Here is a 111,329-nt window from a genome sequence, read left to right as displayed (position 1 = left end):
AGCAGACGCAGCGCCATCGGGTCGGGCAGCGGGTCGACCGGCCGGACGAACTCCCCGGGTACGCCGAGGGGTTCACGGCTGGTCGCGAGGACGGTGAGCCCCGGGCAGCGGGCCAGCAGGTGGTCGGCGAGGGCCGCGGCCGCCTCGACGAGATGTTCGCAGTTGTCCAGGAGCAGCAGCATGCGGCGCCCGGAGCAGTGTTCGGTGAGCCGGGCGAGCGGTTCGCCCGCGCCCCGTTCGGCCGCTCGGAGCTCTTCCGCGCCGGCCCCCCGCAGCACGGTCTCACGCCCGCCGAGCGCGGTGAGTACGGCCTCCGGCACCGCTTCCGGGTCGTCGACCGGGGCGAGTTCCGCCAGCCACACCCCGTCCGGCCAGGCGGCGGAGTCCCGCTCGGCCGCCTCCTGGGACAGCCTGGTCTTGCCCGCGCCGCCGGGGCCGAGGAGGGTGACCAGCCGTGCCGTGGCCAGGTCCTGGCCGAGGTCGGCGAGGTCCGACTCACGTCCTACGAAGCTGGTGAGCCTGGCCCTCAGGTTGCCCCGCCGCGCGGGGACGGCGGCGGGTGCGGGGGCCGGGGCGGGCGGGTCCTGGTGCAGCAGCCCTTCGTACAGGGCACGCAGGGCGGGTCCCGGGTCGGTGCCGAGCCGGTCGGCGAGCAGGGTCCGCACCTCGTCGTAGGCGGCGAGGGCCTGCGCGGTGCGTCCGGCGTCCCGCAGCGCCCGGACGCGGAGTGCCTGCAGCGGTTCGTCGAGGGGGTGGTCGGCGCAGAGCCCGGCGAGTTCGGGCAGGGTGTCGTCGGCACGGTCCTGCGCGAGGAGGGCCTCGATCCGGGTCCGGCGGGCGTCCAGACGCCTGGCCTCCCAGCGGGCCGCCGCCACGGCGCGGTCCGGCAGGTCGGCGAGGGCGGGTCCACGCCAGAGGGCGAGTGCCTCGTCGAGGACCGTGGCCGCCTTCGGCGCGTCGCCGTCATCCAGCGCCCTGGCGCCCTCCCCCGCGAGCCGCTCGAAACGGTGCAGGTCGACGGCGTCGGGGTCGGCGGCGAGACGGTAGCCGCTCGTGACGGACTCGACCGCGTCCCGGCCGATCGCGCGCCTGAGACGGCCGACGAGCGCCTGAAGGGCTCCGGGGGCGTCGGCGGGCGGGTCGCCGTCCCACACCTCGTCGATGAGCGACCCCGCCGGGACGGTACGCCCCGGGCTCAGGGCGAGCACGGTGAGCAGGGCGCGCAGCCGCGCCCCGCCGAGGGCGACGGCCGTGCCGTCGGGGCGAAGGGCGCGGGTGGTGCCGAGGATGCCGTAGTGCACGGGCCCATTGTCCGTGACCGCCCCGCCCCGCGGGGAACTACCACCCTCCTGTGAGACGTTCCCGCCCTGTCACCCGTACGCTCGGGGGCTCACGTCGCCGTCCAGAAGCCCTCAGGAGTGCCGCCGATGACCACCGCGTTCCGCCGACCCAGCGACCGGCGGGTCAGCCCGATCTTCCTCGGGATCTTCGCCGTCATGGCCGTATCGGGCTGGGCGGTGTGGACGGACTTCGCCGAGCAGACCGGTTTCGCGGTCTTCCTCTTCGTCACCGCGGCCTGGATCGTCTCGCTCTGCCTCCACGAGTACGCGCACGCGCGCACCGCGCTGCACAGCGGTGACATCTCGATCGGGGCGAAGGGCTATCTGACGCTCAACCCCCTCAAGTACACCCATGCTCTGCTGAGCATCGTGCTGCCGGTCCTGTTCGTGATCATGGGCGGCATCGGTCTGCCGGGCGGGGCGGTCTACATCGAGCGGGGCCGCATCAGCGGACGCTGGAAGCACAGCCTGATCTCGGCGGCCGGCCCCCTGACGAACGTGCTGTTCGCCGTCGTCTGCACGGCCCCGTTCTGGCTGGGCGCCCTGGACGGCGTCCCGATGCCCTTCCGGCTCGCGCTGGCCTTCCTCGCCCTGCTCCAGGTGACGGCGGCGATCCTGAACTTCCTGCCGGTCCCGGGTCTCGACGGGTACGGCGTGATCGAGCCGTGGCTCTCGTACAAGGTCCGGCGCCAGGTGGAGCCGTTCGCGCCCTTCGGGCTGATCGCGGTCTTCGCGCTGCTCTGGATCCCGGAGCTCAACGGGGTCTTCTTCGACGCGGTGGACGCGCTGCTGCGGGGCCTGGGCGTCAGCGAGGTCGAGACGTACTGCGGGCTCGACACCTACCGCTTCTGGCAGGAGTGGTTCGGCGACCAGGACCCGGGCTGCGCGCTGATCCGTTAGGTCTCCCGCCCGGGTCGGACCGGGGTGCGGGCCGGCCCTCAGGCGGCGTCGGCGCGGGACTCCGCGCGGTGCCTGCGCACGTAGAACCACGCCATGTTCGAGGAGAGGCCGGCCAGCAGCACCCAGACGATGCCGAGGAAGCTGCCCTGGACGAAGGCGACCACGGCCGCGACGACGGCGAGGACGCAGACGGCCAGGGAGTAGAGAGCGAGGCGGGGCATGAGGGCTGGTGCTCCTGTCCGGGGATGGTGCGCGGTCCCGTCCAGTGTCCCTCATGCCCGATTCGGCTCCCTGCACGGGCTCACACGTCGGTGGTGCGCAGCCCCGCGTGTGCCTTGTAGCGGCGGTTGACGGAGATCAGGTTCGCCACCAGGGACTCGACCTGGTGCGCGTTGCGCAGACGGCCGGCGAAGACGCCACGCATGCCGGGGATGCGGCTCGCGAGCGCCTGCACGGTGTCGGTGTCGGCGCGCGCCTCGCCCAGCACCATGACGTCGGTGTCGATCTCCTCGATGGCCTCGTCCTGGAGGAGCACCGCCGAGAGGTGGTGGAAGGCCGCGGTGACCCGGGAGTCGGGCAGCAGGGCGGCGGCCTGCTCGGCGGCGCTGCCCTCCTCGGGCTTCAGGGCGTAGGCGCCCTTCTTGTCGAAGCCGAGCGGGTTGACGCAGTCCACGACGAGCTTCCCGGCGAGCTCCTCGCGCAGGGACTCGAGCGTCTTGGCGTGGCCGTCCCACGGCACGGCGACGATCACGATGTCGCTGCGGCGCGCGCACTCGGCGTTGTCCGCGCCCTCGACTCCGTGGCCCAGTTCGGCGGCGGCGGCCTCGGCCCGGTCGGCGGCGCGGGAGCCGATGACGACCTTCTGCCCGGCGCGGGCGAAGCGGTAGGCGAGACCTCGGCCCTGGGGGCCGGTACCGCCGAGTACGCCGACGGTCAGCCCGGACACGTCGGGGAGGTCCCAGGGGTCCTTGGCGGGGGGCTTGGGGGCGCTTCCACTGTCATTCGTTGTCATGGCGCCGACCCTACTGCGAGGTAGGGAGGGCGTTCCGGCACCTGCGTCGCTCTGCGACATCCGTCACGGCGTCGTCGTGACAGCGGCGGCCGGGAGCGGCGGTGCCGCGTCCCGGCGGTTCCCGTACGGGTGAACTGCCGCGTTCGGGCAGCCGCGGGTGGAGGGCCGGGGGCATGATGCCGGGCCATGGATGCTGTGCGTGTCGCGTTGCTGCGCGAAGTCCTGGCCGGTACCGAGTGGCCCACGGCGGCCCGTGGGTTCGCCCGGACCCTGCGGTCGTCGGTCGTCCCCCGGGGCGGCGGGCTGCTGCTGGTGGGGACCGAGGTCTACGAGCCGTGGCACATGGCCGCGCACCTGGTGGACGAGTCCACCTGGTCGGGCCTGCCGCAACTGCGGCCCACGCTCGTACGCCATCGGGTGGAGCCGGACGATCCCGCGCACCTGGCCGTCGGACTCGGCAGGATCGAGGCGGCGGGGCGTGGCGAGACGCTGCTGATGGTCGCGCCGGAGCGGCCGGACGCCGGGCTGCTGGAGCGCGTGCACGACGCACGCCGCGCGGGGGCGACCGTGCTGTCGCTGGACGGCGGCGACACGGAGGTGCGGGGCCTCGCGCACGAGGCGCTCACGGTCCCGGAGGACGGGGAGGTCGACCTGGACACCGTCCAGCACCTGGTGAGCGCGGCGGCCGGGGAGAACGTGGCGGTCGCACCGCAGGGCCGGAGGTCGTTCCGGGACCGGCTGTCCAGGATCGCCGACCAGCTGACGGCTCCTCCCCCGCCGCGCTGGTGAGGGGTACCGGGGAAATACGCTTGCCGCCGCCGGTGCGGCGACGGACCATGATCCCTCGTGACCTCCCGCCTGCTGCCCGACCTCTCCCCCTGGCGTTCCTCGGCCGACTTCAGGCTGCTGTGGATCCAGGGACTCGTGACCTACTTCGGCAGCTTCATGGCCCTGATCGCGCTGCCGCTGCAGATCAAGCACCTCACCGGTTCACCGCTCGCCGTGGGCGCGATGGGCGCGGTGGAACTCGTGCCGCTGGTCGTCTTCGGGCTGTACGGGGGCGCGCTGGCCGACTCGGCGGACCGCCGCCGGGTCATCCTGGGCACCGAGGCGGGGCTCGGGCTGCTGGCCGTGGTGCTGCTGGCCAACGCGCTCGCCCCGGAACCCGCGCTCTGGCCCCTGTACGTCGTGGCCGCCGGGGTGTCCGCGCTGGCCGGACTCCAGCGGCCCGCCCTGGACTCCCTGATGGCCAGGATCGTGCCGCACGACCAGCAGACGGCGGCGGCCGCGCTGAACTCGCTGCGGTGGCAGGTCGGCGCCATCGCGGGTCCTTCGCTCGCCGGGGTGGTGGTGGCGTACGCGGGGCACGCCACGGCCTACGGCGTCACCGTCGTGACGTTCGCCCTCTCGGTGCTGCTGTGTCTGCGGCTGTCGTCGGCGCCACCCGCCCACGACGCCGAGAAGCCGTCCCTGCGCGGGATCGCCGAGGGCGCCCGCTACGCGTGGAGCCGCCCGGTGCTGCTCGGGACGTACGCCGTCGACCTCGCCGCGATGTTCTTCGCCTTCCCGAACGCGGTCTTCCCCTTCCTCGCGGCCGATCTCGACGCCGAGTGGGCCCTGGGCCTGATGTACGCCGCGGGGTCGGTCGGCTCGCTCGCGCTGGGGCTGACCAGCGGCTGGACCTCACGGGTGCGCCGGCACGGGCTGTTCGTCGTGGGCGGTGCCGCGGGCTGGGGACTGGCGATCGCGGCGGCCGGATGGTTCCAGAACATCTGGCTGGTCCTGGTCTGCCTCGCCCTCGCCGGGGCGGGCGACATGCTCAGCGGTCTCGGCAGGTCGACGATCTGGAACCAGACCATCCCGGACGAGCTGCGGGGGCGGCTGGCCGGGATCGAGGTGCTGTCGTACAGCGTGGGCCCGCAGCTGGGCCAGGTACGGGCGGGTGCGATGGCCGGCTGGACGGGGACCCGCTCCGCCGTGTGGTCCGGCGGGGTGGCGTGCGTCGCCTCGGTGGCGCTGCTGGCCACGGCGCTGCCGAAGCTGCTCACGTACGACTCGGCGACGGACGAGGACGCGAGCCGCAGGCGGGGTGCGGGGGCCGGCCCCGCGGGGCCGGCCCGACGCGGAGCCCGGGGTCCTGCCGGGCGGCTAGCGTCCGTCGTCCGTGGTCCCGTCCTGGCGGTCGTGCCACTTCGGGTCGTTCTCCCACTCCAGGTTCCGCTCACGCGCCGTGTCCATCGCGCGCTGCGCCTCCCCCCGGGTGGCGTACGGGCCGAAACGGTCCTTCCCGGGGCACTCGGGACCCTCCTCGACCTTTTTGTGCTCCAGGCAGTAGTACCACTCGCCCGGTTTGCCCACCGTGCGCTTCTTGAACAGGGCCATTGCGGGATCCTTTCCTCGTTGCCATGGTGCCCCGAGCACGCTGGTTAGACTCGCTGACATGTCTGGCCAGTCGCTTCTCGTACCAGGGGAGATCACTCCCGTCCGTTCCGTTCCCGGAAAGATCCGGCGCCCCGAGTACGTGGGGAAGCCCGCGCCGACGCCGTACACCGGACCGGAGATCCAGGACTCCGACACCGTGGAACGCATGCGGATCGCGGGCCGCATCGCGGCGCAGGCGATGGAGGAGGCCGCCAAGCACATCGCCCCGGGGGTCACCACCGACGAACTCGACCGGGTCGCGCACGAGTTCATGGTCGACCACGGGGCCTACCCGTCGACCCTCGGCTACCGTGGCTTCCCGAAGTCGCTCTGCACCTCGCTCAACGAGGTCATCTGCCACGGCATCCCGGACTCCACCGTGCTGCGGGACGGCGACATCGTGAACCTCGACGTCACCGCCTTCATCGACGGCGTGCACGGCGACAACAACGCCACCTACCTCTGCGGCGACGTCGACGAGGAGTCACGGCTCCTCGTCGAGCGCACCCGGGAGTCGCTGAACCGCGCGATCAAGGCGGTGCGGCCCGGACGGCAGATCAACGTGATCGGCCGTGTCATCGAGTCGTACGCGAAGCGGTTCGGTTACGGCGTGGTGCGGGACTTCACGGGGCACGGGATCAATTCGTCGTTCCACTCCGGCCTGATCATCCCCCACTACGACAGCCCGCACGCGACGACCGTGATGCAGCCCGGGATGACGTTCACCATCGAGCCGATGCTGACGCTCGGGACCCATGACTACGACATGTGGGACGACGGCTGGACCGTGGTGACGAAGGACCGGAAGCGGACCGCGCAGTTCGAGCACACCCTGGTGGTGACCGGGACCGGGGCGGAGATCCTGACGCTTCCGTAAGGGGCGCCCCGGCGGCCGCCTCCCGGGAGCGCTTTTTACCGACAACCAGTCGGGAACCTGTTGACTTAGGTAAGCCTAAGTAGGAGGATCAGCCTACTGGTGCGCGGTTGCGTATGCCGCCGCTGCCGGAATGAGCATTTTTGTCCGGACTTCCCGTCCCCCTCGGTCCCCGGAGGCCCGCCTTGGACTCGACCGCCACCACCACGCCCTTCTCCACCCTGATCCGCACCGCTTCGCACGAGCAGCACACGGAGGCGGAGTCCTCGACCTTCATGAGCGACATGCTCGGCGGGCGGCTGGGCGTGGAGGCGTACACGCGCTACACCGAGCAGCTGTGGTTCGTCTACCGGGCGCTGGAGGACGGTGCGGGGGCCCTGCGTGAGGACCCCGTCGCCGGGCCCTTCGTCCAGCCGGAGCTGATGCGTACGGCCGAACTGGAGCGCGACCTCGCCCATCTGCGGGGCGAGGGGTGGCGCGAGGGCCTGGAGCCGCTGCCCGCCACCGCCGCCTACGCCGCACGGGTCGCCGAGTGCGCCCGCGACTGGCCGGCGGGATACGTGGCGCACCACTACACCCGCTACCTGGGTGACCTCTCGGGCGGCCAGATCATCCGAGGCACCGCCGAGAAGACCTGGGGCTTCGAGCGCAAGGGTGACGGCGTCCGGTTCTACGTGTTCGAGCAGATCTCGAATCCGGCGGCCTTCAAGCGGGAGTACCGGGAGCTGCTGGACGCGGTGGACGCCGACGATCTGGAGAAGCAGCGGATCGTCGACGAGTGCAAGCGCGCCTTCGCGCTGAACACCGCCGTCTTCCATGAGCTCGGCGAGGTCTTCCCGCTCAGCGCCTAGGGCCTCCCGTCCTGACGGGCCGGGCCCTCGGGTCCCGGCCCGTCAGGACGCGACCGCCAGGAGGACGCGGCCCCCCACCTCCATCGCGCCGTCCGGCGCGGGTGCGGTGAGGATCTGGGAGCCGCGCCCCTGGGTGATGTTGAGGGCCCGGCCGAGTTCGGCGCTCAGCAGCATGGCAGCCGCACCGGTCGCCTCGTCCTCCTCGATCCCCCCGGCGCGGGCCCCGGCTCCCCCGGAGCGGCTGTCGCCGCGCTCCTCATGGCGCCGGGGGAAGGCCCGCGCCCGCACCCGGCCGGCCGCCTCGTCCTCCCAGGCCCAGACGTAGAGCCACCCCTCGCCGTCCGGCGGCCCCGTCAGCGCCTCGACCTCGGCGACCGACGCGTACTGCTCCAGCGTCCTGGGCAATGCCCATTCGGGTCGGCCCGTGATCCAGGTGAACTCGCCGTCCTGGCGCGCCGTCACGTCCCCGATGGGCAGTTCGAGGACCTCCAGGTCGAGCAGCCAGGCGGCGCCCACGAGAGGGTGCCCCGCGAACGGCAGCCGCAGACCGGGGGTGCGGATGTCGACGGTTCCGCGCTCGGGGTCGTCCACGAACACGGTCTCACTGAAGCCGAGTTTGCGTGCGAGTGCCTGCCGGGAGTCGTTGTCGGGATACCTGCGCCCGTCGCGCACGACGCCGAGTGCGTTGCCGTTGCCGCCGTCCGGGCCGCAGAACACACGCAACACGTCGATGCCGTCGGGTACGTCGAAGTCGTTCACATGCGCATTCAAGCACCGCCAGGGGCCCCGGACGCCACGGGCCGCACCGGCTTGTGTGCCGGTACGGCCCGTGTACCGCGGGGACGGGGTCGGACGGTACGACGACGTACGGCGATCACCACTCCGGCGCCCGCCGCCGCGACGACGCCCGAGGCCGCGGCGGAGGCCGGGAGCAACGCCCCGAGCAGCACCGCGAGAAGCGCACGGCGAGCGCGCGGACGGATGGGGACGACGGCACGGGGACCCTTCCAGGACCAGAGAGTGAGGTAAGGCTAACCTAATATTCACGAGTACGTGTCGGACCCCCTCCGTCACTTCGCTGCCCCAACTGCCCCAGGACGGTGCCCCCGTGCGATTGCCCCAGTACTCCGCCCCGGCGGACCGAGGAGCCGTGCGACGGCGTACGGTCCGGCCCGGGGCCCTGGTCGCCGTCGTGCCCCTCACCCCGGCCCTCGGCGACTGCGGCACGGGAGCGGGTCCCGCCCCCGCGGAAGGCGGGAAGAGCGCGTGACGGCGACCTCGCACGACGGCTCCACCACGAGATCCGCCGGCGCTCCGGCACGGCGCGGCAAGGCGTTCGTCCTCACCGCCGCCCTGTCCACCGCACTCCTCGTGGGCTGTCTGCTCTCCGCGGGACTCGGCGCGTACAACATCCCGCTGGGCGACGTCCTCTCGTCCGTCCAGCACCGTGTCGGCCTCGGCGGTCAGGCGCTGGACCGGGTCGCCGAGAGCGTCCTGTGGAACGTACGGCTGCCGAGGGTCGTCCTCGCCCTGCTCGTCGGGTCCTCGCTCGGCTGCGCGGGTGCGCTGATGCAGGGAGTGTTCGGCAACCCCCTCGCCGAGCCCGGTGTCATCGGGATCTCCTCGGGGGCGGCGGTCGGAGCGGTCGCCTCGATCGCCCTGGGGCTGACGTTCCTCGGCAACTGGACGATCACCGTCTGCGCGTTCGTCTCCGGCCTCGCCACGGTCCTGCTGGTGTACGCGCTCTCCCGTTCCGGGGGCCGGACCGAGGTCGTGACGCTGATCCTGACCGGTATCGCCGTCAACGCCTTCGCGGGGGCCCTGATCGGTCTGTTCATCTTCTTCGCCGACAACGCGCAGATCACCCAGATCACGTTCTGGCAGCTCGGTTCGCTGTCCCAGGCGACCTGGCCGAAGGTACTCGCCGTGCTGCCGTGCGCGGCGCTGGGACTCCTCGTCGCCCCGTTCCACGCCAGGAAGCTGGATCTGCTCGCGCTCGGCGAGCGCCCCGCACGGCACCTGGGCGTCGACGTCGAACGGCTGCGGATCGCCCTCGTCCTCGTCGTGGCGCTGCTGACGGCAGCCGCGGTGGCCGTCGCCGGGATCATCTCCTTCGTAGGGCTGCTGGTTCCACATCTGCTGCGGATGGCGAACGGCCCCGGACACCGCTTCCTCATCCCCGGCAGCGCGCTCGGCGGTGCCCTCGTCCTGGTGGTGGGCGACCTCGCGGCGCGTACCGTCGCCGATCCCGCCGAGCTCCCGCTCGGCGTGCTGACCGCGCTCTTCGGCAGCCCGTTCTTCTTCTGGCTGCTGCGCAGGACCCGTCGCAGGCAAGGTGGTTGGGCATGAACCCGGTCAAGGCACTGAACCCGTTCAAGGCACTGCTCGCGCCCCGCGGCCGGGAGCTCCCCTCCCCGGTGCCGCCCGGCTCGACCGTCGCCGAGGCGGCCGGGGTGGGCGTCCGGCTCGGCGGACGCCCGGTCCTCGACTCCGTGGACCTGACCGTCCGGGCCGGCGAGGTGCTGGCCCTCGTCGGGCCGAACGGGGCCGGGAAGTCGACCCTGCTGGCGGCACTGGCAGCGGACCTGCCCGTGGACAGTGGCGAGGTACGCGTGGACGGCCGGCCTGCCACCAGTTGGACGACCGCCGAACTGGCCCTGCGCCGGGCGGTCCTGCCGCAGTCCGCCGCGCTCGCCTTCCCGTTCCCGGTCGAGGACGTCGTACGGATGGGCCGGGCCCCCTGGGCGGGCACGGCCCGGGAGGACGAGGACGACTCCGTGGTCGCCGCCGCGATGGCGGCGACAGAGGTCACCGGCTTCGCCGCCCGCCCCTTCTCCGCGCTGTCCGGCGGCGAACGCGCCAGGGTCGCCCTGGCCCGGGTCCTCGCGCAGAGCGCCCCGCTGCTGCTCCTGGACGAGCCGACGGCCGCACTGGATCTGCGGCACCAGGAGCTGGTCCTGCGGATCTGCCGCGAACGCGCCGCCGCCGGGGACGCCGTGGTCGTGGTGCTGCACGACCTCGGCCTGGCCGCGGCCTACGCGGACCGCGCCGTGGTGCTCCACGGCGGCCGGGTCGCGGTGGCCGGTCCCCCCGCCGAGGTGTTCACCGGAGAGCTGCTCGGCGAGGTCTACCGGCAGCCGGTCGAGGTGTTCCCGCACCCGCGGACCGGGGTGCCGCTCGTCGTACCGAAAAGGCTTGCTTGACCCTCGTTTGACCTTTCTGTGGGTTCCCCATGAGGGCACCGTGACCGGGCCGTTTCCGGCGCGGCCGAGTGAGACCTGAATCACCTGCCCGGCAGGTGGCGGCGCAGTGGGGCGCGGTTAAGTTAGGCCAGCCTCACCTGCTTTCGTCCCCGTCGTCCCCGCTGTTTCACCCCTGTGGAGCCCCCATGCGAGCCCTTCGTCCCTCCGTCGTCACCGCTGTCGCCGCGGTGGCCGCCCTGACCGCCGTCACGGGCTGCGCCGAGAAGAGCGACGGCAAGGGCGACGGTGCCGTCGAGGTGGTCGCCACGGACGACTCCTGCGAGGTGTCGTCGAAGAAGATTCCGGCCGGCCACGTCGAACTCGCCGTACAGAACAAGGGTTCCAAGGTCACCGAGGTCTACGTCCTCTTCCCGGACGACAGGATCGTCACCGAACGCGAGAACATCGGTCCGGGCACCAGGGCGAGGATCACCGCCGAGATCAAGGCCGGCACGTACGAGATCGCCTGCAAGCCCGGCATGAAGGGCAAGGGCATCCGGCAGACGGTCGAGGTCACCGGAGGCACCGCCGCCGCGCGCAGCCCCGAGATGGACAAGGCCGTGGCCGGCTACCGCACCTACGTGCAGGCGCAGGCCGACGAGACGCTGCCCAAGGTGAAGGTCTTCACGGACGCCGTCGCCGCGGGCGACATCGAGGCGGCGAAGAAGGCGTACGCCGGCTCCCGGATCGGCTGGGAGCGGACCGAGCCGGTCGCCGAGTCCTTCGGCGACATCGACCCGAAGGTCGACGTCCGCGAGGACGGCCTGGAGGACGGCCAGGAGTGGACCGGCTGGCACCGCCTGGAGAAGGCGCTGTGGCAGGACGGGAAACTGGGCGCCGAGGAGAAGGCGCTCGCGCCCACCCTCTACAAGGACCTTCAGGACTGGCAGAAGCGGGTCGGCCGGGCGGACATCACCCCGACGTCGATGGCGAACGGCGCCAAGGAGCTTCTCGACGAGGTGGCCACCGGCAAGGTCACCGGCGAGGAGGAGCGCTACAGCCACACCGACCTCGTCGACTTCAAGGCGAACGTCGAGGGCGCGGAGCGGTCGTACGAGCTCCTGAAGCCGGTCGCGTCGAAGAACGACGCAGCACTGACCGCCTCCCTGGACAAGCAGTTCGCGGCGCTGGACGCCCTCCTGGACAAGTACCGCGCGGACAAGGCCTCCTACGACTTCACCTCGTACGACAAGGTCGGCAAGGCGGACCGCAAGGAGCTCTCCGACGCGGTCAACGCGCTCGCGGAGCCGCTGTCCAAGCTGGCCGCCGCGGTCACGAAGTAGAGGAACGCGATCATGAGCGGGACCGGGAACCAGGGCGGGGAGCCGCCGGCGCCCCCGCCCCTTCGCGTCGTGCCCTGCTGGGCTGGGGCGGCGCCGGGCTGGCGCTGGGCGCGGTGGCGGCGGGCGGCGCGGTCGCCGCGGTGAGCCCCGGCGGGGACGCCGGGCCGGCCTCGGACGGCGGCGCGGCGGTGCCCTTCCACGGAGCGCACCAGGCGGGGATCGCCACCGCCGTCCAGGACAGGCTGCACTTCGCCGCGTTCGACGTGACCACGAAGGACAGGGCCGAACTGATCGCCCTCCTCCAGGAGTGGACCCGGGCCGCCGAGCGGATGACGGCCGGGCGGACCGTCGGCGGGGGAGCGTACGGAGGGCCCGCCGAGGCACCGCCGGACGACACGGGTGAGGCACTGGGCCTCAGGCCGTCCCGGCTGACGCTCACCATCGGCTTCGGCCCGTCCCTGTTCGCCGGGGACCGCTTCGGCCTGGAGGACCGGCGGCCCGAGGCGCTGGTGGACCTGCCGAAGTTCCCCGGCGACAACCTGGACGCCGCCCGCAGCGGCGGGGACCTGTGCGTGCAGGCCTGCGCCGACGACCCGCAGGTCGCCGTGCACGCCATCCGGAACCTCGCCAGGATCGGGATGGGGCGCACGGCCGTTCGGTGGTCGCAGCTGGGGTTCGGCAAGACGTCCTCCACGACGCCCGGTTCCCAGACCCCCCGCAACATGATGGGGTTCAAGGACGGCACCCGGAACATCCCGGGCACGGACGAGGCAGCCCTGACGAAGCACGTGTGGGCCGGCGCGACGGACGGCACCGATTGGATGGCCGGGGGTTCGTACCTGGTGGCCCGGCGCATCCGCATGCACATCGAGACGTGGGACCGCGCTCCGCTGCAGGAGCAGGAGGACATCTTCGGCCGTGACAAGGGCGAGGGGGCCCCGGTCGGCAAGGCGAAGGAGCGGGACGAGCCGTTCCTGAAGGCGATGCTGCCGACCGCGCACGTACGCCTGGCCCATCCGGACAGCAACGACGGGGCGGCGATCCTCCGCCGCGGCTACTCCTTCACCGACGGCACGGACGGACTGGGCAGGCTCGACGCGGGTCTGTTCTTCCTGGCCTACCAGCGGGACGTCCGCACGGGCTTCATCCCGGTGCAGCGGCGCCTCGCGGCCTCGGACGCGCTCAACGAATACATCCAGCACGTGGGTTCGGCGGTCTTCGCCGTTCCGCCCGGCGTCCGGGACACGGACGACTGGTGGGGCCGGGCGTTGTTCGCGTGACCCTGAGCCGCCCGCGTGGCCCGGGCGTCGTTCTCATGACCCTCACCGTGGAAGGACCGGCATGTTCGGCAACTATCTGATAGGCCTGCGCGAGGGGCTCGAGGCCGGCCTGGTCGTCTGCATCCTCGTCGCCTACCTGGTCAGGACCGGCCGCCGCGACGCGCTGCGCCCGGTGTGGGCCGGCATCGCCATCGCCTGCACCATCTCGCTGGCGTTCGGTGCCGCTCTCGAATTCGGTTCCCAGGAGCTGACGTTCGAGGCGCAGGAGATGCTCGGCGGCTCACTGTCGATCATCGCCGTCGGGCTCGTGACCTGGATGGTGTTCTGGATGCGGCGTACCGCGCGGCATCTGAGGAAGGAGCTGCACGGCAAGCTGGACTCGGCGCTCGCGATGGGCACCGGCGCCCTGGTGGCCACCGCTTTCCTGGCGGTGGGCCGTGAGGGCCTGGAGACCGCGCTGTTCGTGTGGGCGTCGGTGCGGGCCAGCGGTGAGGGTTCGTCGTCACCACTGATCGGCGTGCTGCTGGGCATCGGGACCGCGATCGTGCTGAGCTGGCTGTTCTACCGGGGCGCGTTGAGGATCAACCTGTCGAAGTTCTTCACCTGGACCGGCGGCATGCTCGTGGTGGTGGCGGCGGGAGTGCTGGCCTACGGCGTCCACGACCTGCAGGAGGCCCGCTTCCTCGACGGCCTGGAGAACAGGGCGTTCGACATCACGGGCACGATCCCGCCGGACAGCTGGTACGGCACCCTGCTCAAGGGCGTCTTCAACTTCCAGGCTGACCCGACCGTCCTTCAGGTCACGGTGTGGGCGCTGTATCTCATCCCCACGCTCGCGCTGTTCCTCGCCCCGGTAGGGTTCAGGCGGTCAGTGCGGACGACGGATCAGAAGGCGCAGAAGGCAACGGATGAGAAGGCTGGGTCGACTGGCGGCGGGGCTCGCGACGACGACGGTACTGGTCGTGACGGCGAGCGGCTGCGTGACGGTACACGGTGAACTGGAAGTGGTGCCGGGAGCGACGGAGGCCGAGGCCGCGCAGGCCCTCGAGGACTTCACCGTCGCCTACAACAAGGCGGACAAGGCCTACGATCCGGCGCTCGACGAGGACCGGGTCACCGGTTCGCTCGGTGCGATCAACCAGGCCGGTCTGACCGCGCGGCGGAAGAACAGCCCGGAGGGCAACGCCGGGCACGAGCCGCTGGAGCTGACCGACGCGTCGTACACCATCCCCAAGAAGGCGGGCTGGCCGCGCTGGTTCCTCGCGGACACCGACTCCAACCGTGACCAGGACAGCGGGAAGCTGGACACCCGCTGGCTGCTGGCGTTCGTCCGCACCGGACCGGACGCGCCGTGGAAGGCCGCCTATCTGGCGGTCACCGCACCGTCCGGGATCCCGAAGTTCCGCAAGGACGCGGACGGCTGGGCCGAGCCCGTGCCCTCCGCGGACACCGACGCCGCGCTGGCCACCCCGCCGGCGGACCTGAGCACCACGTACACGGACTACCTCACCGACGGCACACCGGACGTGTTCGCCCAGGGGTCGATGACCTCCGGCTGGCGCGACGCCCGGAAGAACACCCGCAGAGCGGGCTTCTCGTACCAGTACATCGACCAGAAGCTGGACTCCGGGACGTTCGCGCCGCTGGGCCTGACCACGGAGGACGGCGGAGCACTGGTCTTCTTCAGCAGCAAGCACTTCGAGCGGCAGACGGCGGCCGAGGGGCTGCGTCCGACGGTGACTGCGGACGTACGGGCGCTGCTGACCGGCGAGGTGAAGAGCACCCTCACCAAGGAGCGGGTCTCCAGCCAGCTCGTCTACGTGCCCACGAAGGGCGCGGACGGTGGCACCGACGGCAGGGTGCGCGTGCTGAACCGGCTGCCCGGGCTGGTCGCGGCGCAGGGATCCTGACCGCCGCGGACGGCCCGGCGGGGTCCCGCCGGGCCGGGCCGTCGCGCCCTCAGCGGCTGAGCGGCCAGGCCACCGAATCGTGGTCGAGATCACTCTCGTCGGCCGTGTCGGCGTACTGCGCGCAGGCGTCGGTGAGCGTCTCCAGCAGGGTCAGCGGATCGGGCAACGGGTTCTCCGGTCCGCGGATCCAGTGCACGTCCAGATCGCCGGGAAGCCTCGCGGGGGGCAGGAGGACGTAGCTGCCCCGGCAGTGCCAGCGGAGACCGGGATGCTCGTCCATGGTTTCGGGGTGGCAGTCCAGCTCGCACGGCCACCACTCGTCCTCGTCGTCCGGCGTGCCGCGGGTGGCGGTGAAGAAGAGCATCCGGTCGGCACCGGACCGGGCCACGGGCCCGACGTCGATGCCCGCGGCGGTGAGCCGGTCCAGCGCGGCCTGCCCTGCGGCGAGGGGGACGTCGAGGACGTCGTGGATCATGCCTGTGGCGGTGATGAAGTTGGCCAGCGGCTGGCCGGCCGCCCACCGCTCGATCTGTCCGCGGTCCGTCGTGGACTGCGTCTGCCAGGCGAAGGAGACCGGGTGCCGCGCGGGCGTGGGACAGCCGATGCGTTCGCAGGAACATCGGTACCCGGACGGATGCGCGGCGGGCGAGATCGGCATTCCTGCCTCCGCGACGGCCAGGAGCAGCTCCAGCCGCGCCGCGTCGTCGGCCTCCGGCTGCGGTTTGGGCCGCCTGCGCAGCCACTGGGAAATCCTGCCCTCTGTGCCGCGATAGCGGCCGGAATCGGCGCCCATCTATCCCCTCACCTGAGTGGTTACACGTCCATGGTCGCACCATCCTGCTCCTGGGGTGGCCGGAGTCGCCAAGCGGGTGCCCGGACGGTCACGCGGAGGGATCCACCCGTGTACGCACTGTCATGAAACGCGTGGCCGGATTCAGGTGCGGGCCGAGAGCCCCCGGAGGGCGTGGTCGACGACGGCGTCCGCGTACTCGTGCGTGAGCGGAAGCGTCCTGAGCAGCCAGCGGTGGGTGAGCGGGGCGACCAGGAGCTCCACCGCGATCCGTGGATCGACGTCCGCGCGCACCTCGCCGGCCTCCTGGCCGGCCCGCAGGCGTGTGACGTACAACTGGAGCTGCGGTTCGAGCAGACTCTCGACGAACTGGGCCCCGAGCACCGGATCGATGACGCCTTCGGCGGTCAGGGCACGGGTGGGCGCCTCGGTCTCGGGGTCGTTCAGTTCGTCGACCGTGGCCCGCACGACCAGCTTGAGGTCCGCCGCCAGATCACCGGTGTCCGGGATGCCGTCCTCACCGCCCCCGCCCGACGCGTCCGCCTCCGCCGCCTGCCTGGCGGCCATGTCGAGGAACGCGTCCATGAGCACCGCCGCCTTCGACGGCCACCAGCGGTAGATCGTCTGCTTGCCGACCCCGGCGCGGGCGGCGATACCCTCGATGGTCGTCCGGGCGTACCCCACCTCGCCGACGAGTGCGAGCGCGGCTTCGTGGATCGCGCGGCGGGAGCGGTCGCTCCGGCGGCTGGAGTCGGGGGTCCTGTGAGATGACATCCGGCCACCCTAGAGGGTCACGGCCCGATACGTATCGTCTTGTCCGCGGCCGTCGTACCCGCCTTTCCGTCCGCGTGAACCACCCGAACGGATCACAGCGCAACGGCCCGGTCGGGCGCACCATGAACTCACGCACACACCCCGTGCGCATCCCACCGTTCCGCGGCCGAGGCCGCCGTTCGTGAGGAGCCTTCATTGACCCGTGACGCCACCCCTCGTCGCTACCTGATGTGCGCCCCGGACCACTTCGAGGTCACGTACTCCATCAACCCGTGGATGGATCCGTCGAAACCCGTCGATCTGCCCCTGGCCACCACCCAGTGGGAGGACCTGCGCGACCGCTACCGGGCCCTCGGCCACACCGTGGAGCTCCTCACCCCCCGCCCGGACCTGCCCGACATGGTGTTCGCCGCCAACGGGGCCACCGTGATCGACGGGCGGGTGCTGGGCGCCCTGTTCGCCTACCGGGAGCGGTTCGCGGAGGCCGAGGCGCACCGGGAGTGGTTCCGGGCCGACGGCTTCACCGAGATCCACGAGCCGGCCCATGTCAACGAGGGCGAGGGCGACTTCGCGGTGACCGCCTCGTACCTGCTGGCCGGGCGGGGCTTCCGGTCCAGTCCGCTCTCCCACGGCGAGGCCCAGGAGTTCTTCGGCCGCCCGGTGATCGGCCTCGACCTGGTGGACCCGCGCTACTACCACCTGGACACGGCGCTCTGCGTCCTCGACGACGAGGCCGACGAGGTCATGTACTACCCCGGCGCCTTCTCGCCTGGCAGCCGGTCGGTACTGGCCCGGCTCTTCCCCGACGCGCTGCTGGCCGAGGAGGCGGACGCCGCCCGGCTGGGCCTCAACGCGGTCAGCGACGGCCGCCACGTGCTGCTCCCGCAGGCAGCGGTGGGCCTCCTCGCCCCGCTGCGGGACCGGGGCTTCGAACCGGTGCCGATGGATCTGGGCGAACTGCTCAAGGGCGGTGGAAGCGTGAAGTGCTGCACCCAGGAGCTGCGGACCTGAGGGGCACGTCCGGCTTCTTCCCGGCGGCGATGTCGAGAACGTGCCACCGGCTCCGTCCCAGGGCCGTCAGCGGCCACCACCGGCCGTACGAGGAAGAAGGAGAGACGGACATGGCCGTTCAGCGGATGGACAACGTGGGCATCGTGGTCGACGACCTGGATGCCGCCATCGCGTTCTTCGTGGAACTCGGTATGGAGCTGGAGGGCAGGGCGGAGGTCCAGGGCCCCTTCGCCGACGGGTGCACCGGACTCGAAGGAACACACTGCGACATCGCGATGGTCCGGACCCCGGACGGTCACAGCCGGCTCGAACTGGCGAAGTACCGCAGCCCCCGGGCGATCGACGCCGGGCCGCGTGACCGGCCGCACAACATTCTGGGCACGCACCGCGTCATGTTCGCGGTCGACGACCTGGAGGACACCATCGCCCGGCTGCGCCCTCACGGCGCCGAACTCGTGGGCGAGATCGCCCGTTTCGAGGACAGCTATCTCCTCTGCTACCTCCGCGGCCCGGAGGGCGTCATCGTCGGACTGGCCGAACAGCTGAGTTGAGAGGGAGGGACCCGGGCCCGTCCTCCGTGGCACCGCGGGCCGCGTGAGGGCCCGCGGCCACCCCTGCCGCGGAGGACCCGTCAGTCGTCCTCGGGCGGCGGCCAGGCGTCGCCCCACGCGGTGTCACGGGCGGCGCGGTAGAGCGTTCCGTGCCGCTTGGTGACCGTGGCACGTTGCAGGGCCTCGTCCTTCGTGCAGAGTTCCAGCAGCACCTGTCCCTTGCGGATCTGCGGCCTGCGGGTGACCCGGGCGGTGGCGGGAGCGGTGGCGAACCTGGTCGCCACGACGTAGCTGAACTTCTCGTCCTCGTGGCTGAGCGAGCCGCCCTTGACCTGGCGGTGCAGGGACGACCGGCTGACTCGGGCCGAGAAGTGGCACCAGTCCTTGCCCCGCTCGATGGGGCAGGTGTCGTCATGGGGACAGGGGGCCGCGACGCCCATCCCCGCGGCGATCAGCCGGTCGCGGGCCTCGATGACGCGGTCGTAGCCGTCGGGGGTGCCGGGCTCCACGATCACCACCGCCTGCGCGGCCGCCGCCGCGGCGTCCACGACCGTGGCCCGGTCCGCGGCCGTGAGCTCCTTGAGCACGTACGAGACGGTCACCAGGTCCGCGGACGCCGGAGCCGGTGAGGTGCCGATCGTCGCCCGCTCCCAGGTGGCGGCCCGCAGCGAGGGGATGCCGGACGCCTCGGCGAGTTCACGGCCGAGCGCGAGGGCGGGCTCCGACCAGTCCAGGACCGTCGTCCGCGGCCCGTCCCAGGCCCCGGCGACCGCCCAGCTCGCCGCGCCCGTGCCGCCCCCGATGTCGGTGTGGGTGGCGGGCACCCAGTCGGGCGCGGCCTCGCGGAGGGCGGCGAGGCAGGACCGTACCGCCTCGAATGTCGCGGGCATCCGGTACGCGGCGTAGGCGGCGACGTCCGAGCGGTCCCGCAGGATGGGGGCGTCGGTGGGGGTGGTCCCGCGGTAGCTTGCGATCAGCCGGTCGACGGCCTGCGTGGCCTGGGTCGGGGGCAGCCCGTCGAGCAGGGCGGCCAGCGCCGCACGCAGGGCTTCCGCGGTGGGGAGGGTGGCGTTCACCGCCGAATTGTAGGCGCAGCGGCCCCTCCCTCCGCAGCCCGGTGGCCCGGTGCGCAACCGGGACGCAGCGACTGCTGAACCGAACTGCCGCTCGCCATGGGCCCGTTGTTACGCTGACCGGCGCCGCGCCGGGATTGCCCGGGGTACGACTCATCGGGGGGACCATGAGGCAGAGGATCGTGCGCCTGGCTCTGGTGGGCGGGGTGCTGTTCCTCGCACTGCTGCTCCTGACGGCGACGTGCGGCGGCGTTGGTGGGGGCGGCGGGGACGGGGAGCCCGCGAAGCCCGCGAAGCCCGCGAGGAGGAGCACCGGCCCCGCGACACGGCTGGACGTCCCCCCGGAGTACACGACGGCTCGCGGCTGGGAGGTCGTCGGCGCCGGCCCCGAATACGCCGTCTCGCACACGACGGGCCGGCTGGCGTATCTGGTGCGGGCGCCTGGGAACCGCTACCGGCTGCGGACCCTGGACACGGCGACCGGCCGGGCGGGCTGGAGCGGCGAGGCCTGGCGGCCGCCGGACCCGTCGCGCTTCCCGAAGCTGCTCACCGTCGCCAAGGACGACCGGCAGTACTTCGTGACCTGGGCCTACGGACGCACCGGCGAGGGCCTCGAATCCTCGGGGTACTTCGTCTCCCTCGACGTGTACGACGTGGTGGACGGGGCGCGGCTGCGGGTCGAGGTCCCCTGGACGGGCGCACCGGTCGTCACGGCGACCGGCCCGGACATCCTGATCAGCGACGGCGGGGCGGACAGCGTGGCCGTGGACCCGGTCGACGGCGAGGTGACGGAGACCGCCGCGTCCGCGCTGACGTATCCGAAGGGGTGTACGGCCTGCAAGCAGCTCACCGAGGTACGCGGGCAGACGGCCGGGGGCCTGCTGCTGAGCGGTGCGCGCGAGTTCTGGGTGCGCGGAGGCTGGTTCAGCAGGAGGACCGCGCCGAAGGGCGCGGATCCGGCGACCGGGGTCCCGGCCGCCGTGGCGCCGGGGCTGGTCCTGGCGACGTGGCGGCTCGCCGAGGGGGCGGAGCGGGCCGCCACCCACCGGATGTGGACGGTCCACGACGCGGAGAGCGGGACGCCGGTCGTCTCCGTGGAGTGCCACGCACCGGAGATCGAGCCGGGCAGCCGTCCGCGGGCCGTCGTCTCGCCCTCGGGCGGGTACCTGGTCGCGGGGAACCTGGCCTTCGACCTGAAGGCGAGGAAGGGGTTCTGCTTCGAGGACGAGGGCGGGGCGGCCGACCTGACGCTCGTGTCGGTGACGGACGGGGGCAGCGCCTACGGCGTGGCGAGCGTGCGCGACGCGGACGAGGTGCTGGAGGACGGCGGGGGCGGCCCTGTGACGATGAGCTTCACGACCGGTGAGGTCGAGGCCCTGCCGCCGAACACCCGGCTGCCCGGCACGGAGACCTCGGACACCGGCGTGTTCCGCTGGACCGACCGCAAGGACCGGCTGCACCTGCTGGGCTACCCGCGGGTGGGCTGAGGGAGCCCGGCACGGTGCACGCGAGGGCCCGGGCGGATTCGCCCGGGCCCTCTCACACGTAAGGATCCGCTCAGCCCTCGGCGTGCGGTTACCGCACGGTGCCCGCGCCCCGCCACGGACGGCACAGCAGCAGGAAGAACACCACCGCGGACAGCGCGCAGACCACCTGCACCACGGCCATCGGCACGGCGGTCCGCTCACCGGCGATCCCGACGAGGGGCGAGGCGATGGCGCCGATCAGGAACTGGGACGTTCCCAGCAGCGCGGAGGCCGAGCCGGCCGCGTGCCTGGTGCGCATCAGGGCCTGAGTGTTGGTGTTCGGCATCGCCAGGCCCATCGCGGACATGAGCACGAACAGCCCGACGGCCACCGGCACCAGGCCGACCTCGCCGAAGACCCCGGAGGTCATCAGCAGCAGGGCGACCGCGGCGACGGAGATGACGGCGAGGCCGAGGCCGAGCGCCTTGTCCAGGCTGACCCTCCCGACGAGCAGCTTGCCGTTGATCTGGCCGACGGCGATCAGCCCGATGGAGTTGATCCCGAAGAGCAGGCTGAAGGTCTGGGGCGAGGCCCCGTAGATCTCCTGGACGACGAACGGGGACGCGGCCACATAGGCGAAGAGCGCGGCGAAGGCGAGGCTGCCCGCGATCATGTAGCCGGTGAACACCCGGTCGGCGAGCAGCCCGCGCATGGTGCGCAGCGCGTCCCCGACACCGCCGGTGTGCCGCTTTTCCGCGGGGAGTGTCTCGTGGAGCCACTTCCAGACGACGAGGGTGAGCAGCACGCCGACGAAGGTCAGGACGACGAAGATGCCGCGCCAGTCGGTGAACTGCAGTACCTGGCCGCCGATCACGGGTGCGATGACGGGCGCGACTCCCGAGATCAGCATCAGTGTGGAGAAGAACCGGGCCATCTCGTCGCCGTCGTACAGGTCGCGTACGACGGCCCGGGAGATCACGATGCCCGCGGCTCCGGCCAGGCCCTGCAGGAGGCGGAAGCCGATGAGGAGTTCCGCGGTGGGGGCGACGGCGCAGATCGCGGTGGCGATCACGTAGACGACCATGCCGAGGAGCAGTGGGGTGCGCCGGCCCCAGCGGTCGCTCATGGGGCCGACGACGAGCTGGCCGAGTGCCATGCCGGTGAGGCAGGCCGTCAGGGTGAGCTGGACCGTCGCGGCGGGGGCGTGCAGCGCGTCGGTGACCTCCGGGAGTGCCGGGAGGTACATGTCCATGGAGAGCGGCGGCAGGGCGGTGAGCCCGCCCAGCACCAGGGTGACCAGGAGGCCGGCCCGCCGTGCGGTGGTCGTGGAGGCGCCCGGAAGGCCTGGCGCGATGTCGGTGGAGATGGCCGGCACACCCGCAGCGGTGGGGGTGGCGGTGGCCTGGGCGCCGAGTGCGGCGCCCTCACTGTTCTTCGTCGGTATGTGCTCGTGCTCTTGCTGGGCCCGGCTCGCGCCGCTGTCCGGCATCCTCGTCTCCGCTTCGTTGAATCCGCATCTATGCTCTCAGGTCAGTCGTAGTGGTCGATACCTTTTTGTGAGGGCGGGCGGCATGAGCGGGACTGTGCGTTGGGGTGTACTGGCGACGGGCGGCATAGCCGCGAGGTTCACCGAGGACCTGCTGGCGATGCGGGACTCCGGGGCCGAGGTAGTGGCCGTCGCCTCCCGCACCGAGGCCTCCGCGCGGGCGTTCGCCGACAGGTTCGGCATCGGGCGGGCGTACGGCAGCTGGGCGGAGCTCGTCGCGGACGACTCCGTCGACGTCGTGTACGTCGCCACCCCGCACTCGGCGCACCGGGAGGCGGCCGGGCTCGCTCTGGAAGCCGGCAAGCACGTCCTGTGCGAGAAGGCGTTCACGCTCAACGCGCGTGAGGCGCGGGAGCTGGTCGATCTGGCCCGGGGGCGCGGGCTGTTCCTGATGGAGGCCATGTGGACGTACTGCAATCCGCTGGTCCGCCGGATCACGGAGCTGGTGCGGGACGGCGCGATCGGTGAGATCCGCACGGTGCAGGCCGACTTCGGCTTCGCGGGCACCTTCGGGGCCGAGCACCGGCTGCGTGACCCCGCGCTGGGCGGCGGCGCGCTGCTGGACCTCGGGGTCTACCCGGTGTCCTTCGCCCAGCTGCTGCTGGGTGAACCGGACCGGGTGCAGGCCGACGCGCTGCTGTCCCCGGAGGGTGTCGACCTGAACACCGGGATGCTGCTGGGCTGGGACTCCGGTGCGACGGCGCTGCTGAGCTGCTCGATCGTCGGCAACCTGCCGACCTCCGCGACCGTCACCGGCACGGAGGGGCGGATCGACCTCCCGCGGGACTTCTTCCACCCGGACCACTTCTTCCTGCACCGGTCGGGCCACGAGCCGGAGAAGGTCGTCACGGGCCCCGGCCCGCAGGGCCTCTCGGGCATGCAGTACGAGGCGGCCGAGGTGACGCGCGCGTTGCTGGCGGGCGAGACGGAGTCCCCGCTGGTGCCGCTGGAGGGTTCGCTCGCCGTGATGCGGACGCTCGACGCGGTGCGTGACCGGATCGGCGTCCGCTACCCGGCGGACGACCGCGCCTGACACACGGCGTCCGGCCCGGGTGCCGGGCGGCACCCGGGCGGTCGCGGTCACGCGGGGGTGAGCCCCGGGTTGCCGGCCTCGGTCACGAAGGAGCCCGCCGTGCCGACCGGCGCGCCGGGCGTGGTGACCGCCGCCACCGTGCGGAAGTCGGCACGTGCCTCCCGCGTGCCGAGGGTGACGAGCGCGTAGCCGCGGCGCCCGTCGTAGAACTTCATGTGCGGGTTGGCCCGGGTCAGGTTGTCCCAGTTGGACGGCTTCTCGGAGCCGTCCTTGCCGCTGGCGACCGAGGTGGCCACGATCTCCGTGCCGACGGTGCGGGAGGCCGGGTCGTCGAAGTCCTTCTTGAGGTCGAAGCCGTACCCGACGTGCACGTCACCGGTGAGGACCATCAGGTTCTCGACCCCGGCGGCCTCGGCACCGTCCATGATCCGCTGCCGGGAGGCGGGGTAGCCGTCCCACGAGTCCATGGACAGCTTGTAGGCGTCGGTCGGGACGTCGCGCCGCCGGGCGAAGGTGACCTGCTGGGGTACGACGTTCCACCGGGCGTCCGAGGTCTTCCAGCCGTCGATCAGCCAGCGTTCCTGGGCGGCGCCCGTCATGGTGCGCGCCGGGTCCTCGGACTCGGGGCCCGGGACCTTCCAGCCGTCGCCGTAGGCCTGGTTGCTGCGGTACTGGCGGGTGTCGAGGATGTCGAACTGGGCGAGCCGGCCGAAGCGGAGCCGGCGGTAGAGCCGCATGTCGGGGCCGGTGGGACGCTGCGGGGCGCGCAGCGGCTGGTTCTCCCAGTACGCCCGGTAGGCGGCGGCCCTGCGCAGCAGGAACTCCTCCGGGGGGACGCTGTTCTCCGGGGTGTCGCCCGCGTAGTTGTTCTCGGTCTCGTGGTCGTCCCAGGTGACGACGAAGGGGTGCGCGGCGTGTGCGGCCCGCAGGTCGGGGTCGGACTTGTAGAGGCCGTACCGCATGCGGTAGTCGTCCAGCGTGAGCGTCTCCCGGTTGAAGTGGCCGGGCAGGACGCGGTCGGTGTAGTTGCGGGCGCCCCCGACGGCCGTGACTGCGTACTCGTAGAGGTAGTCACCGAGGTGGAAGACCACGTCGACGTCCTCGTCGGCGAGGTGCCGGTAGGCGGTGAAGTAACCGTCGTGGTACGCCTGGCAGGAGACGGCGGCCAGCGTCAGGGAGCTGTTGCGCGCGCCGGGAGCGGGTGCGGTGCGGGTGCGGCCGACGGGGCTGGTCCAGTCGCCGGCCCGGAAGCGGTAGTAGAGGCCCTGGTCGGGTGCGAGACCTCGCACGTCCACGTGGACGCTGTGCCCGAACTCCGGGTGGGCTGTGGCGGTCCCGCGCCGGACGGTGCGGCGGAAGCGTTCGTCGCGGGCGATCTCCCAGCGGACCTCGACGCGCTCGGCGGGCAGCCCGCCGTCGGCCTCGTAGGGGCGGGGCGCGAGTCTGGTCCACAGGAGTACGGACGTCGGCAGGGGGTCCCCGGAGGCCACCCCGAGGGTGAACGGGTCCTCCGTGATCCTCCGGGCGTCGAGCTCGGCGGCCGCGGCGGTGCCCGCACCGGGCAGGCCGGTCGCGAAGGCGAGTGCGGCCGCGGCACCGGTGACGGTGAGGAAACGTCGGCGGCCCACTCCGGCTCCGAGCCTGCGCGCGGCCTCACGGAGCTCGGCGGAACGGCCGTCCTGGCCGGGCGTCCTGCTGATCTGTGCGGGTGTCATATGCCCCTCCCCTGCCGGATGCTGTCAGAGGCATTGGAGTGCGGGACGACGACTTTCCGTTGGCACGTACACAACATCCGTATGGCGGTGCGATGAGCACCGGGTGCCGGCCCACGCGAAACCTCCCGTACGCTGCCCGGCCATGAACGCTGAGCAGAAAATCGCCGTCGTCACGGGCGCCGGATCGGGAATCGGCAGGGCGGTCGCCCTCACCCTTACGAGTGCGGGCTGGACCGTGGCCCTGGCAGGGCGGAGGGCAGCGGCCCTGGAGGAGACGGCCGCAGCGGCCGGCCCGGGCACCGCGGTCTGCCTGCCCACCGATGTGAGCGATCCGGACGACGTGGCCGCGCTCTTCACCTCGGTACGGGACCGCTTCGGCAGGCTGGACCTGCTGTTCAACAACGCGGGGACGTTCGGGCCGCGTTCGACGCCCGTCGAGGACCTCGCGTACGAGGACTGGCGGACGGTGGTCGACGTCAATCTGACGGGGGCGTTCCTGTGCGCCCAGGCGGCGTACCGCCTGATGAAGGAGCAGGACCCGCAGGGCGGACGGATCATCAACAACGGGTCGGTCTCGGCCCACGCGCCGCGCCCGCACTCCCTCGCGTACACGGCGACGAAGCACGCGGTGACCGGGCTGACGAAGTCGCTGTCGCTGGACGGGCGGCCGTACCGGATCGCCTGCGGGCAGATCGACATCGGCAACGCGGCCACGGACATGACCGAGCGGATGAGCACGGGGATCCTCCAGGCCAACGGCGAGGTGGCCGCCGAACCGGTCATGGCGGCCGACGACGTGGCCCGGACGGTCCTGCACATGGCCGAACTGCCTCTGGAGGCCAACGTCCAGTTCGCGACGGTACTGGCGACAGCCATGCCGTACGTGGGCCGCGGCTGATTCACACCGGTCAACGTTTGCCCTGAACTGATCACCAGATGACAGAATTTGCGAATTTCTGCCTCCAAGTCCGGGCCGGCGTCTGCTGCCCGTATGCTGCTGACCTTCACCGAATGAACACAGAAGGACCACAAAGCATGCGCATACGTACCGCCGCGCCCCTCGCCCTGGCCGCCGCCACCGCACTGGCCGGCTCGCTCCTCGCCTCGGCCCCGGCCTCGGCGGCCTCCCATCAGGGCGGGCTGCACCTCGGCAAGATCCAGTACGACAGCCCCGGCAAGGACACCCGGACGAACGCGTCCCTCAACGCCGAGTACGTGGACATCCACAACAACGGCAGGTCCAAGCTGCAGCTCAGGGGCTACAAGCTGAAGGACGACACCGGCTACACGTACACCTTCCCGAGCTTCACCGTCGCCGCCGGCAAGACGGTCCGGGTCCACACCGGCAAGGGCGGGAACTCCGCGGCCCACGTGTACTGGAACCGCGGCTCGTACGTCTGGAACAACACCGGCGACAAGGCCAGGCTGATCAAGCCGAGCGGCACCCTCCTGGACTCCTGCTCCTGGGGCAGGGGCAACGGCGTGAAGGTCTGCCACTGACCGCAGTGAACGGGCCGCCACGGCCGGGGGGTCCGTGGGAGCGGCCAGGGGGTGGCCCGGGGAGTCAGGACCCGGACCACCCCCGTACGTCTCCCGGTTGCGCTCCGCGACGGGACCGGGAACGCGCGACACGGGGAATGCGGGGCCCCGGGCCCTGGTTGGCATGTGGCATGAGTACACACTCCGGCGCCGAGGTCCTCCGCTACACCGCGTTCTCCGCCGCCCCCGACGGGGGCAACCCCGCCGGGATCGTCCTGGACGCCTCCGGGCTCGACGACTCGGAGATGCTCGCCGTCGCCGCGGAGCTGGGCTACAGCGAGTCGGCCTTCCTCACCGACCCGGACGGGCGAGGCGGACACACCGTCCGCTACTTCAGCCCGAAGGCCGAGGTCCCCTTCTGCGGCCACGCCACGGTCGCCGCCGCCCTCGCGCTCGCCGAGCGGGACGGCCCGGGCGACCTGCTGTTCTCCACCCCCGCCGGACCGGTGCCGGTCACCGTCGTCCGCGAGGACGGTGAGCTCCGCGCCACCCTCACCAGCGTCGAGCCGCACATCGAGGACGCGGCCCCGGAGGATCTGGCGGAGGCCCTGGCCGCCCTGGACTGGCCGGCCGCCGATCTGGACCCGGCACTGCCGCCCCGGATCGCCTACGCGGGCGCCCGCCATCTGGTGCTGGCGGCGGGGAGCCGGGAACGGCTGGCGGACCTGGCGTACGACTTCGCCCGGCTGGAAGTCCTCATGCGGCGGCTCGACCTGACGACCGTGCAGCTGGTGTGGCGGGAGTCCGCCACCGTCTTCCACGTCCGCGACCCGTTCCCGGTCGGCGGCGTCGTCGAGGACCCGGCGACGGGCGCTGCGGCCGCCGCGTTCGGTGCGTACGCCCGGGAACTCGGCCTGGTCCCGGAGGACGCGGTCCTCACGCTGCACCAGGGCGCGGACATGGGGCGTCCCGGCACCCTCACGGTCGGACTGAGGCCGGGCGACGCCCGTATCCGGGTGACCGGCACGGGCACCCGGATCGGCTGACGGGCGGTGGCCGGGGCCGCCGGCCCCGACAGGTCGCGGAAGGGGGGCCACCCCGCCCCGTCCGCGCCCAACGCGCTTATGCTGCTGCCAGGTTGGTCGGTCACTCGGCATCCCGCCCCGGGCGGCGATGTCCGCATCGGAGAACGGGACGGCGATGGCGCCTGCAGACATCGACACCAGCAAGCCGCACCCGGCGCGGCTGTACGACTGGTACCTCGGTGGCAAGGACAACTACCCGGTGGACGAGGAGCTGGGCAGGCGGCTGACCGCTTACGCGCCCGTCATCCCCGTCATGGCGCGCATGAACCGGGCGTTCACCCACCGGGCCACCCGGTGGCTGGCCGAACAGGGGATCCGCCAGTTCCTGGACATAGGCACGGGGATTCCCACCGAACCCAACCTCCACCAGGTGGCCCAGACGATCGCTCCGGACGCCCGGGTCGTCTACTGCGACAACGACCCCGTCGTCCTCAGCCACGCCCAGGCCCTGCTGAACGGGACCCCCGAGGGGGCTCTCGGCTATGTGCAGGCCGACGCGCGGGAGACCGACCGCATCCTGGCCGAGGCGGCCGAGGTCCTCGACTTCGACCGCCCGATCGGTCTGTCACTGAACGCGCTGCTGCATTTCCTGAGCGACGAGATGGGTGCCTACGCGGTGGTGGAGCGGCTGACGGCCGCGCTGGTGCCCGGCAGCCACCTGGTGATCTCGCACCTCACTCCGGACTTCCATCCCGAGGAGGCGTCCCGGAAGGTCCGCGACATGTACAAGGCCAACGGCCTGACCCTGGACATGCGCGACCGCGACCGCTTCGCCCGATTCTTCGAGGGACTCGACCTGGTCGATCCCGGGATCCTGGCCGCCGAGGAGTGGCACCCGGAGCTCGGGGAACCTGTGGCCGGCCAGGAGAACGCGCACAGCGGGGAGTACGTGGGGGTGGCCCGCAAGGCCTGACCCCGGATCTCCACCGGTACGCCGGGCTTCAGGTGAGCAGGCCGGCGATCTCCTCGACCTGCTCGTGCCGCAGCGGGCCGTGGGTGAGGGCGGCCGCGTTCTCCTCGGCCTGCGCGACGGTGCGGAAGCCGGGGATCGGCACCGTCCGTCCGCTGCGTGCCCACAGCCAGCCGAGCGCCCCCTGCGCCAGGGTGCGGCCGTCGGCCGTCAGCACCTCGCGGACGGCCTCGACCCGCTTCGCCCAGTGCTCCGCCGGCACACCGCCCGCCTCGAACCAGCTCAGCCAGGCGGGCGGCGTGGACCGGATGTCCCCCGTGTCCGCCCGGGGACTCCGGTCTCCGGACCCGGCCAGGAGGCCCATGGCCAGCGGGCTCCGGATGACACTGAGCAGCCCTCGCTCCTCGCTGAGGTCCAGCATCCCGGGTGCGTCCTCCAGCACGTTGCAGGCGTGCTGGACCGCCGCGCAGTGCTCACCCGCGGCGAACAGCGCGGCGCGTTCCGGGTCGTCGGTGCTCCACCCGTAGGCCCTGATCAGCCCCTCGGCCACGAACTCCTCGCAGGCGTCGCGCAGTTCCGCCGCCTCGTCGAGCGGGGTGTCGCCGAGGTGCAGCTGGTACAGGTCGATCCGGTCGGTCCCCAGCCTGCGCAGCGAGGCGACGAGGGCCCGACGGGCGTACGCGGGAGAGCTGTCGGAGCCGTCCATCGTCCGGGTCCGCCCGTCGAAGAGGTTGCCCCATTTGGTGGCGACGACGACCTCGTCCCGCCTTCCCGCGATCGCCCTGCCCAGCACCCGCTCGCTGTGCCCGGCCCCGTACACGTCCGCGGTGTCGAAGAAGGTCACCCCGAGGTCGAGCGCCCGGCGGATCGCGGCCACCGACTCGTCGTCGTCCACCACTCCCCAGCCGAGCGGGCTCCCGTCGGGCGCCGACCACTCACCTCCGATCGCCCAGCACCCGAAGCCGAGCGCACCCACATCCGTTCCACTGCTGCCGAGCGTTCTCCGCTGCCACTGCGTTTCCGTCCTCATGCCGCAGAAGCTACGAGTTGGAGTGCACAAGAGGTCAAGCGCCGTTCTCCGGCCCGTTCCCCCGCGTCCGCGTCAGCTCACGTACACGCCCGCCCTCGCGGCCGCCGCCGCAGCCGCGGCCGCCCGGTCGGCGACCGTCTCGTCGAGTGGGTCACCGCTGGCCAGGAGCCGGTAGTAGAGCGGCGCCGACACCGCCCGGATCACTTCGTGGGGATCGGTGCCCGGAGGCAGTTCGCCGCGGCCGGCCGCCGCGTCGACACAGCCGGCCCACTCCTCGATGCGCACCGCGTAGAAGCGGTGCAGGGCCTCGGCCGTCCGGGGGTCGCAGGTCGCCGCCGCGACGACGGCAGCGAAGAGCGGGCCCTGGCGCGCGTCGGTCAACGTCCGCACCACCAGACGCGCGTTGGCCCGGAGGTCCCCGTCCAGTGATCCTGTGTCGCTGCGCGGCTCGGACTGCTCCGCCATGTCCGTCAGCAGGTCGGCCACGAGTCCCGCCGTGGTGGACCAGCGCCGGTAGACCGTGGTCTTGCCGACCTCGGCCCGGCGGGCGACATCGGCGAGATCGAGCCCGTCGAAACCTTGCTCGACCAGTGCGTCACCGGCCGCACGCAGCACGGACTCCCGCACCCGGGCCGTGCGCCCACCGGGCCGGACCGTGCCCGGCTCCCCATCGACCGCATCCATAACGGGCCTCCAGTTCCATTAGTTGACCGACCCCTGCTACGGTGAGTCCCATCTTAACGGAACTTCAGAACCGTTAATACCTTCGGGTCTCCAGGAAGGGCACCCCATGTCCACGTCCAGCACGGCATCCGTCACCGCGCCTCCCCGGAATCCGGCCCCGCGCATGACCGGCCGGCAGAAGCTCGCCCTCGTCCTCCTCCTCGGCGCGCAGTTCATGATCGCCGTCGACTTCTCGATCCTGAACGTCGCCCTGCCCACCGTCGGCGAAGGACTCGGATTCCCACTCGGCCACCTCCAGTGGATCGCCACCTCCTTCGCCCTCGCCGCCGCCGGATTCACCCTGCTGTTCGGGCGCGTCGCCGATCTCGTCGGCCGCAAGCGCCTGTTCGTCGGCGGCATGGTCGTCCTCGGACTCTCCTCGGCACTCGGCGGGCTGGCCACCTCCCCGCAGGTCCTGCTCACCGCACGCGTCCTGCAAGGGCTGGCCACCGCGGCGGTCACGCCGGCCGGGCTCGCGCTGCTGACGACGGCGTTCAAGGAGGGCCCGCTGCGCGAGCGCGCGCTCGGACTCAACGGCGCCCTGATGTCCGCCGGTTTCACGGCGGGAGCGATCCTCGGCGGTCTGCTGACCGACCTGCTCTCCTGGCGCTGGGCCTTCTTCGTGAACGTCCCCGTCGCCGTGCTCGTCGTCGCCCTCGCCCCGTCCGTGATCTCCGAGTCCCGGCCGGCCGAGCGCCCGAGGCTCGACCTGCCGGGCGCGGCGGCCGTCACCGGCGGTCTGCTCCTCCTCGTCCACGGACTGACGCAGGCCGGTGAATCCGGCTGGACCACACCCACCACACTGACCGCCCTCCTCGCGGGCGCCGCGCTCCTCACAGCGTTCTGGTTCATCGAGAAGCGGGCGGCGGCGCCCCTGGTGCCCGTGCACATCCTCCGGCGGCGCAGCGTCATCTGGGGGAACGTCACCGGGCTGATCGCCTTCGTCACCGAGACCTCCCTGGTCTTCCTGCTGACGCTCTACCTCCAGGAGGTCCTCGGCTACTCCCCGCTCGCCACCGGACTCGCCTTCGGCGTCCTCGGGGCCGGCACCGTGATCGGCGGTCTGCTCGGCGGCCGTGCCGTCGGCAGGTTCGGCAACCGGCGCACCATCGTCCTCGGCGGCGTCGTCCAGGCCGCCGCGACGCTCTCACTGGTGGCGCTCGGCACCTCGGGCGGCTGGATCGCGCTGCTGCTGGCCGCGACCTTCGTCGGCGGCGTCGGCAACATGCTGATGATCGTGGGCTTCATGGTCACCGCCACCTCCGGCCTCCCCGACACCGAACAGGGCCTGGCCACCGGGCTGGCCACGATGACGCAGCAGATCGGGATCACCCTGGGCATCCCGGTCATGAGCGCGGTCGTCACCGCCCGGACGGGCGCGGCCACCGGACCCGGGGCGGTGCTGTCCGGTGTCTCGGCGGCGGTCCTGGTCAACGCGGCTCTCGTCCTCGCGGGAGCGCTGCTCGCGGGGGCGTTCCTCGGCCGGTCCGGCAGCCGGACGTCCGCCAGGTGAGTCGGGCCCGTGCGGCAGGGCCCGGGCGCGGCAGGATGACGGGCATGGCACTACCGCTGACCGTCCCCAGCATGACCGCCGGAGCCGATTTCGTCCTGCGTCCATGGGAGATGAGCGACCTCCCCCTCGTCCGCGAGGCGGCGGCGGACGACTACATCCCGCTGATCACGACGATCCCCTCGCCGTACTCCGACGAGGCGGCCGAGGCCTTCGTCCGGCGCCAGTGGGACCGGGCCGCCACCGGAACCGGGTATCCGTTCGCCATCGCGCGCACCCGGGACCGGCGGCCGGTCGGTTCCATCGGGCTCCGGGTCACGGACTCGCCCGAGGGGCGGGCGACGATCGGCTACTGGATGACGGCCCCGGGGCGCGGCCAGGGGGTCGCGGGGGCGGCACTGCGCACGGTCACCACATGGGCCCTGCACGAGCTGCGCATCCCCAGGGTCCAGGTCCTGATCGAGCCCTGGAACACGGCCTCGGTACGGACCGCCGAGAGTGCCGGCTACCGGCGCGAGGGCCTGCTGCGCGGCTGGCGGGAGATCGGGGGCCGGCGCCGGGACATGCTGATCTACGCACGGTTGAACGGGGACCGTCATTCCGGTGACCGGGCGCCCACCAGGGGCTGAACGCGAGGCGTTACGATCACGGGCACCGCGGCGCAACCGCGGTCGCGCAGCCACCGGGAACCCAGGAGCCGAGCCTTGTCCGAACCACGCATCGGTGTATCCGTCGTGACCATGGGAGACCGCCCCGAGCAGGTGGAGGCACTGCTGGCGTCGGTGGCCATGCAGGACGTACGCCCCTCCCGCGTGGTCGTCGTGGGCAACGGCTCGCCGCTCCCCGACTACGGCTCCTTCCCCGGCCTGACCGACCTCGCGGGCGGCGTCACCATGCTCGAACTCGACGAGAACCTGGGCTGCCCCGGCGGCCGCAACGAGGCCCTGGACGCGCTCGCCGGCTTCGGCGACGTGGACGTGGTGATCGAACTGGACGACGACGGACTCCTGGTGGACAAGGACGTCTTCCGCAAGGTCCGGGATCTGTACGCCGCCGACCCCGGCCTCGGCATCGTCGGCTTCCGCATCGCGGACGAACTGGGCGAGACCCAGCGCCGGCACGTCCCGCGTCTGCGCGCCAAGGACCCGATGCGCGGCGGCCCGGTCACCGCGTTCCTCGGAGGCGGCCACGCCCTCTCGATGAGGATGCTCGCCGAAACCGGCCCCTGGCCCGCGGAGTTCTTCTTCACGCACGAGGAGACGGACCTGTCCTGGCGGGCCCTCGACGCGGGCTGGAAGATCCTCTACGAGCCCGGGCTGCTGCTCCAGCACCCCAGGACGTCCCCGGCCCGCCACGCGGTCTACTACCGCATGACCGCCCGCAACCGTGTCTGGCTGGCCCGCCGCAACCTCCCCGTCCTCCTGGTGCCCGCCTATCTCGGCACCTGGATCCTGCTCACCGTCGCCCGTACGCGCTCGGCCGCCGGACTACGGGCCTGGGCGGCCGGCTTCGCCGAGGGGACGCGCACCGAGTGCGGCGAACGCCGTCCGATGCGCTGGGGCACGGTGTGGCGCATGACGCGCCTGGGCCGCCCGCCGGTCATCTGACGTCAGGGCGGCGCCCGTCAGCGGGCCGCCGTCCACCGGTACAGCACGTCCGGCTCCTTCTCCTCGTTGCGGCTGCCGTCGTCGTACGCCTCGGCGACGAAGCCGTGCCGCTCGTAGAAGGCGCGTGCGCCGGAGTTGCGCTGGAAGGTGTACAGGCTCAGCTCCCCCCGCGATGCCTCCTTCACCCGCTCCAGCAGCCGCGTGCCGACGCCCTGCCGCACCGTGTCGGGCCGCAGGTAGAGCTGGTCGAGCTCGTCCCCGTCCAGCGAGGCGAAGCCCAGCAGTTCCCCCGCCTCCCCCTCGGCGACCCATGTCCTGCTGCCGGGCAGCAGGACATGGGTGATCCAGGCGAGCGTGTCCTCGTCGCTGTGCACCCGCCGCAGACCGGGCAGCGCGGCGGCCCGGGAGGCGAGGAAGACGGCGGTGATCTCCTCCGCGTCCCCGGCGCTCGCATCCCTCAGCCGTACGGACCTGTCCTGAGCCATCGTGTCGCTCCCCCTCGTCGGTGAACGCACAGGTATACCAGGGGCGTCCGCCGGCGCCGGCGGCCCGTCGGGGCCCGCGCCCCGCACGTCCGGGAGCCCTCGGCATCGTGGTGCGGGGCCCGCCCTTCCCGTGTGTCCGCCCGCGGCCCGGGGGCGTTCCGGCGGATAATGCGGCCCCGGCGCAACGTCCACCAACCGTAGGAGGAGTCCCGACTGTGGCCCTGACCCGCGAAGAACGTGAACAGTTCCTGGCCGAACCGCATGTGGCCACCGTGGCGGTGGACGCGGCGGAGGAGGGGCGGGCACCGCTCGCCGTCCCGATCTGGTACGCGTACGAGCCGGGCGGCGACCTTTGGATCATGACGGGCCGCGACTCGCGCAAGGGCGTCGCCATCGCGCGTGCGGGACGCTTCAGCATCGTGGTCGACCGTGTGACGCCGACCGTCCGCTACGTCTCCGTCGAGGGCCCGGTGGTCGCCACCCTCCCCGCCACCCGCGAACAGCTGGTGGAGATGTCGTCCCGCTACCTGCCCGCCGAGAAGGTCGAGGGCTATGTCGACTTCGCCTGGAGGGAGCACGGCGAGCAGGTGGTCGTCCGCATGCGTCCCCAGCACTGGCTGAGCTCGGATCTCGGCGAGGTCTGAGGCACGTGGCAGGGGTGGGGCCGCGTCGCGCCGCCCCCGGGGGCCCGGGGGCGTATCCGCGCAGGGCCCGGCCCCCGGGGCCGCGTCGCGCCGCCGGGAGGCGACGGCCGAAACGGCACCCCTCCCCCGCGTCCGGGAGGCGGACCACCGCCGGCCGCTCCGGCCGGGCGGCCTCCGCCTCCCCGTTCCCCGCGTCCGTGGCGTGTGTCCGGGTGACCGCGCCCTGACCTCCCCGTACTCCGTCGCGACCGGTTCGGGCGGGGAGGCCCGGCGCCGGGTGAAGCACGGATTCCGGAAAGCATTCTTCGAGCCGATCTTGTGGCATAGATCGTTTAGGGTCTGGGCAGCATCAGTGCGCACATGATGAGCCATCAAATCTGCGCTCAAAACGTGCACTTCAAGTCAATGGGCGTCAATCCCGATCGCCCGGTCACAGGGGCGGGGGCCTGTGAATCGTCTCAAGAGAGGACGCCAATGCCGCAGGACGTCACCTTCGACCTCCCCTTCGAGGCCCCGGTCAGCCAGCACCTCGCCCACGCACGGGAGCGCCACCTGCGCTGGGTGTGGGAGATGGGGCTGGTACGCAGCCAGGCCGGATTCGAGGAATACCAGTCCTGGGACCTGCCCCAGGCGGCGGCCCGGACCTACCCCTACGCCTCGGCCGAGGACATGGTCGTCCTGATGAACTGGTTCTCCCTGGCCTTCCTGTTCGACGACCAGTTCGACTCCGGGAGTCCCGACCGCGCGGACCGCATAGCGGAGGTCGCGCGGGAGCTGATAGCCACGCCGCTCCGCCCCGCGGGGACGGCCCCCCGTGTGGTCTGCCCGATCACCGTGGCCTGGGCAGAGGTGTGGGCCCATCTCTCGGATGGCATGTCCCTGACGTGGAAGACCCGGTTCGCCGCCTCCTGGGGGCGCTTCCTCGTGGCACACACCGAGGAGGTCGACCTGGCGGCCGAGGGCCGCGCCGGGACCCTCGGCATCGAGGAGTACGCGGACTTCCGGCGCCGCACCGTGGGCATCCACCACAGCATCGACGCGGGTGAACGCAGCCGGGGCTTCGAGGTCCCGGCCCAGGTGCAGGCGCACGACCTGATGGTCAGGATGCGGGACCTCGCCGCGGACACCATCGGCTTCATGAACGACATCCACTCCTTCGAGCGGGAGAAGCGCCGCGGCGACGGCCACAACCTCATCGCCGTGCTGCACCGCGAGCGCGGCGGCACCTGGGAGCAGGCCGCGGACGAGGCGTACCGCATGACCACGGAGTGCCTGGAGGAGTACCTCGAACTCGAGGCACGCGTACCGGTGATGTGCCAGGAGCTCGGGCTCGGCGCCGAGCAGCGGGACCAGGTGCGGATGGGCGTGGAGGCCATCCAGCACTGGATCAGCGGCAACTACGAGTGGGCGCTGACCTCGGGCCGGTACGCCGCCGCCAAGGAGGGCCCCGCCGCCACGGCCGAACTGGCGGGCCGGGGCTCGCTGGACGATCTGCTCGCCGTCTGAGACGACGACACCGCCCGGCCGGAAGGACCGGCCGGGCGGGGACGTCGAGCGGGGACGGGGGCGCGGTCAGGCCGGGGCGAACTCGACCGGGAGGGTGTCCAGACGCGCTTCCCAGGTGGAGGCGGTCGCGGTGAGTTCGTCGGCCGGCACCGACAGGCGCAGCCCCGGCAGCCGGTGCAGCAGGACGTCGACGGCGATCTCGATGATGGCCTGGCCGATGTTCTGCGCGGGGCACTCGTGCGGACCACCGCTGAACGCGAGGTGCGACTGGTTGCCGTGTACGGAGACGCCGGAGTCGGGCCGGATGTCCGGGTCGGCGTTGCCCGCGGCGAGCCCCAGCACCAGCAGGTCGCCCTCCTTGATCTGCGTACCGCCGAGCTCGAGGTCCGCCGTGGCGAAACGCCCCGGGAGGACCGCCAGGGGCGGGGTGTTCCACATGACTTCCTCGACGACCTCGGAGACGGACCGCTGTCCGCTGACGAGCCCGGCGAGCCGCGAGCCGTCGGTGAGGACCATCTCCAGCACCCGGGCCAGCAGGTTGCTGGTCGTGGTGTGGGCGGTGATCAGCACCAGGCGCAGATGGCTGAGGATCTCGCCCTCGTCGAGGCCCGCGGCGTGTGCGAGCAGCCCGGTGGTGAAGTCGGGGCCGGGCTCGGCACGCTTGCGCTCGGCGAGGCCCCCGAGGATCTCCATGATGCGGTCGTTGTGCTCGAGGGCGTCCGGGCCGCCCTTGATGACCTGGGCGCATGATTCCGCCAGGCTGCGTCCCCCGGCCGCCGGGAGCCCGAACAGCCGTGTCAGCACGAGCATCGGCAGGTACTCGGCGTACTCGCCAACCAGGTCGGCGCTGCCCTTCCCGGCGAACGCGTCGATCTGCTTGTTCGCGAAGTGCGTGACGTGGCGCCGGATGCCGCGTCCCGCGAGCGTGTCCAGGTTGTCGGTGACGGCCCTGCGCAGTCTGCGGTGCGGCTCGCCGTCCTGGGACACGCAGTCGGGGCGCCAGCCGAGCATCTGGATGAGCGGCGACGTCTCCTCGACGCCCCCTTCCTTCCAGTCCCGCCAGATGCGCGAGTCCCGGCTGAACTGGAGGGGATTGTCGAGCACGCGCCGGCTCTCCCGGTAACCGAGGACCAGCCAGGCACGGACGTCCCCCTCCAGGAGTACCGGCGCAACCGCCCCGTGCTCCTTGCGGAGCCGCCCGTAGATGCCCTGCGGATCGATCGCCGCTTCCGGCCCGTACAGCCGGGTGAGGTCGTCCCCGCCACCGTGCATGACGGGGCATCCGCCGCGGGTGGCGCCCGCGTCGTTCGCGGGGTGATCGGTCATCGGGGCTCCAGGGCGGCGTCGGAGCGTGCCTTGAGATGGCGGATCAGGGCGATCAGCACGTCACGGCTGGAGTTGCGGTCACGGGCGTCGCAGGTCACCACCGGGGTGTGTTCGGGGATGTCGAGGGCGTCGCGGATCTCCTCGACCGGGTGGTTCTTGGAGTCGGGGAAGACGTTCAGGGCGATGACGAAGGGCACGTCCTGCCGCTCCATCTCCTCGATCGCCCGGAAGCTGGAGGCCAGTCGCCGGGTGTCCACCAGCACGACGGCTCCGAGGGCTCCCTTGAACAGGCCGTTCCACAGGAACCAGAACCGTTCCTGCCCGGGTGTCCCGAACAGGTACAGCACCAGCTCGTCGTTGATGCCGATCTTGCCGAAGTCGAGGCTGACGGTGGTCTCCTGCTTGTCCGCCACCCCGATCAGGTCGTCGACGTCCACGCTGGCCTGGGTCAGCGTCTCCTCGGTGGTGAGGGGCTTGATGTCGCTGACCGAACGCACCAGGGTGGTTTTCCCGGTACCGAATCCGCCCGCGATCATCACCTTCACCGAGCGGGTGCCCCCGGCCGTCTGCCGGTCGGGATGGTCAAAGCCTTTGAAGTCCACTGAGTACCTCCTCAAGGAGCGCTAGGTCGGGCCCGCGGCCGGCGCCTGACGCCGGGATCGGATCACGGGCCTCGACACGGCCTGCGTCCAGCAGATCGGCCAGGAGTACCGCGAGAATGTTGAAGGGCAATCCGAGATGGGCGCCGAGTTCGGCCACCGACAGCGGATCACGGCAGCGCCGCAGAATCTCCTCGTGCTCGTGCTGCAGGCCCGTCTCGGCCGCGGCACGGGAGATGATGAGGGTCGCCACGTCGAGAGTCGACGCCGAACCCCCCGGTCCGCTGCGTCCTCCGGTGAGGACGTAGTAGCGCTCGAGACCGGGCGGGTCCGTCGGTCGGCGGGGACCACTCATCCAGAGTGCTCCTCCAGGCGCGGGCTGGTGCCGAGAAGCTCACCCATCCTGCGCGCCAGGTCCCTCATCTGATGTCCGAGCAGGCCCTGGTCGAGCCCCTCCTTGGCGAGAACCCCGAGGTACGTCTCCACACCGGCCCGCACCACGAAGAGGTGACCGCCGTCGACCTCGATCATCGCCAGGCGCAACTGCCCCGCATAACTGGGGAATTGCTCGGCCACCGGCTGCGCGAGCGCCTGGAGGCCGGCGACCACGGCCGCGAAGCGGTCGACGTCGTCCGGGTCGTCGGCGCCGTAGGAGGTGATGGCCTTCCCGTCGCTGGAGGCCACGAGGGCGAAGCGGATCTCCCGGATGCTCTCCGTCAGATCACGGAGCGCCCAGCTCACGTCGGTTCCCTGTTGCGTCATGTGGACTAGTCGCTCTCTTCAGTGCGGTTGGTCTCGCGGCCGGCAGTCGTCTCACGGGCGTCCGGTCCGGCGTGCGCGGCCGTCGCTGCGGGCGGCACGCTCTCGCGTCCGGCCGTGGCGAAGGCGGCGAGGCCGGCGAACGAGGCATCCGGCGGCACGGCGGCCACGGACTCCACGGCCCGGTCGGCGGTGGCCGGGCGGGCGCTCGGCGCGTCCGCCCGCCTGCTCCTGCGTCGCGGCAGGCCGCCGGGTGTGGTGTCCATGGTCCCGGTGGGCTCGGTGCTCTCCACGGGCACGGCGTACGCGGCCGGCTCGGGGACCGGCGCGGTCCGTACCGGGAGGCCGGTGGACGACTCGGCCCTTCCCACGACGGGCCTGGCGGGCTCGGTCACGGGGGCGGACAGGTGGCTGAAGTACTTGTGGGGAACCACCACGACCACCGAGGTGCCGAGCCAGGGCGAGTCCGCGAAGGTGACCCGGATGCCGTAGCGGCGCGCCAGGGCGCCCACCACGCGCAGGCCCAGGTTGGCGTCCTCCGAGATACCTCCGAGGCCGGGGCCCTTCGAGGTGCCCGCGATGGACTGCTCAGCCTCGCGCTTGCGCTCGTCGCTCAGTCCCTTGCCCGCGTCCTGGATCTCGATGCCGACGCCGTTGGGGACCTCCTTGCCGGAGACGACCACGGGTTCGGTGGGCGGCGAGTAGCGCGCCGCGTTGTCGAGAAGGTGGGCGAAGATCAGCGTGAGGTGATCCACCAGCCCGCCGTCGACGCCGAGTTCGGGCAGGTGACGGACCTGGATGCGGTTGAAGTCCTTGATGCGTCCGATACCGCCCCGCACCACGCTGAGGAGTCGCTGGGGCTCCTGCCACTGGCGTCCGGGCCGGTCCGAGCCGCCGAGCACTCCGATGCTGGCCGCGAGACAGTCGGCGGGGCCGATCTCCTGGTCCAGCTCCATGAGTCCCTGGGCCACCGCGGGCAGCCGCCCGTGTTCGCCCTGCATCTCGTGCAGTCGGCCTCGCAGACGGCCCGTCAGCACGTGGATCCGGCTGCCGATTCCGACCACGGCCTGTTCGGCCGACGTGGAACGATTCAGCTCTTCTTCCACGCCGAGCAGCGCGGTTCTGAGGACCTTGCGCTGCGCGGCGCGCAGCTCCGGGCTCACGTCGGCGTCCTGCGCGGCCTCGTCCAGGATGTCGTCGATGGCCTCGCCTTCGCGCAGCCGCTTGATCGCCCCGGGGAGCTCACTGTCGCCGAGCCTGGCGACGGCGGCCTGCTGGCGTGCGAGGTGCTCCTGCATGGCGCCGGTCCGCGAGGCGATTCCGGTCTCGTACGCGTGGGCCTGCTCCGCGAGCCGGGCCTCGAAGGCCGCAGTCTGCTCGCCGAGCTGCGCCTCGATGGCGGAGCGCTCGGCCGCGAATCTCTGTTCCCGGCTGCGCACATCCGCGTAGCGCTGCTGGGAGTGCTCGGTCTGGGCCGAGAGGAAGTCGTCCTTCGCGCGGCCCAGTTGGGTCCGGGTCCGGACGAGGAGACGTACACAGGCAGCGCCTGCGACGGTGACCGCGGCACCGGCGAACGTCGCGGGTATCTGGACCTGATCAGGTCCCGCCACTGCGGTGGCGACGGTTCCGGCTCCTAAGGCCAGCGGCATCAGCCACCAGCCGTACCAGGCGACGGGTGCACGTGCCGCTGGTGGTGGAGTGGCAAGTTCCATCTGCATCCTTCGAGAGCAACACAATCGAACAGGGGGGTCGTGCGGGCGCCGCACATGTCGAGCGGGCAGCGCGGCAGCGGCCGAGTGAGTTCGAGTCAACTCGCCGCGCCGCGACGGAGCCTATCGGGTTTGGGGTGCAAGTGATCAACTTGCCTCCGCATACCGGAAGCATTCGTTCACGTTGTGGCTGGAACCTTCCGGCCACTCCGACGCGGTCCGGACACGGGTCGCCGATGCCGGGGCACCACGGTCGGGATGCGGGGGCAGGGGCCACCGGGAGCCGCTTGGAATCCGAAGACCGCAGAACGGCCGGAAAGGGCCTTTGCGGCGCACCGGAGGCCCTTGCGGAAGGTGGAGCGGCAGACGAGTCGGGCTGTACGCCGGGTTCTGTCGCCCGGTCGCCTCGCGGCGGCCGGGGAGACGGCCATCCATCTAGGACCGGCATTGCTGCCGGTCTCGTGCGGTCTACCCGCGAACTCGGGCGGGCAGCCCTCGGACGTTCGCGCAGGAGCACCGGGGTGCTCCCTCTTGACCTTGCTCCGGGTGGGGTTTACCTAGCCGTCCGAGTCGCCTCGGACGCTGGTGGTCTCTTACACCACCGTTTCACCCTTACCGGGGACCGAGGTCCCCGGCGGTCTGTTTTCTGTGGCACTGTCCCGCGGGTCACCCCGGGTGGCCGTTAGCCATCACCCTGCCCTGTGGAGCCCGGACGTTCCTCGGGAGGATCCGGAGATCCTCACGCGGCCGTCCGCCCGGCTCGTCTGCCGTGGTGACCATGCTACCCGGCGGGGCCGGGGGTGAAGGCCTCGATGCCGGCCTCCCAGGCCGCGGAGAGGTCGGCGCCCGGAGGGAAGCGGCCGTTGAGCTCCAGGACGACCATCCCGTGGGCGAAGGCCCAGGCCGCCCGGGCCCGGTCCTCGTCGCCGCCGGCGGCACGGAACAGCGGTGCGGCCGCCGCGTCCGCCGCTCCTCCGGCGGGCAGGGCGCGGCCCATCGTGAGGAGGTAGAGGTGCGGGTGCGCCAGGGCGTAGGCGCGGTAGGCGGTGGCGAGCGCGGAGAAGGAGCCGGGCGCCGCAGCCTCGGCGGCCGTGAGGACCCCGGCGGTCTCACGGAGCATCTCGGCGGCCAGTGCCGCCACCACGGAGGACTTGTCCGGGAAGTGTTTGTAGAGGGAAGGCGCCTTGACGCCCACCCGGTCGGCCAGCCGGCGCATGGTGAGCGCTTCGGGGCCCTCCGCCTCCAGCAGGGCGCGCGCGGCGGCGACGATCTGCCGGGGCCTGCCGGCCGTGGGGGCGATGGCGAGGTCACTCACGCATGAGACCTTCCCTGGTACGGAGTCGGTACGCAGTCCGCGGCCGAGGACGTGATCGTACGAGATGCGGACAAGCCGGTCGTCACGGACCTCGTCCCGGGTACGCGGCACACTCGGCAGGCGTCCGTGGACAAGGTGTACCCGGCGCCGGTCTCCGGCGGGGCGGGCGCGGACCGGACCGTACCCTTGCGGGAGGGCTTCCCGCGTGTGAGGGGCCCTGTTCCACGCATGAAGGAGAACGCCCGTGCTCGTGCTGTTGCCGCCGTCCGAAGGTAAGGCCGCCTCGGGGCGCGGGGCACCGCTGAAGCCGGAGTCCCTGTCCCTGCCGGGTCTCGCGGACGCCCGGGCGGCGATCCTCGACGAGCTGGTCGAGCTGTGCGTGGCGGACGAGGAGAAGGCCCGTGAGGTGCTCGGCCTGAGCGAGGGTCTGCGGGGCGAGGTCGCGAAGAACGCGGAGCTTCGGACTGCCGGGACCCGGCCCGCCGGGGAGATCTACACCGGGGTGCTGTACGACGCCCTCGGCCTGGGAACGCTGGACGCGGCGGCCAAGCGGCGCGCCGGGACGTCCCTACTGGTGTTCTCGGGGCTGTGGGGCGCGGTGCGGGTGGGCGACCGGATTCCCTCGTACCGCTGCTCGATGGGGGTGAAACTGCCGGGCCTGGGCGCCCTGAACGCGTACTGGCGCACTCCGATGGCCTCGGTCATGCCGGAGGCGGCCGAGGGCGGGCCGGTCCTCGATCTGCGTTCGTCCGCGTACGCCGGGGCGTGGAAGCCCTCGGGCGAGGTCGCGGAGCGCACGGTGAGCGTGCGGGTGCTCCAGTCCCGGGTGGTGGACGGGGTGGAGAAGCGGTCCGTGGTCAGCCACTTCAACAAGGCCACCAAGGGCCGGATGGTGCGCGACCTGCTGCTGGCCGGGGCCCGGCCGAAGGGCCCGGCGGAGCTGGTGGAGGTGCTGCGCGACCTCGGATACACGGTGGAGGCGCAGGCCCCCGCGCGGGCCGGACGGCCCTGGGCGCTCGACGTGGTGGTCACGGAGATCCACTGACCGGCCCGGAGGCGTTGCATCATACGCAACGCTCGTTGCGCAGTGTGCGGTTCTCGCGGCAGGATGAGTCCATGACCTCCTCCGCGCCCGCCGCCGTGTCCGCTTCCGTGCTGGACCTCGCCCCCGTCGTCCCCGTCGTCGTCCTGGAGGACGCGGCCGACGCCGTGCCGCTGGCCCGCGCGCTCGTCGCGGGCGGGCTGCCCGCCATCGAGGTCACGCTGCGTACGGCGGCCGCCCTCGACGCGATCCGGGCGATCGCCTCGGAGGTCCCGGACGCCGTGGTCGGCGCGGGCACCGTGATCTCCCCGGCACACGTGACGGACACCGTCACCGCGGGGGCCCGCTTCCTGGTCAGCCCCGGCTGGACGGACGCACTGCTGGACGCGATGAAGGCCTCGGGCGTGCCGTTCCTGCCGGGCGTCTCGACGACCTCCGAGGTCGTGGCGCTGCTGGAGCGCGGGATCACGGAGATGAAGTTCTTCCCCGCCGAGGCCGCGGGCGGCACCGCCTATCTGAAGGCCCTGGCGTCCCCGCTCCCCCAGGCCCGGTTCTGCCCGACGGGCGGCGTCTCCCTGGCCTCGGCGCCGTCGTACCTGGCCCTGCCCAACGTCGGCTGCGTCGGCGGCAGCTGGATGGTGCCCGGTGACGCGGTCGCGGCGAAGGACTGGGGACGTGTGGAGCGGCTGGCCGCCGAGGCGTCGGCACTGGGCCGCGGCTGAGCCCCGGGCAGGCTCAGCTCGCCGTCCGGACCGCGTACAGCAGGCCGATGCCCTGGGCCCCGACCGCAGGCAGGCCGATGCCCTGGGCCCCTACCGCAGGTGCGAGGTGTCGTTGAGGAGTCTCAGCGACGGGTTCCCGTCGGCGTAGTAAGCCACCGTCGAGACGGAGGCGGGCGAGAGTTCCATGCGGAACAGCGACTCCGGAGGGGCACCCAGCGCGAGCCGGACCAGGGTCTTGATCGGGGTGACGTGCGTGACCAGCAGCGCCGTGCGGCCCGCGTGAAGGGCGATCAGCCGGTCCCGCGCCGCCGAGACCCGCTCGGCCACCTCGGCGAAGCTCTCGCCGCCACCCGTGGGTGCCACGTCGGGGGAGGCCAGCCAGGCGGTGAGGTCCGCGCCGTGGCGCTCCCGCACCTCGGCGAAGGTGAGGCCCTCCCAGGCACCGAAGTCCGTCTCGCGCAGGCCGTCCTCGATACGGACCTCCAGGCCGAGCCGTCCGGCCACGGCTTCCGCCGTCTCACGGCAGCGTCGCAGCGGGGAGCTCACGATCTCCTGGACCGTGCCCCGGGCGGCGAACGCCTCCGCCGCGCGGGCTGCCTGCTGACGGCCCGTCGCCGACAGCTCGGGGTCGCTGCCGCCGCTCCCCGAGAAACGCTTCTCGGGGGTGAGCGCGGTCTCGCCGTGCCGGAGCAGGACGAAGGTGGCGGGCGCGCCCAGGTCCGGCGCACTCCCCCAGCCCACTTGCGGTGCGTCCGCGGAGTCCGCCTGGGGGGCGGCCGTCGCCGGGCGGGCGGCGGCCAGGGCGGCACGGACCCTGGCCGCACCGGCTGCCGCGTCACCGGGCGGTCCTGACGGAGGCTGCTGCTCGTGGAGGACGCGCGTGCGGGTCGTCTCCATGTCGGCCGTCGAGGCCCCCGGGTCCCACTGCTCGCCCCGTCCACCGGCGTCCATCGCCTCGTTGGCGAGCCGGTCCGCGTGCTTGTTCTCCGCGCGCGGGATCCACTCGTACGTGACCGAGGAGGCGGGCAGGATGCGCGCGGCCTCCTCGGCGAGCGGCTTCATGTCGGGGTGCTTGATCTTCCAGCGCCCCGACATCTGCTCGACCACCAGCTTGGAGTCCATCCGGACGCGCACCTGCACAGGGGTGTCCGGGAACAGGTCCCTGACCGCCTTGAGACCGGCGATCAGGCCGCGGTACTCCGCCACGTTGTTCGTCGCGACCCCGATGTACTCGGCCGCCTCGGCGAGCGTGGCGGTGTCGAGCGGGTCGAGGACGACGGCGCCGTAACCGGCGGGCCCCGGGTTGCCCCGGGAGCCGCCGTCCGCCTCGACGACCAGCCGGCGGGGAGCGGGCATTACAGGCCCGACTCCGAGGTGCGGACCAGGATGCGGTGGCAGTTCTCGCAGCGCAGCACCGTCTCGGGCGACGCGGCCTTCACGTCGTTGACCTCGGTGATGTTCAGCTCCAGGCGGCAGCCCTCGCAGCGACGCTGGTAGAGCCGGGCAGCGCCGACGCCGCCCTGCTGGGCGCGCAGCTTGTCGTAGAGCTTCAGCAGGTCGGCGGGGACCGCGCCCGCGACGACCTCGCGGTCCTTGGCCACGGTGGCGGCCTCGGCGTCGAGTTCCCGCGTCGCGGCGTCCCGGCGGGCGGTCGCGTCGTCGACCTTGGCCTGCACCGCACCGACGCGCTCGGTCAGTTCGGCGACGCGCTCCTGGGCGGACTCGCGGCGCTCCATGATCTCGAGGACGACGTCCTCCAGGTCACCCTGGCGCTTGGCGAGCGAGGTGATCTCGCGCTGCAGGTTCTCGAGGTCCTTCGGCGAGGAGACCGCGCCGGAGTCGAGCCGCTGCTGGTCGCGGACGGCACGCTGGCGCACCTGGTCGACGTCCTGCTCCGCCTTGGTCTGCTCGCGGGTGGTGTCGCTCTCCTCGGTCTGCGAGGCGACGAGCAGGTCGCGCAGCTGTGCGAGGTCACTGTTGAGCGAGTCCAGCTCGGCGTGCTCGGGCAGCGACGTGCGCTTGTGGGAGAGCTGCGACAGACGTACGTCGAGTGCCTGGACTTCGAGGAGTCGGATCTGGTCGGCGGGCGCGGCGTTCAGTTGGGGGCTCCAGAAGAGTGGTGGGTGGTCCAGGGGTCGGTGACCTGCTTCGAGACGTGGACCCGGAGGTCCCATCCGTGGCGGTCGGAAATCGCGTCGAGCTGCGCGGCGGCCTGCTCGCACCAGGGCCATTCGGTGGCCCAGTGTGCGGCATCGACGAGGCAGAGCGGCGAGTGCTGGACGGCCTCGGAGGCCGGGTGGTGGCGCAGGTCGGCGGTGAGGAAGGCGTCCACACCGGCGGCGCGTACGTCGTCGAAGAGGCTGTCGCCGGAGCCGCCGCTCACCGCGACCCGGCGCACGAGGGCGTCCGGGTCACCGGCCAGCCGGATGCCCTGCGCGGTGGCGGGGAGCCGGGCGGCGGCGCGGGCGGCGAAGTCGCGGAGGGTCTCGGGGTGGTCGAGCTCGCAGACCCGGCCGAGCCCGCGGCGGCCCGTGGCATCGGCGGGGTCGGGCACGAGGGGGCCGGTGACCCGCAGGTCGAGGGCGGCGGCGAGGGCGTCGGAGACCCCGGGGTCCGCGGTGTCGGCGTTGGTGTGGGCGACGTGCAGGGCGATGTCGTGCTTGATCAGCCCGTGCACGACCCGGCCCTTGAAGGTGGTGGCCGCGACCGTCGTCGTGCCGCGCAGATAGAGCGGGTGGTGGGTGACGATCAGCTGGGCGCCGAGGGTACGGGCCTCGTCGGCGATCTGCTGTACGGGGTCGACGGCGAAGAGGACCCGGTCGATCTCCGCTCCGGGATCGCCGCAGACCGTGCCGACGGCGTCCCATCCCTCGGCCCGCTCGGGAGGCCAGAGGGCGTCGAGCTCGGCGATGACTTCAGACAGACGGGGCACGGAGGAAAGGCTACCTGTCCCCCGTGCCCAGCCGCCCCTGGCCGCCGGGGCCCGTTCGGTGGGACCCGCGGCCGGTGCGAATCGTTACTTGACGAGGTCGGCGCGGAGGTCGTCGAGGACCAGGTTCGCGGAGGTGACTCCGAGACCGAGGTACCAGGTCTCGTCGGAGACGTCCTTGGCCTGTCCGGCCTTCACCGCGGCGAGGTTCTTCCACAGCGGGTTGGCGCGTGCGGTGTCACGCTTGGTGGCCTTCGCGTCGCCGTAGACACCGGTGAAGATCCAGTCGGCGTCCGCCTGGTCGATGTTCTCGGGGCTGATCTCAGCGGCGAGATCGTCGATCTGCTGGTTCTCGGGCCGCGGCAGGCCCACGTCCTGGAGGATCGTGCCGATGAAGGACGCCTTGGCGTAGAGACGGATCTTGTCCGGCAGGTAGCGGACCATGGAGATGGTCGGCTTGTCGGGACCGATCTCCTCGCCGAGCTTCTTCGCGTTCGCCTCGTAGGCGGCGAGTTCGGACTTCGCCTTCGCGGTCCTGTCGAGCGCGGCGGCGTTCAGGAGGTAGTTCTCCTTCCAGGTGAAGCCCGGGCGGATGGAGAACACGGTCGGCGCGATCTTCGAGAGCTCGTCGTACGTGTCCGCGGCGCGCAGCTGGCTGCCGAGGATCAGGTCCGGCTTCAGGCCGGCGATCGCCTCCAGGTTGAGGCTGTTGATCGTCCCGACGCTCACCGGGTTCCCCGCGTCCTTCTTCAGGTACGACGGAATGGCCTCGTCGCCCTCGGAGGGCGCGTAGCCGACGGGCTTCACGCCGAGCGAGACGACGTTGTCGAACTCGCCGACGTCGAGCACGACCACGCGCTCGGGCGCGGCCTGGATCGAGGTGCTGCCCATGGCGTGGGTGACCGTACGGGGGAACTCGCCGGCCTCGGCGTCGGTCCCGTACTCCGCCGTCTTCTTCGCCGCGTCGGCGAAGTCCTTGCCGCCCGTGGCGACGGCCGCCCTCTTGTCGCCGCCGGTGTCGCCGGCCGGACCGCCCGCCGTGTCGTCGCCCCCGCACGCCGAGAGGGAGAGTGCGGCCGCGACCGCGAGACCGATCGCGGCGGTGCCGCGGCGTCTGAAGGACATGTTCTGCTCCGGTTCGGGGAAGACACAGGAAATTCTTAGGAAAGCCTCACCTTAGATGTGCACAGACGGGACAGCACAGGCACCCCCACCTCCGCAGGCGAATCCGGACATCGACACCCTTATGTGTGAAGAGGGGTGGCTGATGTTGTCCGGTGGGTAGTCCGAAACCTAGCTTCTGTTGCCGGAGGTGACCGGACCATGACTGCCTGTGCCATCGAGGACAAGACCGCCGGAGTCGCAGGGGCTGCCGCGACGGCAGAGCCCGCGCCCGAACCCGCTGATCCGGACGGACCGGCGGAGCCGGTGAAACCCCGCGTGGCGGGCGCTGCGGACGAGGGCGCGGACCCGGTCAGAACGGGTGCGACGGACCGGGACACCGATCCGGCCACGGCGGCGATGCCGGGCCTGACCGCCGGTCCGGCCGTCGCGAGGACGGCGGGTCCGGGCGCCGGTCCGGCGGCGGGGACGGGGGGTCCGGCCGCTGCGGGAACGCATGATCCGGACACGGGCCTGCGTGGCGCGGGGGCGCCCCACGCCGGCACCGGCGTCGTCCCCGTCGTCGCCATCGGCCCCGGCAGTGCCGACCCCGGGCGGCTCGGTCCGGGGAGCCTGGGCGTCGGAGGCATCGGCCTCGGAAGCCTCGGGCGCCGGGCCCCGTCCGGAGTTCCGCGCGAGGCCGGCACGGCGGGCGAGCCCGTGAGGACCGTCGCCCCCGCGCCGCCCCTCCCTGCCGGCGTGCCCTCCGCACCGCCGGTTCCGCCGATGCCGCCGTTCCTCGCAGCCGTGGCCGGACCGGCGCCGCAGGCCCCGGCGCCCGCGGCCTCCGTACCGCTCGTGCGGACCGGCTCCCCCCTGCCCCCCGCACCTCCCGCGCGGACCGCGCCTCCCGTCGGCACCGGCGCGGCGCCCCTCCCCCCGAGCCAGTCGCGCCTCCCGGCGCCGCAGCCCCTCGCACTGTCCGCCGACCACGCGTACGCGGCGCGGCTCGCGACGGCCGGGACGGCGGGCGGACCCGCCTGGTTCGCCGAGCGCTGGACGCTGGACGGCCCCGAGCCCTACTCCGTGCCCCTCCCCCTCGACCAGCCGGAGGAGCCCGAGGCCGACGTGGTGCCTCTATCGGACGGGCGGGTCCTGATCCGGCGACGGGTGGGCGGCGACCGGCACACGTTCTCACTGCTCTATCCGACCGGACCCGGCACGGGTGAACTCCTGCTGGGCGCCCTCGACTGCGCGGACCTCGCGCTGCTCCCCCCGTCACCGGACGGCGCGAGCGTCCTCGCCCTGCTCCCCGGTGAACGCTCCACCGCCGTATGGCTGGTGGCCGGCGGCGGGTTCGGCCCCGAGCACGTGGCGGACGTCCCGGGCCGATGTTCCGGCGGTGTCTGGCTGGACCGGGAGGGCCGGCTGCTCGCCGTGGACCGGCAGATGCCCGGCGGCGGGCCCGTGAAGGCGGTCGTTCTCGACCTGGAACGCGGCGGGGAGGTGACCCCCCTCCTGCAGATCGCGCCGGAGAGCAACGACCGGCTGCTGATGGCGGACGCCGACAGCGGCCTGCTGCTGGTCAGGTCGGACGCTCCCGGCCACGACCGGCTCGGCTGGGGGGTGCTCGGCAGCTGCCTGCCGGTGCGGTTCCCGGAGTGCCTGCGCGCGGCGGACGCGACCTTGACGCCGTTCGCCGTGCAGCCCGGCCAGATGCTGATGCCGGAGAGCTGTGCGGTGGCCCTGAGGATCGACGGGGCCGCGGGCAGCTGGGTGGGGCTGTGGCGTCCGACGGGCCGCCGGCTGCACCAGTTCGCGGCACCTGACGGGTGGCCCGCCGGGTCCGGTTTCTGGACCCGGGAAGGCGTGCTGCACCTGCCGTACGCGCAGGAGGGAGCGCCCTGTTCCGTGGCGCTGCTGGAGGCTCCCGTGGACGAGCCCCGCCGGGTCACCACGTCCGGAACGGGCGCGTCCGGGAGCACGCCGGCTTTCGGTGTGTGCAAACCCGTTCCGTTGGGGCAGGCGCCTCTCACCGGGCGCACCTCACCTGGATAAACTCTCGACGGGGCTACGCAGCCGTTCCGTGCGGGCGCCGACGGTGACCGTGCCGGGGGCGGCGGGGCTGCGACACATACGTAAGCGATTGCAACGGGGAGATCTCCCACATGTCTGAAGCCCGAACCGACACGACCCAGAGCCGTCCGCCCGAGGCGGACACGGACCGGGGCGAAGCCGGCGGCTACGGAAAGCACCGAGGAGGCGCGTCCGCACAGAGCGTTACCGCGCAGCCGCACGGCCGTCACCGCCGTCCCTCCGAAGGGGGTGGCAGCGCGGCGGCATGAGGCCGCTCCGCGGAACACGAGGGCCGTCGCAGCCGTCCGGCTGCGGCGGCCCTCGGCCATGCGGGGGCCGCCACTACGGAGAAGCCTCAACAGCCCGCTGCCCCAGGACATTTGTCACCGCCGACTGCGTACATCCACGCCTGCCGCCGGGTACGTCCGGATCCGTAAGGTCGTCGCCATGACACAGGCGACGGGGACTCCATGGACGGCACGGACACAGGGGACGACGGATACGGCTGACGCGACGGGGACGTCGAGGACGGGCCCGGCGGAAGCCGTGGGCGCGGGGCCCGCGGTGGAGTTCGCCGCGGCGGTGAAGACGTTCAGGACGCGGGGGCGCACCGTACGGGCGGTCGACGGCCTCGGCCTCACGGTCGCCCGAGGCGAGACCGTCGCCCTGCTGGGCCGCAACGGGGCGGGCAAGTCCACCGCCATCAGCCTCCTCCTCGGGCTGGACGACCCGGACTCCGGCACGGTGCGTCTCCTGGGCCGCACCCCTGAACGGGCGGTGCGGGCAGGGCTGGTCGGCGCGATGCTCCAGGACGGGCGCCCGATTCCCCGGGTGACGGTGGGTGAGCTGGTCCGCTTCGTCGCGGCGCTCCACCCGCGCCCGCTGCCCGTGGCCGAGACACTCGGCCTCGCCGGGTTGGCGGAGTACGCGGACCGGCGCGTCGACAAGTTGTCCGGCGGGCAGATCCAGCGTGTCCGGTTCGCCGTGGCGCTGGCCGGTGATCCCGAACTGATCGTGCTGGACGAGCCGACGGTGGCCCTGGACGTCGAGGCGCGGCGCGCCTTCTGGGTCTCGATCCGGTCCTGCGCGGAGCGCGGCACCACCGTGCTGTTCTCCACGCACCATCTGGAGGAGGCCGACGCGAACGCCGGCCGGATCGTCGTCCTGGACCGCGGCAGGATCGTCGCGGACGGCAGCGGCGAGGACATCAAGCGGTCGGCGGGTGGCGGCGTGGTCTCCTTCGACCTGGCCGGCCCGCCGCGGGGCTGGACGCGCTGCCCGGTGTCGCGGTCGTCGAGGTGCACGGGGACCGGGCGTCGCTGCGCACGGACGACCCGGACGCGACGGTGGTCGAACTGGCCCGGATGGGCGCCGTACGCGGTCTCGAGGTCAGCAGAGCCACCCTGGAGGACGCGTTCCTGTCCCTGACCTCACCCGGGTCGCCGGCCACGGGCTCGGCGGACGGTCACGGGAAGGAGGCCGCGTGATGTTCCCCTACATCGCTCTGGAGATCCGCCGGACCCTGCGCGACCCCGCGTTCCTGATCTTCGGGACGGGCATGCCGGTGATGATGTATCTGCTCCTCACGAACCTCGGAGGGGGCGGCACGTACGGCGACTGGAAGGCCGCGTCGATGGTCGGCATGGCGGCTTACGGGGCGCTCGGCTCGTCCATGTCGGTCGGTACGGGTATCGCGTCGGACAAGTCCCTCGGCTGGCTGCGGCAGTTGAGGATCACTCCGCTGACCCCGGGGCGTGCGGTGGCCGGACGCGCGATCAGCGGTTCGGTGACGGTCCTGCCGACCGTACTGACCGTCCTGCTGGCGGGGGCGCTCGTCAACGGGGTCCGGATGGCGCTCTGGCAGTGGGGTGCGCTGGTGCTGCTGCTGTGGATCGGCGCGCTGCCGTTCACCCTGCTCGGCATCGGCAACGGCTACCGGCTCACCCCCCAGGGCACGGGGGTGGTCAACGTGGCCTGCCTGATGGGCTTCGCGATCGTCGGAGGGCTGTGGTTCCCCCTCGACATGTTCCCTGGATGGCTGGCCGCCGTGGGCGGGGTCACCCCGGCGCACGGTTTCGCGGACCTGGGCTGGGCGACGATCGCGGGGCACGCCCCGGCGGCCGGGTCGGTGGGAGTGCTCGGGGCGTGGCTGCTGCTGTTCGGCGGCTACGCGGTGCTGTCCTACCGCCGGTCGGCGAGGACCCTGTGAGGGGGAAGGCTGCGAGGAGGAGAAGCGGACGGCCCGGCCCGCCCGGCCCGTACGCCCTGCTGCCCACACTGCTGATGGGGCTCGGCGCGTTCTCCAACCTCTGGCAGGGCGAGACGCCCAACCCCTGGGTCGGCGGACTGGGGCTGCTGGCCTTCAACTCCCTCTACGTCTCCGTGGTGTTCCGGGGCTTCGACAGGAAGAGGCGGGAGAGCGTCACGTCCTGGGTGCTGCTCGCCGCGATGGGTGCCGTCACCTTCGGTCTCTCGATCGGCTACGGCGGCAACTGGCTGCTGTTCTTCCCGTTGTTCTCGCTGGCCTGCGGAACGATCCTGCGGGGCCGGTGGCTGGGCGCCGGGCTGGTCGTCCTGGCCGGATCCGCCTGCGCGGTGGCCGTGTGGCGCGGTGACCACGTGTCGGAGCCGTGGACGATCGGGTACGGAACGTTCATCTCCGGGGCGGTGACGGCGGCGATCCTCACGCTCTCCGAGACGGTGACGGCTCTGCGCGCGACCAGGGAGGAGCTGGCGCGCAGAGCAGTGGAGCAGGAACGGCTGCGCTTCTCGCGCGATCTGCACGACCTGCTCGGTCACACCCTGTCGGTCGTCGTCGTCAAGTCGGAGGCGGCGCGCAGGCTCGCCCCGCACGACGTCGACGCCGCGGTCGCCCAGGTCGCCGACATCGAGTCCGTGGGCCGCCAGGCCCTCAACGAGATCCGGGAGGCGGTCACGGGATACCGCGAGGGCAGCCTTGCCACCGAGCTGGAGAGGGCGGCGCCGGTGCTGGCCGCCGCCGGTATCGGGACTGCCGTCCACCGCTCGGGGCCGGCCCCGGCACCGCAGGCCGATGCGCTGCTGGGCTGGGTGGCACGGGAGGCCGTCACCAACGCCGTGCGCCACAGCGGCGCGACCCTCTGTGTGTTCGCACTCGACTCCACATCCGAACGGGTCCGGCTGACGGTGACGGACGACGGCACCGGGCCAGGACGCGCGGTGGTCGCCACGCCCGGCGGTACGGGTCTGAAGGGCCTGGCCGAGCGGCTGGCCGCCGCGGGTGGATCCCTGGAGTCGGGCCCCGGGCCGGACGGAGGCTTCGTCGTGACGGCGGAGCTGCCGGCCGGGACGTGGGAGCCGGCCGGAGGACGGAACTGCGGCTGAGGGGTGTTCCACGGACGACGTGGTGGCGTCGGGCCCTGCGCGCGGGTCCCGGCGGCCTACTCTGAGCCCGTGAACGAGATGCCGGAGGACCACCGCCCCGCGGTTTCGGTACGCATCCTGCTCGCCGAGGACCAGGGCATGATGCGCAGCGCGCTCGCCCTGCTGCTCGGGATGGAGCCGGACTTCGAAGTGGTCGCCCAGGTGGCGGCCGGCGACGAGATCGTCGACGCGGCGCATCTCTCCCGCCCGGACGTGGCGCTGCTGGACATCGAACTGCCGGGCCGCAGCGGCCTGGACGCTGCCGCCGATCTGCGGACGGAGGTGCCTGACTGCCGGGTGCTGATCCTGACGACCTTCGGCAGGCCGGGCTATCTGCGTCGGGCCATGGAGGCCGGGGCTTCGGGCTTCCTGGTGAAGGACGGACCGGTCGGGGATCTGGCGAAGGCGATCCAGCGAGTACTGGGCGGTGAGACCGTGATCGATCCGGCGCTCGCCGCCGCCGCGCTGGGAGCCGGCCCGAGCCCGCTGACCCCGCGGGAGCGGGACGCGCTGAACGCGTCGGTGGACGGGGCGACGGTCTCCGACATCGCCGTGAAGCTGAGCCTGTCGGAATCCACGGTCCGCAACTACCTCTCCTCCGCGATCGGCAAGACGGGCACCCGTAACCGCATGGAGGCGATGCGCGCGGCACGTCAGCAGGGCTGGCTCTAGACCGCGGGCCGTGCGGCCTCGGACGTCCGGCGCACCGCTCCGGGAACCGGGCTTCGCGCGGCCGTCTTCACCCGTTCGCGCTACGCCTCGGGTGAGTGCAGCGCCGGTGCGGTTTCCTTCCCCGGCCGTCCCGCCCCGCTCCCGGCCCTGGTGGCCGGGCTGCCGCCGGATCCGGTGGCTCCGCGGCCCGGCAGCCAGAGCAGCATCATCACCGCGCTGGCGACCAGCACCAGGGCGGACGTACGGAAGGCCAGGGCGTATCCGGCCGTGATCTCCGCCGCGTCCCCCGATCCCGCGGTGCGGGCCGCGGCGACCGTGGAGAGCACGGCGAGGCCCAGCGCACCGCCCATCGTCCGGGAGGTGTTGACCAGTCCGGAGACGAGTCCGGCGTCGCCGGGGGCCGCACCGGAGGTGGCGAGTGTGGCCAGCGGGGTGGAGGCAAGTCCGGCCCCGGCCATCATGAGGACACCGGGGAGGCAGACCGAGGTGAGGTAGGAGCCGTCCACGTCCATGGTGGACTGCCAGCCGAACCCGGCGGCGGCGACCAGGACACCCGTCACGGCCAGGGTCTTGGCGCCGGTCCGGGCCATGATCCTGGGGGCGGCCTTCGATCCGGCGAAGACGGCGACGGACGTCGGCAGGAGGGCGAGGCCGGCCTGCAGTGGCGTGTAGCCCAGGACGTTCTGGGCGTAGACGGTCATGAAGTACCACATGCCGAACGTCGCCGAGCCGAGCAGCAGCATCGACACGTTCGCCGCGGAGACGGCGCGCACCCCGAGCACCCGCAGCGGCATCAGCGGCGCCGCCGCCCTCGCCTCCACCAGGACGAAGAGGCCGAGCAGTGCCAGGCCGCCCAGCAGGGGCACCAGGGTGGCGGCTGCGGTCCAGCCCTCGGCCTCGGTCTGCACGATGCCGTACGCCGTCGTCGCCAGGCCGGCCGTGACGAGAACCGCGCCCAGCAGGTCCACGCGGCGCCGGTCACCGGCCCGGCCCTCGGCCAGCCACACCGCCGCGCCCGCGATGACGAGAGCGCCGATCGGTACGTTGATCAGCAGGACCCACCGCCAGGACAGGGTGTCGGTGAGCACCCCGCCGATGAGCCCGCCGGCCGCTCCGCCGCCCGCGCCGACCGCCATCCACGTACCGATGGCCCTGGTCCGCGCGGGGCCCTCGGGGACGGCGGCGGTGAGAATGGTGAGCGTCGCGGGGGACAGCACGGCCGCGCCGAGCCCCTGTCCGGCGCGGGCGGCGAGGAGCTGCCAGCCCTCCTGCGCGAACCCGCCGGCCAGGGAGGCGACGGTGAAGAGGCCGATCCCGGTCAGGAACATCCTCTTGCGGCCGTATATGTCCGCGGCCCGCCCGCCGAGCAGCATGAAGCCGGCGAAGGCGATCGAGTAGGCGTTGACCACCCACTGCAGTCCGGGTGCGCTCAGGCCCAGGTCGGTGCGCATGGACGGCAGCGCCACGTTGACCACGGACACGTCGAGGACGACGAGGAACTGGCCGGTGCAGGCGGCCGCGACCACGGCCCACGTACGGGTCCGGGACCGGGACCGGGCGGGGGGCTGCTCGTGCGGGGAGGCGTCGACCATGGGTGTCATCCTCTCAGGCCCCTCGCACCCCGTACATCGGTTTCCGGTCCGGCCGGTTCTCCACCCCTGGGCCTAGGACCCGTGCCGACTTCACTGTTTTTACGCCCCGTTCACCGGAATAACGCGGGCGTACGAAAGCGTTCAGCATGCACACACTTGGCGGTGGGCGCTGCCCGCGGGCGCGCCACCGCACGCTCCACCCCGCTCGAACTTCCGCTTCTTCCCCCTGCCCGGAGGCCATACGTATGCGACGGACGACGAACGAACAGCACGCAGGGAAGCTCCCCGACCCGCGCAGGGGCAGGGGCGGCGGCGTCGTTCCCGTGCTCGCGTTCGCGGGGATCACCGTCGCGGTGATGCAGACCCTGCTCGTCCCCGTCATCAAGGACCTGCCGTCCCTGCTGGGCACCGACCCGGCCAACGCGACCTGGGTGATGACGGCGACCCTGCTCGCCGGGGCCGTCGCGACGCCGATCATGGGGCGGCTCGGTGATCTGAACGGCAAGCGGCGGATGCTGCTGGCCAGCCTCGCCGTGATGGTGGTCGGTTCGCTGATCTGCGCCTCCACCGACGATCTCGTGGTCATGATCGTCGGCAGGGCGCTCCAGGGCTTCGCCATGGGGGCCATTCCGCTGGGCATCGGCATCATGCGCGATGTGCTGCCGCGCGAGAAGCTCGGCTCGGCGATGGCCCTGATGAGCTCCTCCATAGGCGTGGGCGGCGGACTCGCGCTGCCCGCCGCCGCGATCGTCGCCCAGCACGCCGACTGGCACGCCCTCTTCCTGGCCTCGGCCGGGCTGGGAGTGCTGGCCATGACCCTGACCGTCCTCGTGGTGCCGGAGCCCCCGCTGCGCGCGCCGGGGCGTTTCGACCTCGTCGGAGCACTGGGGCTCTCCCTCGGCCTGGTCTGCCTGCTGCTGCCGGTCACCAAGGGCAGCGACTGGGGCTGGACCTCCCCCCTCACGCTCGGCCTGATCGCCGCGTCCCTGGTGATCCTGGTGCTGTGGGGCCTCTTCGAGCTGCGCTCCTCGGCGCCGCTGGTCGATCTGCGGACCAGCGCACGCCGTGAGGTGCTGCTGACCAACCTCGTCTCGATCATGGTCGGGGTCGCCTTCTACGCCGTCTCGCTGGTCCTGCCGCAGCTGCTCCAGCTGCCCACGTCGACGGGGTACGGCCTGGGGCAGTCGATGGTGGTGGCCGGGCTCTGCGTGGCGCCGCTGGGCCTGACGATGATGTTCGTCGCCCCGCTCTACGCCAGGCTCTCCGCCCGCCGCGGCCCCAAGACCACACTGATCCTGGGCATGCTGATCATCGCCGTCGGTTACGGGGCCGGGCTCGGCCTGATGAGCGCCGCCTGGCAGACCGTGGTGATCGCGGTGGTCCTCGGGGCGGGCATCGGGCTCGCGTACTCCTCGTTGCCCGCCCTGATCATCGGGGCCGTCGACGCCTCCGAGACCGGTGCGGCCAACGGACTGAACACGCTGATGCGGTCGATCGGCACCTCGCTGTCGAGCGCGGTGATCGGCATGGTGCTGGCGAACACCGCGGTGCGGACGGGCCCGGTGGACGTCCCCAGCATGGAGGGCTTCCGTACCTCGTTCATGATCGCCACGGGGGCGGTGCTGATCGGTCTCGTGCTGGCCGCGTTCCTGCCGGCGCAGCGGAAGGCGCGTCCGGTGCTGCTGGCAAGCAGCGCCGGAGACGCACTCGCCGCCGCGGAGTCCGTCCCCGTGGCGGTGCCGGTCAGCGCTCCGGAGCGTCGAACCTCGGCTCCGTAGCCAGCAGCCGCGACACGTCGGTTCCGGCCGCGAGCTCCTGCGGCCGGGCACCGCGGGTGAACAACCGGGCGGGGCGGGCCCCCTGGACCGTCGCCCCACCGTCGTGGACGCGGAGCCAGGAACCCTCGCGCAGACCGAGCACGGGGACGTCGTTCTCCTCCAGGAACTCGGTGAGCCGCTCCTCCCGGGTCTCGCCCTTGTGGGTGCTGGCGGGGTCCGGGTCCAGGTAGTGCGGGTTGATCTGGAACGGGACCAGGCCCAGCGCGTCGAAGGACGGCGGCTGCACGATGGGCATGTCGTTGGAGGTCCGGAGGGTCGGCGCGGCCATGTTGGTGCCGGCGCTGGCGCCCATGTACGGCAGCCCCTTCCGTGCGGCGTCCCGCACGGCCTCGCGCAGGCCGGTGCGGTACAGGGCGTCCAGCAGCCGGAAGGAGTTGCCCCCTCCGACGAACACGGCGTCCGAGGCGGCGAGTTCCGCGACGGGGTCGGCGTTCTCGTGGACGCCGCGCACGGTGATGCCGGACGGTTCGAGGGCCGCTCGGACGCGCGCGGTGTACGCGGCGTGGTCGGCCAGCGCGTACGGCACGAAGGCCAGCCTGGCGTTCGCCGGGAGGAACGCGGTGACGGTGTCCAGAGCGTGCTCCAGGTAACCGCGGCCGTACTGGGTGGAGTTGGAGAGCAGCAGCAGATTCACGGGTGTTCCTCGTGCGGGTAGGACCGGCGGCAGCAGACGGAGGCCGGCCGGGCGGTGTACGGGCGGGGGTCAGGTGCTACGGGGGCGGCCGGCCCGGGACTTCGGCCGCTGGGGCGGGTGGGTGAGCCGCTGCTCCAGCAGGTGGGCGGCGTGCCGCAGTGCGTCGAGCCGGTCCTCGGGCGCCCCCCGGAAGCGGTCCTCTCCCCCGCCGAGGCTGAGGCTGCCGTAGGGCTCGCGTCCCAGGAACACGGGGACCGCGACGGTGGCGATCCCGGTGTCGTACTCGCCGACGGTCCATGCGTACCCCTGGGCACGGACCTTCAGGAACTCCTGCTCCAGCAGGTCCGGGTCGGTGACCGTCCGGTCGGTGAAGCGTGCCATGGGGCGGCCCCGGAACAGCCGGTGGCGCTGGTCGTCGGGCATGTAGGCGTAGAAGGACTTGCTGGTGGCCCCGGCGTGCGCCGGGTAGAGCTCGCCGACCAGCGGGTAGTAGCGCAGGGGCCCGGTCTCCCCCTCCTCGGCGGCCACGCACCGCATGTGGAAGCTGTCCGGCAGGCAGAACAGCACGGTGTCGCCGGTGGTCCGGCGCAGCTCCTCCAGTACCGGCGCGGCCAGCAGCTCCAGCGATCCGGAGCGCTCCCAGAGCCGGCCGAGCCGCAGCACCGCCGGTCCGATGCGGTAGCGGCGGGTGACCGGGTCGGACACCAGGAAGCCGCGGCCGGCGAGCGTGGCCAGCAGGCGCTGGGCGACCGAGGTGTCCCAGCCGAACTCCTCGGCGACCTCGGTGACGCCCCAGTCGGGCCGGGTGCGCTCGAAGGCGAGCAGCACCAGGAGCGCACGGTCGACGGTTTGCAGGGCCCCGGTGGGGGTGCGCCGGTCCAGATCGAAGTCGGCCATCAGCATCTCACCATTCAGACCTGAATTGCAGATAACGGGAAAGAGTTGCGTTCCACGGTAGCCGATCCCGAATGTTGCTCCAGCACCCCGCCCCGCGCTTCCCCGCAGAAGCGCCGGGCGGGTGTCCCGCTCCGGAGAAAGGCCCCCCATGCTGAAGTACGTACTGGACATCGTCGAGCTGCTGGACGACCCGCAGGTCAGCGGCAAGTCGGTCGTCGGATACCTCGACTCCGTCGCCGGGGCCGAGGGCTCGTCCGCGCAGGTCACGACGGTCACCGGCGACCGGGGGGCGACGGACTTCGTACTCGTCCGCATCCCCGGCACCCATGGGCGCACGGCCGGCGGCAGCGCCCGGACCCTCGGCGTGGTCGGCCGTCTGGGGGGCGTCGGCGCGCGGCCGGAGGTGACCGGGCTGGTGTCCGACGCCGACGGCGCTGCCTCGGCGATCGCCACCGCCGCCAAGCTGCTGGACATGCGCCGCCGGGGTGACGCGCTTCCCGGCGACGTGATCGTCGCGACGCACATCTGCCCGAGCGCCCCGACCGAGCCGCACGATCCGGTGCCCTTCATGGGGTCCCCGGTGGACATCGCGACGATGAACCGGCACGAGGTCACCGGCGAGATGGAGGCCGTGCTCTCCATCGACACCACCAAGGGCAACCGGATCATCAACCACAAGGGCCTGGCCCTGTCGCCCACCGTCAAGGAGGGCTGGGTGCTCCGGGTGTCCGAGCAGCTCGGGGAGCTGCTCGCCGTGGTGACCGGTGAGCCGTTGGTCACGTACCCGGTGACCACGCAGGACATCACCCCGTACGGTAACGGTGCACACCACATCAATTCGATCCTCCAGCCCTCCACCGCGACCGCCGCCCCGGTCGTCGGTCTCGCGGTCACCTCGGCCGCCGCGGTGCCGGGCTGCCAGACGGGCGCGAGCCACGAGTCGGACATCGCCTCCGCCGCCCGCTACGCCGTCGAGGTCGCCAAGGCCTTCGGCGCCGGAACCCTGGACTTCCACGACGCGGTGGAGTTCGACAACCTCGTCAACCGCTACGGGTCGCTGACTCACCTGCAGACCTTCGGCCGCACACCCCAGGAGTCCTGATGGCTTCCGACAGCCGGGCCGCCGCCACGGCCCCCGAGACCAAGACCATCGGCAGCGACGACTACTCGCTCTCACGGGTGCCGCGCGACAAGCGCTTCGGCTTCTGGTCGATGCTCCTGCAGTGGCTGGCCCAGTCCGGGTCGATCTCCCAGTTCACGCTCGGCGCCACCATCGGCGTGGGGATGACCTTCGGGAACGCGTTCCTCGCCTTCACGCTCGGCGCGGTGATCCTGGAGATCGTCATCTTCGCGATCGGCCTGGCCGGGATGCGCGAGGGTCTGGCGACCCCGATGCTGACCCGCTGGGTGGGCTTCGGCCGCAACGGTTCGGCCCTGGTCAGCTTCGTCATCGCGGTCAGCCTGGTCGGCTGGTTCGGCGTCCAGAACACGATCTTCGGCAACAGCGTCTCGGCGCTCGTCGGCGGACCGTCCTGGATGTGGTGCGTGATCGCGGGCGCCGCCATCACCGCCCTGGTGATCTTCGGCTTCCGCTACATGGCGCTCTTCGCGAAGATCGTCACTCCGCTCTTCTTCGGCATGGTCGCCTGGTCGGTGATCACCACGCTGAACGACCACTCGCTCGGCGATCTGGTCAGCTCGCCGCCGCCCGGTGAGACGATCCCGCTGGCGGTGGCCGCCACCGCCATCGCGGGCGGCTACATGACGGGTGCGATCGTCTCCCCCGAGATGACCCGCTACAACAGGAAGGGCTCGCACGTCTTCGTGCAGAGCGCGTCCTCGATGATCCTCTCCGAGTACATCGTCGGCATGACCGGTGTGCTCCTCGGACATCTGGTGAAGTCCAGCGAGGTCTCGCACATCGTGCTCTCCACCTCGGGCGCCTTCGGCGTGATCGTGGTCCTGATGTCCACCGCCAAGATCAACGACTGGAACCTGTACGGCTCCTCGCTCGGCGTCGTCAACTTCTTCCAGGTCGTCTTCGGCAGGCGCCTGCACCGCGGGGTGGTCACCGTCGCCCTCGGCGTCGCCGGCACACTCCTCTCCGCGGTCGGCATCATGACCCACTTCACGGAGTTCCTCTCCCTGCTGGGCGTGATGATCCCGCCGATCGGCGGGATCATCGTCGCGGAGTACTGGGTCGTGAAGCGGATGCGGCGGCCCCTGGACGAGACCCGCGAGGCGCAGACACTGCCCGCGACCTCGCCCAGCTGGGTGCCGATGTCCCTGGCCATCTGGGTCGTCGCGTTCTGCGTCGGCAAGTTCTACGACGGCGGCATCCCGGCACTCAACTCGCTGGCCACCGCCTTCCTGCTGTACTGCGTGCTCGGCCTGCTGGGCTGGATCAGGCCGTACGGCACCTCCACCCTGGACGACGACGCGCACACCCCCGCCCCCGCCGCCCACGTCACCACCCCGGCAGGAGCAGCATGAGCATCGTCCCCGCGTCCGAACAGGCCCAGGAGGAGGCCGTCGGCCTCTGCGCCGAGCTGATCCGCTTCGACACCTCCAACCCGACCAGCGACGAACGCGCCGCTGCGGACTGGGTGGTCGCCCGCCTCGCCGAGGCCGGCATCGAGTCCGTGCTGGTGGAGTCGGCGCCCGGCCGGGCCAACGTCATCGCCCGGATCGCGGGGGCCGACCCCTCCCGGGGCGCCCTGCTGGTCCACGGCCACCTCGACGTCGTACCCGCCGACGCCTCCGAGTGGCAGGTGCCGCCGTTCTCCGGGGAGATCCGCGACGGCTACCTGTGGGGGCGCGGCGCGATCGACATGAAGGACACGGTCGCGGTCATGCTGGCCACCGCCCGGCACTTCGCACGGACGGGTACGCGGCCGGCCCGCGATCTGGTCCTCGCCTTCCTCGCCGACGAGGAGGCGGGCGGGAAGTTCGGCGCGCACTGGCTGGTCGAGCACCGTCCCGAGCTCTTCGCCGGGGCCACCGAGGCGATCGGCGAGGGGGGCGGGTTCTCCTTCGCGATCGACGACACCCGGCGGCTGTACCCCATCGAGAACGCCCAGCGCGGCATGGCCTGGATGGAGCTCACCGCCACCGGCCGGGCCGGCCACGGCTCGTCCCCCAACGACGAGAACGCGGTCACCGATCTCGCCGAGTCCCTCACCCGCATCGGCCGTGAGACCTTCCCCGTGCGGCTGATCGAACCGGTCCGCGCCCTGCTGGAGGAGGCCGCGCGCCTCTACGGCGTCGAGTTCGACGAGGACGACATCGAGGGCACGCTGTCCCGGCTGGGGCCGGTGGCGGACTTCATGCAGGTGGTGCTGCGCAACTCCGCCAACCCCACCATGTTCAGCGCGGGTTACCAGACCAACGTGATCCCGGGGAAGGCCACCGCCCGGGTCGACGGGCGTTTCCTGCCGGGCCACGAGCAGGAACTGCTCGACACGATCGACCGGCTGCTGCTGCCCTCCGTCAGCAGGGAGTGGGTCAACCACGACATCGCGCTGGAGACGACGTTCGACGGCCCGCTGGTCGACGCGATGTGCGCGGCGGTCCGCGCGGAGGACCCGGACGGCCACCCCGTCCCGTACTGCAACCCCGGCGGCACGGATGCCAAGGCGTTCACCCACCTGGGGATCCGCTGCTTCGGCTTCAAGGGGCTGAAGCTCCCGCACGACCTGGACTACGGCCGCCTCTTCCACGGCGTGGACGAGCGCGTCCCGCTGGAGGGCCTGCGCTTCGGCGTCCGGGTCATGACCCGACTCTGGCAGAGCTGCTGACCTGACCCGGTTGCCCTGCCAGGGGCCTGCCCCGACCCGGGCCCACCCCGCCCGTACGCCCCCGCCGCTCCCCGCGACGGGGGCGTACGGCACGATGGGACGCCGTCCGATCCGCCGCCCCACCAGGAGGAACCCCGTGGCCGCCGAGTCGTCCGCCCGTCCCGACCCGGAGGTTCTCGCCGCCTTCGAGGCTGCCAAGGGCTTCATGCCGGTCCACGAGGGGCTCGCGCTGTACGCCGCCGCGGTCGAGGCCGCCGCGCTGGGGCTGCCTCTCCTGGAGGTCGGCACCTACTGCGGGCGGTCCGCGATCCTGCTGGCGGACGCCGCGCGGGCGGCCGGGGTGACCGCCCTGACCGTCGACCACCACCGGGGCAGCGAGGAGCAGCAGCCGGGGTGGGAGTACCACGACCCGTCGGTGGTGGACCCGGAGATCGGTCTGATGGACACGCTCCCGACCTTCCGGCGCACGCTGCACAGGGCGGGTCTGGAGGAGCACGTGGTGGCACTCGTCGGACGGTCCCCCCAGGTGGCGGCCGTCTGGGGCGGTTCGCTCGGCCTGGTCTTCATCGACGGCGGGCACACCGACGAGCACGCGAACGGCGACTACGAGGGCTGGGCCCCGAAGGTCGCCGACGGCGGTCTGCTGGTGATCCACGACGTGTTCCCGGACCCGGCTGACGGCGGCCAGGCCCCCTACCGGGTCCACCGACGCGCCCTGGAATCGGGGGCGTTCACCGAGATCTCGGTGACGGACTCCCTGCGCGTCCTGCGGCGTACGGGGCCGGGGATCTGAAGGTCACGGATAGCATCGCGACGTGCGTCACCATGACTTCGTTCCCCCCACATGCCGCCCGTGGCCGCGCCACCGGCCCGTGTTCGCCGCAGCGGCCCTGGCGGGTGTCTGCCTGACCGCCTCGGGGTGTGCGGGGGACGGCGGGCCCGGCCCCGGCGCGGGCCCCGAATCCGCGACCCGGCCGGCCTCGTCCTCGGCGTCCGCCTCAGCCCCGCCAGGGACGCCGAGCGCGTCCACGAGTCCCTCCGGCGGGTCCACGTCCCCCGAGCCGCTGCCCCGGGGCCCGCTCACCGGCCGCACCGTGGTGATCGACCCCGGGCACAACCCCGGGAACCGGGATCACACACGGGAGATCAACGGCCAGGTGGACATCGGGACCGGCCGCAAGGAGTGCGACACCACCGGCACCGCCACCGACGCGGGGTACGCGGAGGCCCGGTTCACCCTCGACGTGTCCCGGAGGCTGCGGACGCTGCTGGAGGAGCAGGGGGCCGAGGTCGTCCTGACCCAGGACGGCGACCGCCCCTGGGGTCCGTGCGTCGACGAGCGTGCGCGGATCGGCAACAAGGCGAAGGCCGACGCGGTCGTCTCCATCCACGCGGACGGTTCCGCAACCGGCAACCGGGGATTCCACGTCATTCTTCCCGCGGCGGTGAACGGCGGCGCGGCGGACACCTCGAACATCGTGGTCCCTTCGCGCGAACTGGGAGTGCGGATTGCCGGGAATTTCGTACGCGTCACCGGAAGCGCCCCTTCCAATTACATCGGTGGCAGCACCGGGCTGGACACCCGTGACGATCTCGGCGGCCTGAATCTGTCGACCGTGCCCAAAGTGTTCATCGAATGCGGCAATATGCGTGATCCGAAGGACGCAGCCCTGCTCACCAGTGCGGGCTGGCGCCAGAAGGCCGCTCTCGGCATCGCCGGGGGCATCGGCAGCTATCTGAAGAGGTAGTTCTGCGGTGATAGTGGCGACATTGGGGGGATAGCCGGTCCGAGGTCCGGGCAGCATCACAACGCGCCCGGGCAGACGATAGATTCATCCGTACGATGGGGAGCCGCCCCCGAGCTTCGCGCCGTACCCGCCGTTCAGGCGGCATCGACGACCGCCCCGACGAGACGACCGACTAAGGACCTTCACGTGAATATCCGCTCCCTCACTCGAGGCGACGGCGTGGTGATCGGAGCAGCGGTCGTGCTGTTCATCGCCTCTTTCCTCGACCTCTCCGGCTACGACTGCCCCTCGGGCGTGGACTGCTCGGGCTACAGCGCGAACGCCTGGGACTCGCTGTCCGTCCTGATGGGCATCTACCTCGCCGGCATCATCGGCGCCGCGCTGCTGATCGTCAGCCGTGCGCTGCCGGGCCGCAAGGTGGTCGGCTTCGAACTCGGCCAGTTCGGCGCCGCGTTCACCGTCTACTCCCTGTGGACCATGTTCTGGACGATCATCGACGCCGGTGACGCGGGCGCCGGTCTGATCCTCGGCCTGCTGGCGACGCTGGCTCTGGCCGGCGGCGCCGTGGCGACTCCGCTGGTTCCCGCGCTGAAGGCTCCGCTCATGGGAGCGCCCCGCCCGGCGCAGGCCGTGCAGCCGGCCTACGGCCAGCAGCCGAGCCAGGGCTACGGCTACCCCGGTGCCCAGCAGCCGTTCGGCGCCCAGCCCGGGCAGCAGCAGCCCTACGGGGCGCAGCCCGGCCAGCAGCAGCCGGAGCCGCAGGCCGCCCAGCAGGCTCCGCAGGGAGGCGGGGCACCGGCCGGTGACTTCACGCCCTTCTGGTTCGCGGTGCCGGTGGCCCGTCCGCTGTACGGCGAGGACGGCGCCCCGAACCCGATCGCCGAACTGGCGCCCGGCACCTGGTACCTCGCGGTCGAGCAGCGTGGTCCCGGGCTCATCGCCCAGACGCAGGACGGCCGTCGTGGCGTCCTCCAGGACACCACGGGCATCCAGCGCGGCTGATCCCGTCATGCGCACAGGTGGCCCCTGCCCCTCCGGGCGGGGGCCACTGCCGTGTCCGGGGCCGTGTCCGGTGGCCTCCGTCGGCAGGGCGCACGCCGTACGGGTTTCACTCACGGTAAAGCGGCAATCCGGAGAGCATGTCTCCCAGAACAGGCTCAGGAAGCAGCACCGCCGCACGTGTCATAGCCGTCGTCGCGGACATCATGGCATTCATCATCATCCTGTGGATCCTGATGTACCTGCTCGACGCCAACCGGGGCAACGACCTGGTCCAGTGGGTCCAGGACTCGGCCCACTGGCTGGCCGGCTGGTCGTACGACCTGTTCACCTTCGACGAAGCGTGGGCCCGGGTCGTCGCCGGTTACGGTCTGGCCGCCGTCGTCTATCTGTTCATCGGTCACGCCGTGGCGGGCAGGGTCCGCCGCTTCTGACCGACCGCCGACGCCGTGGCCTCTCGTCGGGACCGAGCCCCCGCTCGCTCCCGGCCAGGGGCCACGGCCGTTCGCTGCCGGGGCGCAGCCCCTCTCGTCGGGACCGAGCCCCCGCTCGCTCCCGGCCAGGGGCCACGGCCGTTCGCTGCCGGGGCGCAGCCGGTTGCGGCGGACGCGTGACGGGCGGTGTGCCCGGGAGCGGAGCGGAGCGGGCCCGGCCCCCGGCTCAGCGGCAGCAGTCCGGTTCGAGTCCCTCCGGAAGCCGCTCGCCGCCGAACACCGCCGTGGTCGCCTCGTCGCCCCCGAGCGCGGCCACCGCGAGCAGCAGGGAGCCGGCGGTCCAGGTGGTGAGCTCCTCGGGCCATATGGCCCGCTCGCCCTCGAAGACGTACCCCGTCCAGTACAGGCCGCCCTCGGCCCGCAGGTGCTGGACGGACTGGAGGATCTCCAGGGCGCGGTCGGACTCGCCCGTCACCCAGAGGGCCAGGGCGAGTTCGCAGCTCTCGCCGCCCGTCACCCAGGGGTTGGGGAGCACGCAGCGCACCCCGAGGCCGGGGACCACGAAGCTGTCCCAGCCCTCCTCGATACGCCGCGTGGCGTCGGCGCCGGTCACGGCGCCGCCGAGGACCGGGTAGTACCAGTCCATCGAGTAGCGGCTCTTGTCCAGGAAGCGCTCCGGGTGGTGGCGGATCGCGTGTCCGAGCGCTCCGGTCGCGAGCTCCCAGTCCGGCTGCGCCTCCTCACGCTGCTCCGCCAGTGCCAGCGCGCAGCGCAGTGCCTGGTGGACGGAGGAGGAACCGGTCAGCAGGGCGTCGGTCACCGGAGTGCCGTCGGGTTCCCGCTTCCAGCCGATCTCACCGCCGGGCTGCTGGAGCCGCAGCACGAATTCGATCGCCGCGTAGACCGTGGGCCACATCCGGTCGGCGAACGCGTCGTCGCCGGTGGCGAGGTAGTGGTGCCAGACGCCGACGGCCACGTAGGCGCAGAAGTTGCTCTCGCGCCCCAGGTCGGTCGGCCGCCCGTGGTCGCCGTCGTGGTAGGCGGCGTACCAGGAGCCGTCCTCGTTCTGATGGCGGGCCAGCCACGCGTAGGCGCGTGCGGCGGCCTCGTGCTCACCGGCCGCGTCCAGCGCCATCGCGGCCTCGGTGTGGTCCCACGGGTCGAGGTGGTGGCCGCGGAACCAGGGCAGCGCCCCGTCCTCGCGCTGCACCGCGAGCAGCGCGGCCACGGTCTCGGCGGCCTGTCCCGCCGTCAGGACGCCCGGCAGGACGAGGTGTTCGGTCTGCTCCGGCGTGCTCACGCCTCGGCCTTCGGCAGGTGCGGCTTGGTCGCGTACGCCACGAAGCTCTTGCCGACGACCGGGTTGAGCAGCTGCTCGGCGACCCTGGTGGCCAGGGGCTTCTTCATGATGTCCCAGACGAGCAGCTTGTGGTAGGCGCGCACCGGCAGCGCCTTCTCGTTGTCGACCCCGAAGGCGCACTTCAGCCACCAGTAAGGACTGTGCAGCGCGTGCGCGTGGTGGGTGCCGTAGGGCTTGAGTCCGGCCTCACGGATCTTGCCGAGGAGCTCGTCGGCCTTGTAGATGCGGATGTGCCCGCCCTCGACCTCGTGGTACGCGTCGGAGAGCGTCCAGCAGACCTTCTCGGGGCCGTAGCGGGGCACGGTGACCGCGATGCGGCCGCCGGGCTTCAGCACGCGCACCATCTCGGCGAGCACGCCCTTGTCGTCGGGGATGTGCTCCATCACCTCGGAGATGATGACGACGTCGAAGGAGGCGTCGGGGAAGGGCAGGTTGAGGGCGTCGCCCTCCATCGCGGTGGCGGTCGCACCGGCGGGGGCCTCACCGGCCTCCTTCATCGCGGCGAACCACTTCGCGACCTCGCGGATCTCCTCGGCGTTCTGGTCGAGGGCCACGACCTGGGCGCCGCGCCGGTAGCACTCGAAGGCGTGCCGGCCGGCGCCGCAGCCCAGATCGAGCACCCGGTCGCCTGCGGCGAGCGGGAAGCGGGTGAAGTCGACGGTCAGCACGGGGGCCTGCCTTCGAGGTCGGAGGTACGGGTTCCGGGAGCCGTGGGGGCGCTCACCTTCGGGCTCCCCGGGCGGCGATCGACTGACGGTACAGCTCGACGGTGCCGACGGCGGCCCTGGCCCAGGTGAAGTTGGCGAGCACCCGGGCGCGGCCGGCCTCGCCGAGGCGGGCGCGCAGTTCGCCGTCACCGAGGAGCCGGCCGAGTGCGGCGGCCAGCGCCCCCGCGTCGCCGGGCGGCACCGCGAGACAGGTCTCCCCGTCGGGCCCGGTGACCTCGGGGATGGCGCCGCCGGTGGTGGCCACCAGCGGGGTCCCGGTGGCCATGGCCTCGGCGGCGGGCAGCGAGAAGCCCTCGTACAGCGAGGGGACGCAGGAGACCTGGGCGCTGCGGACCAGGTCGACGAGCTCGGCGTCGCTGATGCCCTTGACGAACTCGACGGCCTCCTGGAGCCCGTAGCGCTCGATGGCCTGGGCGACGGGTCCGTCCTCGGCCCGCTTGCCGACGACCACGAGGTGCGCCGCCGGGTTCTCGGTGCGGAGCTTGGCGAGGGCCTCCACGAGGTGGACGAGGCCCTTGAGCGGGACGTCGGCGCTGGAGGTGGTGACTATCCGCCCGGGGACCTCGGCGACCGAGGGGTCCGGCGACCAGAGGTCGGTGTCGGCTCCGATGTGCACGACCCGGACACGGTCCCGGCGCACCCCGAGGTGCTCGACGATCTCCTGCTGCGACGAGCCGGAGACGGTGAGCACGGACGGCAGGCGGCGCGCGACCCGCTTCTGCATCCGGGTGAAGCCGTACCAGCGGCGGACGGAGAGCCGGCGGCGCGTCGACTCCGCCGCGTCCAGGTCGAGTCGGCGGTCGACGGTGATCGGGTGGTGGATCGTGGTGACGAGGGGGGCACCGAGGTCCCCGAGCAGGCCGTAGCCGAGCGTCTGGTTGTCGTGCACGACGTCGAAGTCACCGCGCCTGGCGCGGAGATGACGCCGCGCCCGCAGGCTGAAGGTGAGCGGTTCCGGGAAGCCGCCGGTCCACATGGTGGCGACCTCGGCGAGGTCGATCCAGTCGCGGTACTCGCCGCGCCCCGGGGTGCGGAACGGGTCGGGCTGGCGGTAGAGGTCGAGGCTCGGCAGTTCGGTGAGCGGGACGCCCTCGTCGAGCACGGCGTAGGGCTGGGCACCGATCACCTCGACGCTGTGGCCGAGCCTGGCCAGCTCACGGCCGAGGTGGCGGACGTAGACGCCCTGGCCTCCGCAGAAGGGGTTGCCCTTGTAGGTGAGGAGTGCGATGCGCAACGGCCGGTCACCGTCGGTGGCCGACGTGCTGTCGCCCTCGAAGGGACCCGTCTCTATGGCCTCAGCGGTCACACTCGGCCCCCTTCTCACTGCGTTTTCGCCGGAGCGTAACCGGTCGCGCTAATCTAGAACAAGTTTCAGACTCGTTCGTTCAAACACGCACCGAATCTACCGGCAGGTAGCGTCGGTGTGACGGCCGGATCAGGTGATTCGCGCCACGGTGGAGGCCCTGGCATGCTGTGCCCGCCCGTGAACCGGCGTCCGGCCGGACAGGGAACCGGTTCTCCCTTTGTGGATGGGGACAGATGACAGCTGAAGCCAGGCCGGCGGCCCCGTCCCTGACGGAACGCCAGGAGGCCCGTCGCCGCGGCATCCTGCAGGCCGGCGCGCAGCTCGCCGGGCGGGGCGGTTTCGAGGCGGTGCAGATGCGTGAGGTGGCGGACGCCGCCGGGGTCGCCCTGGGCACGCTCTACCGCTACTTCCCCTCCAAGGTCCATCTGCTCGTCGCGATCATGCAGGACCAGCTCCAGCACCTCCAGGTCACGCTCCGCAGGAGGCCTCCGGCGGGGGACGACGCCGCCCAGCGGGTCGCCGAGACCTTGATGCGGGCCTTCCGGGCGCTCCAGCGCGACCCCCATCTCGCGGACGCCATGGTGCGGGCCCTGACCTTCGCCGACCGCGGGGTGAGCCCCGAGGTGGACGCCGTCTCCCGGCTGACGACGGCGATCGTGCTGGACGCGATGGGTCTGGAGGACCCCACGCAGGAGCAGCTGTCCGTGGTGCGCGTCATCGAGCACACCTGGCACTCGGCGCTGATCACCTGGCTGTCGGGGCGGGAATCGATCGCGCAGGTGAAGCGGGACATCGAGACCGTGTGCGGACTGATCGACCTGCCGGCGGACCCGGGCTGAGACCTGCCCGTGCGCGGTGTCCGCCGGCCTGTCCGCGGACCCACGCCGAGGTCTGCCCACGTGCGGTGCCCACACCGGCACCGGCGCATGTGAGGGTGCCTGCACCATGTCGACGGTCCCAACGGGGCCGGCAAGACATCCCTGTTCAACCTGATCAGCGGCATCGTCCCGGCCACCGCGGGCGGCCTCGCACTCGACGGCGCGGATCTGACCGGCCTGCCGGTGCACACCCGCGCGCGGCTCGGGATCGGGCGGACGTTCCAGACCTCCAGCCTCTGGCCGCGGATGACGGTGGCCGAGCACGTCCGGCTGGCCGCGCAGGCCAGGCACGGCGGTTCGCACCGGCTCTGGCGGCGCGCCTCCCGGTACGCCTCGGAGGTGGCGGGCGTGCTGGAGCGCACCGGGCTCGGGCATCGCGCGGCGGCCACGGCCGCCGAGCTCTCCCACGGCGAGAAACGCAAGCTGGAGCTGGCCGTCCTGCTGGTGGGCGAGCCCAGGCTCATGCTGCTCGACGAACCGATGGCCGGGGTGAGCGCCGAGGAGGTCCCCGCGCTCACCGAACTGATCCGCGCGCTGCACCGCGAGGAGGGCCGCACCGTGCTCATGGTCGAGCACCACATGGACGTCCTGCTGGGACTCGCGGACCGGCTGGCCGTGATGCACCACGGCCGGCTGCTCGCCCTGGACACCCCGGGCGCCGTGACCGCCGACCCCGTCGTCCAGCAGGCCTATCTCGGGGAGGGGCTGTGACCGCGTCCCCGCTGCTCACCGTGCGGGACCTGCGCGTCCTCGTCGGCGGCCGGCACATCCTGCACGGGGTCGACCTCGACGTGGCGCCCCAGGGCGTGACCGCGCTGCTCGGCCGCAACGGGGCGGGCAAGACCACGACCGTGCGCGGTGTCCTCGGGCTCGTACCGCGCACCGGCAGTGTGCTCCTCGACGGCGAGGAGACGGTCGGCCTGCCCACCCACACCCTGGTCCGCAGGGGCATCGGTTACGCCCCCGAGGACCGGGGGATCTTCGCCGGTCTCACCGTCGCGGAGAACCTGCGCCTGGCCGAACGCCGGGGCGCGGACGGGCCCGCGTACGGCCTGGTCCATGAGCTCTTCCCCGAACTCAGGCGCCGTGAGCGGCAGTCGGCGGGGACCCTGTCCGGCGGCCAGCAGCAGATGGTGGCCATCGGGCGCACCCTGCTCAACGGCAACCGGCTGATCATCGCCGACGAGCCCACCAAGGGCCTGGCCCCCAAGGTCGTCACCGAGGTCGCCCAGGTGCTGGAGCGCGCCGCCGAGGCGGTGCCCGTGCTCCTGGTCGAGCAGAACCTCGCCGTCGTACGCCGGCTGGCCCGGCACTGCGTGGTGCTTGCCGACGGACGCACCGCCCACCAGGGCGAGGCGGACGGGCTGCTGGGCGACGCGGAGGCCACCCGCCGGCTGCTCGGCGTCGGCCGGGGCCCGCTCGCCCCCCACACCGCGGAGGCGGATTCCTGATGTCCACGATCGTGCTGCTCACCATGACCGGACTCGGTCTGGGGGCGCTCTACTTCCTCGTCGCGTCCGGGCTCTCGCTGATCTTCGGCCTGATGGACGTGCTCAACTTCGCCCACGGGGCGCTGCTCTCCATCGGCGCGTACGGCACCTGGTGGGCGGCCTCGGGCCGTCTACCGGGCGCCGGCCCGGGCGGCTGGGGCTTCGCGCTGGCGGTCCTGTTCGGTACGGCGGTGGGCACACTGGCCGCCGTGGTGCTCGAACTGGCCGTCGTACGGCCCCTGTACACCCGGCCGCGGGAGCAGGTGCTCGCGACGGTCGGCGTGGGGCTGGCCGTGCCCGCCCTGCTGTCGGGCATCTGGGGTCCGGACGCCCGGACCTTTCCCGGCCCCGAGGCGCTGTCCGGCACCTTCGCGCTGCTCGGCGCGGACGTCCCGGTCGACCGGCTCGTGCTCGTCGCGGCGGCGGTCGCCGTCCTGGTCGCGCTGCGGCTGTTCCTGGGCCGGACCCGGCACGGCCTGGTCGTGCGCGCCGGGGTCGAGGACCGGGCGATGGTCACCGCCCTGGGCATCGACGTCCGCAAGGCGTTCACGCTGGTCTTCGCGATCGGCGGCTGCGCCGCGGCGCTGGGCGGGGCGCTCGGCGGGCTGTACTTCGGCTCGGTCGACCCCCACCAGGGCACCTCGCTGCTGATCTTCGCCTTCGTCGTCGTGGTCACGGGCGGCATGGGGTCGGTGACCGGCGCGGCCGTGGCGGCCGTGGTCATCGGTCTGGTCCAGCAGTTCGCCAACTACTACACCGCAGCGGGCCTCGGCGACCTCGCCGTCGTCGTCCTGCTCGCCGCGCTGCTGCTCGTCCGGCCGCGCGGACTGACCGGGAGGCTCGCGTGAGCACCGCCACCACACCCGCACCCACCTCCGTGAGCACAGCGCCGGGGGGCGACAGGAACCGGCTGCTGCGCTGGTGGCCGGCCGCGGTCCTCGTGCTCCTGATCGTCGCGCCCTGGAGCGCGCTGCCACTGCCAGGACTGCTGGACGGTCCGGTCGGCAGCCCCGGCAGTCTGCAACTCCTGGCGACCTGCCTGCTGTTCGGCGCGCTCGCCACCGGTTACGACCTGCTGCTGGGGCGTACGGGGCTGCTGTCCTTCGGGCACGCCCTGTACTTCGCGGCGGGCAGCTACGCCACGAACATGTTCCTGCTGGAGGCGGGCCTGCCGTTCGCCGCGGCGGCGGTCCTCGGTGTGTGCTCCGGCGCCGCGCTCGCCCTGGTGCTGGGCTCGGTGAGCCTGCGGGTCACCGGAATCGGCTTCTCCATGGTGACGCTCGCCTTCGCGCAGGCCGGCTCGATCCTCGTCTCCCGCGACCCCGGCGGGTTCACCGGCGGCGAGGAGGGCCGGGCGGCCCCGGCGGAGCTGCTGCCCTCCTGGCTGGTCGGCATCGACCACACCGCCAACCTCTACTGGATCGCGCTGGCCTATCTCGTCCTGACCCTCGCCGTCGTCCACCGGGCGGTGCGCTCCCCCACCGGCCGGGTCTGGGAGGGCATCAAGGAGAACGAGCGCCGGGTCGAGGTGCTGGGCCTGAAGCCGTACGGGTTCAAGCTGACGGCCTTCGTCCTGGCCGGGGCGCTGGCGGCGGCGGGCGGACTCGTCCATCTGCTGCTGACCGGCGGTTCCACGCCCCGGACGACGACCTCGGACTTCACCCTGTCGTTGCTCGTGATGGTGGTGCTGGGCGGTACGGGCACCCGCTGGGGCCCGATGGTCGGCGGCATCCTCTACACCTGGGCCGACCACCGGCTGGGCGACCTCGCCGGGTCGGGTGCGGTCGCCGGCCTGCCCGCGGTGCTGCGTGTGCCGCTCTCCCAGCCGCTGTTCCTGCTCGGGGTGCTGTTCGTGGCCGTGGTTCACCTGCTGCCCGGCGGCCTGGCCCGGCTGCCGTCCCGTCTGCGCAGGACCCGTGAGGAGAACCGATGATCCCGTACGAGGAGATACGCGTCCCCGTCACCGGCGGTGAACTGGCCGCCCTGCGCTGGCCGGCCCGGGACGCCGGGGCGCCGGTCGTGGTGGCCCTGCACGGGATCACGGCCAACGCGCTGTCCTGGGGTGCGGTGGCCAGGCTGCTCGCCGGCCGGGTCACCCTGGTCGCCCCGGACCTGCGGGGAAGGGCCGGCAGTTCCGGGCTGCCCGGCCCGTACGGCATCGCCGCCCACGCGGACGACGCCGCCGCCGTGGCCGGGGCGCTGGGCCGGAACGGGGTGGTGCTGGCGGGCCATTCGATGGGCGCCTTCGTGGCGGCGCTCGCGGCCGTGCGCCACCCGGACCGCTTCGGCCCGGTGGTACTGGTCGACGGCGGTTTCGGCTTCCCCGCGCCCACGCATCTGTCGGCGGACGAGCTGATGACGGCGGTGATCGGGCCGGCCATGGACCGGCTGTCCATGACCTTCCCCGACCGGGACGCCTACCGCTCCTTCTGGCGGGCCCATCCCGCGTTCGCGGGCGACGCCTGGTCGCCGGAGGTGGACGCGTACATCCAGCGTGACCTGACCGGTGAGGAACCCGCGCTGCGCTCCGGCTGCCGGCTGGAGGCGGTCCGCACGGACGGGGTGGGCCTGTTCACGGACGAGGTGCTCGCGGCGGCCGGCGAACTCCCAGGGCCGGCGACTCTGTTGTGGGCGCGGCGGGGGCTGATGGACGAGGAGCAGGGGCTGTACGACGAGTCCCGGCTGGCGGCCGCGGGGCAGCCGGGCACGAACGTCACGGCCGTACGCGTCGAGGACGTCAACCACTACACGGTGCTGACGGGAGACAAGGGGGCCGGCGAGATCGCCGGCGCCCTGCTGCGGGCGGTGGTCGTCCCGCGGTGAGGCAGGCGGGCGGCCCGGGGCTCAGCGGTCCCGGGCGCCCGACAGCAGGTGCAGCCGCAGGGCGAGCTGGAGCTCCAGGGCGCGGTCGGGCTCGTTCCAGTCGCGGCCCAGCAGCACCTGGATCCGGTCGAGGCGCTGGACGACGGTGTTCACGTGCACGTGCAGTTCGTCCTTGGCCCTGATCAGGCTGCCGCCCGCGCCGAAGTACGCCCGCAGCGTGCGTACGAGCTGGGTGCCGCGCCGCTCGTCGTAGCGCAGCAGGGGTCCCAGCACCGCCGTCACGAAGCCGTCCACGTCCTTCGCGTTGCCCAGGACGACGCCCAGGAAGCCGAGTTCGTCGACGCAGGCCCCTTCTCCCTCCCGGCCCAGGACCCGCATGGCACGCAGGCAGCGCGCGGCTTCCGCGTAGGCGGCGGCGAGTTCACGGGCGCCGCGGGCGGGTCCCGTGCCGGAGACGGTGACGGGGGCCTGGACCAGGTGACCGAGCTGCGTGGCCGCGGCTCGTGCGGCGTCGCCCGGGGGCGTGCCGCCGCCGTCGACCAGCAGCACGACGGTGCCGGCGTGTTCGGCGCTGACCCCGTGGATGTCCCCGCCGAACAGGTAGCGCATCGCGGCGCCGCCGAGCTTCTCCCGGGCCGCCGCCTCCGCCACCAGCAGGACGTGGGGCCGGTCCAGGTCGATGCCCAGCCTCCGGCCACGCTCGGCGAGGCCGGCGGGATCGCGCTCCGGGTCGCTGAGCAGATCGCTGATCAGCTCGCCCCGTATCCGGTTCTCGGTCTCGGCGACCGTGCGGCGCAGCAGCAGCAGGAGGCCCGTGACGACGGCGGCGCGTTCGTAGAGCCGCCGGTCGGAGTCGTCGAGCCGGCCCGGCCGGTGCAGCACCAGGCTGGCGAGGAGTTCGTGGCCGGCGAGCACCGCGCAGATCCACCGGCCGTCGCGGTGGACGGCGCGGGCCCCGTGGCGGGACTCCTCGGCGGTGCCGGCGAGCCAGCCGGCGTCCATGCTGTCGGCGGCGAAGCCGGTGCCGCCGGGGCGTACGGCCGCCAGCGGGCGCCCGCCGGGGTCGTGGATGGTCAGGGGGCTGTCCAGGAGCCCGGCGACGGACAGGGCGACGTCCTTCACGTCGCCGCCGCGCAGGACCAGGTCGGTGAGCCGGTCGTGGGCCTCCTCGGCCCGCTGCATGGCGGCCGAGTGCGCGCGTACGGCGGCGTTGGCCTCGGCCAGTTCCGCGTTGGCGCCCGCGAGTTCCGCGAGGGCGGTGCGGGTGTCGTCCAGGGCCCGGGCGGTGTCGATCGCGATCGCGGCGTGCGCGGCGAGCGAGCAGAGCAGGGCCACTTCGTCGGGGCTGAAGACCCGCGCGGCGCGGTCGGCCGCGAAGAGGACCCCGATGACCTTGCCCGTACCGCCCCGGCTGGAGCCGAGCAGCAGGGGGACGCCGAGGATCGCCACCAGTCCTTCGTCCAGCACACCGGCGTTGATGTTGCGGGTGTGGCGGAAGCGTTCGTCGGTGCGGTAGTCGGGGGTGGCGTAGGGGCTCGCGGTCTGGGCGACCAGTCCGCCGAGCCCTTCGCCCAGTTCGAGCCGGAGCCGCTGGAAGAGGACGGACACCGATCCGTCGGTCACCCGCATGTAGGTGTCCCCGGCCTCCTCGTCGGGGAGCGTGAGGTAGGCGGTGTCGGTGCCCAGCAGCATCCGGGCGCGCCGCACGATCGCCTTGAGCACGTCGTCCAGGTCCCGGGAGGCCGCCAGGTCGCCCGCCGTGTCGAAGAGGGCGGTGAGCTGGAGCTCCCTGCGCCGGTGCTGGCGCAGGGCGCCCCGGATGCGCAGTGCGGTGGCGGCCGCCCGCTCCACCTCGGCCAGTTCGGCCGCGGGCACACCCGCGGCCCTGGCCTGCGAGGTGACGGCGCCCAGGGCCTCGGCGGGGGCGTCGTCGGCCAGCAGGTCGAGGAGGCCGGCCAGGAGGGGCGCGGCGGAGGGGGACGGTTCAGACATGGGCGGTCATCGTTCTTCCGGCTCGCACGGGTGGTGGGTGGTCGGTCGGCGGTCCGGTCACGTCAGTTGGCGGTCCAGCCGCCGTCCATCGTGAGGGAGCTCCCGGTGATGTGCGCCGTGCCAGGTCCGCACAGCCACAGGACGGCCCCGGCCACGTCACCGGGCTCGATCAGCGACTTGAGGGCGCTGCGTTCCAGCAGCACCCGGCCCACGACCTCCTGTTCGGAGATGCCGTGGCTGCGGGCCTGGTCGGCGATCTGGTCCTCGACCAGGGGCGTGCGGACGTAGCCGGGGCTGACGCAGTTGCTCGTCACGCCGTGCGGCGCCGCTTCGAGTGCGACCACCTTGCTGAGACCCTCCAGTGCGTGCTTTGCCGAGACGTAGGCCGACTTGTAGGGACTCGCGCGCAGCCCGTGCACGGACGAGATGTTGACGACGCGGCCCCAGCCGCGTTCGTACATGCCGGGGAGCGTGCGGCGCAAGATGCGGAACGGGGCTTCCACCATGACGCGGTGGATCAGGGCGAAGCGGTCCGGCGGGAACTCGTGCACGGGGGCCACGTGCTGGAGCCCCGCGTTGTTGACCACGATGTCCACGTCGGCGGGCAGCCCGTCCACCGCCTCGGCCACGGAGAGGTCGGCCACCCAGGCCGTGCCGCCGATGCGTGACGCCAGGCTCTCTGCGGCGTCGCCCGCCTTGTCCACCACGTGCACATGGGCTCCCGCGGCGGCGAGTGCCTGCGCGCAGGCCAGTCCGATGCCGCTCGCGGCGCCGGTGACCAGGGCCGTGCGTCCGGCGAGGGCGCGGGGGTCGTGCTCGGGGGTCCGGGAAGTCTGCATGGGCGTCACCGTAAGGACGTCGCCGCGCGCTTCACACGGGGTCGGTGCACACACCCTGGGGAGCCCGCATGGTGGCGGCGTACATGGCGCGGGCCGGCGGGGGCGGCGGGCGGCCGGAGGTCCGGAGCGTGCGCAAGAGGAGCGCCGCACACAGCGGTGGGCGGCGGATGTCCCCCTGCCACATGGGCGGCCCGGCCCTCGGCCCATAGGTTCCGGCAGCAGTTCCGCACGTCCGACGAGGAGGCCCCACCGTGCGCCCATCGACCCTGCGACGCCTGCTCCGCCGCGTCACCTCTGCCTCCGCCTGTGTCCTGCTCGCCGTGCTCGGCGCGCACCCGGCCCCCGCCGTCGCCACCCCCACGGCCGCGGCGGCCGCCGGACTCCAGCAGGTCACCGGCTTCGGCTCGAACCCCGGCGGTCTCCAGATGTTCGCCTACACCCCCGACGACGTGCCGGCGGGCGCGCCCCTGGTGGTCGCTCTGCACGGCTGCACGCAGTCGGCGAACGCCTACTACACCAACTCGGGCTGGACCGAGTACGCCGACCTGTGGGGCTTCGACGTCGTCTTCCCGCAGACCACCTCGGCGAACAACGCCCTCTCGTGCTTCGGCTGGTTCGACCCGGCGGACAGCACGCGGGGCAGGGGCGAGGCGGCGTCCGTGGTGCAGATGGTCGAGTACGCGAAGCAGACGTACGGCTCCGACGGCCGCCGGGTGTTCGTCACCGGGCTGTCCGCGGGCGGCGGGATGACCGCCGATCTGCTGGCCGCCTACCCGGACGTCTTCGCGGGCGGGTCGGTCGCCTCCGGTCTCCCCGCGCAGTGCGCCACCAGTCAGGCCGCCGCCTCCGGCTGCCAGACGGGCCCGCAGCAGCTCTCGCCCGCCCGGTGGGGCGACAAGGTCCGCGGTTCCCACCCGGGCTGGACCGGGCCCTGGCCCCGGGTGGCGATCTGGCAGGGCACGTCCGACTACACGGTCCGCCCCGCCAACGCCACCGCGCTGCGCGACCAGTGGACCGACGTCTGGGGCATCGGCCAGACCCCGTCCCGCACGGAGAGCCTGCCGGGCAGCACCACCCGGAGCGTCTACGACGACGCGTCCGGGCAGCCCGCCGTGGAGACCTTCTCGGTGTCCGGCATGGGACACGGTCTGCCGGTGGACCCCGGATCGGGCGCCGGGCAGTGCGGTTCGACGGCCGCGTACTTCCTGGACACCATCTGCTCGGCCTACCACACGGGCGTGTTCTGGGGCCTGGACAAGGCGGCACCGGGCGGTGGGGACGGGCTGCCCGCCCCGGCCGGTCTGAAGGTCACCGGGGTCACGGACAGCAGCGCGTCACTGACGTGGAGCGCGGTCACGGGCGCGGCCTCCTACACGGTGTACCGCGACGGCGCGAAGGTGACCACGACCGCGTCCACGTCGTTCACGGACACCGGCCTGACCGCGGGCACCGCCTACCGCTACTCGGTGACCGCGGCCGACTCCTCGGGGGCCGCCGGGGCGGGCTCGTCCGCCGTGACCGCGACCACCTCGGGCGGCGCGGCCCCCGCCAGGTGCTTCACCGCGACGAACTACGCACATGTGACGGCCGGCCGGGCGCACACCTCGGGCGGCCACGCCTACGCGAACGGTTCGGACCAGGACATGGGGCTGTACAACGTGTTCGTCACCCACACCCTCCGGGAGGCCCCGGCGGGCCACTTCGTGATCGCGGACTCCGGCTGTCAGACCGGGTCCTCGTAGTCGCCCAGGACCTTCCCGGGCAGTCGGCAGCTGTCCTCGACCGCGTTGAGCGACACGGTCCGCAAGGTGCCGGAGCCGTCACCGTCGTGGTAGCGGGCGTACAGCATCCAGCCCCGCTTGCTGAGGGTGCGGTAGGTGATGTCCTGCTCGGCGTGGCTGGAGACGATCTCCCAGTCGTGCTGCCGCAGGCGTGTCACCGTCGCGTCGAAGGCGTCGGCGGCTCCGGCCGCCGGCGCGTCGCCGGTCCAGGGCGCCACGCATGCCCGCCAGTCGCCCTTCGCGGGGCCGGATGCCGAGGTGTCCCCCTCGGGGAGTCCTCCGGCCCGGGCGAAGCCGGCTATCTCGTCGGCGACCGTCTGCGCCGTGAACGGCGGGGTGGGCTCCGGGGAGGGGGCCGGGGCGCTCCCGGCGTCCCCGACGAGGCCGCAGCCCGCCGTCAGCGTGATGAGTCCGGCCGCCATGACGGCGACCGTCGCCGTGCCTCTTCTGGTTCCGCGCACTGGATGCTTCCCGCCCCGGTCGTTCCTCCCCCACGGGCACGCGCCCATGTGACCCCCGCCGGAGTCTCGCACGGGCTCTGACCTGCTGGGAAGGCCCTCGGACGTCCGGGTGCGGCTGTCCGCCCGGAGGGGGTCGGGAGCGCCCCGGTAGAGTGGGCTGGTCGTCATCATGCCCGTACAGGGGAAGCCGGTGCGAATCCGGTGCCGACCCGATCCCTACGCGCTCGGCCCAGCTCGAGCGGGGGAAGACCCCATTCGAGAGGCCCGGCCCGCCATGTCCGTACGCCGTCGCGCGGCAGCGCTCGCGATCACCGCCGTGCTCTGTGGAGCGGCCGCCCCGGCGGCCCTCGCCGCGCCGAGTCCGTCCCCGTCCCCCTCCGCACCGGACCTTCCGGAGGGGCTGTACGGCACCAAGGACCCGACGTACGACGGGGTGTGGCGCCAGTCGCTGGCCTTCCTCGCCCAGAAGATCGAGCTGGTCACGCCCGCCACGAAGTCGGTGGACTGGCTCGTCGGCCAGCAGTGCGACAGCGGGGCCTTCGCCTCGTACCGCGACGCCTCCCGTCCCTGCGACGACAAGACGGTCGCGGACACCAACGCGACGGCGGCGGCTGTCCAGGCCGTGGTCGAGCTCGGTGTGCACCGCGAGGTCGTGGACAACGGAGTCGCCTGGCTCAAGTCCGTGCAGAACGACGACGGCGGCTGGGGCTACAACCCTGGCAGCCCGAGCGACGCCAACTCCACCGCCGTCGTGAACGGCGCCCTGGCCCGGGCGGGCGTGCCGCTCGCCGACATCACCAAGGCGGGCGGGAAGACTCCGTACACGGCGCTGCAGACCTTCGCGCTGCCCTGCGGCGGCGAGGACGGCGGGGCGTTCGCCTACCAGCCGGACAAGGCGGGCAAGCTGGCCGCGAACGCGGACGCCACGGCGGCCGCGGTGCTCGGCTCGATGGGCAAGGGCATGGCCGCGGGGAACTACAACGCGGTGAAGGCCCCCGTCTGCACCGAGGGCAGCGACCTCACCCCCGAGCAGTCCGCGCAGAACGGCGCCTCCTACCTGGCGAAGGCTCTGGCCGGGAAGGGGTATCTGGATCTGCCTCCGATGCCGGGCGCCGAGGAGTCGGCCCCGCAGCCGGACTTCGGCAACACGGCGGACGCCGTCGTGGCGCTGGCGGCAGCCGGGCACAAGGACGAGGCGGCCGACTCCGTCGCGTATCTGGAGAAGCACGCCCAGGGCTGGGCGAAGGAGGGCGGTCCCGCCGCCACCGCCCAGCTGGTCCTCGCCGCCCACGCGACCGGCACCGACGCCCGGGACTTCGGGGGCGTCGACCTCGTCAGGCAGCTCAACGCCACGGGCCCGGCGCCCGCAGCCACGGCGGTGCCCTCGCCGACCGCGACGACGCCCTCCAAGCCCGCGGACACGAGCAGCGACGACGAGGGTCTCGGCCTCTGGTGGATCATCGGCATCGGTCTCGCCTTCGGCGCGGGCATCGGTTTCCTCCTCAGCGGCCGCCGGAAGAACCAGCAGCTGTGAGGCGCCCGCCGGGCAGGGCGACGCTGCTTCTCGTCGTCGCCGCCCTGCTGGCCCTGCTGGGCGCCGGAAACGCGTATGCGGCCGGCTACCGCTACTGGTCGTTCTGGGAGGGCGACGGCGGAAAGGGCTGGACGTACGCCACGCAGGGGCCCTCCTCGGTCCGGCCGGACGACGGCACGGTGCAGGGTTTCCGCTTCTCGGTGAGCGAGGACTCACAGGATTCGGCCCAGCCGCGCCGCGCTCCGGACTTCGGGACGGTCTGCGCGGGCACCCCGGCGGAGGACGGCCTCAAGCGGATCGCGCTGGTCATCGATCCGGGCACGGCGGCGGACGCGCCGGACGGAGAGGAACCGCCGGCTCCGCGCACCGCCTGCGCCCTGGTCGCACCTGACGCGAGCACGGCGGAAGCCCTCGCCTCGGTGGCGAAGCCGCTGCGGTACGACAGCGCCGCGATGCTCTGCGCGATCTCGGGCTACCCGCGCTCGGGCTGCGGTGAGCAGGTGGGCGCGCGGCCGGAGACCGCGAAGCCGGACGGCGCGGCCACAGCATCCGCCACGGAGGGTGCGCAGGACGCGTCCGGCGACGGCGGCCCGTCGGTGGGTGTGCTCGCCGGTATCGGCGCGGTGCTCGTCCTGGGTGTCGCCGCCGTACTGCGGGCCCGCCGCCGCCGATGACCCGCTCCACCGGCCCGGCCCGGCTCCGCCCTGCCCTGCGCGCGCCCGCGGCGACGCGCGGCAACGCGCTTCCGGCGGGGGCCTGGTGGCTGTGGGCCCTCGGGCTGGCGACCGCCGCGTCCCGGACCACCAACCCGCTGCTGCTCGGACTGCTGGTGGGGGTGGCCGGTTACGTGGTGGCGGCGCGCCGTACGGACGCGCCGTGGGCCCGTTCGTACGGGGCGTTCATCAGGCTCGGGCTGTTCGTCGTCGCGGTGCGGCTGGTGTTCACCGTCTTCCTCGGCTCGCCGCTGCCCGGTACGCACACCCTGTTCACGGTGCCCGAGGTGCCGTTGCCCGACTGGGCGCAGGGGGTCAGGATCGGCGGCCGGGTCACCGCGGAGCAGGTGGTCTTCGCCCTGTACGAGGGCGCGAAGCTGGCCACACTGCTGATCTGCGTCGGTGCGGCGAACTCGCTGGCCAATCCGGCCCGGCTGCTGAAGTCCCTGCCCGGCGCCCTGTACGAGGTGGGGGTCGCCGTCGTCGTCGCGATGACGTTCGCGCCGAACATGGTCGCCGACGTGGCACGGCTGCGGACGGCCCGCCGGCTGCGCGGCCGCCCGACCGGCGGGGTCCGGGCGGTGCTCCAGATCGGGCTGCCGGTGCTGGAGGGCGCGCTGGAGCGTTCGGTGGCCGTGGCGGCTTCGATGGACGCGCGGGGGTACGGGCGCACCGCTCAGGTCCCGCCCGCCGTCCGGCGCACCACGCACGTGCTGACGCTCGGCGGGCTGCTCGGCGTGTGCGCGGGGACGTACGGGCTGCTGGCCGCGCAGGGCGCGGTGCACGGGCTGCCGTTGCTGCTGGCCGGTCTGGCCGCCGCGGGGGCCGGGCTCAGGCTGGGCGGCCGCCGCTCGGTCCGTACCCGCTACCGGCCGGACCGCTGGGGCGTACGCGCCTGGCTCGTCGCGGGCTCGGGCGCGGCGGTCGCCGCGGTGATGATCCGGGCGGGCGCCGCCGACCCGGAGGCCCTGCGCCCCGGTGTCCTGCCGCTCACCGCTCCCGTGCTGCCGCTGTGGCCCGCCGCCGCCGTGCTGATCGGTCTGCTGCCCGCCGCGGTGGCTCCGCTTCCCCTCTCTTCCTCGGACTCCAAGGAGCGCGCATGATCCGGTTCGAGCAGGTCTCGGTACGGTACGAGGGCGCCGGGCGCCCCACTCTGTCCGGGGTGGACCTCACGATCCCCGAGGGCGAACTGGTGCTGGCCGTCGGCCCATCCGGTGTCGGTAAGTCGACTCTGCTGGGTGCGGTGTCCGGTCTGGTGCCGCACTTCACCGGCGGGGTGCTGTCCGGCCGGGTCACCGTGGGCGGACGCGACACCCGCACCCACAAACCGCGTGAACTCGCCGATCTGGTGGGCACGGTGGGCCAGGACCCGCTCGCCCACTTCGTGACGGACACCGTCGAGGACGAGCTGGCGTACGGCATGGAGTCGCTGGGCCTCGCCCCGGACGTGATGCGACGCAGGGTCGAGGAGACGCTGGATCTGCTGGGGCTCGCCGAGTTGCGTGACCGGCCGATCGCCACGCTCTCCGGGGGCCAGCGGCAGCGGGTCGCGATCGGCTCGGTCCTCACCCCGCACCCCAGGGTCCTGGTCCTCGACGAGCCGACGTCCGCCCTGGACCCGGCGGCGGCCGAGGACGTGCTGGCGGTGCTCCAGCGCCTGGTGCACGACCTGGGCACGACGGTGCTCATGGCCGAGCACCGGCTGGAGCGTGTGGTCCAGTACGCGGACCAGGTCCTCCTGCTGCCCGCCCCCGGTGCCGCGCCGGTGATGGGCGCGCCCGCGGACATCATGGCGCTGTCGCCCGTCCGGCCGCCGGTGGTGGACCTGGGCCGGCTGGTGGGCTGGGATCCGCTGCCGCTGTCGGTGCGTGACGCCCGGCGCCGTGCGGTGGACCTGCGGGAGCGGCTGGCCGACGTGGAGCCGCCGGAGCGTGAGGCCCCGGCCGACGCCGCACCCGTCCCGCTGCCCGAACCGGCCGCGCCCCGCCCCGGCCTTTTGGGCCGGCTGCTCGGCCGCCGTCCGGCCCCGTCCCCCGCGCCTGCCCCGCTCGCCGGTGTCGTCACCCGGGTCGAGGGACTCGGGGTGCGGCACGGACGGGTCCAGGCGCTGCGCGGGGTGACGCTGTCCGTCGCGCCGGGTGAGACCGTGGCCCTGATGGGCCGCAACGGCGCCGGCAAGTCGACCCTGCTCTCGACCCTGGTCGGTACGACCCCGCCGACCACGGGCTCCGTCCTCGTCGGCGGTCTCCAGCCGTCCGGCACCCCGCCCCGCGACATGGTGCGCCGGGTCGGGCTCGTACCGCAGGAACCGCGCGATCTGCTGTACGCGGACACGGTCGCCGCCGAGTGCGCGGCGGCCGACTCCGACGCGGGCGCACCCGAGGGCAGTTGCCGCGCCCTGGTCTCCGAGCTGCTGCCCGGGGTGCCGGACGGTGTCCACCCCCGCGATCTCTCGGAGGGGCAGCGGCTCGCGCTCGCCCTCGCCCTGGTGCTCACCGCCCGCCCTCCGCTCCTCCTCCTCGACGAGCCGACGCGCGGCCTGGACTACGCGGCGAAGGCACGGCTCGTCGGTGTACTGCGGCGGCTGGCGGCCGGGGGCCACGCCATCGTCCTGGCCACCCATGACGTGGAGCTGGCGGCGGAGCTGGCGGACCGGGTGGTGATCCTGGCCGACGGTGAGGTCGTCGCCGACGGCCCGACCCGGCAGGTCGTGGTGTCCTCCCCCGCCTTCGCCCCGCAGACCTCGAAGGTCCTGGCGCCGCGGCAGTGGCTGACCGTGTCCCAGGTGCGCACGGCCCTGGAGGGTCTCGCGTGACGGCACGGTCCGCCCGGCCGGTACGGCTCGGCCCGCACGCCGTCGCGGCGCTGGTCCTGGTCAGCGCGGTCGGGCTGGTCGGCTTCGGCTGGCCGCTGCTGGCGGGGGCGGGCTCCGGCCTCGCCCACGCCGAGGACGCCCCGTGGCTGTTCGCCGTCCTGCTGGTGCTGCTCGTCGGTGTCGTCCTCGCGACGATCGCGGACTCCGGTCTCGACGCGAAGGCCGTCGCGATGCTGGGGGTGCTGGCCGCCGTCGGGGCGGCGCTGCGTCCGCTGGGCGCGGGGACGGCCGGCCTGGAGCCCATGTTCTTCCTGATGGTGCTGAGCGGCCGGGTGCTGGGGCCCGGCTTCGGCTTCGTGCTCGGCTCGGTCACCATGTTCGCCTCGGCGCTGCTGACGGGCGGGGTGGGACCGTGGATGCCCTTCCAGATGCTGTCGATGGGCTGGTTCACCATGGGCGCCGGCCTGCTGCCCGGCCCGGACCGGCTGCGCGGCAGGGGTGAGCTGCTGACGCTGGCGGGCTACGGCTTCGTGGCGGCGTTCGCCTACGGCACGGTGATGAACCTGTACGGCTGGACGATCGTGCCCGGGCTCGGTTCCGGCATCTCCTTCGTGGCGGGCGACCCGCTGCACGAGAACCTGGTCCGCTTCCTCGCGTACTGCGCGGCCACCTCGCTCGGCTGGGACCTGGGCCGGGCCGCCCTCACCGTGGTCCTGACCCTGGCCGTCGGTCCCACGCTGCTCAGGGCCCTGCGCCGGGCCACCCGGCGCGCCGCGTTCGACGCCCGCGCCGGGTTCGAGGCCCGCGCGGACTGACTCACTCGGCCAGGGCGTGCTGCGCGGCCAGCCGTACCGGTGCGTTCCGGGCGCCGTAGCCGTCGTATCCGCCGACCCGCTCGACGAGCTCGAAGAAGACACGGCCGGTCGTCACTGTGTAGCAGTGCCGGAACTCCCCCTTCTCGTCGCGGTCGTGGAGGATGCCGAGTTCGCGGTAGGTCTCCAGCTCACCGGGGGCGAACTCGTGAGCCGCGGCCAGGTCGTCGTAGTAGTTGGCGGGGACCGGCAGCATCCGGGCGCCGGACGCGAGTGCGCGGCGGACCGTGGGGACGAGGTCGTCGGTGACCAGGGCGACGTGCTGGGGGCGGCCGCCCCGGGCCGGGTCCTCGCCGGGGGACGCGCCCACGCCGAGGGCGATGCGCACGGTGCCGTCCTCGTTGCTGACTGCGCGGCTGCGGAGCAGCCCGTACGGGTCGGCGAGGTCGACGCTCGCCTGCGGGCGCAGGCCCAGCACACCCCGGTGGAAGAGGGTCGCCTCGTCGAAGTGGTGCCAGGGCTGGCTCAGCGCGACATGGTCGACGCGGGTGATCCCGATGGGGGCGGGGGTGTGCGGGGCGGGGACGAAGTCACCGGTCCAGCCGGGGTGTCCGGTGTCCCCGGGACGTTCGGTGACGCAGAAGAAGAACTCGGTGCCGTCGGGTGCGGCCACCGCGTCCAGCGGGGCGTCGCCGGGAGCGCGGCGCCGGGGCAGGACGGGGGCGAGCAGCGACTCGGCCCGCGCGGACGCGCCCGCGGGGTCGGGGCTCTCCAGGCCGACCGCGGTGAGCGAGGGGCCGGACCGGTGGCTGCCGGTGTCGGTGTCGGTGTCGGTGTCGGTGTTGAGCAGGATGCGTGCCTCGCCCTGTTCCCAGAGGTCCACGGGCTTTCCGGAGTGCCTGGCCGTACGGGAGAAGCCCAGCGCGGTCAGCAGCGGGGCGATTCTGGCCGTGTCGGCCGTGGCGATCTCGACGAAGGCGAATCCGGTCGGGACGACCGGTGCCGGGGGCGCGGTCACCCCCGCCGACTCCTGCAGCAGCGTCAGCGAGCGCCGGGCGTCGATCGCCGTGCGACCGGCGTCCGCCTGGCGGAAGACGTCGTTGAACACTTCCAGGGAGAGCGGCCCGTCGTATCCGGCGCGGACGGCGGCCCGCACCAGGGCGGCGACGTCGAGGTCGCCCTGGCCGGGGAAGCAGCGGTGGTGGCGGCTCCACTGCAGCACGTCCAGCGCCATCTGCGGGGCGTCCGCGAGCTGGAGGAAGAAGATCTTGCCGCCGGGGATGTCCTCGATTCCCGAGAGGTCGGAGCCCCTGGCCAGGATGTGGAAGCTGTCCAGGCAGACACCGAGGGCGGGGTGGTCGGCGGCCTCGACGATGCGCCAGGCGTGCTCGTACGTGCTGACGTGGCGGCCCCACGCCAGCGCCTCGTAGGCGACCCGGATCCCGGACTCCTGCGCGAGGTCCGCCAGCCGGCGCAGCTGCCCGGCGGCGAGGGTGTCGTCGTCGACGGCGTACGGCGACACACTGGAGCAGACCAGGACGGTGTCGGCGCCGAGCCGTCGCATCAGCCGGAACTTGTGCTCGGCGCGCCGCAGGTTGCGGGCGAACTCGTCGGCGGGGACGGCCTCGATGTCGCGCATCGGCTGGTAGAGATCGATGGTCAGACCGAGGTCGGCCGCCCGTTCCCGGATCTCCTCCGGGCTCAGCGGGCTTCCGGTCAGGTCGTTCTCGAAGATCTCGACGCCGTCGAAGCCCGCGCGTGCCGCCGCGGCGAGTTTCTCGGTGAGCGTTCCGCTGAGCGAGACGGTGGCGATGGACGTTCGCATGTCGGTCCTCCTGCGGGCATCGGTGCGGAGTTCGGTCGGGGCTTCAGCGGGCGGACGTGAGATCGGCGATGTCGGCGAGCATGCGGGCGGTGTCGGGTTCCCGGCCGGTGAAGAGCCGGAAGGAATCGGCGGCCTGGTAGGCGGCCATGCCTCCACCGTCGAGGGTGGGGCAGCCGAGGGCGCGGGCGGTGCGCACGAGTGCGGTCTCCAGCGGTCGGTAGACGACCTCGGCGACCCACAGCCCGGGGTGCAGCAGATCCGCGGGGAGCGGGAGTCCGGGGTGGCCGGCCATGCCGATGGGGGTGGCGTTGACCAGCCCGTCGGCACCCGTGGTCTCCGCCGCGATGTCCAGGAGGTCCGCGGCGGTGGCGCGGCGGGGACCGAAGTGGCGGTTCAGGGAGGCCGCGAGGGCCGACGCGCGGTCGGGCAGCGCGTCCAGCACGGTGAGCCGCCCGGCGCCGAGTGCGAGGAGGGCGTGGGCGACGGCGGCACCGGCGCCGCCCGCTCCCAGTTGCACCACGCGTTCCAGGGGCGCCTCGGGCAGACCGCGTGCGAAGGAGGCGGCGAAGCCGGTCGCGTCGGTGTTGTGGCCGATCGCGAGGTCTCCCTCGAAGACCACGGTGTTGACCGCGCCGAGCGCCTCGGCCTGCGGCGAGAGGGCGTCGAGGTGGGCGAGGACCTGCTGCTTGCAGGGGTGGGTGACGTTGAGGCCGTCGTAGCCCATGTCGCGTGCGGAGCGGACCAGTTCGCCCGTCCTCTCCGGCGGGACGCCGAGCGTGTCGATGTCGATGAGGCGGTAGAGGTAGCGCAGCCCCTGCCGGTCCGCCTCGCGTTCGTGGAGCGCGGGGCTGAGCGAGGGGCCGATGCCGGAGCCGATGAGGCCGACGAGATACGAGTCCGGACTCACCGGTTCGCCTCCAGAAGCTGGGCGAGGTGGGTGAGCGCCAGGGCGTAACCGTGGGACCCCGCCCCGCAGATGACGGTGTCGGCGACGGCCGAGACGTGGCTGTGGTGGCGGAAGGGCTCCCGCCGGTGGATGTTCGAGAGGTGTACCTCCACGACGGGCAGTGCCACGGCGGCGAGCGCGTCCCGCACGGCGACCGAGGTGTGGCTGTAGCCGGCGGGGTTGATCACGATGCCCCGGTGCGCGGTGCGGGCCTCGTGGATCGCGTCGATGAGCACACCCTCGTGGTTGCTCTGCCGGCAGTCGGCACGCAGCCCGTGGGCGGCCGCGGTGCTCCGGCAGAGCGCCTCGACACCGGCCAGGGTGTCCTTGCCGTACACCTCGGGCTCGCGCAGGCCGAGCAGATCGAGATTGGGGCCGTTCAGCACGAGGACGGGGACGCCCGGGTGCGGGGCCGGGGGATTCGGCATCGTTCACTTCCCGTTGGAGCATCGGCATGGGGGTCGGCTCGGCGGATCGACGCGGAGGGCCGACCTCGAAGCTAATGTACGGACTGGTTAGTTAGTCATATCGAAAAACGGCGGCCCGGGGAAGCCCCCGGGCCGAATCCCCCGCCCATGACCCCCGCTCTAGAATCGCGAGCACGCACCGCCTGCCGCGAAGGATCCGGATGACCAGCACCGAAGGACCCGCCCAGCCCGCCGCGCGGACCCGCGACGCGGCGCGCACCAGGGACGAGATCCTGACCGTGGCGACGCGGGAGTTCGCACGACTCGGTTACGCGGGCGCCAGGGTCGACGAGATCGCCGCCAGCACGCGCACCACGAAGCGGATGATCTATTACTACTTCGGCGGCAAGGAGCAGCTCTTCACCGCGGTCCTGGAGCGGGCGTACACCAGGATCCGCGAGGCCGAACAGCTGCTGGACGTCGAGCACCTCGACCCCGTGGCGGCGGTCCGCCGGCTGGCAGAGGTGACCTTCGACCACCACGAGGAGCACCCGGACTTCATCCGCCTGGTCAGCATCGAGAACATCCACGAGGCCGAACACATCGCCGCTTCGGCGGAGTTGAGCCGCATCGGCTCGCCGGCGATCGAGGTCCTGCGGCGCATCCTCGACACGGGCCGCGCATCGGGACTCTTCACGGCGGACGTCGACGCCGTGGACCTGCACGCGATGATCAGCTCGTTCTGTTTCTTCCGCATCGCCAACCGGCACACCTTCGGCGCGCTCTTCGGCCGCGACCTGGTGGACCCCGGCCGGCGCGAGCACTACCGGGCCATGCTGGGCGACATGATCATCGCGTACCTCACGGCCGACCGGGCGGCGTAGGACGGACCGGCGGCCGACGGGAGCGGGACCGGCAGGCCGGTTCGGGGCCGGGCCGGGCCGGACGAGCTGCGCGGCGGGGCACCCCCCGGGGCCGATCCTGCGCGAACTCTTGACAGGGACGTCAACTGCTCGCACCATCCGTAGCCATCCGCAACTAACTAACTGGTGCGTTAATTAGCCGGGCCGCTCGCCCCTCCCCGCACGGAACGTCCCCGAAGGAGCCCGACGTGACCGCTCACGACCCTGCCTCCGGCTCTCCGCCCACGCCGCAGGCCCAGCCCCGTAAGGCCGCCCTCGCCGCCTGGATCGGCAGTGCGCTCGAGTACTACGACTTCTTCATCTACGGCAGCGCGGCCGCGCTGATCTTCCCGAAGGTCTTCTTCGACGAGTCGGACCCTGCGAACGCGACCCTGCTGTCACTGGCCACCTTCGGTGTCGCCTACGCGGCCCGTCCGGTCGGCGCGCTCTTCCTCGGTCATGTCGGCGACCGCCTCGGCCGCAAGAAGATCATGGTCTTCACGCTGATGCTGATGGGCCTGTCGACGTTCCTCATCGGCTGTCTGCCCACCAGGGACCAGATAGGCGGGGCCGCCCCCGTCCTGCTCGTCATCCTGCGGATCATGCAGGGCATCTCCGCGGCGGGTGAGCAGGCCAGCGCCAACTCGATGAGTCTGGAGCACGCGCCCCCGCACCGGCGCGGCTACTTCACCAGCTTCACCATCAACGGGACCCAGGCGGGCCAGCTCATCGCGACCCTGGCCTTCATCCCCGTCGCCGCCCTCCCGGAGGAGCAACTGCTCTCGTGGGGCTGGCGCATCCCGTTCTGGCTGAGCATCGCGGTCGCCGTCACCGGATACGTCATCCGCCGCACCCTGGAGGAGACCCCGGTCTTCACCGAGCAGGCGGCCACCGGGGGCGTGGCGAAGATGCCGCTGGCCGTGCTGCTGCGCGACCACTGGGCCGACGTGCTGCGGGTCGTCGCGGCCGCCGTGATCGCCACCGTCAGCACGATCTTCACCGTCTGGGCGCTGTCCTACGCCACGAGCGACGCGGTCGGCCTGAGCCGCACCGGCATGCTGTGGGTGGGCGCGCTGGCCAATCTGGTCGCCCTGTTCACCATTCCGCTGTGGGCCCGGCTGTCCGACCGGGTGGGGCGCCGGCCGGTGTTCCTCGTCGGGGCCGCCGGCAGCGCGGTGGTGATGCCCCTGTACCTGTGGGCGATCTCGACCGGCAGCTATCCGCTGGTGCTCGTCACGGGCATCCTGGTCTTCGGCGTCGTCTACAGCGCTGCCAACGGCATCTGGCCGTCCTTCTACGCCGAGATGTTCCCCACCCGGGTCAGGCTCTCGGGCATGGCGATCGGCACCCAGACCGGCTTCGCCATCGCCGGCTTCGCCGTTGCGTTCGCCTCGCAGATCGCCGGCCCCGACGGCGACAACTGGGGCAGCGTCGCCCTCTTCGCAGCCGCGCTCTGTGTGCCGCCGGTGGTCGCGGCTCTGTCCGCCCGTGAGACCGCCCATGTGCCGACGGAACAGCTCGGGGAGCGGGGCGCCACCCCCACGGAGGCCGGGGTGTCGGTCAAGGCCTGACCCGCGTCACGGCGCTGCCGCTGAGCCGTTCGAGTGGCGCGATCCCCGCAGCGGGCGGACGCTCGTCGTACGCGGCGATCCGTGCCGAAGGGGTGCCGGACGGCTCGGGAGGGCCGCGCCGCACCCCTTCGGCCCGTGTCCTACGCCTTGGTGCCCGCGGGTTCGGCCGTCATGGCCGGCTCCCCGGGCGCGTCCCCGGGCCTGGGGACGCTGGACGCGTCCACGCCGCTGTCGCGCGGGCCGGCCCCGTGCCGGCCTGGAGCCTGCGAGGCCCCGCCAGGACGTACGTCAGCCCGAAGCCCGCCGCCACCACCGCGGCACCGCCGACCGCGTCCAGCACCCAGTGGTTGCCCGTCGCGACGATGGCGGAGACCGTGAACAACGGGTGCAGCAGCCCCAGGACCTTCATCCAGAGCCTGGGCGCGAGCAGCAGGATCACGAGGCCGCACCACAGCGACCAGCCGAAGTGCAGGGACGGCATCGCCGCGTACTGGTTGGTCACCGCGGTCAGCGCCCCGAAATCGGGGCTGTCGAGGTCCTGCACACCGTGCACGGTGTCGATGAAGCCAAGGCCCGGCATGAGCCGTGGGGGTGCCAGCGGGTAGAGCCAGAAGCCGAACAGGGCGAGGACCGTGGCGAAACCGATGGTGCTGCGGGCCCAGCGGTAGTCGGAGGGCCGGCGTACGTACAGCACGCCGAGGATCGCGAGCGGCACGATGAAGTGGAACGTCGAGTAGTAGTAGTCGAAGAAGTCCCGCAGCCAGGGGATGCCGACGACGGTGTGGTTGGCCCAGTGCTCGATGTCGATGTGCAGCCACTGCTCGGCGGAGTGGATCTGCCGGCCGTGCTCCTCGGCCGCGGAGCGCCCGGCCGTCGCCGCCAGCCGGACCTTCGCGTAGGCGGAGTAGACGACCCGGATGAGCAGGAGTTCCAGCAGCAGGTTGGGGCGGCTGAGCGCCCGGCGCCAGAACGGCAGCAGCGGCACCCACGCAAATCGCGCCGGCACCGGTTTCGCGTAGTCCGTGGGAATCGGCTTCTGCCAGTGGGGCGAGGTACGCGAGAGGAAGGGAACCGCGCAGGCCGCGCCGAGCGCGGCGACGAGCAGCGCGTTGTCGCGCACGGGGAGGACCACGCCGACGTTCGGCAGCAGCATCTTCCCCGGCAGGGTGAGCACGAGCACCACGACCGCCGGCCAGACCAGCCGGTCCGACGCCTTGGTGCCGACGCGGCCCACGACGGCGAGCAGCACCCAGAGCAACTGGTGCTGCCAGGCGGTGGGCGACACGGCGACGGCGACGCAGCCCGTGACCGCGACTGCCAGGAGCAGCTGTCCGTCACGGGCGTAGCGGGCGGCGCGGCGCAGCCCGAGGACGACCACGGCGGCGGCGAGGACCAGGAACAGCGCGATCTCGAACGGTCCCTGGAGCCCGAAGCGCAACAACGCGCCGTGCAGGGACTGGTTGGCCAGGCTGTCCGGGCGTTCCCCGAGCCCGGCACCCGCGAGGTGGTGCACCCAGTACGCCCAGGAGTCACGCGGCATCATCGCCCAGGCCAGCGCCGTGCAGACGACGAACGTGGCACCGCCGCTCACGGCCGCGCGGCGTCTCCCGGTGAGCCAGAGCAGGGCGGCGAAGAGCAGGACGGCGGGCTGGAGGGCGGCGGCGACACCGGTCAGCACTCCGGGCAGGCGCTCACCGCGTACCGCGAAACAGGCCAGCAGCACCAGGAGGACGGGCAGGATGCTGGTCTGGCCCAGGTGCAGGGTGTTGCGGACGGGCAGCGACACCATCAGCAGGGTGATCGCGACGGGCGCCGCGAGGAACGCGGTGCGCCTGCTCACGGGTGCGGGCAGGGCGCGCGCGGCGACGAACCCGAGCAGCACGACGAGCAGGAGCGATCCGAAGGTCCATACGACGCCGAGGGCCTGTTGGGCCGAGACCGTCAGCGGCTTCAGTACCAGTCCGGCGAACGGTGTGCCGGTGAAACGGCCCGGGTCGTAGAGCGACCCCGCGATGTGCAGGACCCCGGTCGCACCGGTCCAGGTCTCCAGGTCGATGAGGCGTTCACCGGGCGGGCGGCGCAGCACCACCGCCATCTGCCGTACCGCAAGGACACCGACGAGCAGCCAGAGGACGGCCCTGACCGCCGCGGCTCTCGCTCCGGGATCCGCCGCCACGTCCCCCCGCACACTGCGCTCCAGATCTGTCACGCTGCGCCGACCCTCCCGTTTCCGTGCACTGTCCCCTCGGCCCGGGTTTGTGCGGATGAAGCCTCGCATTGCCCTATGAGGTAGACACAATCAACCCCCTCTTCGCCTGACTGTCACCATCGATTTGACGAAACAATGCCCGGATACCGCCGGGCGGCCCCGCGGGGGCGTGCCGGCGTACCGCCTCGTCCTCGCGCCCGGGTCGGTCCTCGCCGTCCTCGCCGTCCCGTCGGTCCTGTCAGCTCTCGTGTCAGTCCTGTCAGTCCTGTCAGTCCTCGAAGCAGGGGACGTCGGCCTGCCAGCCCGCGAAGAGGGGGACGTCCGACGAGCCGTCCAGGACGACGACGCCGAACGGCCTGTCGAAGGCGATGTGCCGCACCACCCGGGGCTGCACCGCGGCGGCCCGCAACGCCACGACCGTGACCGCGGCGGCCTCCACCCCCTTCTCCGCGATTTTCACGACCGCTTCCTGGACCACCTCGGAGACGTGGAGCCGCCAGGGCGAGAGGCCGGAGAGGTCGGCCGCGGAGGCGTCGGTCGCGAGCCGCACGCCCAGTGCGGGCAGCTGGTCCGTGACGGGAATCGTCGTCCGCAGGGTGAACCGGGGCAGCGCCACGGTCACCACGTCGGTCGTCCGGAGGGTGCGCGACTCCGTGGCGGCCCACGCCCTCGGCAGGACGTCGGCCGCCCCTTCGCCCGGCTCACCGAGGACGAATCTGACCCGTGCCGGTGCGGTGCCGCCCTGCTCGGCCCGGCAGCGCAGTTCGACGACGTACCCGCCCGGCACCGGCCACACGTCGGCGAGCGGGACCGACGCGTGCATCGTCGCAACCGGCCGGCTCGTGCCCGCCGCGTCGGTGAAGGCCGCGTCGCGGGTGCGGCCCGTGTCGAACGCCCGCTCCCAGAGCGCCTTCAGGGCCAGTACGTTGACCAGGACGAGCGCCATGTCGCCGTCGATCTCCAGCGGCAGCTTGTCGATCAGGCCGTCGGTCCGCTCACGGACCCACGCGTCGGCCTCCGCGGCGTCCACCGGGCCGAAGGCGACGTCGGGCAGCGACCGTTCGTACTCCGGGTGGACCGGCGCACTGTTCCACACCCGGGTCGCCACCCTCAGCGCCTCGGTGCGCCCCCAGTCCCGCGCCGCGTCCGTCACCACGGCCGCGGCTTCGGACCCGGCCACCCCGAGCAGTGCGCGCAGCTCGGCGGCCGTCCCGCCGCGGGCGCCCGAGGCGACGGCCGTGAGGGCCAGCCACAGTCCGGCGGGCGAGCACACGAAGCTGCCCCCGCCGGGCTGCGCCAGCTCCCGTATCCACTGTTCCCCGAGCCGCTGGACCGCTGCCTCCGGGCCCGTTTCCCGCTCCATCGTTTCCCCCTGCACGTAAATGGTTCGTCGCCTCGCCCCGTCCCGGACAGAATGGACCAATGACGTGGACCGTGACCCCCGAACACTTCGGCAGCCCCGAGGGGACCGTGCTGCGGCGGGACTACTACGACGAGGTGGCGAGCCGGTACTGGGGCCGTCCGGCGACCACGGCCGAGATCGACGACGGGCTGAGGGACGACGGGGTCGAGCGGCTCGCCCCGCCCACCGGCGAGTTCCTGGTGGGGCGGTACGCGGGCGAGCCGGCGAGCTGCGCGGGCCTGCGGCTGGTCGACGCGGTGACGGCGGAGCTGACCCGGGTGTTCGTCCGGCCCGCCTTCCGCTCGACGGGCGGTGGCGGCCTGCTGCTCGCGGGCATCGAGAACGCGGCACGGGCCTACGGGGTGAAGTCGATCCGGCTCGACACCCGCGACGACCTGGTCGAGGCGCGCGGGCTGTACGCGAAGCACGGATACCTGGAGGTGCCGGCGTTCAACCGGGGGCCGTACGCGGAGCACTGGCTCGCCAAGGAGCTCTGAACCGCCCCCGGCCTGCGGCGTCAGCCGACCGAGTGGTCGCGGCGGGGCTCGGGCATGTGGGGCCGCTCCTTGCTCGACCCGCTCACCTCGGCCGACAGCTCCGTCACGAGGCGGGTCAGGTCGGTGGGGCGGTCCGGTCCCCACCAGTCGCCCAGCAGCTCGGCCAGTGAGTCCTCCCGGGCCCGGGACAGCCGGACCACGGCCTCGGCGCCCCGTTCGGTGAGCACCAGTTGCATCCCCTCACGCCGGGCGTAGCCGAGCCCTTCCACCTGGCGGGCGGCCGAGGTGATGACCCTGAGGGGCACGGGGGCGACCTCGGCGAGCCGGCCGGGTTCGACGGTGCCGTGCCGTTTGATGCGCAGCAGCAGCCAGCTGGAGGCGGGCTGGAGGTCGTACCCGGCCTTCTCGGTGATCTTCTCGTAGATCTCGCGGCGTCCCTCGCGGGTGGCGAGCACCGACAGGGCACGCGCGCACTCGTCGTACGAGGAACGCTGGACCGGGTTGGGGGCCAGGGTCTCGCTGGAGTCGGGCGCGGTGACCGATCCGCGCAGGGGTTCCTCCTTGAGGAACCAGGCGAGGGCGAAGGCGACGAGGACGACGGGTGCCGCGTAGAGGAAGACGTCGGTGATCGAGGTCGAGTAGGCACTGAGCACCGACGGCCGCAGGTCCGCGGGGAGTCGGCCGATGGCCCGGGGGTCGGCGGCCAGCGCCCCGGCGTCCACCCCGGACGGCAGCGGGCGGCCGCTGAGCGCGTCCTCCAGTTTGCCCGTCAGCCGGTTGGTGAAGACGGTGCCGAACACGGCCACGCCGAAGGAGGCTCCGATGGACCGGAAGAAGGTCGCCCCGGAGGTGGCGACGCCGAGGTCCTCGTAGCCGACGGAGTTCTGCACGATCAGCACGAGCACCTGCATCACCAGGCCGAGTCCGGCGCCGAAGACGAAGAAGCAGAGGCTCATCGTCCAGGTGGAGCTGGTCTCGGAGAGGGTGTGGAGCAGCAGCAGGCCGATCGTGGTGAGGGCCGTGCCGGCGATCGGGAAGACCTTCCACCGGCCGGTCCTGCTCACGATCTGGCCGGAGCCGGTCGAGGTGAGCAGCAGCCCGAGGACCATCGGCAGCATGTGCACACCGGACAGGGTCGGGCTGATGCCGTGCACGACCTGGAGGAAGGTCGGCAGATAGGTCATGGCACCGAACATCGCGAAGCCGATGACGAAGCTGATGACGGCGACGAGGCTGAAGGTCCGCTTGTGGAAGAGCCTCAGCGGCAGCACCGGTTCGGCCGCCCGTCGCTCGGCCGCGACGAATGCAACGAGCAGCACCACGGCGAGGACCGCGAGGGCGATGATCTGCACGGAACCCCAGGCCCAGGTGGTGCCGCCGAGCGAGGCGACAAGGACCAGGCAGGTGGCGACGGAGGCGATGAGGAAGGTGCCCAGGTAGTCGATGTGGTGTCTGGTGCGTCGGACCGGGATGTGCAGGGCCGCGGCGATGACGAGCAGCGCGACGATGCCGATGGGGAGGTTGATGTAGAAGACCCAGCGCCAGCTGAGGTGCTCGGTGAAGAAGCCGCCGAGCAGCGGCCCGAGCACGCTGGTCATACCGAACACCGCTCCGAAGAGGCCCTGGTACTTGCCTCGTTCGCGCGGGGTGACGATGTCACCGACGATCGCCATCGACAGCACCATCAGGCCTCCGCCTCCGAGGCCCTGGAGGGCGCGGAAGCCGATCAGCTGCGGCATGTTCTGGGCCATGCCGCACAGCGCGGAGCCGACGAGGAAGATGACGATGGCCGTCTGGAAGAGTTTCTTGCGGCCGTACTGGTCGCCGAGCTTGCCCCACAGCGGGGTGGCCGCGGTCGCGGCGAGCAGGTAGGCGGTCACCACCCACGAGAGATGGTCCAGGCCGCCCAGTTCGCTGACGATCGTGGGCAGGGCGGTGGAGACGATGGTCTGATCGAGTGCGGCGAGCAGCATGCCGAGGAGCAGTGCGCCGATGGAGACCAGGATGTTCCGCCGGGACCGCCCGCCACCTGCCGCAAGGGGTGGCGGGCTCAGCTGCTGGGCCATGAGCATCTCCTCGGGTCCGCTTGACCCCATCCTGGCCGCTCTGTGTCGTTATGGCCTGCCGAGCAACGCTACGCGCGTTGGGCTTCCCAGCGGCGGCCTGCATAATCGCAGGCAGTTCGAAGGGGAGGGGAACCCACGATGACCGGACACATGTGCCCGGAGTGCGGTGGCGAGCAGAGTGCGAGACCCGGGGCGGGGTGCGCCTGCGGAGCCGGTGCGGCCACGCGGCCCGGACGGGACGCCCGTTCGGCGGAGATCGCGGCGGCCGAGGATTTCGACCCGCTGCGGATCCGGCCGTACGTGACGCTGAACAGCGAGGACACGGAGGACCACGGAACTCCCGATGCGGCGACGACGATGCCGTTGTTCCTGGACGGTGCGCCGGGCCGGGAGGCGGCGGGCTCACACGGGTCCGCGCCGGGTGCCCGGCCGGACGCCACCGCGGCGGACGACAGCCGGCGCCGGAGCGCCGCGGCCTATGCCGGCGGCGGACCCGATCCCGTGCAACCGCGGCGGAGGAGGCCGTTCGTCGTGGTCGCCGTGGGGGCGGCGGTGGCCGCGGTGGTGGGTACGGCGGCTTTCGCGGGCGGCCTGTTCGACGACAGGGACGACCGGGAAGCGGCGTTGCCCGAGGCCACGACGAGCGTGCCGGACGCGGGCGAGGAGCCGGCCGCGTCGGTGTCGGAGTCCCCTTCGGCCTCTCCCTCCCCCACACCGTCGCGGTCGGAGTCCGCGTCGGCGTCGGCGTCGGCATCACCTTCGGAGTCGGCCTCCCCGTCGCAGAGCCCGTCGGCGTCGCCTTCGGCCTCGGTCCCGCAGTCGCCGTCACCTTCCGCCACCGAGACGAAGGCCACCGGCACGGAAGCGGCGGCACCGCCCGCCGAGGAGGTGTCCGGGGCGACGCTGCGCCGGGGCGACAGCGGCGCGGAGGTCTCGGAGCTCCAGCGCCGGCTGCAGGAGATATGGGTCTACCGGGGTCCGGAGAACGGCGACTACTCGGCACAGGTGGAGCAGGCCGTCGCCGAGTACCAGCGGTGGGTGTCGGTCCGGAGCGACCCGTCGGGCGTCTACGGGCCGGAGACCCGCAGCGCCCTGGAGGCGCAGACGAGCGGCCGGGGACGCCGGTCCTGAGGCGCCGGTCCCGAGGCGCCGCATCCGCATCGCGGCCCCGCCGCGTCCGCGCTCCGTCCACCTGGTGCCGCATCCGCCCGCGCCCCGTCCGCGGCGGGGCCTGGCGGGCTCGTGACCGGGCTCGCGGCTGGTCCGGCGTCGGATTGGCGTTTCGGCGACGGTTTTTGTATCGTGGAGAAACAAAGTAGCCTCCGCTCGTTCTCCCTGACCGGCGGGCGGGGCTACTTGTTTTTTCTTCACCCGCAGCTACGAGCTGTCCTTCCGCGCTCTGGAGCATGCCCATGCCGGCCACCGTCCTCGAAGCCCGCGCCCTCCTCCTGGACATGGACGGCACCCTCGTGAATTCCGACGCGGTGGTGGAACGCTGCTGGCGCCGCTGGGCCACCGCGCAGGGGCTGGACCCCGTGGCCGCCCTCAAGGTGGTCCACGGCCGCCAGGGTTACGCCACGATGGCCGCCCTGCTGCCGGACCGTCCGATGGAGCAGAACTACGCGGAGAACCGGATCATGCTCGCCGAGGAGACCGCCGACACGGACGGCGTCGTGCCCATCGGCGGCGCCCCCGCGTTCATGGCGTCGATCGCGGCCCTCCCCCACGCCCTCGTGACCTCGGCCGACGAGGCGCTCGCACAGGCGCGGATGACGGCCGCCGCCCTGCCGATGCCGGAGACCCGCGTCACCGCCGAGATGGTGGGCGCCAGCAAGCCCGACCCGGAGGGCTTCCTCAAGGGTGCGGCCGAGCTCGGCTTCGACCCGGCGGACTGCATCGTGTTCGAGGACTCCGAGGCGGGCATCGCGGCGGGCCGGGCGGCCGGCATGCGCGTCGTGGGCGTCGGCCCGCGCGCCGCGGCGCTCTCGCCCGACGCCCATGTCGAGGACCTGACGCAACTCCGGGTCGAAGCGGGCGCGGACGGTTCGATCCGCCTGATCGTCGACGCCGCGTAACGCGCACCCGTTTTCCCCCGGGACCGGGCCGGCCGCCTCGTCCCGGCGGGGCGGGCCGCATCGCCTCAGTCCCGGTGCAGCAGCCCCCGCGCGACCAGTTCCAGCACGAGTGCGACGGCCACGGCCTGCACCGCCATCAGCGCCACCAGGACGAACAGCTGAACGGCGCCCGCCTCCACGGGTGATGCGCCGCCCAGCAGCATGCCCACGAATGCCCCCGGCAGCGTGACGAGCCCCACGGTCCGGGTCTGGTCCAGCCCCGGCAGCAGCGCGTCCGCCGCCGCGGGGCGGGCGATCTCCAGCCGGGCGTCCCGGTCGAGCAGCCCGAGAGCCATCCCGGCCTCCACCTCTCCCCGCCGCGTCCCGAGCTCGTCCAGCGCGCGCCGGCCGCCGAGCACGGTCGCGGTGAGGGCGCCCCCGACGAGGATTCCCGTGACCGGGATCAGCGCGATGCCGCGCGGCGGGACGAGCCCGGTGAGCAGCAGCGCCACGACGACGGGCACGACGCCCGCACCGATCGGCAGCGCCGCCCAACACCAGGTGCGGTTGGGGGTGATCCGCCTGCCCGCGGTACGCACGGCGACCGCGAACATCAGCGCCAGAAAGCCCAGCAGGGGCCCCGGTGAGTGCACCACCCAGCCGATGAGCAGGGAGACGGCTGCCAGCTGGGCCGTTGCCCGCAGCCCCGCGACGACGATCTCCCGGGCCCGGCCCAGCGAGGCCCACGCGGCGACGGCGGCGGCGAACACCAGGAGCACCGCGAGCACGACACCGAGCGTGGGACCGACGGGAAGCAGCACCCGGCCACCTTAGAGGCCGTGCGAAGACCCCCCGGAACGCACCCGGAGCCGCCCGTTCGTCAACTCCGCTCCTCGAACACCTTTCGGACGGGACGTCAGACCGACCGTCCAAACCCTTGATGTGACGTGCGCATGTCGTCACTCTGTTACCTGGCGACCACCCCACCGAAACCCGGTGCCGCCACGATGGCCTGGCTCCGCAGGTCGCCTGCGCAACAGCCCCCCACATCAAGGGAGTTCACATGTCAGGTATCTACGCGCGTCGCATAGCCGTCGTCGCCGCCTCGGCCGCGCTCGCCGCCACCACCGGGCTCCTCACGGCACCGACCGCCCAGGCCGCGATGCCCACCCCGGTCAGCGCCTCGACCGCCCGTACGTATCTGGGTCAGCTCACCGTCTCCACCGAGGGCTCCTCGTCCGGCTACAGCCGCGACAAGTTCCCCCACTGGATCACCCAGTCGGGAGCCTGCAACACCCGCGAGGTGGTGCTGAAGCGTGACGGCACCGGCGTCGTGCAGGACTCCTCCTGCGCCGCGACCAGCGGCAGTTGGTACTCCGAGTACGACGGAGCCACCTGGACCGCCGCGTCCGACCTGGACATCGACCACATGGTCCCGCTCGCCGAGGCCTGGCGCTCCGGGGCCAGCGGCTGGACGACCGCGCAGCGCCAGTCCTTCGCCAACGACCTGACGCGCCCGCAGCTCATCGCGGTCACCGACAACGTCAACCAGTCCAAGAGCGACCAGGATCCGGGCGAGTGGCTCCCGTCGCGCGCCGCCTACCGCTGCACCTACGCCCGCGCCTGGGTACACGTGAAGCACTACTACGGCCTCAGCGTCGACTCCACCGAGAAGAGCGCCCTGCAGTCGGTCCTGAACGGCTGCTGACCACCCTCCCGCCGCGGCGGAACCCCCCGCCCTCCTCCGTCGTTCCGTACCCTACGGAGCCATCGGTGACGGCGACGCCAGGAGGGCACACATGGCCGGGCTACGCCTGGGACCACTGCTGAGGTACGTCGACTGGGAGCGCGGCTCCCGGGCGACGGTCTGGGTGGAGTCCACCAGGCCCTGCACGGCGGAGGTCCGCTGCGCGGACGGGGCGGCGGGCACCTCCCCCACGTTCGCCGTCCAGGGCCATCACTACGCCCTGGTGGTGGTGGAGGGCCTCACGCCCGGCTCGACCACGCCCTACGAGGTGCTGCTCGACGGCCGGCGGGTGTGGCCGCCCGAGGACTCCCGCTTCCCGCCGAGCACCATCACCACGCCCTCGCTCCCGCAGCCGGACGAGGAGAGTCCGGTCCGGGTCGCCTTCGGCTCCTGCCGGTGGGCCGCCCCGCCCGCGCACGGCCACGACCCGATCGGGCCCGACGCGCTCGACACCCTGGCCGTCCGCCTCGCCGCCGACCCCGAGGCCGTACGCCCGGACGTCCTGCTGCTCCTCGGTGACCAGGTGTACGCGGACGAGACCTCGCCGGCCACGCAGCGACGGCTCGCGGCCCGCCGTGACCTCGGCGAGGCCCCCGGAGCCGAGGTCGCGGACTACGAGGAGTACACCCACCTCTACGACGAGTCCTGGCGCGACCCGGACGTGCGGTGGCTGCTCTCCACGGTCCCCAGCTGCATGATCTTCGACGACCACGACGTCATCGACGACTGGAACACCAGCGACGCCTGGGTCCGCGACATGCGGCGCACACCGTGGTGGCACGAGCGGATCGTCAGCGGGCTCATGTCGTACTGGGTCTACCAGCACCTCGGCAACCTCTCCCCCGAGGCGCTGGAGGCAGACCCGGTCTACGCGGCCGTGCGCGCCGCTCCCGACGGCACCGAGCCCCTGCGCGCCCACGCCGCGACGGCCGACGCCGAGCCGGCCCGGACCCGCTGGAGCTACCGGCGCGTTTTCGGCCGAGTACGGCTGCTGATGGTCGACACCCGGGCGGCCCGGACCCTCGACGAACAGCGCAGGGCGATGCTCCGCGACGAGGAGGCCGCGTGGCTGCGCGACGAGGTGCTCGACGACCCCGGCGCGTACGACCATCTCCTGATCGGCACCTCGCTCCCGTGGCTGCTGCCACCCCTCATACACGATGCGGAGACCTGGAACGCGGCCCTGTGCCGAGGTGCCCGCGGCGAACGCTGGGCGCGCCGCGGGGAGAAGGTGCGCCGGGCCGGTGACCTGGAGCATTGGGCCGCGTTCCCGGATTCCTTCAACCAGTTGTCGGAGCTCCTGCGGGAGGCGGGACGCGCATCCGGCGCCCCTGCGACGATTTGCGTGCTCTCAGGCGATGTGCACCACGCCTACATCACCGAACCCCAGTGGTCCGATTCCACCCCGGACGGCACTCCTGCCGCGCACGTCCTTCAGCTGACCTGCTCTCCCGTCCACAACTCCGTCCCCGCGTACATACGCGCCGGCTTCCGCTTCGGCTGGAGCGGCGCGGGCCGGTGGCTCGGGCGCGCGCTGGCGTTCCACGGACGGACGGGGCGCCCTCCGATGCGCTGGCGCAAGACGGGTGGACCGTGGTTCGGCAATCAGCTGATGACGCTCACCCTGCATGGCCGGAAGGCTGCGCTGACATTGGTTCAGGCCAGAGCCAGGCCCACAGGGGCGCAGTTGGAGACCGTCATGGAGCGTTCACTGACGTCGAACGAGTGACCGATTTTCAGCCAGTCGCAGAATGTTGAACTTGCAAGCACTGGTGAGGTCTTCCTAACCTGTTGGGCCCCGATCGGTTCACGTCCCCAGACCGAAGGAGCCCCACCCCCCATGTCCATACGTCTGAACCGGGCCCAGCCCTACGCCCTCGGCCTCTTCCGCATCGTCATCGGCTTCCTCTTCGCCTGCCACGGTGCCGCCTCGCTCTTCGGAGTCCTGGGCGGCGCCATGGGCGGCGGCACCGTCCCCGCCGGCACCTGGCCGGGCTGGTACGCCGCTGTCATCCAGCTCGTCGGCGGCACCCTGGTCGCGCTCGGCCTCGGCACCCGCATCGCCGCCCTCGTCTCCTCGGGCTCCATGGCCTACGCGTACTTCAAGGTGCACCAGCCCGAGTCGCTGTTCCCCCTGCAGAACGGCGGCGAGGCCTCGGCCGTCTTCTGCTGGGCCTTCCTGCTGCTCGTCTTCACCGGCTCCGGCGCCCTCGCCCTGGACCGGCTGTTCTCCTCCCGCGGCAGCTCGGGGCACGAGAGCGAGCCGGCCCGCGAGAAGGCCCCGGCCGTCTCGGTCTGATCCACCCTCCCCGCACTCCGGCCCCCCTTCCCTACGAGGGGGGCCGGAGTCGCGTTCCCCACGGGGCGCAGGAGTCGTGCGTGACCTGCGCGACATCGAGCGCGCACCCGGCGAATACCAGGTGAACCGGGTGAACGGCAGGCGTACGCTGTACAGCTGGCCCTGCCGCTCCTGCCGCTCCCCTGCGACGTCGCGGCGTTGACACGGAACACGGGAACGGGGAGTAGAAAGTGCTCGAGAGTGTGGGTGCGCTGATCGGCAGCCCATGGATCTACGCGGTGGTCGCCCTCTCGGTGGTCCTTGACGTCTTCCTTCCCGTCCTCCCCAGTGGTGTGCTGGTGATCACCGCAGCCACTGCGGCGGCCGCGAGCACCAGCACCACGGTCACCGCCGCGGCCGGGGAAGCCACCCGCCACGTGCCCTCCCTCGTCATCCTCACCCTCTGCGCGGCCACCGCGTCCGTGCTCGGCGACCTCGTCGCCTACCGCCTCGCCTGGCGCGGTGGCGAACGCCTCGACCGGGCCATCGCCCGGTCCCGCCGCCTCACCTCCGCGCAGGAGCGCCTCGGCGCGGCGCTGAGCCGGGGCGGAGGGGCACTCGTCGTCATAGCCCGTTTCGCCCCCGCCGGCCGGTCCGTCGTCTCCCTGGGGGCGGGCGCCGCCCACCGCAAGGTGAAGGAGTTCCTGCCCTGGTCGGCCGTCGCCGGAGTGGCCTGGGCCGTCTACAGCGTGGGCCTCGGCTACTTCGGCGGCCAGTGGCTGGGCGCGGGGTGGCTGGGCACGGCGGTCTCGGTGCTCGCCCTGTTCCTGGCGGGCTCCCTCGCGGCGGTCGTCGTCCGTCGCCCGGCCCGCGCGGCCGCGGCTCCGGTCACGGTCGCCGGAGCCCCGGCCGGTATCTGACGGCCGGAGCGGTCGCTCAGGCCCGGGTGGCGGCGCCCCGTATCTCCAGGCCGTCCAGCAGCCGCTGGGTCGCGTCGGCGATCTCGGCGACGGCCCGGTCGAAGACCTCCTGGTTGTGGGCGGCGGGCGCGCGGAAGCCCGACACCTTGCGCACGTACTGCAGGGCGGCGGCTCTCATCTCCTCCTCGGTGGCCTCTTCCGGGATGGCGGGCGGACGAAGTGTCTTGATGCTGCGGCACATGTCTCCAGTGTGCGACGCAGCACTGACAACCGGCCTCCGGACCTACGCTCACGACCCGTCCCCGGGCGGCCCGACGGGCGGGATGACGTAGCTCCCGTCGAGAATCGCCTGGTCGGGCAGGTGCAGCCGCATCACCGCACGGAAGCGGCCCGGCGGCACGGGCAGCCAGTTGGCAGCTGCGGCCGGGTCCGCGGGGCGCTCCGCGGAGAGGTGCAGCGTCAGCGAGCCGTCGGCACCGTGGACGAGTCCGGGCGTCCGGCTCCCTATGACGTACCGTTCCCCTGCGTTCGCGACCAGGTGGCCCCCCGGGCTGTCGTACACGGTCAGCGACCAGAACGCCCGGACCGGTGGCGGCTGGGAGAGGCTCAGGACGTAGCGGTGGGCGCCGTCGAGCGGGTGCCCCCGCACGTCGCACGACGTGTGCGCGTACACCGCTTCGTACCCGTGGGGCAGCCAGCGCCCCCGCCGCGCGGCCACCGCCCTGACCAGGTAGGAGGTTTCACGGTCGGGGATCGTCCACTCCGGTGCCCGGAGCGTGCCGACGCCGAAGTGGTCCAGGTTGTGGTCGCGCAGGTGCGGAACCGTCCGCCAGGCGCCCGGCGGCCCGCCGGGCGCGGCCCCCGCACGCCGGGCGGCCTCCTCCACCCGCAGCCGGCCCAGGGCCAGCCCCCGCCCCAGCGCGCGTACGAGTCCCGGCCCGGCCGACACGTACGGCGAGATGCCCTCCTCCAGGAGTCCCAGGGACTGGAAGCGGTCCTGGTAGGCGCGATCCGGCGCGGCGGGCGGGAAGTCGGCCATCCACACCCGGAGCTCCTCGAAGAACCTGAGCTCTCCCGGCACCCCCGGTTCGGTCGCCGGGAGCCCTGTCCGGTGGGCTCGGTCGCCCAGGTGCGTGAGTGTGAGCTCCTGCTGGAGCGCCCTGACGCGAGGCAGGTCCTCCGGTCCGTCGCACGCGAGGCGGCCGACGACGGAGACGACGGAGGTGGGTGCGTCGATCACCCCCGACAGCCCGTCGGGCACGGTACCGGCCCAGCCCGGCGGCACGATCAGCCAGTCCCCCTCGCCCGTGCCGGTGGCCCGGGGGCCGAGGTAGGCGAAGGCGTTGCCCCACGCGTCCACGAACTGGAGGACGTAGTACGCCCCGCCCGTGTCCGGGACGTGCAGCCTGACCGGCCCTCCGGAGAGGTCGAGCTGGGCGAGCGCGTCGACGAGATCGGCCGGGGCGTACGGGACGTGGGTGCTGGGCGTGGCCGGGCCGTCCGCATGGGCGAAGTCGTTGAAGGGAGTCGGCGCGAGCGACCCGCAGCCCTCCTGCAGACATGCCTGGACGGCCGACAGCTGGCGGACGAGCGGGGATCCGTAGACGTACGCGTCGGCGGCCAGCGCGGTGACCGCGTCCGGCTCCAGGCCTCCTCGTCCCGGGCTCACGTCAGATGACCGGCTTCGGCCGGCCTGCGCACAGGGCCCAGATCACGAAGACGTCGATCGCGACGGAGATGATCGCCCACACCGGCTGGTACGGCAGCCAGACGAAATTCGCGATCAGGTTCAGCGCGGCCAGCCCGATGCCCACGCCCCACGCCCAGGCCGCGCCCTTGAGGATGCTCCACCCGACGACCACCAGGATCACGCCGAGGACGAGGTGGATCCATCCCCAGGCGGTGATGCCGAACTTGAACGTGTAGTCGTCGATGCGCGTGTACACCTCGTCGGACGCGATGCCCGCGATGCCCTTCACGACGCCGAGGATGCCGTCGACGAGGAGCAGCACCCCCGCGAACATCACCCCCGTCTCCGCCCAGGGGCCGGCGGGGCCCGGGGCGGAGGGGCGCGAGGAACCGGGTGCGGGTGCTGACTGGGCCATGGGAATCCTCCACTCGACGGACGGCGCCGCACGGCAGCGGGCAGATCCGACCCTGAGGGACCGCCTCACCGGCCACGACCCGGAAGCGCCCGTCCGGGTGACGCCCGCACGACGACGCACGGGGGCTCACCCCCAGGTTTCGAGGTCTCCGCCCCGCCACTCGATCAGCTCCGGCTGATCCAGGTCGATCTCGTCGGCCCCCTCCGCGAGCCCGGCCCGCCGCAGGTACGAGGCGACGTCCCCACGCCCGTGCGCCAACCCCACGATCTGCCCGCGCACGGTCACCCGCCGCCCACCGGTCGGTGTGGGCGGATACACGATCACAGGCGGATGTCCGGACATGCCTCCACGGTCCCCCGTGCCCCGCGGGCTCGCAATCCCGGGGGTGCGGAGGCGGCCACGGCGCACTCGCGGACACAGGCGGAAGGCGGTCGGCGCCGACGGACCGGGGGCTTCCCCGGTGCGGCGGTCGCGACGGACGGAGATGGATCGGGCTTCGGGACCACGCACGCCCGAACAGCTGGCTAGGGTCCTCCACATGAGCGCAGCGATAGCCGCCATGGTCACCGCAGTCGTCGGAGTGCTCGGCACACTCTTCGCGCCGCTGGTCGCGAGCTGGGTGACGAGACGCCAACGCACCGCCGAGGGCCTGGTCGAGGAGCGGCGGCGGCTGCTCGACGAACGGCGTACCGCCTACATCTCGATGAACCGGGCGACCAGCCACTTCCACACCCTCCTCAAGGACGCCCTGCACCGCACGCGGGACGGGGTCCTCACCGACGAGGACCGATCCCGACTCGAGGAGGGGCGTCGCGATTACCGGGCCAGGTACGCCGAGGCCCAGATGATCGTCCCCGAGGCCGTCCTCGACGCGTCCCGCGAGGTAAACGTGGTCCTCGCGGGGGTGGACGCCGCGCTCAAGCGCATCGACCGCGGTGTGCCCCGCGAGGGTGAGACGGCCGTTCAGCTGCTCCTGGACCTCAAGGCCGCGGATCCGAAGCTCACGGCCATGCACCGGCTGATGCGGCAGGATCTCGGCGTGTCCGGCTGAGGTGGTGCCGCTCACCCTGCGAGGAGCCGCGGTGAAGGGCGACGCTTCCGACGGGCGCCGGGGTCGTGGTAGTTCTCTGCGGGAGCGTCGGACGGGTGGCGGGTGACGGGTGACGGGTCGGCGCAGGGCGGAGGAACGGTGGGCATGGGCAGCCGCGGAGTGCTGGGAGTCGTGGCGACGGCGACCGACGGGGTCGAGACGCTGCGCACGGGGCTGGTCGGGCCGGCCGTCGCGCTGGGCTGGCAGGTGGCCGTGACCCTGACACCGACCGCCGGCCGATGGCTGAGGGCGAACGGTGAGGTGAACCGGCTGGAGGCCCTGACCGGCCTCCCGGTACGGGACTCGCCCCGCCTGCCGGCCGAACCCCGCCCGCACCCGGTCGCCGACTGCTACGTCGTCGCTCCGGCGAGCGCGAACTACGTCGCCAAGCTCGCGACGGGTATCGCCGACAACCAGGCGCTGACGCAGGTGAGCGAGGCCCTGGGGACGATCGGCGTCCCGGTGGTGGTGTTCCCCCGGATCAACGCGGCCCACGCACGGCACCCGGCGTGGGAGGGGCACATCGGGACGCTGCGCGGGGCGGGCGTGGAGCTGGTGTACGGGCCTGATGTCTGGCCCCTGTACGAACCACGTCAGGGCCCGGCGGTCCGGGAGCTTCCGTGGGCGGCGGTCCTGGACAGCGTGGCCGTCCGAGCTCCTGGAAACGGGGCTCGGACGGAGGGCACGACGTGAGCGGACCGACAGACGGGTGGGACATCGCGGTGGCAGGCCGGGTCACAGCGGTGAGCAGCAACGCGGCGTACTCGTTCAGCAAGCCGAACCGCGGGTCCGTCACGCTGCTGGTCGGGCTCGGGGTCTGAGGGGGCGAACCCCTACCGGCGTGCGGAGCCCTCCCGTCGCTCATGACGCACACGGGCGAGGCGATGGGCTTCGCGGAGCAGCAGGAGGACTGCCGCATCGGTCCGGGGGCCGGGGTTCACCACCGCGAGCCAGGCGGCGGACGCGTAGACGGGGTGGGCGATCACGACATCGGTGACGCCGGGCACGATGTCGACGGCCGGTTCACCCGGCGCGTGGCCGGTCCACTCGCGGAACACGTCCTTCCCGGCCGCGACGTTGACGCGAAAGGTGTCGGGGCGGTCGAGGAGGGAACTCTCGTCGCCCGGGTAGTTCTTCGTCACGATCGTCGCGAACGGCTGGGTCGTCGCCGGCACCGCTCCGTCAGGAGAGTAGGAGAAGAACGTGTCCCCCCAGCTGATCTCCGGTGAGCCGTCGCCGGGTGCCGGGGTGACAGCCAGGACTCCGTCAAGGCCCCGCATGAAGCCGATGATCTCGTCGATGGTCATGTGCTCAAGCGTTTCATTGAGGTGCTTGTGGAGACTTCGAACCGGAAACCTCAGGAGCAGCAGGTGACAACCCTCAAGTCGCCGGTCCTGCGCACCGTCGATGTCGCGCGCCGTTCCGGCTACTCCGTCCAGCAGGTCCGCAACCTGGAGCGCGACGGTGTCCTGCCCCCGGCGGCCCGTACGGCCGCCGGCTACCGGGTCTACGGGGAGACGCACCTCTGGTCGGCGCTCGCCTACCGTGCGCTCGCGGCCGCCACGGGCCCCGTCGAGGCCAAGCGGATCGTCCGCGCCGTGCACGAACACCCGGCCGCCGAGGCGCTCGCACTGCTCGACGCGGCGCACGCCAGGCTCGACCGGGAACGTACGGACCTGGCACTCGCCGAGGAGGCCGCCGTCGCGATCTCGGCGGACCCGGTCGAGGACGTACGGCCGTCGGACTCGATGAGCGTCTCCGAACTCGCCGCAGCACTCGGGGTGCGCCCCTCGACTCTGCGGCACTGGGACGCCGAAGGGCTGGCGGTACCGGACCGGGTCCCCCCGCGAGGGGCGAGACGGTACGCCCCGGCCCAGGTCCGGGACGCCCGGATCGTGCACCAGCTACGCGGTGCCGGCTACCGGATCGCACCGCTCCGCACCTTGATGCCGGGCCTGCGGAGCGGACACGGACGGGAGGACGTCGGTGCGGCGCTCGTGGCCCGGGGCGCGAGCATCGCCGGGCGCTCCCGTGCCCTGCTGGACGCCGCAGTACCGCTCAGCAGGGTCCTCGCCGCCGCGCGTACGTGATCGCTCCATCTCCGGTTGATCACTGGCGTAGGCTCCGCGTGTCCGCATGCGCGGCGTGCACGGCCGAGGGAGCGTTCATAAGTGATTCCCGGACGGACGACGCGTGGGCCGGGGGCGATTCGCCTACCGGCGGGCCGCGGCGGGGACGCGTGCTCCCACGCCTGGCAGTCGCCCTACTGCTGATGGCGGTTCCCGTGGGAGGGATGGTCTGGCTGTTCCAGGACGAACTGTTCCACCCGTTCGGCGACGCCCGGGCCTGCGAGGGCAGCGAAGTGCCGTTGTCGGACGTGGTCGGCGCGGTGGACGCAGCGATACCCGAGGACGCCACGGACATCCACTACTTCACCCGGAACGGCAGCGCGCAGGTCACCTTCGTGAGCCGTCGGATGCCCGACTTCCTCCACCGGACGGGCATGGTCCCTGACGGCACGTCGGTGTTCGACTCCCGTGACAGCGGCAAGTACGCCCTCGGCGACGGCGAGACCGAGCTCCCGGCAGGCATGTGCGGCTCCGGCGTCCGCGGGCCCGTGCTGACGTACGACAGCTCCACGGTCAGCGTGATGGTGGAACGTTCCCCCTTCACCGACGAGTCCTTCCGGAACCCGGCCCGCGCCCTGGTCACCTACCGCACCCCCTGACGCGTCACGGGCTGCGCGGCGTCAGCCGGTGCCCGCCCGTCGCGGGGGCGAAGGGGCCGTCGAGGGCGGCCCATTGCAGGAGCATGACGGTCTTGCCGTCCGCGATGCGCCCGTCGCGGACCATGGTCAGGGCCTCGGCGAAGGGTATGTCGAGCACTTCGATGTCCTCGCCCTCCTCCTCCAGTCCGCCTCCGCTTCCGGTGCGGTCGGCGGAGGTGTAGGGGGCCGCGTAGAAGTGAAGGCGCTCGGTGACCGAGCCGGGGCTCATGTAGGCGTCGAAGACATGGGTGAGGGGGCCGAGCATGACTCCGAGTTCCTCCGCGGCCTCCCGGCGGACGGCGGCGAGCGGATCGTCTCCGTCAAGCAGCCCGGCCGCGGCCTCGACGAGCATGCCGTCGGGGTGTTCGTTGACGTAGGCCGGGTAGCGGAACTGGCGGGTGAGGAGCACACACCCGCGCTCGGTGTCGTACGGCAGGACCACCGCACCGTTGCCGCGGTCGTACGTCTCACGCTGCTGGGTGACCCGGCGTCCGTCGCGGCGCCGGTAGTCGAAGGTGGTGCGGCGCAGTACGTGCCAGCCCCGAGAGGTCAGCTCCACGTCGCGGACGACGACGTCGGGATTGCGGTCGAGGTCCCGCCCGGCGCGGTCGAGGCCGGTACGGCCCCTGTGGTCGGGGACGTCGATTCCCGGGCGGGCGTTCACGCGGCCCCCTGCGGGGTGAGTCGCGGGATCTCGCTCACGTCGTGGTACACCGGCAGGCCACGGCGCCGGGCGGTGGCGACGTCCTGGTCGGCTCCGGCGGAGTCCCCGGGGAGCCGGAGCACGGCGTCGCAGTGGGTGAGGAGACGGTCGGCGGTCGGGTAGAGGACCTGGCCGGCGAGCGGGTCCGTGGGGCCCGCGCCTGCCGAACTCAGGACGGGCAGGGCTATCCACTCCCCGATCACGGGGAGGTGACCGGCTGCGAAGACCGGCCACGCCGCCGATTCGAGCCGGGCGAGGTTCGCGGCCATGGACTGAGGGTCGCCGTCGGTGCCGGAGCGGTAGGGCCCGGCGATGAGGATGAGCATCGGCTTGTCGTTCATGGAGCGCTACACTACATGCAGAAACAGGCAAGAACAGGAGACAATGCGGATGCTGGCTGCTGAACGACGCGACCACCTGCTGGGCCTCCTCGCCCGCGAGGGCAAGGTCGTGGCCAAGAGCGTCGCCGCGGATCTGGGCATCTCGGAGGACAGCGTGCGGCGCGACCTGCGCGACCTGGCCGCCGAGGGGCTCTGCCACCGGGTCTACGGCGGTGCGCTGCCGGTCTCCCCGGCCGTGGCGGACTACACCACCCGCGAGTCGGTCACCCCCGACGGCAAACGGAAGGTCGCCAAGACGGCCGCAGCCCTGGTACGGCCGGGAAGC

Annotated in this window: 108 protein-coding genes, 1 other RNA gene and 5 pseudogenes (2 of these 114 cut by a window edge); 67 read left to right on the top strand and 47 right to left on the bottom strand. The window is 72.6% G+C overall.

Translation table 11 applies throughout. The annotated features are described in order from the left end of the window. Positions 1–1,301: the beginning of an ATP-binding protein gene (locus tag P8A20_RS26475; protein ID WP_306104362.1), read on the bottom strand. Its footprint begins 2,002 nt before the window's first position; 1,301 of the gene's 3,303 nt are visible here — the first part of the coding sequence; it begins with the start codon at positions 1,299–1,301; its stop codon lies beyond the left edge, outside the window. A 126-nt stretch (positions 1,302–1,427) separates the two neighbouring features. On the opposite strand from P8A20_RS26475, the gene P8A20_RS26470 reads away from it, so the two are divergent. After that, positions 1,428–2,240, top strand: coding sequence for a site-2 protease family protein (locus P8A20_RS26470; protein ID WP_147963142.1), 813 nt, complete (start codon positions 1,428–1,430; stop codon positions 2,238–2,240). Positions 2,241–2,278: 38 nt separating this feature from the next. On the opposite strand, the gene P8A20_RS26465 is transcribed toward P8A20_RS26470, so the two are convergent. After that, a complete protein-coding gene (locus P8A20_RS26465; RefSeq protein ID WP_147963143.1) occupies positions 2,279–2,461 on the bottom strand; it encodes a hypothetical protein in 183 nt (60 codons plus the stop codon). A gap of 80 nt (positions 2,462–2,541) precedes the next feature. Beyond that, on the bottom strand, positions 2,542–3,252 hold the full coding sequence (npdG, locus tag P8A20_RS26460; RefSeq protein ID WP_147963144.1) for an NADPH-dependent F420 reductase: 711 nt from the start codon (positions 3,250–3,252) through the stop codon (positions 2,542–2,544). Between the two features lie 186 nt (positions 3,253–3,438). On the opposite strand from npdG, the gene P8A20_RS26455 reads away from it, so the two are divergent. Continuing rightward, positions 3,439–4,041 (top strand): hypothetical protein, encoded by a 603-nt coding sequence (locus P8A20_RS26455; protein WP_147963145.1) that lies wholly within the window; start codon positions 3,439–3,441, stop codon positions 4,039–4,041. A 57-nt stretch (positions 4,042–4,098) separates the two neighbouring features. Beyond that, positions 4,099–5,346: pseudogene (locus P8A20_RS26450) on the top strand (MFS transporter); the annotation flags it as partial. Between the two features lie 54 nt (positions 5,347–5,400). Here the strand turns inward: P8A20_RS26450 and P8A20_RS26445 are convergent. After that, positions 5,401–5,634 carry a hypothetical protein gene (locus P8A20_RS26445; RefSeq protein ID WP_306105203.1) on the bottom strand — a complete coding sequence of 78 codons (234 nt, stop codon included), beginning with the start codon at positions 5,632–5,634 and terminating at the stop codon, positions 5,401–5,403. A 58-nt stretch (positions 5,635–5,692) separates the two neighbouring features. Here P8A20_RS26445 and map point away from each other — a divergent pair, with 58 nt between their 5' ends. Next, on the top strand, positions 5,693–6,550 hold the full coding sequence (gene map, locus P8A20_RS26440; protein WP_147963146.1) for a type I methionyl aminopeptidase: 858 nt from the start codon (positions 5,693–5,695) through the stop codon (positions 6,548–6,550). A gap of 182 nt (positions 6,551–6,732) precedes the next feature. Beyond that, positions 6,733–7,398, top strand: a complete 666-nt coding sequence (locus tag P8A20_RS26435) for a biliverdin-producing heme oxygenase (protein WP_147963147.1) — start codon at positions 6,733–6,735, stop codon at positions 7,396–7,398. Positions 7,399–7,440: 42 nt separating this feature from the next. On the opposite strand, the gene P8A20_RS26430 is transcribed toward P8A20_RS26435, so the two are convergent. Beyond that, entirely contained in the window at positions 7,441–8,157 is a 717-nt protein-coding gene (locus P8A20_RS26430) for a PhzF family phenazine biosynthesis protein (protein WP_147963148.1), read from the bottom strand. A 349-nt stretch (positions 8,158–8,506) separates the two neighbouring features. Here P8A20_RS26430 and P8A20_RS26425 point away from each other — a divergent pair, with 349 nt between their 5' ends. The 7 genes from P8A20_RS26425 (at position 8,507) to P8A20_RS26395 (ending at position 15,113) form a co-directional block, all read left to right on the top strand. Next, positions 8,507–8,668, top strand: a complete 162-nt coding sequence (locus P8A20_RS26425) for a hypothetical protein (protein ID WP_261988965.1) — start codon at positions 8,507–8,509, stop codon at positions 8,666–8,668. After that, on the top strand, positions 8,665–9,747 hold the full coding sequence (locus P8A20_RS26420; RefSeq protein WP_147963149.1) for a FecCD family ABC transporter permease: 1,083 nt from the start codon (positions 8,665–8,667) through the stop codon (positions 9,745–9,747). The genes P8A20_RS26425 and P8A20_RS26420 overlap by 4 nt, the downstream gene beginning before the upstream one ends. After that, positions 9,744–10,601 (top strand): heme ABC transporter ATP-binding protein, encoded by an 858-nt coding sequence (locus P8A20_RS26415; protein WP_371606497.1) that lies wholly within the window; start codon positions 9,744–9,746, stop codon positions 10,599–10,601. The genes P8A20_RS26420 and P8A20_RS26415 overlap by 4 nt, the downstream gene beginning before the upstream one ends. 185 nt (positions 10,602–10,786) lie before the next feature. Further along, on the top strand, positions 10,787–11,923 hold the full coding sequence (efeO, locus tag P8A20_RS26410) for an iron uptake system protein EfeO (RefSeq protein WP_147963150.1): 1,137 nt from the start codon (positions 10,787–10,789) through the stop codon (positions 11,921–11,923). A 74-nt stretch (positions 11,924–11,997) separates the two neighbouring features. Then, positions 11,998–13,203, top strand: a complete 1,206-nt coding sequence (efeB, locus tag P8A20_RS26405; RefSeq protein WP_306105202.1) for an iron uptake transporter deferrochelatase/peroxidase subunit — start codon at positions 11,998–12,000, stop codon at positions 13,201–13,203. A gap of 61 nt (positions 13,204–13,264) precedes the next feature. Next, positions 13,265–14,200: an iron uptake transporter permease EfeU gene (gene efeU, locus P8A20_RS26400; protein ID WP_306104361.1), complete on the top strand. Its 936-nt coding sequence runs from the start codon at positions 13,265–13,267 to the stop codon at positions 14,198–14,200. Next, on the top strand, positions 14,112–15,113 hold the full coding sequence (locus tag P8A20_RS26395; protein WP_147963152.1) for an SCO2278 family lipoprotein: 1,002 nt from the start codon (positions 14,112–14,114) through the stop codon (positions 15,111–15,113). Before efeU ends, P8A20_RS26395 begins: the two co-directional genes overlap by 89 nt. Positions 15,114–15,162: 49 nt before the next feature. Here the strand turns inward: P8A20_RS26395 and P8A20_RS26390 are convergent, their stop codons facing one another. Next, complete coding sequence (locus P8A20_RS26390) at positions 15,163–15,906, bottom strand: bifunctional DNA primase/polymerase (protein ID WP_147963153.1); 744 nt, start codon at positions 15,904–15,906, stop codon at positions 15,163–15,165. Between the two features lie 141 nt (positions 15,907–16,047). Continuing rightward, positions 16,048–16,677, bottom strand: a complete 630-nt coding sequence (locus P8A20_RS26385) for a TetR/AcrR family transcriptional regulator (RefSeq protein ID WP_306104360.1) — start codon at positions 16,675–16,677, stop codon at positions 16,048–16,050. Positions 16,678–16,851: 174 nt separating this feature from the next. On the opposite strand from P8A20_RS26385, the pseudogene ddaH reads away from it, so the two are divergent. Together ddaH and P8A20_RS26375 are read left to right on the top strand one after the other, a co-directional pair. After that, positions 16,852–17,688: pseudogene (gene ddaH, locus P8A20_RS26380) on the top strand (dimethylargininase); the annotation flags it as partial. Between the two features lie 110 nt (positions 17,689–17,798). Next, a complete protein-coding gene (locus tag P8A20_RS26375) occupies positions 17,799–18,239 on the top strand; it encodes a VOC family protein (RefSeq protein ID WP_147963155.1) in 441 nt (146 codons plus the stop codon). 80 nt (positions 18,240–18,319) lie between these two features. On the opposite strand, the gene P8A20_RS26370 is transcribed toward P8A20_RS26375, so the two are convergent. Continuing rightward, positions 18,320–19,315: a small ribosomal subunit Rsm22 family protein gene (locus P8A20_RS26370; protein WP_147963156.1), complete on the bottom strand. Its 996-nt coding sequence runs from the start codon at positions 19,313–19,315 to the stop codon at positions 18,320–18,322. 164 nt (positions 19,316–19,479) lie between these two features. Between P8A20_RS26370 and P8A20_RS26365 the strand changes: the two genes are divergently transcribed. Then, on the top strand, positions 19,480–20,799 hold the full coding sequence (locus tag P8A20_RS26365; protein ID WP_306104359.1) for a hypothetical protein: 1,320 nt from the start codon (positions 19,480–19,482) through the stop codon (positions 20,797–20,799). Between the two features lie 88 nt (positions 20,800–20,887). On the opposite strand, the gene P8A20_RS26360 is transcribed toward P8A20_RS26365, so the two are convergent. Then, positions 20,888–22,267 (bottom strand): Bcr/CflA family multidrug efflux MFS transporter, encoded by a 1,380-nt coding sequence (locus P8A20_RS26360; protein ID WP_147963158.1) that lies wholly within the window; start codon positions 22,265–22,267, stop codon positions 20,888–20,890. A gap of 82 nt (positions 22,268–22,349) precedes the next feature. Between P8A20_RS26360 and P8A20_RS26355 the strand changes: the two genes are divergently transcribed. Next, positions 22,350–23,357, top strand: coding sequence for a Gfo/Idh/MocA family protein (locus P8A20_RS26355; RefSeq protein WP_147963159.1), 1,008 nt, complete (start codon positions 22,350–22,352; stop codon positions 23,355–23,357). Positions 23,358–23,404: 47 nt separating this feature from the next. On the opposite strand, the gene P8A20_RS26350 is transcribed toward P8A20_RS26355, so the two are convergent. Further along, positions 23,405–25,072: an alkaline phosphatase D family protein gene (locus P8A20_RS26350; protein ID WP_306104358.1), complete on the bottom strand. Its 1,668-nt coding sequence runs from the start codon at positions 25,070–25,072 to the stop codon at positions 23,405–23,407. 142 nt (positions 25,073–25,214) lie between these two features. Here P8A20_RS26350 and P8A20_RS26345 point away from each other — a divergent pair, with 142 nt between their 5' ends. The 4 genes from P8A20_RS26345 (at position 25,215) to P8A20_RS26330 (ending at position 28,549) form a co-directional block, all read left to right on the top strand. After that, positions 25,215–25,970, top strand: a complete 756-nt coding sequence (locus P8A20_RS26345) for an SDR family oxidoreductase (RefSeq protein ID WP_147963161.1) — start codon at positions 25,215–25,217, stop codon at positions 25,968–25,970. 137 nt (positions 25,971–26,107) lie between these two features. Then, on the top strand, positions 26,108–26,572 hold the full coding sequence (locus tag P8A20_RS26340; protein ID WP_147963162.1) for a lamin tail domain-containing protein: 465 nt from the start codon (positions 26,108–26,110) through the stop codon (positions 26,570–26,572). Between the two features lie 170 nt (positions 26,573–26,742). Beyond that, positions 26,743–27,597, top strand: a complete 855-nt coding sequence (locus P8A20_RS26335) for a PhzF family protein (RefSeq protein WP_147963163.1) — start codon at positions 26,743–26,745, stop codon at positions 27,595–27,597. A gap of 154 nt (positions 27,598–27,751) precedes the next feature. Beyond that, entirely contained in the window at positions 27,752–28,549 is a 798-nt protein-coding gene (locus P8A20_RS26330; protein ID WP_306104357.1) for an SAM-dependent methyltransferase, read from the top strand. A gap of 28 nt (positions 28,550–28,577) precedes the next feature. On the opposite strand, the gene P8A20_RS26325 is transcribed toward P8A20_RS26330, so the two are convergent. Beyond that, positions 28,578–29,576 (bottom strand): aldo/keto reductase, encoded by a 999-nt coding sequence (locus P8A20_RS26325; RefSeq protein ID WP_306104356.1) that lies wholly within the window; start codon positions 29,574–29,576, stop codon positions 28,578–28,580. A 72-nt stretch (positions 29,577–29,648) separates the two neighbouring features. Next, positions 29,649–30,260 (bottom strand): TetR/AcrR family transcriptional regulator, encoded by a 612-nt coding sequence (locus P8A20_RS26320; protein ID WP_147963166.1) that lies wholly within the window; start codon positions 30,258–30,260, stop codon positions 29,649–29,651. A gap of 106 nt (positions 30,261–30,366) precedes the next feature. Between P8A20_RS26320 and P8A20_RS26315 the strand changes: the two genes are divergently transcribed. The 3 genes from P8A20_RS26315 (at position 30,367) to P8A20_RS26305 (ending at position 33,416) form a co-directional block, all read left to right on the top strand. Continuing rightward, positions 30,367–31,812, top strand: a complete 1,446-nt coding sequence (locus P8A20_RS26315) for an MFS transporter (protein ID WP_306104355.1) — start codon at positions 30,367–30,369, stop codon at positions 31,810–31,812. A gap of 44 nt (positions 31,813–31,856) precedes the next feature. Continuing rightward, positions 31,857–32,438 carry a GNAT family N-acetyltransferase gene (locus P8A20_RS26310; protein ID WP_306104354.1) on the top strand — a complete coding sequence of 194 codons (582 nt, stop codon included), beginning with the start codon at positions 31,857–31,859 and terminating at the stop codon, positions 32,436–32,438. Between the two features lie 75 nt (positions 32,439–32,513). Next, entirely contained in the window at positions 32,514–33,416 is a 903-nt protein-coding gene (locus tag P8A20_RS26305) for a glycosyltransferase family 2 protein (protein ID WP_147963169.1), read from the top strand. Between the two features lie 17 nt (positions 33,417–33,433). Here P8A20_RS26305 and P8A20_RS26300 read toward each other — a convergent pair whose 3' ends face one another. Beyond that, a complete protein-coding gene (locus tag P8A20_RS26300; protein ID WP_147963170.1) occupies positions 33,434–33,901 on the bottom strand; it encodes a GNAT family N-acetyltransferase in 468 nt (155 codons plus the stop codon). A gap of 215 nt (positions 33,902–34,116) precedes the next feature. Here P8A20_RS26300 and P8A20_RS26295 point away from each other — a divergent pair, with 215 nt between their 5' ends. Continuing rightward, positions 34,117–34,545, top strand: a complete 429-nt coding sequence (locus P8A20_RS26295; protein WP_147963171.1) for a pyridoxamine 5'-phosphate oxidase family protein — start codon at positions 34,117–34,119, stop codon at positions 34,543–34,545. Between the two features lie 474 nt (positions 34,546–35,019). Then, positions 35,020–36,051 carry a 7-epi-alpha-eudesmol synthase gene (locus P8A20_RS26290; RefSeq protein WP_147963172.1) on the top strand — a complete coding sequence of 344 codons (1,032 nt, stop codon included), beginning with the start codon at positions 35,020–35,022 and terminating at the stop codon, positions 36,049–36,051. Between the two features lie 66 nt (positions 36,052–36,117). Here P8A20_RS26290 and P8A20_RS26285 read toward each other — a convergent pair whose 3' ends face one another. The 7 genes from P8A20_RS26285 to P8A20_RS26255 form a co-directional block, all read right to left on the bottom strand. After that, positions 36,118–37,377 (bottom strand): cytochrome P450, encoded by a 1,260-nt coding sequence (locus P8A20_RS26285; protein ID WP_147963173.1) that lies wholly within the window; start codon positions 37,375–37,377, stop codon positions 36,118–36,120. After that, positions 37,374–37,979 carry a GTP-binding protein gene (locus P8A20_RS26280; protein ID WP_147963174.1) on the bottom strand — a complete coding sequence of 202 codons (606 nt, stop codon included), beginning with the start codon at positions 37,977–37,979 and terminating at the stop codon, positions 37,374–37,376. Before P8A20_RS26280 ends, P8A20_RS26285 begins: the two co-directional genes overlap by 4 nt. Beyond that, positions 37,960–38,331, bottom strand: coding sequence for a DUF742 domain-containing protein (locus P8A20_RS26275; protein WP_014156546.1), 372 nt, complete (start codon positions 38,329–38,331; stop codon positions 37,960–37,962). The genes P8A20_RS26280 and P8A20_RS26275 overlap by 20 nt, the downstream gene beginning before the upstream one ends. Then, a complete protein-coding gene (locus tag P8A20_RS26270; RefSeq protein ID WP_147963175.1) occupies positions 38,328–38,738 on the bottom strand; it encodes a roadblock/LC7 domain-containing protein in 411 nt (136 codons plus the stop codon). Before P8A20_RS26270 ends, P8A20_RS26275 begins: the two co-directional genes overlap by 4 nt. Before the next feature lie 5 nt (positions 38,739–38,743). Further along, on the bottom strand, positions 38,744–40,447 hold the full coding sequence (locus P8A20_RS26265; RefSeq protein WP_306104353.1) for a sensor histidine kinase: 1,704 nt from the start codon (positions 40,445–40,447) through the stop codon (positions 38,744–38,746). Between the two features lie 360 nt (positions 40,448–40,807). Next, positions 40,808–41,207: RNase P RNA component class A (rnpB, locus tag P8A20_RS26260), an RNA gene on the bottom strand. 18 nt (positions 41,208–41,225) lie between these two features. Beyond that, the gene (locus P8A20_RS26255; protein WP_306104352.1) at positions 41,226–41,759 is read right to left on the bottom strand and encodes a TetR/AcrR family transcriptional regulator; all 534 of its coding nucleotides are present in this window, start codon (positions 41,757–41,759) and stop codon (positions 41,226–41,228) included. Between the two features lie 244 nt (positions 41,760–42,003). On the opposite strand from P8A20_RS26255, the gene yaaA reads away from it, so the two are divergent. Next, positions 42,004–42,804: a peroxide stress protein YaaA gene (gene yaaA / locus P8A20_RS26250; RefSeq protein ID WP_306104351.1), complete on the top strand. Its 801-nt coding sequence runs from the start codon at positions 42,004–42,006 to the stop codon at positions 42,802–42,804. Positions 42,805–42,875: 71 nt separating this feature from the next. Continuing rightward, a complete protein-coding gene (eda, locus tag P8A20_RS26245) occupies positions 42,876–43,523 on the top strand; it encodes a bifunctional 4-hydroxy-2-oxoglutarate aldolase/2-dehydro-3-deoxy-phosphogluconate aldolase (RefSeq protein ID WP_306104350.1) in 648 nt (215 codons plus the stop codon). 90 nt (positions 43,524–43,613) lie between these two features. On the opposite strand, the gene P8A20_RS26240 is transcribed toward eda, so the two are convergent. From P8A20_RS26240 to P8A20_RS26225, 4 genes are all read right to left on the bottom strand, one after another. Continuing rightward, positions 43,614–44,879 (bottom strand): bifunctional RNase H/acid phosphatase, encoded by a 1,266-nt coding sequence (locus P8A20_RS26240; RefSeq protein WP_147963180.1) that lies wholly within the window; start codon positions 44,877–44,879, stop codon positions 43,614–43,616. Continuing rightward, positions 44,879–45,622: a zinc ribbon domain-containing protein gene (locus P8A20_RS26235; protein WP_187282444.1), complete on the bottom strand. Its 744-nt coding sequence runs from the start codon at positions 45,620–45,622 to the stop codon at positions 44,879–44,881. Before P8A20_RS26235 ends, P8A20_RS26240 begins: the two co-directional genes overlap by 1 nt. Next, positions 45,619–46,455, bottom strand: a complete 837-nt coding sequence (locus tag P8A20_RS26230) for a Nif3-like dinuclear metal center hexameric protein (protein WP_306104349.1) — start codon at positions 46,453–46,455, stop codon at positions 45,619–45,621. The genes P8A20_RS26235 and P8A20_RS26230 overlap by 4 nt, the downstream gene beginning before the upstream one ends. Before the next feature lie 84 nt (positions 46,456–46,539). Further along, positions 46,540–47,577 (bottom strand): ABC transporter substrate-binding protein, encoded by a 1,038-nt coding sequence (locus P8A20_RS26225; protein WP_306104348.1) that lies wholly within the window; start codon positions 47,575–47,577, stop codon positions 46,540–46,542. Positions 47,578–48,339: 762 nt separating this feature from the next. Here P8A20_RS26225 and P8A20_RS26220 point away from each other — a divergent pair. From P8A20_RS26220 to P8A20_RS26200, 5 genes and pseudogenes are all read left to right on the top strand, one after another. Further along, positions 48,340–49,611, top strand: a complete 1,272-nt coding sequence (locus P8A20_RS26220; RefSeq protein ID WP_261989024.1) for a hypothetical protein — start codon at positions 48,340–48,342, stop codon at positions 49,609–49,611. Positions 49,612–50,193: 582 nt separating this feature from the next. Beyond that, positions 50,194–51,116, top strand: a pseudogene (locus P8A20_RS26215) (ABC transporter ATP-binding protein). Then, the gene (locus tag P8A20_RS26210; protein ID WP_147963185.1) at positions 51,116–51,838 is read left to right on the top strand and encodes an ABC transporter permease; all 723 of its coding nucleotides are present in this window, start codon (positions 51,116–51,118) and stop codon (positions 51,836–51,838) included. Before P8A20_RS26215 ends, P8A20_RS26210 begins: the two are co-directional and overlap by 1 nt. Beyond that, a complete protein-coding gene (locus P8A20_RS26205) occupies positions 51,835–52,992 on the top strand; it encodes a sensor histidine kinase (RefSeq protein WP_306104347.1) in 1,158 nt (385 codons plus the stop codon). Before P8A20_RS26210 ends, P8A20_RS26205 begins: the two co-directional genes overlap by 4 nt. Before the next feature lie 78 nt (positions 52,993–53,070). Beyond that, the gene (locus P8A20_RS26200) at positions 53,071–53,703 is read left to right on the top strand and encodes a response regulator transcription factor (protein ID WP_306105201.1); all 633 of its coding nucleotides are present in this window, start codon (positions 53,071–53,073) and stop codon (positions 53,701–53,703) included. An 80-nt stretch (positions 53,704–53,783) separates the two neighbouring features. Here the strand turns inward: P8A20_RS26200 and P8A20_RS26195 are convergent, their stop codons facing one another. After that, positions 53,784–55,295: an MFS transporter gene (locus tag P8A20_RS26195; RefSeq protein WP_306104346.1), complete on the bottom strand. Its 1,512-nt coding sequence runs from the start codon at positions 55,293–55,295 to the stop codon at positions 53,784–53,786. Positions 55,296–55,540: 245 nt separating this feature from the next. Here P8A20_RS26195 and P8A20_RS26190 point away from each other — a divergent pair, with 245 nt between their 5' ends. After that, a complete protein-coding gene (locus P8A20_RS26190) occupies positions 55,541–57,073 on the top strand; it encodes an MFS transporter (RefSeq protein WP_147963187.1) in 1,533 nt (510 codons plus the stop codon). On the opposite strand, the gene pepE is transcribed toward P8A20_RS26190, so the two are convergent. Next, complete coding sequence (gene pepE / locus P8A20_RS26185) at positions 57,039–57,767, bottom strand: dipeptidase PepE (RefSeq protein ID WP_147963188.1); 729 nt, start codon at positions 57,765–57,767, stop codon at positions 57,039–57,041. The genes P8A20_RS26190 and pepE overlap by 35 nt on opposite strands. Before the next feature lie 69 nt (positions 57,768–57,836). After that, on the bottom strand, positions 57,837–58,664 hold the full coding sequence (locus tag P8A20_RS26180; protein ID WP_147963189.1) for an IclR family transcriptional regulator: 828 nt from the start codon (positions 58,662–58,664) through the stop codon (positions 57,837–57,839). A gap of 148 nt (positions 58,665–58,812) precedes the next feature. On the opposite strand from P8A20_RS26180, the gene P8A20_RS26175 reads away from it, so the two are divergent. The 7 genes from P8A20_RS26175 (at position 58,813) to P8A20_RS26145 (ending at position 65,642) form a co-directional block, all read left to right on the top strand. Beyond that, positions 58,813–59,766 carry a DUF1177 domain-containing protein gene (locus P8A20_RS26175; protein WP_147963190.1) on the top strand — a complete coding sequence of 318 codons (954 nt, stop codon included), beginning with the start codon at positions 58,813–58,815 and terminating at the stop codon, positions 59,764–59,766. Beyond that, positions 59,766–61,157 (top strand): cytosine permease, encoded by a 1,392-nt coding sequence (locus tag P8A20_RS26170; protein ID WP_147963191.1) that lies wholly within the window; start codon positions 59,766–59,768, stop codon positions 61,155–61,157. Before P8A20_RS26175 ends, P8A20_RS26170 begins: the two co-directional genes overlap by 1 nt. Beyond that, positions 61,154–62,461 carry a M20/M25/M40 family metallo-hydrolase gene (locus tag P8A20_RS26165; protein ID WP_147963192.1) on the top strand — a complete coding sequence of 436 codons (1,308 nt, stop codon included), beginning with the start codon at positions 61,154–61,156 and terminating at the stop codon, positions 62,459–62,461. Before P8A20_RS26170 ends, P8A20_RS26165 begins: the two co-directional genes overlap by 4 nt. A gap of 94 nt (positions 62,462–62,555) precedes the next feature. Continuing rightward, positions 62,556–63,254 (top strand): class I SAM-dependent methyltransferase, encoded by a 699-nt coding sequence (locus P8A20_RS26160; protein ID WP_261988967.1) that lies wholly within the window; start codon positions 62,556–62,558, stop codon positions 63,252–63,254. A 22-nt stretch (positions 63,255–63,276) separates the two neighbouring features. Beyond that, positions 63,277–64,209 (top strand): N-acetylmuramoyl-L-alanine amidase, encoded by a 933-nt coding sequence (locus P8A20_RS26155; RefSeq protein ID WP_187282391.1) that lies wholly within the window; start codon positions 63,277–63,279, stop codon positions 64,207–64,209. A gap of 186 nt (positions 64,210–64,395) precedes the next feature. Beyond that, positions 64,396–65,211 (top strand): DUF5336 domain-containing protein, encoded by an 816-nt coding sequence (locus P8A20_RS26150; protein ID WP_147963194.1) that lies wholly within the window; start codon positions 64,396–64,398, stop codon positions 65,209–65,211. Positions 65,212–65,348: 137 nt separating this feature from the next. After that, positions 65,349–65,642, top strand: a complete 294-nt coding sequence (locus P8A20_RS26145) for a hypothetical protein (RefSeq protein ID WP_147963195.1) — start codon at positions 65,349–65,351, stop codon at positions 65,640–65,642. A 226-nt stretch (positions 65,643–65,868) separates the two neighbouring features. Here P8A20_RS26145 and P8A20_RS26140 read toward each other — a convergent pair whose 3' ends face one another. Genes P8A20_RS26140 through P8A20_RS26130 form a run of 3 tightly spaced genes read right to left on the bottom strand, consistent with a single transcriptional unit; the run spans position 65,869 to position 69,036 of the window. Continuing rightward, the gene (locus P8A20_RS26140; RefSeq protein ID WP_147963196.1) at positions 65,869–66,942 is read right to left on the bottom strand and encodes a prenyltransferase; all 1,074 of its coding nucleotides are present in this window, start codon (positions 66,940–66,942) and stop codon (positions 65,869–65,871) included. Then, a complete protein-coding gene (locus P8A20_RS26135; RefSeq protein ID WP_147963197.1) occupies positions 66,939–67,670 on the bottom strand; it encodes a class I SAM-dependent methyltransferase in 732 nt (243 codons plus the stop codon). The genes P8A20_RS26140 and P8A20_RS26135 overlap by 4 nt, the downstream gene beginning before the upstream one ends. Before the next feature lie 52 nt (positions 67,671–67,722). After that, the gene (locus P8A20_RS26130) at positions 67,723–69,036 is read right to left on the bottom strand and encodes a glycosyltransferase family 4 protein (RefSeq protein WP_147963198.1); all 1,314 of its coding nucleotides are present in this window, start codon (positions 69,034–69,036) and stop codon (positions 67,723–67,725) included. A gap of 233 nt (positions 69,037–69,269) precedes the next feature. Between P8A20_RS26130 and P8A20_RS26125 the strand changes: the two genes are divergently transcribed. The 6 genes and pseudogenes from P8A20_RS26125 to P8A20_RS26100 all read left to right on the top strand — a co-directional run bounded on the left by P8A20_RS26125 (position 69,270) and on the right by P8A20_RS26100 (position 74,227). Further along, entirely contained in the window at positions 69,270–69,875 is a 606-nt protein-coding gene (locus P8A20_RS26125) for a TetR family transcriptional regulator (protein WP_147963199.1), read from the top strand. 114 nt (positions 69,876–69,989) lie between these two features. Next, a pseudogene (locus tag P8A20_RS26120) lies at positions 69,990–70,625 on the top strand (ABC transporter ATP-binding protein); the annotation flags it as partial. Beyond that, on the top strand, positions 70,622–71,365 hold the full coding sequence (locus tag P8A20_RS26115; protein WP_147963200.1) for an ABC transporter ATP-binding protein: 744 nt from the start codon (positions 70,622–70,624) through the stop codon (positions 71,363–71,365). The pseudogene P8A20_RS26120 and the gene P8A20_RS26115, both read left to right, overlap by 4 nt. After that, complete coding sequence (locus P8A20_RS26110) at positions 71,365–72,252, top strand: branched-chain amino acid ABC transporter permease (protein WP_306104345.1); 888 nt, start codon at positions 71,365–71,367, stop codon at positions 72,250–72,252. The genes P8A20_RS26115 and P8A20_RS26110 overlap by 1 nt, the downstream gene beginning before the upstream one ends. Continuing rightward, positions 72,249–73,337: a branched-chain amino acid ABC transporter permease gene (locus tag P8A20_RS26105; RefSeq protein WP_306104344.1), complete on the top strand. Its 1,089-nt coding sequence runs from the start codon at positions 72,249–72,251 to the stop codon at positions 73,335–73,337. Before P8A20_RS26110 ends, P8A20_RS26105 begins: the two co-directional genes overlap by 4 nt. After that, positions 73,334–74,227 carry an alpha/beta fold hydrolase gene (locus P8A20_RS26100; protein ID WP_306104343.1) on the top strand — a complete coding sequence of 298 codons (894 nt, stop codon included), beginning with the start codon at positions 73,334–73,336 and terminating at the stop codon, positions 74,225–74,227. The genes P8A20_RS26105 and P8A20_RS26100 overlap by 4 nt, the downstream gene beginning before the upstream one ends. Positions 74,228–74,248: 21 nt before the next feature. Here the strand turns inward: P8A20_RS26100 and P8A20_RS26095 are convergent, their stop codons facing one another. Both P8A20_RS26095 and P8A20_RS26090 read right to left on the bottom strand, forming a co-directional pair. Further along, positions 74,249–76,219, bottom strand: coding sequence for a helix-turn-helix domain-containing protein (locus P8A20_RS26095; protein WP_306104342.1), 1,971 nt, complete (start codon positions 76,217–76,219; stop codon positions 74,249–74,251). Between the two features lie 62 nt (positions 76,220–76,281). Further along, positions 76,282–77,058, bottom strand: a complete 777-nt coding sequence (locus P8A20_RS26090; RefSeq protein WP_147963205.1) for a 3-hydroxybutyrate dehydrogenase — start codon at positions 77,056–77,058, stop codon at positions 76,282–76,284. Positions 77,059–77,309: 251 nt separating this feature from the next. On the opposite strand from P8A20_RS26090, the gene P8A20_RS26085 reads away from it, so the two are divergent. Further along, entirely contained in the window at positions 77,310–78,800 is a 1,491-nt protein-coding gene (locus tag P8A20_RS26085) for an extracellular catalytic domain type 1 short-chain-length polyhydroxyalkanoate depolymerase (protein WP_306104341.1), read from the top strand. On the opposite strand, the gene P8A20_RS26080 is transcribed toward P8A20_RS26085, so the two are convergent. Then, positions 78,782–79,261 (bottom strand): hypothetical protein, encoded by a 480-nt coding sequence (locus tag P8A20_RS26080; RefSeq protein WP_147963207.1) that lies wholly within the window; start codon positions 79,259–79,261, stop codon positions 78,782–78,784. The genes P8A20_RS26085 and P8A20_RS26080 overlap by 19 nt on opposite strands. Before the next feature lie 313 nt (positions 79,262–79,574). Here P8A20_RS26080 and P8A20_RS26075 point away from each other — a divergent pair, with 313 nt between their 5' ends. Genes P8A20_RS26075 through P8A20_RS26055 form a run of 5 tightly spaced genes read left to right on the top strand, consistent with a single transcriptional unit; the run spans position 79,575 to position 85,177 of the window. Continuing rightward, on the top strand, positions 79,575–80,834 hold the full coding sequence (locus P8A20_RS26075) for an SCO2321 family membrane protein (protein ID WP_306104340.1): 1,260 nt from the start codon (positions 79,575–79,577) through the stop codon (positions 80,832–80,834). Next, positions 80,831–81,508, top strand: a complete 678-nt coding sequence (locus tag P8A20_RS26070) for an SCO2322 family protein (RefSeq protein WP_147963209.1) — start codon at positions 80,831–80,833, stop codon at positions 81,506–81,508. Before P8A20_RS26075 ends, P8A20_RS26070 begins: the two co-directional genes overlap by 4 nt. Beyond that, entirely contained in the window at positions 81,505–82,650 is a 1,146-nt protein-coding gene (locus P8A20_RS26065) for a CbiQ family ECF transporter T component (protein ID WP_147963210.1), read from the top strand. The genes P8A20_RS26070 and P8A20_RS26065 overlap by 4 nt, the downstream gene beginning before the upstream one ends. Next, positions 82,647–84,362 (top strand): ABC transporter ATP-binding protein, encoded by a 1,716-nt coding sequence (locus tag P8A20_RS26060; protein WP_147963211.1) that lies wholly within the window; start codon positions 82,647–82,649, stop codon positions 84,360–84,362. Before P8A20_RS26065 ends, P8A20_RS26060 begins: the two co-directional genes overlap by 4 nt. Then, positions 84,359–85,177: an ECF transporter S component gene (locus tag P8A20_RS26055; RefSeq protein ID WP_147963212.1), complete on the top strand. Its 819-nt coding sequence runs from the start codon at positions 84,359–84,361 to the stop codon at positions 85,175–85,177. Before P8A20_RS26060 ends, P8A20_RS26055 begins: the two co-directional genes overlap by 4 nt. A 1-nt stretch (position 85,178) precedes the next feature. Here the strand turns inward: P8A20_RS26055 and P8A20_RS26050 are convergent, their stop codons facing one another. The 3 genes from P8A20_RS26050 to aroQ are packed head-to-tail and all read right to left on the bottom strand — an operon-like array spanning position 85,179 to position 88,373. Next, positions 85,179–86,999, bottom strand: a complete 1,821-nt coding sequence (locus P8A20_RS26050) for a bifunctional sugar phosphate isomerase/epimerase/4-hydroxyphenylpyruvate dioxygenase family protein (protein ID WP_306104339.1) — start codon at positions 86,997–86,999, stop codon at positions 85,179–85,181. Positions 87,000–87,042: 43 nt separating this feature from the next. Beyond that, on the bottom strand, positions 87,043–87,906 hold the full coding sequence (locus P8A20_RS26045; RefSeq protein WP_147963214.1) for a shikimate dehydrogenase: 864 nt from the start codon (positions 87,904–87,906) through the stop codon (positions 87,043–87,045). Then, positions 87,903–88,373, bottom strand: coding sequence for a type II 3-dehydroquinate dehydratase (aroQ, locus tag P8A20_RS26040; RefSeq protein ID WP_147963215.1), 471 nt, complete (start codon positions 88,371–88,373; stop codon positions 87,903–87,905). The genes P8A20_RS26045 and aroQ overlap by 4 nt, the downstream gene beginning before the upstream one ends. Positions 88,374–88,573: 200 nt before the next feature. Between aroQ and P8A20_RS26035 the strand changes: the two genes are divergently transcribed. Both P8A20_RS26035 and P8A20_RS26030 read left to right on the top strand, forming a co-directional pair. After that, positions 88,574–89,236 carry a TetR/AcrR family transcriptional regulator gene (locus tag P8A20_RS26035; protein ID WP_147963216.1) on the top strand — a complete coding sequence of 221 codons (663 nt, stop codon included), beginning with the start codon at positions 88,574–88,576 and terminating at the stop codon, positions 89,234–89,236. A gap of 227 nt (positions 89,237–89,463) precedes the next feature. Next, positions 89,464–90,825: an MFS transporter gene (locus tag P8A20_RS26030; protein WP_306104338.1), complete on the top strand. Its 1,362-nt coding sequence runs from the start codon at positions 89,464–89,466 to the stop codon at positions 90,823–90,825. Between the two features lie 169 nt (positions 90,826–90,994). On the opposite strand, the gene P8A20_RS26025 is transcribed toward P8A20_RS26030, so the two are convergent. Then, positions 90,995–93,013, bottom strand: coding sequence for a bifunctional glycosyltransferase 87/phosphatase PAP2 family protein (locus tag P8A20_RS26025; protein ID WP_371934443.1), 2,019 nt, complete (start codon positions 93,011–93,013; stop codon positions 90,995–90,997). 289 nt (positions 93,014–93,302) lie between these two features. After that, complete coding sequence (locus tag P8A20_RS26020) at positions 93,303–94,397, bottom strand: serpin family protein (protein WP_306104336.1); 1,095 nt, start codon at positions 94,395–94,397, stop codon at positions 93,303–93,305. A 59-nt stretch (positions 94,398–94,456) separates the two neighbouring features. On the opposite strand from P8A20_RS26020, the gene P8A20_RS26015 reads away from it, so the two are divergent. Continuing rightward, positions 94,457–94,933 (top strand): GNAT family N-acetyltransferase, encoded by a 477-nt coding sequence (locus tag P8A20_RS26015; RefSeq protein WP_147963220.1) that lies wholly within the window; start codon positions 94,457–94,459, stop codon positions 94,931–94,933. Between the two features lie 20 nt (positions 94,934–94,953). Here P8A20_RS26015 and P8A20_RS26010 read toward each other — a convergent pair whose 3' ends face one another. After that, positions 94,954–96,999 carry an MDR family MFS transporter gene (locus tag P8A20_RS26010; protein ID WP_306104335.1) on the bottom strand — a complete coding sequence of 682 codons (2,046 nt, stop codon included), beginning with the start codon at positions 96,997–96,999 and terminating at the stop codon, positions 94,954–94,956. A 138-nt stretch (positions 97,000–97,137) separates the two neighbouring features. Here P8A20_RS26010 and P8A20_RS26005 point away from each other — a divergent pair, with 138 nt between their 5' ends. Together P8A20_RS26005 and P8A20_RS26000 are read left to right on the top strand one after the other, a co-directional pair. Next, the gene (locus P8A20_RS26005; RefSeq protein WP_306104334.1) at positions 97,138–98,130 is read left to right on the top strand and encodes a peptidoglycan-binding domain-containing protein; all 993 of its coding nucleotides are present in this window, start codon (positions 97,138–97,140) and stop codon (positions 98,128–98,130) included. A 281-nt stretch (positions 98,131–98,411) separates the two neighbouring features. Next, the gene (locus P8A20_RS26000) at positions 98,412–99,074 is read left to right on the top strand and encodes an HAD-IA family hydrolase (RefSeq protein WP_147963223.1); all 663 of its coding nucleotides are present in this window, start codon (positions 98,412–98,414) and stop codon (positions 99,072–99,074) included. A gap of 65 nt (positions 99,075–99,139) precedes the next feature. Here P8A20_RS26000 and P8A20_RS25995 read toward each other — a convergent pair whose 3' ends face one another. Beyond that, positions 99,140–99,874 carry an ABC transporter permease gene (locus tag P8A20_RS25995; protein ID WP_147963224.1) on the bottom strand — a complete coding sequence of 245 codons (735 nt, stop codon included), beginning with the start codon at positions 99,872–99,874 and terminating at the stop codon, positions 99,140–99,142. A gap of 242 nt (positions 99,875–100,116) precedes the next feature. Between P8A20_RS25995 and P8A20_RS25990 the strand changes: the two genes are divergently transcribed. From P8A20_RS25990 to P8A20_RS25975, 4 genes are all read left to right on the top strand, one after another. Next, a complete protein-coding gene (locus P8A20_RS25990) occupies positions 100,117–100,761 on the top strand; it encodes an HNH endonuclease family protein (protein WP_147963225.1) in 645 nt (214 codons plus the stop codon). Between the two features lie 91 nt (positions 100,762–100,852). Beyond that, on the top strand, positions 100,853–102,529 hold the full coding sequence (locus tag P8A20_RS25985) for an alkaline phosphatase D family protein (RefSeq protein ID WP_147963226.1): 1,677 nt from the start codon (positions 100,853–100,855) through the stop codon (positions 102,527–102,529). A gap of 111 nt (positions 102,530–102,640) precedes the next feature. Next, positions 102,641–103,099 carry a DoxX family protein gene (locus P8A20_RS25980; RefSeq protein WP_147963227.1) on the top strand — a complete coding sequence of 153 codons (459 nt, stop codon included), beginning with the start codon at positions 102,641–102,643 and terminating at the stop codon, positions 103,097–103,099. Between the two features lie 230 nt (positions 103,100–103,329). After that, positions 103,330–103,998 carry a DedA family protein gene (locus P8A20_RS25975; RefSeq protein WP_147963228.1) on the top strand — a complete coding sequence of 223 codons (669 nt, stop codon included), beginning with the start codon at positions 103,330–103,332 and terminating at the stop codon, positions 103,996–103,998. A gap of 16 nt (positions 103,999–104,014) precedes the next feature. Here P8A20_RS25975 and P8A20_RS25970 read toward each other — a convergent pair whose 3' ends face one another. The 4 genes from P8A20_RS25970 to P8A20_RS25955 form a co-directional block, all read right to left on the bottom strand. Further along, positions 104,015–104,239, bottom strand: coding sequence for a DUF2277 domain-containing protein (locus P8A20_RS25970; RefSeq protein ID WP_147963229.1), 225 nt, complete (start codon positions 104,237–104,239; stop codon positions 104,015–104,017). 48 nt (positions 104,240–104,287) lie between these two features. Continuing rightward, positions 104,288–105,667 carry a DUF1254 domain-containing protein gene (locus P8A20_RS25965; RefSeq protein WP_306104333.1) on the bottom strand — a complete coding sequence of 460 codons (1,380 nt, stop codon included), beginning with the start codon at positions 105,665–105,667 and terminating at the stop codon, positions 104,288–104,290. 1 nt (position 105,668) lies between these two features. Further along, the gene (locus tag P8A20_RS25960; RefSeq protein ID WP_147963231.1) at positions 105,669–106,103 is read right to left on the bottom strand and encodes a DUF7144 family membrane protein; all 435 of its coding nucleotides are present in this window, start codon (positions 106,101–106,103) and stop codon (positions 105,669–105,671) included. A 126-nt stretch (positions 106,104–106,229) separates the two neighbouring features. Then, the gene (locus tag P8A20_RS25955; RefSeq protein WP_147963232.1) at positions 106,230–106,445 is read right to left on the bottom strand and encodes a hypothetical protein; all 216 of its coding nucleotides are present in this window, start codon (positions 106,443–106,445) and stop codon (positions 106,230–106,232) included. A 196-nt stretch (positions 106,446–106,641) separates the two neighbouring features. Here P8A20_RS25955 and P8A20_RS25950 point away from each other — a divergent pair, with 196 nt between their 5' ends. The 3 genes and pseudogenes from P8A20_RS25950 to P8A20_RS25940 form a co-directional block, all read left to right on the top strand. Then, positions 106,642–107,154, top strand: coding sequence for a hypothetical protein (locus P8A20_RS25950; protein ID WP_147963233.1), 513 nt, complete (start codon positions 106,642–106,644; stop codon positions 107,152–107,154). A 144-nt stretch (positions 107,155–107,298) separates the two neighbouring features. Beyond that, positions 107,299–107,886 carry a flavoprotein gene (locus P8A20_RS25945; RefSeq protein WP_187282393.1) on the top strand — a complete coding sequence of 196 codons (588 nt, stop codon included), beginning with the start codon at positions 107,299–107,301 and terminating at the stop codon, positions 107,884–107,886. Between the two features lie 29 nt (positions 107,887–107,915). Continuing rightward, positions 107,916–108,011, top strand: a pseudogene (locus P8A20_RS25940) (MOSC domain-containing protein); the annotation flags it as partial. 15 nt (positions 108,012–108,026) lie between these two features. On the opposite strand, the gene P8A20_RS25935 reads toward P8A20_RS25940, so the two are convergent. Beyond that, a complete protein-coding gene (locus P8A20_RS25935) occupies positions 108,027–108,500 on the bottom strand; it encodes a DUF6194 family protein (RefSeq protein ID WP_147963234.1) in 474 nt (157 codons plus the stop codon). Between the two features lie 63 nt (positions 108,501–108,563). Between P8A20_RS25935 and P8A20_RS25930 the strand changes: the two genes are divergently transcribed. Both P8A20_RS25930 and P8A20_RS25925 read left to right on the top strand, forming a co-directional pair. Beyond that, positions 108,564–109,283 carry a MerR family transcriptional regulator gene (locus P8A20_RS25930; protein ID WP_147963235.1) on the top strand — a complete coding sequence of 240 codons (720 nt, stop codon included), beginning with the start codon at positions 108,564–108,566 and terminating at the stop codon, positions 109,281–109,283. 182 nt (positions 109,284–109,465) lie between these two features. After that, on the top strand, positions 109,466–109,921 hold the full coding sequence (locus P8A20_RS25925; RefSeq protein WP_261988968.1) for a hypothetical protein: 456 nt from the start codon (positions 109,466–109,468) through the stop codon (positions 109,919–109,921). Between the two features lie 4 nt (positions 109,922–109,925). Here P8A20_RS25925 and P8A20_RS25920 read toward each other — a convergent pair whose 3' ends face one another. Together P8A20_RS25920 and P8A20_RS25915 are read right to left on the bottom strand one after the other, a co-directional pair. Beyond that, a complete protein-coding gene (locus P8A20_RS25920; protein WP_147963236.1) occupies positions 109,926–110,624 on the bottom strand; it encodes an NUDIX domain-containing protein in 699 nt (232 codons plus the stop codon). Beyond that, entirely contained in the window at positions 110,621–111,004 is a 384-nt protein-coding gene (locus P8A20_RS25915; protein ID WP_187282394.1) for a DUF4406 domain-containing protein, read from the bottom strand. The genes P8A20_RS25920 and P8A20_RS25915 overlap by 4 nt, the downstream gene beginning before the upstream one ends. A 49-nt stretch (positions 111,005–111,053) precedes the next feature. Here P8A20_RS25915 and P8A20_RS25910 point away from each other — a divergent pair, with 49 nt between their 5' ends. Continuing rightward, on the top strand, positions 111,054–111,329 hold the beginning of the coding sequence (locus P8A20_RS25910; protein ID WP_187282395.1) for a DeoR/GlpR family DNA-binding transcription regulator. It continues 483 nt past the right edge of the window; the window shows 276 of its 759 coding nt (coding positions 1–276); the start codon lies at positions 111,054–111,056; the stop codon falls past the right edge of the window.

Origin of the sequence: Streptomyces sp. Alt3, assembly GCF_030719215.1 — a bacterium.
GTDB classification, from domain to species: domain Bacteria; phylum Actinomycetota; class Actinomycetes; order Streptomycetales; family Streptomycetaceae; genus Streptomyces; species Streptomyces glycanivorans.
This window is presented reverse-complemented; position numbering and strand designations above follow the sequence as displayed.

Bases quoted from the DNA above. Each gene is read 5' to 3' on its own strand.
- P8A20_RS26470 (WP_147963142.1), top strand. From the start codon at position 1,428: ATGACCACCGCGTTCCGCCGACCCAGCGACCGGCGGGTCAGCCCGATC.
- P8A20_RS26465 (WP_147963143.1), bottom strand. From the start codon at position 2,461: ATGCCCCGCCTCGCTCTCTACTCCCTGGCCGTCTGCGTCCTCGCCGTC.
- npdG (WP_147963144.1), bottom strand. From the start codon at position 3,252: ATGACAACGAATGACAGTGGAAGCGCCCCCAAGCCCCCCGCCAAGGAC.
- P8A20_RS26455 (WP_147963145.1), top strand. From the start codon at position 3,439: ATGGATGCTGTGCGTGTCGCGTTGCTGCGCGAAGTCCTGGCCGGTACC.
- P8A20_RS26445 (WP_306105203.1), bottom strand. From the start codon at position 5,634: ATGGCCCTGTTCAAGAAGCGCACGGTGGGCAAACCGGGCGAGTGGTAC.
- map (WP_147963146.1), top strand. From the start codon at position 5,693: ATGTCTGGCCAGTCGCTTCTCGTACCAGGGGAGATCACTCCCGTCCGT.
- P8A20_RS26415 (WP_371606497.1), top strand. From the start codon at position 9,744: ATGAACCCGGTCAAGGCACTGAACCCGTTCAAGGCACTGCTCGCGCCC.
- efeO (WP_147963150.1), top strand. From the start codon at position 10,787: ATGCGAGCCCTTCGTCCCTCCGTCGTCACCGCTGTCGCCGCGGTGGCC.
- efeU (WP_306104361.1), top strand. From the start codon at position 13,265: ATGTTCGGCAACTATCTGATAGGCCTGCGCGAGGGGCTCGAGGCCGGC.
- P8A20_RS26395 (WP_147963152.1), top strand. From the start codon at position 14,112: ATGAGAAGGCTGGGTCGACTGGCGGCGGGGCTCGCGACGACGACGGTA.
- P8A20_RS26390 (WP_147963153.1), bottom strand. From the start codon at position 15,906: ATGGGCGCCGATTCCGGCCGCTATCGCGGCACAGAGGGCAGGATTTCC.
- P8A20_RS26385 (WP_306104360.1), bottom strand. From the start codon at position 16,677: ATGTCATCTCACAGGACCCCCGACTCCAGCCGCCGGAGCGACCGCTCC.
- P8A20_RS26375 (WP_147963155.1), top strand. From the start codon at position 17,799: ATGGCCGTTCAGCGGATGGACAACGTGGGCATCGTGGTCGACGACCTG.
- P8A20_RS26365 (WP_306104359.1), top strand. From the start codon at position 19,480: ATGAGGCAGAGGATCGTGCGCCTGGCTCTGGTGGGCGGGGTGCTGTTC.
- P8A20_RS26360 (WP_147963158.1), bottom strand. From the start codon at position 22,267: ATGCCGGACAGCGGCGCGAGCCGGGCCCAGCAAGAGCACGAGCACATA.
- P8A20_RS26355 (WP_147963159.1), top strand. From the start codon at position 22,350: ATGAGCGGGACTGTGCGTTGGGGTGTACTGGCGACGGGCGGCATAGCC.
- P8A20_RS26350 (WP_306104358.1), bottom strand. From the start codon at position 25,072: ATGACACCCGCACAGATCAGCAGGACGCCCGGCCAGGACGGCCGTTCC.
- P8A20_RS26345 (WP_147963161.1), top strand. From the start codon at position 25,215: ATGAACGCTGAGCAGAAAATCGCCGTCGTCACGGGCGCCGGATCGGGA.
- P8A20_RS26340 (WP_147963162.1), top strand. From the start codon at position 26,108: ATGCGCATACGTACCGCCGCGCCCCTCGCCCTGGCCGCCGCCACCGCA.
- P8A20_RS26335 (WP_147963163.1), top strand. From the start codon at position 26,743: ATGAGTACACACTCCGGCGCCGAGGTCCTCCGCTACACCGCGTTCTCC.
- P8A20_RS26330 (WP_306104357.1), top strand. From the start codon at position 27,752: ATGGCGCCTGCAGACATCGACACCAGCAAGCCGCACCCGGCGCGGCTG.
- P8A20_RS26325 (WP_306104356.1), bottom strand. From the start codon at position 29,576: ATGAGGACGGAAACGCAGTGGCAGCGGAGAACGCTCGGCAGCAGTGGA.
- P8A20_RS26320 (WP_147963166.1), bottom strand. From the start codon at position 30,260: ATGGATGCGGTCGATGGGGAGCCGGGCACGGTCCGGCCCGGTGGGCGC.
- P8A20_RS26315 (WP_306104355.1), top strand. From the start codon at position 30,367: ATGTCCACGTCCAGCACGGCATCCGTCACCGCGCCTCCCCGGAATCCG.
- P8A20_RS26310 (WP_306104354.1), top strand. From the start codon at position 31,857: ATGGCACTACCGCTGACCGTCCCCAGCATGACCGCCGGAGCCGATTTC.
- P8A20_RS26300 (WP_147963170.1), bottom strand. From the start codon at position 33,901: ATGGCTCAGGACAGGTCCGTACGGCTGAGGGATGCGAGCGCCGGGGAC.
- P8A20_RS26290 (WP_147963172.1), top strand. From the start codon at position 35,020: ATGCCGCAGGACGTCACCTTCGACCTCCCCTTCGAGGCCCCGGTCAGC.
- P8A20_RS26285 (WP_147963173.1), bottom strand. From the start codon at position 37,377: ATGACCGATCACCCCGCGAACGACGCGGGCGCCACCCGCGGCGGATGC.
- P8A20_RS26275 (WP_014156546.1), bottom strand. From the start codon at position 38,331: ATGAGTGGTCCCCGCCGACCGACGGACCCGCCCGGTCTCGAGCGCTAC.
- P8A20_RS26270 (WP_147963175.1), bottom strand. From the start codon at position 38,738: ATGACGCAACAGGGAACCGACGTGAGCTGGGCGCTCCGTGATCTGACG.
- P8A20_RS26265 (WP_306104353.1), bottom strand. From the start codon at position 40,447: ATGGAACTTGCCACTCCACCACCAGCGGCACGTGCACCCGTCGCCTGG.
- eda (WP_306104350.1), top strand. From the start codon at position 42,876: ATGACCTCCTCCGCGCCCGCCGCCGTGTCCGCTTCCGTGCTGGACCTC.
- P8A20_RS26240 (WP_147963180.1), bottom strand. From the start codon at position 44,879: ATGCCCGCTCCCCGCCGGCTGGTCGTCGAGGCGGACGGCGGCTCCCGG.
- P8A20_RS26225 (WP_306104348.1), bottom strand. From the start codon at position 47,577: ATGTCCTTCAGACGCCGCGGCACCGCCGCGATCGGTCTCGCGGTCGCG.
- P8A20_RS26220 (WP_261989024.1), top strand. From the start codon at position 48,340: ATGCCGCCGTTCCTCGCAGCCGTGGCCGGACCGGCGCCGCAGGCCCCG.
- P8A20_RS26210 (WP_147963185.1), top strand. From the start codon at position 51,116: ATGTTCCCCTACATCGCTCTGGAGATCCGCCGGACCCTGCGCGACCCC.
- P8A20_RS26200 (WP_306105201.1), top strand. From the start codon at position 53,071: ATGCCGGAGGACCACCGCCCCGCGGTTTCGGTACGCATCCTGCTCGCC.
- P8A20_RS26195 (WP_306104346.1), bottom strand. From the start codon at position 55,295: ATGGTCGACGCCTCCCCGCACGAGCAGCCCCCCGCCCGGTCCCGGTCC.
- P8A20_RS26190 (WP_147963187.1), top strand. From the start codon at position 55,541: ATGCGACGGACGACGAACGAACAGCACGCAGGGAAGCTCCCCGACCCG.
- P8A20_RS26180 (WP_147963189.1), bottom strand. From the start codon at position 58,664: ATGGCCGACTTCGATCTGGACCGGCGCACCCCCACCGGGGCCCTGCAA.
- P8A20_RS26175 (WP_147963190.1), top strand. From the start codon at position 58,813: ATGCTGAAGTACGTACTGGACATCGTCGAGCTGCTGGACGACCCGCAG.
- P8A20_RS26170 (WP_147963191.1), top strand. From the start codon at position 59,766: ATGGCTTCCGACAGCCGGGCCGCCGCCACGGCCCCCGAGACCAAGACC.
- P8A20_RS26165 (WP_147963192.1), top strand. From the start codon at position 61,154: ATGAGCATCGTCCCCGCGTCCGAACAGGCCCAGGAGGAGGCCGTCGGC.
- P8A20_RS26160 (WP_261988967.1), top strand. From the start codon at position 62,556: ATGGGACGCCGTCCGATCCGCCGCCCCACCAGGAGGAACCCCGTGGCC.
- P8A20_RS26145 (WP_147963195.1), top strand. From the start codon at position 65,349: ATGTCTCCCAGAACAGGCTCAGGAAGCAGCACCGCCGCACGTGTCATA.
- P8A20_RS26125 (WP_147963199.1), top strand. From the start codon at position 69,270: ATGACAGCTGAAGCCAGGCCGGCGGCCCCGTCCCTGACGGAACGCCAG.
- P8A20_RS26110 (WP_306104345.1), top strand. From the start codon at position 71,365: ATGTCCACGATCGTGCTGCTCACCATGACCGGACTCGGTCTGGGGGCG.
- P8A20_RS26100 (WP_306104343.1), top strand. From the start codon at position 73,334: ATGATCCCGTACGAGGAGATACGCGTCCCCGTCACCGGCGGTGAACTG.
- P8A20_RS26095 (WP_306104342.1), bottom strand. From the start codon at position 76,219: ATGTCTGAACCGTCCCCCTCCGCCGCGCCCCTCCTGGCCGGCCTCCTC.
- P8A20_RS26090 (WP_147963205.1), bottom strand. From the start codon at position 77,058: ATGCAGACTTCCCGGACCCCCGAGCACGACCCCCGCGCCCTCGCCGGA.
- P8A20_RS26080 (WP_147963207.1), bottom strand. From the start codon at position 79,261: ATGGCGGCCGGACTCATCACGCTGACGGCGGGCTGCGGCCTCGTCGGG.
- P8A20_RS26075 (WP_306104340.1), top strand. From the start codon at position 79,575: ATGTCCGTACGCCGTCGCGCGGCAGCGCTCGCGATCACCGCCGTGCTC.
- P8A20_RS26065 (WP_147963210.1), top strand. From the start codon at position 81,505: ATGACCCGCTCCACCGGCCCGGCCCGGCTCCGCCCTGCCCTGCGCGCG.
- P8A20_RS26060 (WP_147963211.1), top strand. From the start codon at position 82,647: ATGATCCGGTTCGAGCAGGTCTCGGTACGGTACGAGGGCGCCGGGCGC.
- P8A20_RS26050 (WP_306104339.1), bottom strand. From the start codon at position 86,999: ATGCGAACGTCCATCGCCACCGTCTCGCTCAGCGGAACGCTCACCGAG.
- aroQ (WP_147963215.1), bottom strand. From the start codon at position 88,373: ATGCCGAATCCCCCGGCCCCGCACCCGGGCGTCCCCGTCCTCGTGCTG.
- P8A20_RS26035 (WP_147963216.1), top strand. From the start codon at position 88,574: ATGACCAGCACCGAAGGACCCGCCCAGCCCGCCGCGCGGACCCGCGAC.
- P8A20_RS26020 (WP_306104336.1), bottom strand. From the start codon at position 94,397: ATGGAGCGGGAAACGGGCCCGGAGGCAGCGGTCCAGCGGCTCGGGGAA.
- P8A20_RS26015 (WP_147963220.1), top strand. From the start codon at position 94,457: ATGACGTGGACCGTGACCCCCGAACACTTCGGCAGCCCCGAGGGGACC.
- P8A20_RS26010 (WP_306104335.1), bottom strand. From the start codon at position 96,999: ATGGCCCAGCAGCTGAGCCCGCCACCCCTTGCGGCAGGTGGCGGGCGG.
- P8A20_RS26005 (WP_306104334.1), top strand. From the start codon at position 97,138: ATGACCGGACACATGTGCCCGGAGTGCGGTGGCGAGCAGAGTGCGAGA.
- P8A20_RS26000 (WP_147963223.1), top strand. From the start codon at position 98,412: ATGCCGGCCACCGTCCTCGAAGCCCGCGCCCTCCTCCTGGACATGGAC.
- P8A20_RS25990 (WP_147963225.1), top strand. From the start codon at position 100,117: ATGTCAGGTATCTACGCGCGTCGCATAGCCGTCGTCGCCGCCTCGGCC.
- P8A20_RS25985 (WP_147963226.1), top strand. From the start codon at position 100,853: ATGGCCGGGCTACGCCTGGGACCACTGCTGAGGTACGTCGACTGGGAG.
- P8A20_RS25980 (WP_147963227.1), top strand. From the start codon at position 102,641: ATGTCCATACGTCTGAACCGGGCCCAGCCCTACGCCCTCGGCCTCTTC.
- P8A20_RS25970 (WP_147963229.1), bottom strand. From the start codon at position 104,239: ATGTGCCGCAGCATCAAGACACTTCGTCCGCCCGCCATCCCGGAAGAG.
- P8A20_RS25960 (WP_147963231.1), bottom strand. From the start codon at position 106,103: ATGGCCCAGTCAGCACCCGCACCCGGTTCCTCGCGCCCCTCCGCCCCG.
- P8A20_RS25955 (WP_147963232.1), bottom strand. From the start codon at position 106,445: ATGTCCGGACATCCGCCTGTGATCGTGTATCCGCCCACACCGACCGGT.
- P8A20_RS25950 (WP_147963233.1), top strand. From the start codon at position 106,642: ATGAGCGCAGCGATAGCCGCCATGGTCACCGCAGTCGTCGGAGTGCTC.
- P8A20_RS25945 (WP_187282393.1), top strand. From the start codon at position 107,299: ATGGGCAGCCGCGGAGTGCTGGGAGTCGTGGCGACGGCGACCGACGGG.
- P8A20_RS25935 (WP_147963234.1), bottom strand. From the start codon at position 108,500: ATGACCATCGACGAGATCATCGGCTTCATGCGGGGCCTTGACGGAGTC.
- P8A20_RS25925 (WP_261988968.1), top strand. From the start codon at position 109,466: ATGGCGGTTCCCGTGGGAGGGATGGTCTGGCTGTTCCAGGACGAACTG.
- P8A20_RS25915 (WP_187282394.1), bottom strand. From the start codon at position 111,004: ATGAACGACAAGCCGATGCTCATCCTCATCGCCGGGCCCTACCGCTCC.